Source organism: Bradyrhizobium betae (assembly GCF_004123905.1).
Classification (GTDB): Bacteria; Pseudomonadota; Alphaproteobacteria; order Rhizobiales; family Xanthobacteraceae; genus Bradyrhizobium; species Bradyrhizobium betae_A.
In genome coordinates this window covers 1-114192 of record NZ_MZXW01000041.1, presented here as the reverse complement: position 1 = coordinate 114192, position 114192 = coordinate 1, and the positions used below count along the sequence as shown (strand labels likewise).

Annotated in this window: 103 protein-coding genes and 1 pseudogene (1 of these 104 only partly in view); 55 read left to right on the top strand and 49 right to left on the bottom strand. The window is 64.4% G+C overall.

The annotated features are described in order from the left end of the window. Window positions 1-3148, top strand: partial view of an efflux RND transporter permease subunit gene (locus B5V03_RS29810; RefSeq protein WP_129273965.1) — the 3' portion only. It extends 20 nt beyond the left edge of the window; only the last 3148 of its 3168 coding nucleotides appear in the window; its start codon lies off the left edge, out of view; its stop codon occupies window positions 3146-3148. A gap of 158 nt (window positions 3149-3306) precedes the next feature. Further along, the gene (locus B5V03_RS29805; protein WP_129273964.1) at window positions 3307-4500 is read left to right on the top strand and encodes an ABC transporter substrate-binding protein; all 1194 of its coding nucleotides are present in this window, start codon (window positions 3307-3309) and stop codon (window positions 4498-4500) included. 158 nt (window positions 4501-4658) lie between these two features. On the opposite strand, the gene B5V03_RS29800 is transcribed toward B5V03_RS29805, so the two are convergent. From B5V03_RS29800 to B5V03_RS29785, 4 genes are all read right to left on the bottom strand, one after another. Further along, window positions 4659-5045, bottom strand: a complete 387-nt coding sequence (locus tag B5V03_RS29800) for an MAPEG family protein (RefSeq protein WP_129273963.1) — start codon at window positions 5043-5045, stop codon at window positions 4659-4661. A gap of 88 nt (window positions 5046-5133) precedes the next feature. Then, window positions 5134-6216 (bottom strand): lipocalin-like domain-containing protein, encoded by a 1083-nt coding sequence (locus tag B5V03_RS29795; protein WP_129273962.1) that lies wholly within the window; start codon window positions 6214-6216, stop codon window positions 5134-5136. Further along, window positions 6206-8668, bottom strand: coding sequence for an FtsX-like permease family protein (locus B5V03_RS29790; RefSeq protein ID WP_129273961.1), 2463 nt, complete (start codon window positions 8666-8668; stop codon window positions 6206-6208). Before B5V03_RS29790 ends, B5V03_RS29795 begins: the two co-directional genes overlap by 11 nt. Next, window positions 8665-9318 carry an ABC transporter ATP-binding protein gene (locus tag B5V03_RS29785; protein ID WP_129273960.1) on the bottom strand — a complete coding sequence of 218 codons (654 nt, stop codon included), beginning with the start codon at window positions 9316-9318 and terminating at the stop codon, window positions 8665-8667. The genes B5V03_RS29790 and B5V03_RS29785 overlap by 4 nt, the downstream gene beginning before the upstream one ends. A gap of 145 nt (window positions 9319-9463) precedes the next feature. On the opposite strand from B5V03_RS29785, the gene B5V03_RS29780 reads away from it, so the two are divergent. Next, entirely contained in the window at window positions 9464-10789 is a 1326-nt protein-coding gene (locus tag B5V03_RS29780) for an MFS transporter (protein WP_129273959.1), read from the top strand. 54 nt (window positions 10790-10843) lie between these two features. On the opposite strand, the gene B5V03_RS29775 is transcribed toward B5V03_RS29780, so the two are convergent. The 11 genes from B5V03_RS29775 to soxX all read right to left on the bottom strand — a co-directional run bounded on the left by B5V03_RS29775 (window position 10844) and on the right by soxX (window position 20220). Beyond that, the gene (locus B5V03_RS29775; RefSeq protein WP_129273958.1) at window positions 10844-12559 is read right to left on the bottom strand and encodes an N-acyl-D-amino-acid deacylase family protein; all 1716 of its coding nucleotides are present in this window, start codon (window positions 12557-12559) and stop codon (window positions 10844-10846) included. Window positions 12560-12639: 80 nt separating this feature from the next. Next, window positions 12640-13860 (bottom strand): MFS transporter, encoded by a 1221-nt coding sequence (locus B5V03_RS29770; protein WP_129273957.1) that lies wholly within the window; start codon window positions 13858-13860, stop codon window positions 12640-12642. Between the two features lie 138 nt (window positions 13861-13998). Then, window positions 13999-14157: a hypothetical protein gene (locus B5V03_RS29765; protein ID WP_164988374.1), complete on the bottom strand. Its 159-nt coding sequence runs from the start codon at window positions 14155-14157 to the stop codon at window positions 13999-14001. An 82-nt stretch (window positions 14158-14239) separates the two neighbouring features. After that, window positions 14240-15277 carry an MBL fold metallo-hydrolase gene (locus tag B5V03_RS29760; RefSeq protein ID WP_129273955.1) on the bottom strand — a complete coding sequence of 346 codons (1038 nt, stop codon included), beginning with the start codon at window positions 15275-15277 and terminating at the stop codon, window positions 14240-14242. 289 nt (window positions 15278-15566) lie between these two features. After that, the gene (locus B5V03_RS29755; protein ID WP_129273954.1) at window positions 15567-16025 is read right to left on the bottom strand and encodes a hypothetical protein; all 459 of its coding nucleotides are present in this window, start codon (window positions 16023-16025) and stop codon (window positions 15567-15569) included. Between the two features lies 1 nt (window position 16026). After that, window positions 16027-17772, bottom strand: coding sequence for a thiosulfohydrolase SoxB (gene soxB / locus B5V03_RS29750; protein WP_129273953.1), 1746 nt, complete (start codon window positions 17770-17772; stop codon window positions 16027-16029). Window positions 17773-17826: 54 nt separating this feature from the next. Further along, the gene (locus tag B5V03_RS29745; protein ID WP_129273952.1) at window positions 17827-18132 is read right to left on the bottom strand and encodes a hypothetical protein; all 306 of its coding nucleotides are present in this window, start codon (window positions 18130-18132) and stop codon (window positions 17827-17829) included. Next, window positions 18129-18992, bottom strand: coding sequence for a sulfur oxidation c-type cytochrome SoxA (soxA, locus tag B5V03_RS29740; RefSeq protein WP_129273951.1), 864 nt, complete (start codon window positions 18990-18992; stop codon window positions 18129-18131). Before soxA ends, B5V03_RS29745 begins: the two co-directional genes overlap by 4 nt. After that, window positions 18992-19303, bottom strand: coding sequence for a thiosulfate oxidation carrier complex protein SoxZ (soxZ, locus tag B5V03_RS29735; protein ID WP_129273950.1), 312 nt, complete (start codon window positions 19301-19303; stop codon window positions 18992-18994). Before soxZ ends, soxA begins: the two co-directional genes overlap by 1 nt. 13 nt (window positions 19304-19316) lie before the next feature. Next, the gene (gene soxY, locus B5V03_RS29730) at window positions 19317-19802 is read right to left on the bottom strand and encodes a thiosulfate oxidation carrier protein SoxY (RefSeq protein ID WP_129273949.1); all 486 of its coding nucleotides are present in this window, start codon (window positions 19800-19802) and stop codon (window positions 19317-19319) included. 61 nt (window positions 19803-19863) lie between these two features. Further along, a complete protein-coding gene (gene soxX, locus B5V03_RS29725) occupies window positions 19864-20220 on the bottom strand; it encodes a sulfur oxidation c-type cytochrome SoxX (protein ID WP_129274127.1) in 357 nt (118 codons plus the stop codon). A 271-nt stretch (window positions 20221-20491) separates the two neighbouring features. Between soxX and B5V03_RS29720 the strand changes: the two genes are divergently transcribed. Continuing rightward, window positions 20492-21163 (top strand): DUF938 domain-containing protein, encoded by a 672-nt coding sequence (locus tag B5V03_RS29720; protein WP_129273948.1) that lies wholly within the window; start codon window positions 20492-20494, stop codon window positions 21161-21163. Between the two features lie 206 nt (window positions 21164-21369). On the opposite strand, the gene B5V03_RS29715 is transcribed toward B5V03_RS29720, so the two are convergent. Continuing rightward, window positions 21370-23451: a prolyl oligopeptidase family serine peptidase gene (locus tag B5V03_RS29715; RefSeq protein WP_129273947.1), complete on the bottom strand. Its 2082-nt coding sequence runs from the start codon at window positions 23449-23451 to the stop codon at window positions 21370-21372. 185 nt (window positions 23452-23636) lie between these two features. Between B5V03_RS29715 and B5V03_RS29710 the strand changes: the two genes are divergently transcribed. Beyond that, complete coding sequence (locus B5V03_RS29710; protein ID WP_164988373.1) at window positions 23637-24884, top strand: MFS transporter; 1248 nt, start codon at window positions 23637-23639, stop codon at window positions 24882-24884. A gap of 228 nt (window positions 24885-25112) precedes the next feature. Beyond that, complete coding sequence (locus B5V03_RS29705) at window positions 25113-26348, top strand: MFS transporter (RefSeq protein ID WP_129273945.1); 1236 nt, start codon at window positions 25113-25115, stop codon at window positions 26346-26348. A gap of 128 nt (window positions 26349-26476) precedes the next feature. Here B5V03_RS29705 and B5V03_RS29700 read toward each other — a convergent pair whose 3' ends face one another. Then, the gene (locus tag B5V03_RS29700; RefSeq protein WP_129273944.1) at window positions 26477-26971 is read right to left on the bottom strand and encodes a VOC family protein; all 495 of its coding nucleotides are present in this window, start codon (window positions 26969-26971) and stop codon (window positions 26477-26479) included. 90 nt (window positions 26972-27061) lie between these two features. Further along, a complete protein-coding gene (locus tag B5V03_RS29695) occupies window positions 27062-27607 on the bottom strand; it encodes a carboxymuconolactone decarboxylase family protein (protein WP_129273943.1) in 546 nt (181 codons plus the stop codon). A gap of 139 nt (window positions 27608-27746) precedes the next feature. On the opposite strand from B5V03_RS29695, the pseudogene B5V03_RS29690 reads away from it, so the two are divergent. Continuing rightward, a pseudogene (locus B5V03_RS29690) lies at window positions 27747-28960 on the top strand (acyl-CoA dehydrogenase family protein). 85 nt (window positions 28961-29045) lie between these two features. Then, window positions 29046-30185: an acyl-CoA dehydrogenase family protein gene (locus B5V03_RS29685; protein ID WP_129273942.1), complete on the top strand. Its 1140-nt coding sequence runs from the start codon at window positions 29046-29048 to the stop codon at window positions 30183-30185. 323 nt (window positions 30186-30508) lie between these two features. Here the strand turns inward: B5V03_RS29685 and B5V03_RS29680 are convergent, their stop codons facing one another. The 10 genes from B5V03_RS29680 to B5V03_RS29635 all read right to left on the bottom strand — a co-directional run bounded on the left by B5V03_RS29680 (window position 30509) and on the right by B5V03_RS29635 (window position 42027). Next, the gene (locus tag B5V03_RS29680) at window positions 30509-31546 is read right to left on the bottom strand and encodes an amino acid ABC transporter substrate-binding protein (RefSeq protein WP_129274126.1); all 1038 of its coding nucleotides are present in this window, start codon (window positions 31544-31546) and stop codon (window positions 30509-30511) included. An 81-nt stretch (window positions 31547-31627) separates the two neighbouring features. Then, window positions 31628-32221 (bottom strand): L,D-transpeptidase, encoded by a 594-nt coding sequence (locus B5V03_RS29675; RefSeq protein ID WP_129273941.1) that lies wholly within the window; start codon window positions 32219-32221, stop codon window positions 31628-31630. A 323-nt stretch (window positions 32222-32544) separates the two neighbouring features. Then, window positions 32545-33519, bottom strand: coding sequence for a hypothetical protein (locus B5V03_RS29670; protein ID WP_164988372.1), 975 nt, complete (start codon window positions 33517-33519; stop codon window positions 32545-32547). A gap of 79 nt (window positions 33520-33598) precedes the next feature. Next, window positions 33599-34186: a thioredoxin family protein gene (locus B5V03_RS29665; RefSeq protein WP_129273940.1), complete on the bottom strand. Its 588-nt coding sequence runs from the start codon at window positions 34184-34186 to the stop codon at window positions 33599-33601. A 32-nt stretch (window positions 34187-34218) separates the two neighbouring features. Then, on the bottom strand, window positions 34219-34917 hold the full coding sequence (locus B5V03_RS29660; RefSeq protein WP_129273939.1) for a cytochrome c biogenesis CcdA family protein: 699 nt from the start codon (window positions 34915-34917) through the stop codon (window positions 34219-34221). Between the two features lie 500 nt (window positions 34918-35417). Next, on the bottom strand, window positions 35418-36029 hold the full coding sequence (locus tag B5V03_RS29655) for a sigma-70 family RNA polymerase sigma factor (RefSeq protein ID WP_129273938.1): 612 nt from the start codon (window positions 36027-36029) through the stop codon (window positions 35418-35420). Window positions 36030-36483: 454 nt separating this feature from the next. Further along, a complete protein-coding gene (locus tag B5V03_RS29650; RefSeq protein WP_129273937.1) occupies window positions 36484-37221 on the bottom strand; it encodes a response regulator in 738 nt (245 codons plus the stop codon). Window positions 37222-37231: 10 nt separating this feature from the next. Beyond that, a complete protein-coding gene (locus B5V03_RS29645) occupies window positions 37232-38977 on the bottom strand; it encodes an ATP-binding response regulator (protein ID WP_129273936.1) in 1746 nt (581 codons plus the stop codon). After that, a complete protein-coding gene (locus tag B5V03_RS29640) occupies window positions 38947-40977 on the bottom strand; it encodes a sensor histidine kinase (protein WP_164988395.1) in 2031 nt (676 codons plus the stop codon). Before B5V03_RS29640 ends, B5V03_RS29645 begins: the two co-directional genes overlap by 31 nt. Before the next feature lie 54 nt (window positions 40978-41031). Beyond that, window positions 41032-42027, bottom strand: coding sequence for a TRAP transporter substrate-binding protein (locus B5V03_RS29635; protein ID WP_129273935.1), 996 nt, complete (start codon window positions 42025-42027; stop codon window positions 41032-41034). Window positions 42028-42215: 188 nt separating this feature from the next. On the opposite strand from B5V03_RS29635, the gene ugpB reads away from it, so the two are divergent. The 12 genes from ugpB (at window position 42216) to B5V03_RS29575 (ending at window position 54854) form a co-directional block, all read left to right on the top strand. Further along, entirely contained in the window at window positions 42216-43556 is a 1341-nt protein-coding gene (gene ugpB / locus B5V03_RS29630) for a sn-glycerol-3-phosphate ABC transporter substrate-binding protein UgpB (RefSeq protein WP_129273934.1), read from the top strand. 207 nt (window positions 43557-43763) lie between these two features. Next, window positions 43764-44795: a M4 family metallopeptidase gene (locus B5V03_RS29625; RefSeq protein ID WP_129273933.1), complete on the top strand. Its 1032-nt coding sequence runs from the start codon at window positions 43764-43766 to the stop codon at window positions 44793-44795. Window positions 44796-44827: 32 nt separating this feature from the next. Then, window positions 44828-45094 carry a protealysin inhibitor emfourin gene (locus B5V03_RS29620; protein ID WP_129273932.1) on the top strand — a complete coding sequence of 89 codons (267 nt, stop codon included), beginning with the start codon at window positions 44828-44830 and terminating at the stop codon, window positions 45092-45094. 69 nt (window positions 45095-45163) lie between these two features. Further along, window positions 45164-46102, top strand: coding sequence for an aminoglycoside phosphotransferase family protein (locus B5V03_RS29615; protein WP_245502373.1), 939 nt, complete (start codon window positions 45164-45166; stop codon window positions 46100-46102). 411 nt (window positions 46103-46513) lie between these two features. Next, a complete protein-coding gene (locus B5V03_RS29610; RefSeq protein ID WP_129273930.1) occupies window positions 46514-48136 on the top strand; it encodes an ABC transporter substrate-binding protein in 1623 nt (540 codons plus the stop codon). Between the two features lie 245 nt (window positions 48137-48381). Beyond that, window positions 48382-49395 carry an ABC transporter permease gene (locus B5V03_RS29605; RefSeq protein ID WP_129273929.1) on the top strand — a complete coding sequence of 338 codons (1014 nt, stop codon included), beginning with the start codon at window positions 48382-48384 and terminating at the stop codon, window positions 49393-49395. A gap of 3 nt (window positions 49396-49398) precedes the next feature. Next, window positions 49399-50298, top strand: a complete 900-nt coding sequence (locus B5V03_RS29600; RefSeq protein ID WP_129273928.1) for an ABC transporter permease — start codon at window positions 49399-49401, stop codon at window positions 50296-50298. Window positions 50299-50392: 94 nt separating this feature from the next. Continuing rightward, complete coding sequence (locus B5V03_RS29595; RefSeq protein ID WP_129273927.1) at window positions 50393-52120, top strand: dipeptide ABC transporter ATP-binding protein; 1728 nt, start codon at window positions 50393-50395, stop codon at window positions 52118-52120. 17 nt (window positions 52121-52137) lie between these two features. Continuing rightward, window positions 52138-52320 (top strand): DUF4089 domain-containing protein, encoded by a 183-nt coding sequence (locus B5V03_RS29590; protein WP_129273926.1) that lies wholly within the window; start codon window positions 52138-52140, stop codon window positions 52318-52320. A 7-nt stretch (window positions 52321-52327) separates the two neighbouring features. Further along, window positions 52328-53722, top strand: coding sequence for an AtzE family amidohydrolase (locus tag B5V03_RS29585; protein ID WP_164988370.1), 1395 nt, complete (start codon window positions 52328-52330; stop codon window positions 53720-53722). 12 nt (window positions 53723-53734) lie between these two features. After that, the gene (hpxZ, locus tag B5V03_RS29580; RefSeq protein ID WP_129273925.1) at window positions 53735-54127 is read left to right on the top strand and encodes an oxalurate catabolism protein HpxZ; all 393 of its coding nucleotides are present in this window, start codon (window positions 53735-53737) and stop codon (window positions 54125-54127) included. A gap of 4 nt (window positions 54128-54131) precedes the next feature. Continuing rightward, window positions 54132-54854 (top strand): GntR family transcriptional regulator, encoded by a 723-nt coding sequence (locus B5V03_RS29575; RefSeq protein ID WP_164988369.1) that lies wholly within the window; start codon window positions 54132-54134, stop codon window positions 54852-54854. Between the two features lie 89 nt (window positions 54855-54943). On the opposite strand, the gene atzF is transcribed toward B5V03_RS29575, so the two are convergent. After that, window positions 54944-56749, bottom strand: coding sequence for an allophanate hydrolase (gene atzF, locus B5V03_RS29570; protein WP_129273923.1), 1806 nt, complete (start codon window positions 56747-56749; stop codon window positions 54944-54946). Window positions 56750-56956: 207 nt separating this feature from the next. Next, window positions 56957-57451 (bottom strand): MarR family winged helix-turn-helix transcriptional regulator, encoded by a 495-nt coding sequence (locus B5V03_RS29565; RefSeq protein ID WP_129273922.1) that lies wholly within the window; start codon window positions 57449-57451, stop codon window positions 56957-56959. Window positions 57452-57601: 150 nt separating this feature from the next. Between B5V03_RS29565 and B5V03_RS29560 the strand changes: the two genes are divergently transcribed. Continuing rightward, a complete protein-coding gene (locus B5V03_RS29560) occupies window positions 57602-59449 on the top strand; it encodes a feruloyl-CoA synthase (protein ID WP_129273921.1) in 1848 nt (615 codons plus the stop codon). A gap of 365 nt (window positions 59450-59814) precedes the next feature. Here B5V03_RS29560 and B5V03_RS29555 read toward each other — a convergent pair whose 3' ends face one another. Beyond that, entirely contained in the window at window positions 59815-60321 is a 507-nt protein-coding gene (locus B5V03_RS29555) for a MarR family winged helix-turn-helix transcriptional regulator (RefSeq protein WP_129273920.1), read from the bottom strand. 83 nt (window positions 60322-60404) lie between these two features. Here B5V03_RS29555 and B5V03_RS29550 point away from each other — a divergent pair, with 83 nt between their 5' ends. Next, a complete protein-coding gene (locus tag B5V03_RS29550) occupies window positions 60405-61613 on the top strand; it encodes a cytochrome P450 (protein WP_129273919.1) in 1209 nt (402 codons plus the stop codon). A 31-nt stretch (window positions 61614-61644) separates the two neighbouring features. After that, window positions 61645-62856: an ABC transporter substrate-binding protein gene (locus B5V03_RS29545; RefSeq protein ID WP_129273918.1), complete on the top strand. Its 1212-nt coding sequence runs from the start codon at window positions 61645-61647 to the stop codon at window positions 62854-62856. A 134-nt stretch (window positions 62857-62990) separates the two neighbouring features. Here the strand turns inward: B5V03_RS29545 and B5V03_RS29540 are convergent, their stop codons facing one another. Further along, window positions 62991-64253 carry an NAD(P)/FAD-dependent oxidoreductase gene (locus B5V03_RS29540; RefSeq protein WP_129273917.1) on the bottom strand — a complete coding sequence of 421 codons (1263 nt, stop codon included), beginning with the start codon at window positions 64251-64253 and terminating at the stop codon, window positions 62991-62993. A 317-nt stretch (window positions 64254-64570) separates the two neighbouring features. Between B5V03_RS29540 and B5V03_RS29535 the strand changes: the two genes are divergently transcribed. After that, window positions 64571-65743 carry an ABC transporter substrate-binding protein gene (locus B5V03_RS29535; RefSeq protein WP_129273916.1) on the top strand — a complete coding sequence of 391 codons (1173 nt, stop codon included), beginning with the start codon at window positions 64571-64573 and terminating at the stop codon, window positions 65741-65743. 156 nt (window positions 65744-65899) lie between these two features. Here B5V03_RS29535 and B5V03_RS29530 read toward each other — a convergent pair whose 3' ends face one another. From B5V03_RS29530 to B5V03_RS29490, 9 genes are all read right to left on the bottom strand, one after another. Further along, a complete protein-coding gene (locus B5V03_RS29530) occupies window positions 65900-67771 on the bottom strand; it encodes a bifunctional sugar phosphate isomerase/epimerase/4-hydroxyphenylpyruvate dioxygenase family protein (RefSeq protein WP_129273915.1) in 1872 nt (623 codons plus the stop codon). Beyond that, the gene (locus B5V03_RS29525; RefSeq protein ID WP_129273914.1) at window positions 67768-68505 is read right to left on the bottom strand and encodes an ABC transporter ATP-binding protein; all 738 of its coding nucleotides are present in this window, start codon (window positions 68503-68505) and stop codon (window positions 67768-67770) included. The genes B5V03_RS29530 and B5V03_RS29525 overlap by 4 nt, the downstream gene beginning before the upstream one ends. A gap of 3 nt (window positions 68506-68508) precedes the next feature. Next, a complete protein-coding gene (locus tag B5V03_RS29520; protein ID WP_129273913.1) occupies window positions 68509-69252 on the bottom strand; it encodes an ABC transporter ATP-binding protein in 744 nt (247 codons plus the stop codon). After that, window positions 69249-70247: a branched-chain amino acid ABC transporter permease gene (locus B5V03_RS29515; protein ID WP_129273912.1), complete on the bottom strand. Its 999-nt coding sequence runs from the start codon at window positions 70245-70247 to the stop codon at window positions 69249-69251. Before B5V03_RS29515 ends, B5V03_RS29520 begins: the two co-directional genes overlap by 4 nt. Then, window positions 70244-71119: a branched-chain amino acid ABC transporter permease gene (locus B5V03_RS29510; RefSeq protein WP_129273911.1), complete on the bottom strand. Its 876-nt coding sequence runs from the start codon at window positions 71117-71119 to the stop codon at window positions 70244-70246. The genes B5V03_RS29515 and B5V03_RS29510 overlap by 4 nt, the downstream gene beginning before the upstream one ends. Window positions 71120-71203: 84 nt before the next feature. Further along, window positions 71204-72334, bottom strand: a complete 1131-nt coding sequence (locus B5V03_RS29505; RefSeq protein ID WP_129273910.1) for an ABC transporter substrate-binding protein — start codon at window positions 72332-72334, stop codon at window positions 71204-71206. 57 nt (window positions 72335-72391) lie between these two features. After that, window positions 72392-73270, bottom strand: coding sequence for a shikimate dehydrogenase (locus B5V03_RS29500; RefSeq protein WP_129273909.1), 879 nt, complete (start codon window positions 73268-73270; stop codon window positions 72392-72394). Between the two features lie 132 nt (window positions 73271-73402). After that, window positions 73403-74341 carry a LysR family transcriptional regulator gene (locus tag B5V03_RS29495; RefSeq protein WP_129273908.1) on the bottom strand — a complete coding sequence of 313 codons (939 nt, stop codon included), beginning with the start codon at window positions 74339-74341 and terminating at the stop codon, window positions 73403-73405. A gap of 233 nt (window positions 74342-74574) precedes the next feature. Beyond that, window positions 74575-74751, bottom strand: coding sequence for a hypothetical protein (locus B5V03_RS29490; protein ID WP_129273907.1), 177 nt, complete (start codon window positions 74749-74751; stop codon window positions 74575-74577). Between the two features lie 166 nt (window positions 74752-74917). Here B5V03_RS29490 and B5V03_RS29485 point away from each other — a divergent pair, with 166 nt between their 5' ends. The 7 genes from B5V03_RS29485 (at window position 74918) to B5V03_RS29455 (ending at window position 80226) form a co-directional block, all read left to right on the top strand. Further along, window positions 74918-75646 carry a helix-turn-helix transcriptional regulator gene (locus tag B5V03_RS29485; protein ID WP_129273906.1) on the top strand — a complete coding sequence of 243 codons (729 nt, stop codon included), beginning with the start codon at window positions 74918-74920 and terminating at the stop codon, window positions 75644-75646. A gap of 82 nt (window positions 75647-75728) precedes the next feature. Continuing rightward, a complete protein-coding gene (locus B5V03_RS29480) occupies window positions 75729-76385 on the top strand; it encodes an acyl-homoserine-lactone synthase (RefSeq protein ID WP_164988368.1) in 657 nt (218 codons plus the stop codon). Between the two features lies 1 nt (window position 76386). Next, a complete protein-coding gene (locus B5V03_RS29475; protein WP_008540920.1) occupies window positions 76387-76605 on the top strand; it encodes a hypothetical protein in 219 nt (72 codons plus the stop codon). A gap of 296 nt (window positions 76606-76901) precedes the next feature. After that, window positions 76902-77819, top strand: a complete 918-nt coding sequence (locus B5V03_RS29470) for a branched-chain amino acid ABC transporter permease (RefSeq protein WP_129273904.1) — start codon at window positions 76902-76904, stop codon at window positions 77817-77819. Beyond that, window positions 77816-78760: a branched-chain amino acid ABC transporter permease gene (locus B5V03_RS29465; protein ID WP_129273903.1), complete on the top strand. Its 945-nt coding sequence runs from the start codon at window positions 77816-77818 to the stop codon at window positions 78758-78760. The genes B5V03_RS29470 and B5V03_RS29465 overlap by 4 nt, the downstream gene beginning before the upstream one ends. Further along, window positions 78753-79520 (top strand): ABC transporter ATP-binding protein, encoded by a 768-nt coding sequence (locus tag B5V03_RS29460; protein WP_129273902.1) that lies wholly within the window; start codon window positions 78753-78755, stop codon window positions 79518-79520. The genes B5V03_RS29465 and B5V03_RS29460 overlap by 8 nt, the downstream gene beginning before the upstream one ends. Next, on the top strand, window positions 79513-80226 hold the full coding sequence (locus tag B5V03_RS29455; protein WP_129273901.1) for an ABC transporter ATP-binding protein: 714 nt from the start codon (window positions 79513-79515) through the stop codon (window positions 80224-80226). The genes B5V03_RS29460 and B5V03_RS29455 overlap by 8 nt, the downstream gene beginning before the upstream one ends. A gap of 57 nt (window positions 80227-80283) precedes the next feature. Here the strand turns inward: B5V03_RS29455 and B5V03_RS29450 are convergent, their stop codons facing one another. Then, window positions 80284-80649 (bottom strand): hypothetical protein, encoded by a 366-nt coding sequence (locus B5V03_RS29450; RefSeq protein WP_129273900.1) that lies wholly within the window; start codon window positions 80647-80649, stop codon window positions 80284-80286. A gap of 467 nt (window positions 80650-81116) precedes the next feature. Here B5V03_RS29450 and B5V03_RS29445 point away from each other — a divergent pair, with 467 nt between their 5' ends. Beyond that, a complete protein-coding gene (locus B5V03_RS29445) occupies window positions 81117-81530 on the top strand; it encodes a MarR family winged helix-turn-helix transcriptional regulator (RefSeq protein WP_245502372.1) in 414 nt (137 codons plus the stop codon). Between the two features lie 3 nt (window positions 81531-81533). After that, window positions 81534-82979 carry an MFS transporter gene (locus B5V03_RS29440; protein ID WP_206736201.1) on the top strand — a complete coding sequence of 482 codons (1446 nt, stop codon included), beginning with the start codon at window positions 81534-81536 and terminating at the stop codon, window positions 82977-82979. Between the two features lie 9 nt (window positions 82980-82988). Here B5V03_RS29440 and B5V03_RS29435 read toward each other — a convergent pair whose 3' ends face one another. Together B5V03_RS29435 and B5V03_RS29430 are read right to left on the bottom strand one after the other, a co-directional pair. Next, window positions 82989-84425, bottom strand: coding sequence for a glutamine synthetase family protein (locus B5V03_RS29435; protein ID WP_129273898.1), 1437 nt, complete (start codon window positions 84423-84425; stop codon window positions 82989-82991). Between the two features lie 145 nt (window positions 84426-84570). Then, a complete protein-coding gene (locus B5V03_RS29430; protein ID WP_129273897.1) occupies window positions 84571-85929 on the bottom strand; it encodes an aromatic ring-hydroxylating dioxygenase subunit alpha in 1359 nt (452 codons plus the stop codon). A 112-nt stretch (window positions 85930-86041) separates the two neighbouring features. Here B5V03_RS29430 and B5V03_RS29425 point away from each other — a divergent pair, with 112 nt between their 5' ends. Together B5V03_RS29425 and B5V03_RS29420 are read left to right on the top strand one after the other, a co-directional pair. Continuing rightward, on the top strand, window positions 86042-86827 hold the full coding sequence (locus B5V03_RS29425) for an IclR family transcriptional regulator domain-containing protein (protein WP_129273896.1): 786 nt from the start codon (window positions 86042-86044) through the stop codon (window positions 86825-86827). Window positions 86828-86881: 54 nt separating this feature from the next. Beyond that, window positions 86882-87214: a PRC-barrel domain-containing protein gene (locus B5V03_RS29420; RefSeq protein ID WP_164988367.1), complete on the top strand. Its 333-nt coding sequence runs from the start codon at window positions 86882-86884 to the stop codon at window positions 87212-87214. Window positions 87215-87292: 78 nt separating this feature from the next. Here the strand turns inward: B5V03_RS29420 and B5V03_RS29415 are convergent, their stop codons facing one another. Continuing rightward, on the bottom strand, window positions 87293-87685 hold the full coding sequence (locus tag B5V03_RS29415) for a group II truncated hemoglobin (RefSeq protein WP_129273894.1): 393 nt from the start codon (window positions 87683-87685) through the stop codon (window positions 87293-87295). Window position 87686: 1 nt separating this feature from the next. Then, window positions 87687-88595 carry a helix-turn-helix transcriptional regulator gene (locus B5V03_RS29410; protein WP_129273893.1) on the bottom strand — a complete coding sequence of 303 codons (909 nt, stop codon included), beginning with the start codon at window positions 88593-88595 and terminating at the stop codon, window positions 87687-87689. A 135-nt stretch (window positions 88596-88730) separates the two neighbouring features. Here B5V03_RS29410 and B5V03_RS29405 point away from each other — a divergent pair, with 135 nt between their 5' ends. From B5V03_RS29405 to boxB, 5 genes are all read left to right on the top strand, one after another. Next, window positions 88731-90272: a benzoate-CoA ligase family protein gene (locus tag B5V03_RS29405; protein ID WP_129273892.1), complete on the top strand. Its 1542-nt coding sequence runs from the start codon at window positions 88731-88733 to the stop codon at window positions 90270-90272. Window positions 90273-90388: 116 nt separating this feature from the next. Beyond that, window positions 90389-91207: an alpha/beta fold hydrolase gene (locus B5V03_RS29400; protein WP_129273891.1), complete on the top strand. Its 819-nt coding sequence runs from the start codon at window positions 90389-90391 to the stop codon at window positions 91205-91207. 18 nt (window positions 91208-91225) lie between these two features. Beyond that, a complete protein-coding gene (locus B5V03_RS29395; protein WP_129273890.1) occupies window positions 91226-91753 on the top strand; it encodes a DUF309 domain-containing protein in 528 nt (175 codons plus the stop codon). A 115-nt stretch (window positions 91754-91868) separates the two neighbouring features. Next, a complete protein-coding gene (gene boxC, locus B5V03_RS29390; protein ID WP_129273889.1) occupies window positions 91869-93557 on the top strand; it encodes a 2,3-epoxybenzoyl-CoA dihydrolase in 1689 nt (562 codons plus the stop codon). 150 nt (window positions 93558-93707) lie between these two features. Next, complete coding sequence (boxB, locus tag B5V03_RS29385; RefSeq protein ID WP_129273888.1) at window positions 93708-95159, top strand: benzoyl-CoA 2,3-epoxidase subunit BoxB; 1452 nt, start codon at window positions 93708-93710, stop codon at window positions 95157-95159. A gap of 197 nt (window positions 95160-95356) precedes the next feature. Here the strand turns inward: boxB and B5V03_RS29380 are convergent, their stop codons facing one another. Then, on the bottom strand, window positions 95357-96157 hold the full coding sequence (locus tag B5V03_RS29380; protein WP_129273887.1) for an SDR family oxidoreductase: 801 nt from the start codon (window positions 96155-96157) through the stop codon (window positions 95357-95359). Between the two features lie 110 nt (window positions 96158-96267). Beyond that, window positions 96268-97326, bottom strand: coding sequence for a polysaccharide deacetylase family protein (locus B5V03_RS29375; protein WP_129273886.1), 1059 nt, complete (start codon window positions 97324-97326; stop codon window positions 96268-96270). A gap of 165 nt (window positions 97327-97491) precedes the next feature. Here B5V03_RS29375 and B5V03_RS29370 point away from each other — a divergent pair, with 165 nt between their 5' ends. The 12 genes from B5V03_RS29370 to phoB all read left to right on the top strand — a co-directional run bounded on the left by B5V03_RS29370 (window position 97492) and on the right by phoB (window position 109166). After that, window positions 97492-98886: an OmpA family protein gene (locus B5V03_RS29370; protein ID WP_129273885.1), complete on the top strand. Its 1395-nt coding sequence runs from the start codon at window positions 97492-97494 to the stop codon at window positions 98884-98886. 2 nt (window positions 98887-98888) lie between these two features. Further along, window positions 98889-99185, top strand: a complete 297-nt coding sequence (locus tag B5V03_RS29365; RefSeq protein WP_063979886.1) for a hypothetical protein — start codon at window positions 98889-98891, stop codon at window positions 99183-99185. A 123-nt stretch (window positions 99186-99308) separates the two neighbouring features. Next, complete coding sequence (locus tag B5V03_RS29360) at window positions 99309-99899, top strand: TetR/AcrR family transcriptional regulator (protein ID WP_164988366.1); 591 nt, start codon at window positions 99309-99311, stop codon at window positions 99897-99899. Further along, window positions 99896-100828, top strand: a complete 933-nt coding sequence (locus B5V03_RS29355) for a haloalkane dehalogenase (protein ID WP_129273882.1) — start codon at window positions 99896-99898, stop codon at window positions 100826-100828. Before B5V03_RS29360 ends, B5V03_RS29355 begins: the two co-directional genes overlap by 4 nt. A 508-nt stretch (window positions 100829-101336) precedes the next feature. Beyond that, window positions 101337-102395, top strand: a complete 1059-nt coding sequence (locus B5V03_RS29350) for a lysylphosphatidylglycerol synthase domain-containing protein (protein ID WP_129273881.1) — start codon at window positions 101337-101339, stop codon at window positions 102393-102395. 47 nt (window positions 102396-102442) lie between these two features. Then, entirely contained in the window at window positions 102443-103741 is a 1299-nt protein-coding gene (locus B5V03_RS29345) for an ATP-binding protein (RefSeq protein WP_129273880.1), read from the top strand. Window positions 103742-103885: 144 nt separating this feature from the next. Continuing rightward, a complete protein-coding gene (gene pstS / locus B5V03_RS29340) occupies window positions 103886-104899 on the top strand; it encodes a phosphate ABC transporter substrate-binding protein PstS (protein WP_129273879.1) in 1014 nt (337 codons plus the stop codon). 144 nt (window positions 104900-105043) lie between these two features. Continuing rightward, window positions 105044-106033: a phosphate ABC transporter permease subunit PstC gene (gene pstC / locus B5V03_RS29335; RefSeq protein ID WP_164988394.1), complete on the top strand. Its 990-nt coding sequence runs from the start codon at window positions 105044-105046 to the stop codon at window positions 106031-106033. Window positions 106034-106037: 4 nt separating this feature from the next. Then, on the top strand, window positions 106038-106889 hold the full coding sequence (gene pstA, locus B5V03_RS29330; protein ID WP_129273877.1) for a phosphate ABC transporter permease PstA: 852 nt from the start codon (window positions 106038-106040) through the stop codon (window positions 106887-106889). After that, entirely contained in the window at window positions 106886-107707 is an 822-nt protein-coding gene (gene pstB / locus B5V03_RS29325; RefSeq protein ID WP_129273876.1) for a phosphate ABC transporter ATP-binding protein PstB, read from the top strand. The genes pstA and pstB overlap by 4 nt, the downstream gene beginning before the upstream one ends. An 11-nt stretch (window positions 107708-107718) precedes the next feature. Further along, the gene (gene phoU / locus B5V03_RS29320) at window positions 107719-108435 is read left to right on the top strand and encodes a phosphate signaling complex protein PhoU (protein WP_129273875.1); all 717 of its coding nucleotides are present in this window, start codon (window positions 107719-107721) and stop codon (window positions 108433-108435) included. Between the two features lie 23 nt (window positions 108436-108458). Further along, the gene (gene phoB / locus B5V03_RS29315; protein WP_014491300.1) at window positions 108459-109166 is read left to right on the top strand and encodes a phosphate regulon transcriptional regulator PhoB; all 708 of its coding nucleotides are present in this window, start codon (window positions 108459-108461) and stop codon (window positions 109164-109166) included. A 125-nt stretch (window positions 109167-109291) separates the two neighbouring features. On the opposite strand, the gene B5V03_RS29310 is transcribed toward phoB, so the two are convergent. After that, complete coding sequence (locus tag B5V03_RS29310) at window positions 109292-109804, bottom strand: GcrA family cell cycle regulator (RefSeq protein WP_015689154.1); 513 nt, start codon at window positions 109802-109804, stop codon at window positions 109292-109294. A gap of 453 nt (window positions 109805-110257) precedes the next feature. On the opposite strand from B5V03_RS29310, the gene B5V03_RS29305 reads away from it, so the two are divergent. The 3 genes from B5V03_RS29305 (at window position 110258) to B5V03_RS29295 (ending at window position 113692) form a co-directional block, all read left to right on the top strand. Then, window positions 110258-111466, top strand: coding sequence for an aspartate aminotransferase family protein (locus B5V03_RS29305; RefSeq protein WP_164988365.1), 1209 nt, complete (start codon window positions 110258-110260; stop codon window positions 111464-111466). After that, window positions 111466-112389, top strand: a complete 924-nt coding sequence (gene argF / locus B5V03_RS29300) for an ornithine carbamoyltransferase (protein WP_129273873.1) — start codon at window positions 111466-111468, stop codon at window positions 112387-112389. Before B5V03_RS29305 ends, argF begins: the two co-directional genes overlap by 1 nt. A 283-nt stretch (window positions 112390-112672) precedes the next feature. Beyond that, on the top strand, window positions 112673-113692 hold the full coding sequence (locus B5V03_RS29295; protein ID WP_129273872.1) for an Hsp33 family molecular chaperone: 1020 nt from the start codon (window positions 112673-112675) through the stop codon (window positions 113690-113692). Window positions 113693-114192: the final 500 nt, after the last annotated feature.

Here is a 114192-nt window from a genome sequence, read left to right as displayed (position 1 = left end):
CATCAACCAGCCCATCCTGGCGATGGTGCTGTCGATCGTGCTGCTGATCGTCGGCGCGCTCGCCTACACCACGCTGCCGGTCTCCGAATATCCGCAAGTGGTGCCACCGACCGTCGTCGTCACCACGCAATATCCGGGCGCCTCGGCGCAAACCGTGTCCGACACGGTCGCAGCTCCCATCGAGCAGCAGATCAACGGCGTCGAGGACATGCTGTATCTCTACAGCCAGGCGACCTCGAACGGCCAACTGACGATTACCGTCACCTTCAAGCTCGGCACCGACCTCGACAAGGCGCAGGTGCTGGTGCAGAACCGCGTCGCGATCGCGCAGCCGCAATTGCCGGATGAAGTGCAGCGCAACGGCGTCGTCACCCGCAAGAACTCGCCCGACATCCTGATGGTCGTGTTCATGCTGTCGCCGGACGACACCTTCGACCAGCTCTACATCTCCAACTACGCGCTGCTCCAGGTCCGCGACCAGCTGCTGCGCATCGACGGCGTCGGCGACATCCAGATCTTTGGCGCGCGCGACTATTCGATGCGGCTGTGGCTCGACCCCGACCGCATCGCCAATCTCGGCCTGACCTCGACTGAGGTCCTTGCGGCGATCCGCGCCCAGAATGTGCAGATCGCCGGCGGCCAGATCGCCGAGCCGCCGATCGCCGACCGGGCGTTCCAGCCGAATCTCGTCTTCACCGGGCGCCTGAAGGACCAGAAGCAGTTCGAGGACATTTTGATCAAGGCCGGCTCCGACGGCCGCACGGTGCGTCTGCGCGACGTCGCCCGGATCGAGCTCGGTGCGCTCGCGTACTCCACCAACAGCTTCCTGTTGCGCAAGTCGGCCGTCGCCATGCTGGTGACGCAGCGGCCGGGGTCGAACGCTCTCGCGACGGCCAAGAACATCTCCGACACGATGACGAGGTTGAAAGAGAGTTTTCCGAAAGGCCTCGACTACAACATCGGCTACAACCCGACCGAGTTCATCGCGCAGTCGGTCCACGAGCTGATCAAGACCATCTACGAGGCCATGCTGCTGGTGGTCATCGTGGTGCTGGTGTTCCTGCAAGGATGGCGGCCCGCGATCATTCCGATCATCGCGATCCCGGTCTCGCTGGTCGGCACGTTTGCGGTGATGGCGGCGCTCGGTTTCTCCATCAACAACCTCACCTTGTTCGGTCTCGTGCTCGCCGTCGGCATCGTGGTCGACGACGCCATCGTGGTGGTCGAGAATGTCGAGCGCCATCTCGAGCATGGCCTCAGCCGGCGCGACGCTGCGCTCAAGACCATGGAGGAGGTCGGCGGCGCGCTGGTCTCGATCGCGCTGGTGCTGTGCGCGGTGTTCGTGCCGACCGCCTTTCTCGGCGGCATCTCCGGGCAGTTCTTCCAGCAATTCGCCGTCACCATTGCGGTGGCGACCGCGATCTCCTGCTTCTGCTCGCTGACGCTGTCACCGGCGCTGGCTTCGCTGATCCTCACGCCGCACGAGGAGAAGCGGCCGCCGGCTGCCTGGAATCTGATCGCGCGTGGCTGGAATGCCTTCACCGGCGTCTTCAACCGCGTGTTCGACCGTCTCGCGCACGGTTATGCCGGGCTCGCCAATTTCGTGATCCGGCATTCGGTGGTGATGATCCTGATCTATGTCGTGCTGATCGGCAGTGCCGGCTGGCTGATCGGGACCACGTCGCAAGGCTTTATTCCGGCGCAGGACCGCGGCTACGTCATCATCTCCGTGCAATTGCCGGGCGCGGCGTCGCTGGCGCGCACCACGGAGATCGTGCGCGAGATCGAGCGGATCTCGCTGGATACGCCGGGTATCATCCGCGTCGCCGCTTTCGCGGGCTTCTCCGGCGCGACACGCACGCAGGCTGGCAACGCGGCCGCACTGTTCCCGGTGTTCGATGAACCCGAGGTGCGCCTGAAGAAGGGGCTGACGGCGAACGCCATCACGGGCGAGCTGCGCAAGCGACTCGCCGCGATCCAGGGCGCGTTCATCATCGTCATTCCGCCCCCGGCCGTGCCCGGCATCGGCACCGGCGGCGGCTTCACCATCCGCATCCAGGACCGCCAGGGCCGCGGGCCGGAGCTGCTTGCTGCGGCCACCGACGAGCTTGTCGCCGCAGCGCGCAAATCCCCTTCGCTGCTCGGTCCCACGGTGTTCTCGCCGTTCTCGGCCGGCACGCCGCAGCTGTTCGTCGACATCGACCGCACCAAGGCGCAGAAGCTCGGCGTGCCCATCGCCAACATCAACGACACGATCCAGACCTATTTCGGATCGACCTATGTCAACGACTTCAACTTGTTCGGCCGCACCTATCACGTCACTGCCCAGGCCGACTTCCCGTTCCGGAAAGAGCCGAGTGATCTCTCGCGGCTGCGCACGCGCAATGCTTCGGGCGACATGGTGATGCTCGGCAGCGTGGTCGAATTCAAGGACGTCTCGGGGCCCGATCGCGTCGCGCGCTACAATCTCTATGCGGCCTCCGAGCTCCAGGGCGAGCCTGCGCCGGGCACCAGCTCGACCACCGCGCTCAACGCCATCAAGAAGCTCGCGGACGACACCCTGCCGAGCGGCTTCACCTTCGAATGGACGGATCTGTCCTATCAGCAGGTCACCGGCGGCAATGCCGGCCTTTACGTGTTCCCAATCTGCGTGCTGTTCGTCTATCTCGTGCTCGCCGCGCAATATGGCAGCTGGACGCTGCCGTTCGCGGTGATCCTGATCGTGCCGATGTGCCTGTTGGCGGCGACCATCGGCGTGCGCATCATGGGCCAGGACGTCAACATCCTCACCCAGATTGGTTTCGTTGTGTTGGTGGGGTTGGCGGCAAAGAACGCGATCCTGATCGTCGAGTTCGCGCGCGACATCGAGAAGGAGGGCAAGCCGAGGCTTGAGGCCGTCATCGACGCCTGCCGGCTGCGACTGCGGCCGATTTTGATGACGTCCTTTGCCTTCATCCTCGGCGTGCTGCCGCTGGTGATCTCAAGCGGCTCCGGCTCGGAGATGCGGCAAGCCGTCGGCGTCGCCGTGTTCTTCGGCATGATCGGCGTCACCCTGTTCGGCCTGCTGTTCACGCCGATCTTCTATGTGGTGGTGCGGAACCTGGCCGAGGGGCCGAATGAGGGGAAGAAGCCGGAGGCCGCGGCATAACGTTTCGACAACGTCGTCCTGGCTTTCGCCAGGACGACGGCATTCTGTGAAGCCGCCGCGCCCATACTAACGGCCTACGCCGAAATGGATGGGCAGGCCTCCGGTTCTTCACTACACTCCGCGCGATTTCAAAACAGAACACTGCTGGGAGCTAACACATGAAATCAGCACTTTTGGCCGCTGTCGCAATGTCGGCCTTGCTGCTGGCCGCACCGGCGTCCGCGCAAGGTGTCAAGATCGGCATCCTCAACGACCAGTCCGGCGTCTACGCCGATTACGGCGGAAAATACTCGGTCGAAGCCGCCAAGATGGCGATCGAGGATTTCGGCGGCGAGGTGCTGGGCCAGAAGATCGAGATGGTCACCGCCGACCATCAGAACAAGCCGGATCTCGCCACTTCGATCGCGCGGCGCTGGTACGACGTCGAGAACGTCGACATGATCACGGAGCTGACGACCTCCTCGGTCGCGCTCGCGATCCACGAGCTCTCCAAGGAAAAGAAGAAGATCGACATCGTCGTCGGCGCCGCGACCTCGCGTCTCACGGGCGACGCCTGTCAGCCCTACGGCTTTCACTGGGCCTATGACACCCGCGCGCTCGGCGTCGGCACCGGCGGCTCGCTGACCAAGGCGGGCGGCGACAGCTGGTTCTTCCTCACCGCGGACTACGCCTTCGGCTACGCACTGGAAAAAGACACCAGCGAGATCGTCACGGCCAATGGCGGCAAGGTGATCGGCTCGGTGCGCGTGCCGCTCAACTCCTCGGACTTCTCGTCCTTCCTGCTCCAGGCGCAGAGCTCGAAGGCGAAGATCGTCGGGCTCGCCAATGCCGGCCTCGACACCACCAACTCGATCAAGCAGGCGGCCGAGTTCGGCATCGTCTCCGGCGGCCAGAAGCTTGCCGGGCTGCTGATGACGCTCGCCGAAGTGAACGGTCTCGGCCTTCAGGCCGCGCAGGGCCTGGTGCTGACCGAGGGCTATTACTGGGATCTCAACGATCGCACTCGCAATTTCGGCGAGCGCTTTTTCAAGCGCACCAGCCGGATGCCGAACATGATCCAGGCCGGCACCTATTCGGCGACACTGAGCTATCTCAAGGCGGTCAAGGCCGCCGGCACCAAGGACCCGGACGCGGTTGGCAAGAAGCTGAAGGAGCTTCCGGTCGACGACGATTTCGCGCACGGCGGCAAGGTGCTCGAGAACGGCCGCATGGTCCACGACATGTATCTGTTCGAGGTCAAGAAGCCGTCGGAGTCGAAGAAGCCCTGGGACTATTACAAGCTGATCGCCACCGTCCCCGGCGACAAGGCGTTCTTCACCGCCAAGGAAAGCGGCTGCCCGCTGACGAAGTAAGTCTCGTGTCCCGGACGCGCTGCAGCGTGAAACGCTGCTGCGCAGAGCCGGGACCCACGCATCTCCACGCCTAGCGGCCCGGCTGGGTCCGGTTCAGCGGCGCAGCGTTACACGCTGCACCGCGCCCGGGACACGTGCGCGCGTGATGCCACGCTTCACTAGACCAGCCGCAACACCACCGCCCCGATTGCCCCCGCCCACAGCGCAATGGCGGCGATGCCCTGGATCATGAACCCCGGGCCGCGTTTTGCGGCTGCCTTCGAATAGCCGATGAAGTAGACAACGCGCCCGATGATCCAGACCGCGCCGATGCCGGCTGCGATGGCGTCGCCGATATAGATCGCGAACAGCCAGAGCGCCGGCAGGACAATCGGCATCCATTCCAGCGTGTTCGCCTGGATGCGGAAGGCGCGCTCGAAGTCGGGATGGCCCGATATCGCCGGCACCTTGACGCCCGTCTTCGACCGGGATCGCGAGACGTTCATGATGGTGAAGAAATAAAATGCAATCGCCAGCAGCGTGACGAGGGCGGTGAGATGATACATCGCGGAAGCCCCAATAGCGTTTTCGAGCGAAGTGGATACCGGTTCGCGTCGAGAAAACGCGTCAAAACGAGAACCTAGCGGTCGCGCTTCAATACCCGGTCAGCTCGAGATAGCCAACGCCGTCATGCGTGCCGGCAAAACTGATCGGCCCCTCCCAATAGGAGAAGCCGGTCCCCATCCAGGCTTTTGGATTGAGCGGCTTGCAGGAAATCGAGAAGGACCGTGAGGGGATCGCGATCTGCCATTCCACCGGCAGCTTACGACCTGCGACCTCCGTCGTCGCTTTCGGTGTCATCTGGATATCGCTGCCCACAATCATCTGCGTGTCGCCGCTAGCGCTGATCCAGTTGCCGAACGGATAATCTTTGCCGTCCTTCTGGCGCAGCCGGTACAGCATCAGCTTGTCGCCGGATGCAAGATGCAGCGACAGCCAGTCCCAGCCGGTCTGGTCGGCATCCAGCGGCTGGCTACTCCATTCGCGGTCCATCCAGGCCTGGCCCGAGACATCGACCGGCTTGTCGTCGATGACGAGCGTACCGCGCGCCTGGTAAAACGGCTGGCTGTAATAATAGGAAGCCTGCCCACGCTCCGACTTGCGGCTGAAGCCGCGGTCGCCTTGCAGCACCACCGGACGATCAGTCTCTAACGTCAGCGCATAGCTGAAGTCGGTGCCGGTGGCCTTCAGTGTCACCGGCGCCAAGGCGCGATGGTCGGTGCGGTCAAAACCCCTCATCTCCCAATCGTCGATCCAAGCCGCAAACGGTTTTGCCGTGACGCCCGCCTGTCCAATCCCACCACGCGAAAACACTTCGCTGAAGCGGTGCGTGTCGGCGCGCGTCACTGCCGCATGCGCCATCCAGATCTGCTGATTGGCCCAGCCTTCACCTTGCGGCCCCGGCTGCGTCGCCTGACGGAATAGCGTCCATTGCAGGCCGCAAGCCGCGCCGCTGCTATCTGTGAGATTCGCCGTGAGATACCACCACTCGATGCGAAACTCCGGATGGGGCCCGTGATCGGCGGGGAAGGTGAACGTCTTTCCCGGTGTGACCTTAGCAAAGCCATCGGCGGTCTCGCCGAGCCCGGCATAGCCTTGCGCGCCGGCGCGGCGGGCAGCCGCGAGTGCGGCGATGCCGCCGGCGAAAGCGCGCCGCGAAATCCGATCAGCGCTCATTGGCAAACACCTTGACGAGGCTCGCCGGCTGCATCCGCGCCAGCCGGAGCATCGGCAGCAGCGCGGCCAGCAGCGAAGCCAACAGCGCGACCGCGACCAGCTCGACCAATTGCAATGGAAACACGTGGAACGGCAGCCGCCAGCCGAACGCTTTGACGTTCACGATCGCGATCAGGCACCACGCCACCAGCAGCCCGAGCGGCACGGCCAGCAGCGATGTGAACAGCGCAACCGACAGCGTCTTGGTCAGCTCGATTGCGGCAAGGCGCGGCCGCGTGATGCCGATCGCCCAGAGCGGCGCGAGCTGCGGCAGGCGCGAATTCGCCAGCGTCAGCAGGCTGGTCAGCAGCGCGATGCCGGCGACGCCGAGCGTGAAGGCGTTCAGTGCCGAGGTCACCGCAAAGGTGCGATTGAAGATCCGGATCGACTCCGCCTTCACGGTCGCCTGGTCGGCGACGCTGCGGTCGTCGAGCGCAAACTGCTTCTGCAACGCTGCGATCAGCCCGGGAATATTCTCCTTCGCGACGATGAGGCCGATCCGCGTCTGCGGCGTCTGCGGAAAGTGCCGGATCAGCGCCGCGACATTCACCGCGAGCTGTCCCTTGGGGTTGCCATAGTCGGCATAAATGCCAACGATATCGAGCTCCCAGGTCCCACCTGGCGCCGGCACCTCGATGACATCGCCGACCCGGACATTCAGCCGGCGGCTCAGTTGCTCGCTGATGAAGGCGGCATTGCCTGGCACCAGCTGGGTCCAGGCGCGTGGCGCGGTCTCCAGCAGCGGCCAGCGCTCGCGATAGAGCGCGTGATCGGGCAGGCCGAGCAACTCGACCGGCTGGCCTTGCACCTGGGCCTCGGCGCGTCCGCCCGACAGGATCGCCTGCACATCGCCACGCTCCTTCAGCCAGTTCCGGATCGCAACGCCTTGCGCATTGTCGGAAGCGCTGATGTAGACATCAGCCGCGAGCCGGCCGTTGAGCCACCCTACAAAAGTGCGGCTGAAGGTTTCCACCATGGTGGAGACCCCGACATTGACGGCGAGCGCGAGCAGCAGCGCCATCAGCGCCAGCGACAATCCCGAGAGCTGCTGCCGGCTGTCTGCCCAGAACCACAGTGCGAGCGGCCCTTTCGCAAAACGCTGGCCGACGAGCAGGATGATCTCGAGGAACGCCGGCAGGATCAGCGCCGCACCGAACATCAGCGCGGCCAGCACGCCAAAGCCCGCGATCAGCGATTGTCCGTAGTGAAGCAGCAGCAGCGCGACCACGAACACCATGCAGGCCGCTGCGCTTTGCAGGATCAGCCAGCGGCGCTGCCGCTGCTGCCAGGCATACGGTTGCGCGGTCGCCAGCACAGGCATCCTGATCGCCTTGATCAGGCTGGTCGCCGCCGCAACCAGCGCGCCCGCGATGCTGATGCCGATGCCGGCGAGCCACCATTCGGGTTGGAGCGTGAGCTGCCCCGGGATCTGCGCGCCATAGAGCCCGCGCAGCGAGGCCGCGACGTCCGGCAGCAGCGCCGCCGCGATGAAATAGCCGCAGACGAGCCCGATCAATCCTGCGACCAGCGCCAGCGCCACCAGCTCGACCACCAGCACGGTATCGACCAGCCGCGCCGAGGCCCCGCAGGCCCGCAACGTCCGCAGCATCGGCAGCCGCTGCTCGAAGGCGAGGCCGACGGCGGAGTTGACGATGAAGAGGCCAACGAAGAACGACAGCAGGCCGAACGCGGTGAGGTTGAGATGGAAACTGTCGGTCAAGCGCTCCAGCTCCGTCTCCGCATTCGGCTCGACCCGCTGCAACTGCTCGCCGACGATGCTTGCGAGCGGCGCCGGCTTGCCCTTCGGCCTGCCGATCACGAGTCGCGACACCTGGTCCGGCTTGTTCAGGAGACGCTGCGCCACGCCGATATCCACGACGAGAACGTTGGGAACGAGCTGCGGCAGCACGCGCAGTGGCGGCAGTTTTGCGCCGCTGCTGATCGGCGGCGCCGCGCCTTCCGGCTCCTGCAAATCGCTCAGCGTTTCCTGCGCCACCAGCGTCTGGCCCGGCGGCGCAACAAAACTGCTCAGATCCGAAGCACCGAGGCGCGGCGCATTGCCGATTTCGGCCGGCATCGTCACCGGCTCGACGCCGAGCAGCCGCACCGAGCGGCCGTTGATCTGGACGCGTCCCTCCAGCATCGGCGACACCGGCCAGCCCGCGCGGCGGAGCTTGACGAACAGCTCCTGCGGAAAAGTCGCCGCGTCAGGCGCGACCAGCATCGCGGTGCGCACGCCGCCAAACGTCGCCGCCGCGCGGTCATAGGCGTTGCGGGCCTGCTGGTTGATCGCCTGCACGCCGCTCCACAGCGCAGTTGCCGCGATCAGCCCGATCAGCAGCGTCGCGAACTGCATCTTGTGCCGCCGCCAGTGGCTCAGGAGCACCGCGAGCACCCACAGCGCGCGCCTCATGCGATTCGCCCCGCATGCAAGGTGAGGTGGCGGTCGAGCGTGCCGGCCAGATGCAAGCTGTGCGTCACCATCAGGAAGCCGCAGCCGGTGCGCGCGACGAGGTCGCGCGTCAGTGCCAGCACGTCCTCGGCGGTGGCTTCGTCCAGATTGCCGGTCGGCTCGTCCGCGAGCAGCAGCGACGGCTTTGTCGCCAGCGCCCGGCCGATCGCGACCCGCTGCTGCTGGCCGCCTGATAATTGCTCTGGATAGCGCTTGAGGAGGTCGCCTAGTCCAAGCCGCTCGACCAGCTCCTTGGTCCAGGCTGCATCAATCCGGCCGGCGATCCGCGCCTGGAAAGCCAGATTGTCCGCGACCGACAGGCTCGGGATCAAATTGTACTGCTGGAAAACCAGGCCGATCCGGTCGCGCCGCAAGCCGGCGCGCCCTGCGTCCGACAGCTTGGTGACCTCGGTCTCCTCCAGCCGGATCGATCCGCTATCGGCGGCATCCAGCCCCGCGATCAGGTGCAGCAGCGTGCTCTTGCCGCTGCCGGATTCGCCTGTGAGCGCGACGCGTTCGCCAGCCCTGAGGTCGAGGTCGACGCCACGCAGTACATGGACCGGTTCGCCGGCCGAGGAGAAGGTCTTGGAGAGGTTTCGGATGCTCAGCACGATGGATGGCGCCGGACGGAATTAACGGAAATGCTGCGTAGCACACTTACTGCGGAAATGCCGGGGTTGCGTTGCCGTTCAAGCCGTTGTTAGCTCCGAGGACGGCCAAATCAAAAAGTGCCGAAAAAGACATACGGGGAGAACGATGAGCGCTCAGGGAACGCCCAATGCGGCCGGGAAGACGACCGAAACGCCGAAGGGCGCCTGGACTGTCACGTTTCTCCTCTTTCTCTTCATGGTCGTGAACTTCGCGGACAAGATCGTGGTCGGTCTCGCCGGCGTGCCCATCATGACCGACATGAAGCTCGAGCCGGAGCAGTTCGGCTTGCTCGGCTCCTCCTTCTTTTTCTTGTTTTCGATCTCGGCCATCGTGGTCGGCTTCATCGTCAACAAGGTGCCGACGCGCTGGGTGCTGCTGACCTTGGCGGTGATCTGGGCACTGGCGCAGTTTCCGATGGTCGGCACCGTCTCCTTCACCACGCTGCTGATTTGTCGCATCGTGTTGGGCGCGGGCGAAGGCCCTGCTTTCTCGGTCGCCGCGCACGCGATCTATAAATGGTTCCCGGACGAGAAGCGCACGTTGCCGACCGCGGTCCTGTCGCAGGGCTCGGCCTTCGGCGTCATCCTCGCCGTGCCGGCGCTGAACTGGGTCATCGTCAATCACTCCTGGCATTATGCGTTCGGCGCGCTCGGTGTTGTCGGTCTGATGTGGGTCTGTGCCTGGCTCGCCTTCGGCAAGGAGGGCCCGCTGGAGGATACGCAGACCCTCGCGGCCACTGAGCCGCAAATCCCCTATTTGCAGCTTCTGACCTCGCGCACCTTCCTCGGCTGCGTGATCGCGACTTTCGGCGCCTATTGGGCACTGTCGCTCGGCCTCACTTGGTTCACGCCCTTTATCGTCAAGGGCCTCGGCTTCTCGCAGAGCCAGGCCGGCTTCGTCTCGATTCTGCCCTGGGTGTTCGGCGCCACCATCGTGATCCTCACAGGTTGGATCTCGCAGGTGATGATGGCGCGCGGCTACACCACGCGCATCTCGCGCGGCGTGCTCGGCTCGGTGCCGCTGATCCTCGGCGGCCTGATTCTGGCGACGATGCCGCATGCAACGGGCGCCGGTCTCCAGATCGCGCTGCTCGTGGTCGGCTCCGGCCTGTGCGGCGCGATCTACGTGGTCTGTCCGCCGATGCTCGGCGAATTCACCCCGGCCTCGCAGCGCGGCGCGGTCCTTGCGATCTACGGTGCGCTCTATACGCTCTCGGGCATCATCGCGCCGACGGTGATGGGCACCGTGATCCAGCGCGCCGGCAACATGGTCGACGGCTACATGACCGGCTTCACCATCAACGCCGTGGTGATGGTCGGCTCCGGCCTCATCGGCCTGCTGCTGCTCTGGCCGAACTCGGAGAAGGCGAGGCTAACCCGTGGCGCTGCGCCGCAGACAGCGCGGTTGAAGGGCGCGGTGTCGCCGACGTGAAGACCGCTTCTGCGCTTAACCTCCCGCGAGGGGAGGGTAAGCGGCAGTCGCTCGTCAATTCATCCCCTGCGAGCCACGAATCAACTTCCCCGGCCGTCGTCCCGTGGCTTCGCCCTGCCGCCGCGTCACCACGCCGGACACGATCGTGGCGTCATAGCCATCGACATCCTGCAACAGCCGGCGCCCGCCGACCGGTAGATCGTAATGCACCTTCGGCGGATGCAGATGCAGCCGGTCGTAGTCGATCACATTGACGTCGGCCTTGTAGCCGGGCGCTATCAGCCCGCGATCGGTGAGGCCGACCGAGAGCGCGGTCTTGCGCGACTGCGCGGCGACCACGAACGGAATGGACAGCTTCTCGCCGCGGGTGCGGTCACGCGTCCAGTGCGTCAACAGATAGGTCGGGAAGCTGGCATCGCAGATGATGCCGCAATGCGCGCCGCCGTCGGACAGGCCGGGCACCGATTGCGGATCGATCAGCATCTCGCGCGTCGCATCGAGGTTGCCGTCGGCGTAGTTGAGGAAGGGCACGTAGAGCATGCCCTTGCCTTCGTCGGACAGCATCGCGTCATAAGCGAGTTCTTCCGGCTGCCGGCCCTGCTTGCGCGCCCGCGGGCCCAGCGCGTTCTCCGGCGGCTGCTCGTAATCGGGGGGATCGCCGAGCAGAAACATCTTGTCGTAGTTGGGCCGGAAGAACAGCGGATCGTCGGTCGCGGTCGCCGTCTCGCTAAGGATCGCCTTGCGCACCTCGCCTTGATGTAGTCGCGCCAGCCGCTCCTTCAGCGGCAGATGGGCGATGGCCTTGTAGCTCGGATGGGTCTGGAATGGGTTGCGCGACAGCTCCAACCCCAGCAGCAGCCCCACGGGACGCGCCGCGATTTGCGCGGTGATGGAGAGGCCGCGCCTCGCGGCTGCATTGATCTCGTCCAACGTCTGGCGCCAGCGGTTTGGCGCCTTGTCGTTCTGCGTGATCGAGAACGAGATCGGGCACTTCGTGCTGTCCGCCACCCGCAGCATCATCGGCAGGTCTTCGTGGAGGGTCGACAGATCCAGCACGAATTGCAGTACGCTGCGGCCCTGGCTGTGCATCGCGCCGGCAATCGCGGTGAGCTCGTCCTCGCCGGCCTTCAGTGTCGGCGTGAAATCGCCCGTAGAGGTGCGGTGGTTGAGCGTGCGCGAGGTCGAGAAGCCGAGCGCGCCGGAGCGCACCGCCTCGCCCGCGAGTTTTGCCATCGCCGCATTGTCTTCCGCCGTCGAGGGATCGCGGCGCGCGCCGCGCTCGCCCATGACATAGACGCGCAGCGCCGCATGCGGCAGTTGCGCGCCGATGTCGATGTCGAAATCGCGCTTGGACAGCCAGTTCATGTAATCCGGAAAGCTCTCCCAGGCCCAGGGAATGCCGGCGCTCAGCACCGGCTCCGGAATGTCCTCGACGCCTTCCATCAGCTGGATCAGGCGGGTGTGGTCGACAGGCTTGCACGGCGCAAAGCCGACGCCGCAATTGCCCATGATCGCGGTGGTGACGCCGTTCTGCGAGGACGGCGTGATGTCCTGGCTCCAGGTGACCTGGCCGTCGTAATGGGTGTGGACGTCGACAAAGCCCGGGGTCACCAGTTTTGCGCGCGCGTCGATTTCCTCAGTGCCCTTCGCCGCGATCTTCCCGACCTCACTGATCCTGCCGCCGGTGATGGCGACATCAGCCTCGAACAGCTCGCCGCCGCTGCCGTCCGCGACAGTGCCGCCGCGGATCACGAGATCAGGGGTGCTCATGGTGTTTCTTCCCGCTTTGTTGTTTTGCTTAAGCGCATTTTCGGGTGCGCCAGCGCAGTGTCAACCGCGGGGAAGTGCGCTCAGGGTTGCATGGCAGCCGTGGCTTGCCGCTTCCGCTCCGTGAACGGCGACAGCACGACCGTCGCCAGCATGAAGATCACGGACGCCCCGAACACCCAGTGCGGCGCGCTCTGGTCCATGATCCAGCCGAACAGCAGCGGTGAGACGATGCCGCCGAGATTGAAGCCGGTGGAGACGATGCCGAAGGCGCGACCGGCCGCCCCCGGAGGCGCGGCGTTGCGCACCAGCATGTCGCGCGAGGGCGCGATCACGCCGGAGAGGAAGCCCGCGGTTGCCATCGTCGCGGTCAGAGCCCAGCCCGGCAATGTCACCAGTGCGATCAACAGCACGATGCCCGCGTTCGCGGCAAAGCAGGCCGCCGCGACATACCCGTGATGCTCGGTGTGGTCGGCGAGGAAGCCGCCCGCGAGCACGCCCGCGGCGCTGGCGCCGAGGAACGCGGTGAGTGCGACATTGGCGACGGAATAGGACGTGCCGTAGCCGCTCATCAGTGCCACCACGCCGAAATTGTTGATGCCGGCGACCGACAGGCTGAGCAACATGAACAGCGCGGTCAGCGTGATCAGCGCCGGGGTGATGACGGCCTGCTTCGGTGCGTTTTCGTTGCCCGGCTTTGTCTTGTGCGCACCGGCCTCGGGAATGCCCATGGCCACCAGCAGCAGCGCCACCAGAATGGCGATCGCACCCGATGCGATCAATGCGCCGGTGCCGCCCGAGACGGTGACCAGCGCCGCGACGATCGCCGGCGTCACGGCACCGCCGAAATAGCCGGCAAAGGTGTGGATCGAGAAGGCGCGGCCCATCCGTGCCTCGTCCATGTGCTCGGCGAGGATGGCGTAGTCAGCGGGGTGATAAACGCTGTTGGCAAGCCCGAGCAGCACGGCGCAGGCGATCAGCGAGGCGTAGCTCAGGTGCAGGCCGAGCAGGATCAGCGCGAGACCGCCGAGCGTGAGCCCGATCAGCAGAATCTTCCGCGCACCAAAATGATCGACGAGATAGCCGGTCGGCGCCTGGGTCAGGCCGGACACGACGGCAAGGATGGTGAGCGCAAAGCCGAGCTCGACATAACCGACGCCGAGCCTGTCCTTCAAAAACGGGAACAGCATCGGCAGCACCAGCAGATGGAAATGGCTGACCCAATGCGCGACCGAGATTCCGGTCAGCGTGCGTAGCGCGCTGTCCGCCTTGCCTTGTTGCGGTGCGGCGAGAACGTCGACCATTGCAGTTCCGTTTCACGTCCTGAAGGGACGCGCAAACTATCGGGGACAGCGGTTATTTGTCCATGAACGCAGGCGCATGGCAGGTAGCGCGGGCGGGGTGAGAGCTCCACCAGCGGTGTGGCGTTCGCGTAGGCCCCCTCACAACGGCTCGTCGTCATTGCCATAGCGATCGCGCTTCGGCGTGGCCATGTCGCCATCTTCGTAATCGTCGTCGACCTCGCGCGGAGGCGGCAGCTTTTTCTTCGCCTTGTCGTCGACTGTTTTGGGCGGCTCGTTCGGCTTTGCGATCTTGGCCATGGCTGGTCCCGGATGGTGATGCTTCACCCGATTCTATCCGGAAAATATGTGCGGTTCCTGATCTGGCGCAAGAAGGGGGCCATCAGTGCAGCACAGGCCCGCCCGCCTTCTTCCAGGCATCGATGCCGCCAGCGATATGGGCCGTGTTGGTGAGGCCCGCCTCCTTGGCAGCCGCAACTGCCATCGCCGAGCGCTCGCCGAAGGCGCAGAAGAACACAACGCGGCGTCCCGTCGCGGCCGCGACCTCGCGCAGCATGCCGCCGGGCTTCAGGCTCTCCTCGACGCTCGGATAGGGCGTGTGCAGCGCGCCTTCGAGCATGCCGTGCTTGGCGCGCTCGTTGCTCTCGCGCAGATCGACCAGCAGGATGTCGGGCCGGTGGAGCGAGCGGATCGCCTCGGTGGCGCTGAGCGCGCGGCCCTCCTTCTCCAGCTCTTCCTGATGCAGGCCGACCCGCATGTTGGCAGGCACTGCCACGTCCATCATCTTCGGATTGGGCAGCTTCAGGTTGGCCATCAGCTCGATATAGTCGTCGACCGACCGCACCTGGAGCCGCGGATTGTAGCGCTTCTCCTCGCCAATGGTGGAGACAGTGTCGCCCTTGTAGTCATGCGCCGGGAAGACCATCGTCTCGTCAGGCAGCTTCAAGAGCCGGTTGAAGATCGACTCATACTGCGCGCGCGAAGAACCGTTCTGGAAATCGGTACGGCCGGTGCCGCGGATCAAGAGCGTGTCCCCGGTGAAGACGCGGTCGCCCATCAGATAGGAATAGGAATCGTCGGTGTGGCCCGGCGTGTACATTACGTCGAGCGACAGGCCCTCGATCGTCACCTTGTCACCGTCGGCGACTCGCATGGCCACCACGTCGGCCTTGGTCTGGTCGCCCATCACGGTCATGCAATGGGTGCGGTCGCGCAATTCGCCGAGGCCGGTGACATGGTCGGCATGCAGATGGGTGTCGACGGCTTTCACCAGCTTGAGGTCAAGCTCGCGCAGCAGCTGGCAGTAGCGGTCGACCTTCTCCAGCACGGGATCGAGGATCAACGCCTCGCCACCGGGGCGGCTGGCAAGGAGGTAGCTATAGGTGCCCGAAACGCTGTCGAAGAGCTGGCGGAAGATCATGGCAAGACCCGGCGTGAACTGATTTCGAGGATTCTACTACGCCGGGGGCAAAAAGGAGAAGCAATTCACTGTGTATATAATAAAATTTAGAAGATTTTTGTTGCGGGGGCGATGTCGTCCCCGCCTGGTGCGCAATTGCGCACGGAGGCGGGGACCCATAACCACAGGGAGAGGTTGTGGAGCGAGCTGGTCACTCCGAGTCTTCGCAAAATCACTCCCTGTGGTGATGGGGCCCGGATCTGCGCTTCGCTTGTCCGGGACGACAGGGGAGTGTGCCGCGGCAAAAGGCTCAGGGCCTCACCAATGTGTACCCATTCTCCGCCAGGAACAGGATCTGCCCGCCGCCAACCTGCACCGGGATCGCGGCAGGGATGAACTCCGGCCGCTTGCCCGTCTCCCGCTCAATCGTATCGACGGTGTTGAGGCAGATGTCGAAGCGCACGCCCTGCGCGATCAGGCTCTCGACCTGCCTGCGGCGCTCGCTGTCAGCAAGCAGCAAATCGATGCCGGGGCCGAACGCGACGATCTCGATCGCGACCTTGTCGGGATCATAGGCCTTCAGCAGATTGTTGGCGACGCTCAGCACCAGCACCTGCTTCTTCGCATCACCGTCGGAGAGCTGAAGCACGATTCTGTGCTCGGCGAACGGCTTGTCCTGGAGCGGCACCTGCTGGGCCGAAACGAGCGGCGTCGCGGCGAAGGCGAGCATCGCCAGCATCAGCGCGGACAAGATCTGCGAGCGCATCATCCTATCCCGCAATGCCCGGATTGTTCTCGACACCCATCAGCGTGACGCCCGCGCCGAGCCGTTCCTGTAGCATCCGGCCCGAGCGCAGATATTTGGCGACGACATCCCACACCGGCGCGCCCTGCTGGCCGTTGACCGAGGCCCAGCCCGCGACCTTGTAGCGGTGGCTCGCGCTGAGCGTCTTGCCGCCGTTGAGCTTCACGTCGGAGATGCGGCTGCCGATCGCGGCCGTCGGCGTGCAGGTGTAGCTGAGGCCGCCGGCGCGCACCATGTCGCCCCCCTGCTGGTAATAGGGATCGGCGTTGAAGAGATTGTCGCAGATGTCTTCCAGCACGTTCTTGATGTCTGCGCCTGTCATCTCCTGCACATAAGTCTCGGGATAGGTGATTGCGGTTTCCGCGAGCACGTCCTCCATGGTGAACGGCTGGCCTGATAGCGCGGTGACGCCCCAGCGGAAACCCGGCGACAGCGCGATCTCCGCATCGAGCTCGGTACGCAGCGCAGTGCAGATCAGCTCGTCGACCGGGCCGGTGAAATTGCCGCGGCGATACAGCAGGCGGTCCGGCGTTGCGATCTTCTCCGCCCAGTCGGTCACATGCGGCGCGCGCAGCCGGCCGATCAGCTCGGCCATGACGGGATCCGGCTTCAGCAGCTCGGAATAGACCGGCAGCAGATGATATCTGACGTCGCTGACCTTGCCCTTGTCGAGCGCGAGATCGAGCACGCCCAAAAATTTTCCGTTAGAGCCGGCATTGGTGACGAGTGTTGTCCCGCTCGCGTTCTTCACTGCAATCGGCTGCGGCACGGCATCGTGGGTGTGGCCGCCGAGAATGACGTCGATGCCGGTGACGCGGCTTGCGAGCTTGAGGTCGACATCCATGCCGTTGTGCGACAGCAGGATGACTGCATCGACCTTCTCAGTGCTGCGCAAGGCATCGACATGCTTCTGGAGCTCTTCCTCGCGGATGCCAAAGGTCCAGTCCGGCGTGAACCGTTTTGGGTGTGCGATCGGCACATAGGGGAAGGCCTGGCCGACGATGGCGACGCGATGGCCGCCGATCTCCTTGACTACGGAGGGCTTGAAGACGCGCCCCGTAGCCTTGTCGAAGGCGGCGGCGTCGTTGAACGCGGCTTCCTCGGTCAGGAAAACGTTCTGCGCCAGAAACTCGCCCTTGAAGCGCTCGAGATTGTCGCGTAGCGCCTGCTCGCCATAGGTGAATTCCCAATGCCCGGTCATCGCCTCGATGCCGAGCAGATTGGCGACCTCGACCATGTCGCGGCCCTGCGTGACGTTGGCAAGCCCCGTGCCCTGCCAGAGGTCGCCGCCGTCGACCAGCAGCGAATTTCTCTCGCCGGCCTCGCCGCGCAGGCGGTCGACTAGCGTCTTGAGATGGGCGAAGCCGCCGAGCTTGCCGAAGCGGCCTGCGGACTTCTCGAACTCGAAGCAGCTGAAAGCGTAGGCATCGGCGCTGTCGGGCCGGATGCCGAACCGTTCGAGGAAGGCGCGGCCGACCAGATGCGGCGGCCGCCCCGCCATCTCGCCGATGCCGATATTGACGCTGGGCTCGCGGACATAGACCGGGTTGAGCTGCGCATGCGCGTCAGTGAGGTGCAGGATGCGCGCGTTGCCGAACCGTTCGAGGTCGTAAATGCTGGCGGTCTCGGCGCCGCGCGCGAGCCGCGGCAGGCTGAGCGAGGTGGCGACAGCAGCTGTGCTCTTCAGGAAATCGCGGCGGCGGATCGCCATCACAAATTCTCCGCGCCTATTTCTGGCAGTTCAACGGTTACACTGCGCGTCAGCTTAGCGGATTTCCATCGCCTTCCAGGCCTCTTTTTCAGACGTCGCCTGGAAGATTGACGCTTTCGCCAGCGCTTCGGCCTCTTTCGCGGCGGCAATGGCGCGATCGAAATCGCCGCTGTCGCCCGCTTTTTTGGCTGCCGCCAGCGCCGATACGGTCACGGTCCATTGGTTGCGCATGCCGGCTGCCTCCTTGGAAGCGGCTTCTGCAGCGGTATAGGCCGCCTTGTAGTCCGCTTCATTTGCCGCGCGCGCCGCTGGCGCGAAGCTCAATGCGAGCAGCATGGCGAGAGCAAGTGACAGCTTCATGGCCGCGCTCCCGGGCCTGAAATCGGCAGGCCGTTGGCGACGTAGGAGAGGAAATATTCGACGTCGCGATATTCATCCGCCTGCGGCTCCAGCGGAACCGCGCGGGTCTGGCTGTTGCAGGTGATGAAGCGGCGGCTGGTGGTGCCCATGCCGCTCCATTCGGAGCGATAGATCGGCATCGCGTTCAGAATGCCGAGCGCCGGCGCCAAAATCTCGGCGCGGATGCGCTCGCCCGGGCTCTGCACATGGCAGCTCGCACAGGAGAAATTCAGCTGGCCGCGGCGGGTGTAGAAATAACGCTTGCCGTTCTCGAACGCCGCGAGCGCGCGCGGATCGTCGGGAATCTTGATGTCCATCAGCTTGCCGCGCGAGGTAAACGCCATGTACGCCGTCAGCGAAGCCATCTCGTCCTTGACGTACGAATAGGGCGCCTCGCCATTGGCCTCGCGGCAGCGGTTGAGCGCCAGCTCCAGCGTGACGACCTTGCCTTCCTTGTCGTCGAAGTAGGGATAATTCTGGCGGATGCCGATGCCGCCGTTCGGGAAGCAGTCGGCATAGGTCTTGCCGTTCTTGAACGGGGTCGAAAACATCTCCTTGCCGGCGTCGAGCGCGAACTCGTAAGGCGGGAATTCTTCCTTCTCCTGCCACTGCCGCTTCATGTCCGCGTTCATGGAATAGGGACCGTTGACGAAGTCCTCGTGCTTCACATCAGGAAACTTCTGGAAGAAGAAGTTCTGGAATGCCTTGGCGTCAGCGACGGAATCGACCTTGTCGGCCGCGACCACGCGCGGGGATGTCAGCGCGAACGCGACCAGCGCGGCACTGAGCGAACCAAGCAGGAGGGCGGTGCGGGCCTTCATTACGCAATCTTCGCGGTGGTGGTGTCCGAGCCACCCTTGTTGTCGGTCCAGGAGATCTTGAGGTCGTCGCCCTTCTTGGCGCCCTTGAAGCTGAACTTCACATAGGGGTCTTTGGAAACGGCCGTGCCCCAATTGGCGACGAAGACGTCCTTGCCGTTACATTCGAACTTCAGCTCCTGGATGTAGTGCGCAGGGATCAGCTCTCCCTTGGCATCCTTGACCAGGCCGGTGTCCATGGGGTGCTGGATCAGCGTCTGCACCTCGGTGATGTCGCCGTTGGATGTTGCGCGCACGCGAATGCTTGATGCCATCGGACTGATCCTCCTAACCGCCGCAGCCGCCGACGGTGACTTTCACTTCCTTGGTCGCGCTGTAGAGCTTGCCGTCGGCCTCCACGATCGCGGTCACGTTGCTGGTCTTGGCCATCTTCAGCCGGTTGGCGACACCAGGGATCGTACCGTCAGGAATCCTGTAGGATGCCGCAAGCGCGTTCGGGTTCTCGGCCACGAAGAAGGAGATCGAGGTGACCTTGTCCAGCGTCGTCGTCACCGAAATCGGCACCACGCCGCCATTCTCGGCGATCTCGGGCGCATCGAGCTTGACCTTGTCGGAGGGCTCGGCGGTCCTGCCGTAGAGCGCCTTGATCGCGTCGGCTTCGTTCTTCAGCTTGAACGCCTCGTCCGGATATTTGTCGTTGGCCGCCGCGAGCGCGGGAGCGAACGGCAAATTGCCGAGGCCGAGCAGCGCGACCGAGGCTGCGCCCTGAAGGATCAGGCGCCGCGTCGGATGAGGGTCGGTGGTCGTGGTCATCAAAAGTCTCCTGCACAGTCCCTCGGACGGTCTCTTGGACAGTCTCTTGGCGTGCCTGACGTCACAGGGTTTGCAGGAAATCAACGATCGCGCTGATCTCCTGGTCGGTCAAAATCCGGTTCCGGCCGAACGGCGGCATCATGGTCTGCGGATTGCGCTTGGTCTCGTCGAAGATGATCGCGAAGAGCTCGTTGCGATCAGGGTATTTTGATTTGAGATCCTTCAGTTCCGGCCCGATCGTTCCCGGCAGGTCGCCGCCTTTGATGACGTGGCAAGTCAGGCAATTGCCTTTGCCGCGGTCGAAAGCGAGCCTCTCACCATCGGCCACGGCGGACTGCGCCCGTGCGGAAGGCGCAGCCGTGCCGGCCAGGAGGGCCAGCGCAACGAGCAGGGCGGGCTTGCAAGAAAAGGCGGTCAAGGCGTCGTCCTGAAGCGTTATGTCGATGATCTCGTTCGCCGAAATATAGTGTTCCAAAGCACAAAGGGCATCGCCTGACAATCAAGACTATGCACGCGGCAAAATGGAGTTAATATCTTCCGCATTGCAACTAAAGTGATTATTTGTTCGGCGGATTCGGGCCCAAGGGTAAGCCAAGGGTAAGGGCAATGGGCGCGGACCGGCTGTTTTCAGGGCGTTTGGGCGTTCATCTTGTTTTCATCGCGTTCTCGTTTTTTCAAGGGGACCTCACTTGGCTGAATATGTCGTCGAATTTGGCAGGGATGGCGGACGGGTCGAGCCGGATGGGCGGCTCGATGCGCCGGCATTTCATCGCAATCACGAACCGCTCTGGGCGGCACTGGAAAAGCATCTCGCTGGCTTGACCGGCAATGTGGTCGAGCTCGGCAGCGGAACCGGCCAGCACGTCGTTCATTTTGCCCGCCACACGCCCGGCCTGGTCTGGTGGCCGAGCGACCTCAACCAGCGCCACCTCAAGAGCATCGAGGCCTGGCGCGTTCATTCGGGCCTGCCAAACATCCGCTCGCCGTTGCGGATCGATCTGACCGATCCCGACTGGTGCCCGGAGATGAAAAGCGGGCAGGCGCCGACAAGCCTTGCCGCCTTGTTCTGCGCCAATGTCATCCACATCGCGCCATGGAGCGTGGCCGAGGGCCTGTTCGCCGGCGCCGGCCGTTATCTGCGCGCCGACGGCAAGCTGTTCCTCTACGGCCCCTTCAAGCGCGACGGCAAGCACACCGCGCTCAGCAACGCCGTGTTCGATACGTCGTTGCGCGAAGGCAATCCCGATTGGGGCGTGCGCGACATCAGTGATGTCGAAGCGCTCGCGAAGGCTGTGGGTCTTCGGTTGATCGATACGATCGAGATGCCCGCGAACAATCTCACGCTGGTGTTTTCGCGCTAGCTACGATGGCGGTGCGCTCCCTCCCCGCCTGCGGGGGTGGGTTGGGGAGAGGGTGTCACCCCAGCGGGACAACCTCCTAGAGGAGAGAACCTTCACCAGCCGCACTCTTCGAGTGCCTCGGCCTCTCCCGCAAGCGGGAGAGGCAAGCGTCGCTCCTGGCTCGCTCTTAGCCAACCAAACGACATTGCGCCTTAAGACGCGAGACGTCAGACCCCACCGTCCCCCCACCCAATCTTCTCCTTCAAGAACCTGAAACCGATCACCTCGAACCCGGCGCGTTCCTTGTTGTCCTTGCCGTACCCATGCCCGCCGGCTTCCGGCTCGTAGAACCAGGCCTCGTAACCCATCGTCTGGAGCTTCGCCGCCATCTTGCGCGCATGGCCGGGGTGGACGCGGTCGTCGCGGCGCGTGGTGGCGATCAGGATCGGCGGATAGGCCTGGCCGGCTTTGACATTGTGATAGGCGGAGTAGGTCTTCAGCCACTCCCATTCCTCGGGCTTATCAGGGTCGCCATATTCCGCGATCCAGCTCGCGCCCGCGAGCAGTTTTGTGTAGCGGCGCATGTCGATCAGCGGGATGGTGCAGAACAGCGCGCCAAAGCGCTCGGGATAGCGCACCAGCATGTTGGTGATGAGGATGCCGCCGTTCGATCCGCCTTGGGCTGCGATGCGCTTTGCGCTCGTCACGCCGCGTCGGACGAGATCGGCGGCCACGGCCGCGAAATCGTCGTGCGAGAGTTTTTTGCCGGCGAGCCGGCCGGCATCGTGCCAGCGCGTGCCGAACTCGCCGCCGCCGCGCAAATTCGCCTGCACCGTGGTGCCGCCGCGCTCCAGCCACAGCTTGCCCAGCGACGGATTGTAGTACGGCTTGACCGAATGGGCGAAGCCGCCATAGGCGCTCATATAAACCGGCGCATCGCCGGTCTCTTTGGCGGGGCCGGTCTGGACATAGGGAATGCGCTCGCCGTCGATCGAGATCGCCTCGTGCTGCGTCACGACGAGGCCGTCCGCGGTGAACGTCCTCGGCGCCTGCTTCAGCACGGTCGGGCTTGCGACGCCGCGCGCGATCAGCAGCATTGATGGTGGCGTAAGCGGATCCTGCACATTGGCGAGCAAATCGCCATTGCTTTCGGACGGATGGCGATCGAGCGGCCAGATGTCGACGACGCCGATCTCAGGCAGGCCGGGAAGCGCTTCGCGGCTCCAGCCATTGGCAGATGGCGCGCAGATCTCGAATTGCGGTTTGAGCTCGTCGAGGATCGACAGCACCAGCTTTCCCGCAACCCAGAACAGGCCTTGCAGCGCGCGCCGCGGCGCCGGCTCGAACAGGACCGTGAAATCGCGGCTGCCGGCGAAAAACGCGGACAGCGATATGCCGAGCACGGTGTCGGTCGCATAGGTCCGCTCTTGAGTCCCCTCCTGGACCTCCCAGTCCTTGCGCAGCTTGATCGCGAACCAGTCGCCATGCGCCTGCATCCAGATGCCGGTCGGCAGATCTAGCTTCGTCATCGTGCCGGCCGCGTCGCGCAGCCAGACCGCATGATTGAAGAAGTCGATCTGGTCGACGATCCAGACCCGCGGCGCCGGTCCAGTGTCGTCGGCCATGCCTGACATCGCCATGTGATCGGCCATGGTCTCGAGGATCACCTGCGCCTGATCGACAGGCTGGCCGCGCCGCCACACGCGAACGGTCCGCGAATATCCGGAGCTTGTCGCCATGCCCTCGCCATGGGCGCTCGACAGCAACAGCGTATCGGCGTCGAGCCAGTCCACGCCGCCCTTGGCTTCCGGCAGCGTGAAGCCGTCGGCAGCGAAGCTCTTGGTGGCCAGGTCGAACTCGCGCAAGGTGACAGCGTCGCTGCCGCCGCGCGACAGGCTCAGGATCGCCCGCGAGCTGCCGGGCATCGTGGCGATCCCGCTGAGCAGCCAGTCTTCACCTTCCTTTGCAGCAAGCTGGTCGATATCCAGCATGGTCTCCCACGCTGGACTTGCTTTTCGAAACTCCGCCAGCGTGGTCCGCCGCCACAGGCCGCGCGGATTGGTGGCGTCCTTCCAGAGATTGTGCAGATCGTCGCCGCGCCGGCTGACATAGGGAATGTTGTCGGGGCGATCGTAGATCGCCGCGAGGATGTCGCGATCGCGCGCGAAGGCCGCGCCGCCAAATGCAGCCAGCGTCAGTTGATTCTGCCGCTCGACGAAATCGAGCGCCTGCTTGTCTTCGATCTCCTCCAGCCAGAGCCAGGGATCGTCGTCGGGAGCGCTGAGCGTGGGCCTGTCGTCGGCGGACATGAACGAAACTCCTGAAGTGGCGGCGGATAGGATTTGATCGAGCGCAAGCCGTCAAGGCCGCGGCCCGGTATCATTGGCCTGATTGCGTCAGAGGCATGGCCCGCGCCCGTTTGCGCCGGTTGCCCGCCCTCCCGCACCCCTCCATAGTCCCGGGAATCAACCGAGCCTTTCGGGCGGAAATGCCGATGCTGGACGTGACGACAGCCAATGAGATCGCCGACGACGCACGGGTGCGTGCCAATGTGGTGCGCCTTGCCGCAGCCCAGGCGCTGACAGGTGCCAATTCGGCGGTGATCTTCGCTACCGGCGCGATCGTCGGCGCCACGCTCGCGCCCGACATGTCGTTCGCGACCGTGCCGATCTCGATGTATGTGGTGGGCCTCGCCGCCGGCACGCTGCCGACCGGCGCGATCTCGCGCCGCTTCGGCCGCCGCGTGGCCTTTATCGTCGGTACGGGCCTTGGCATGCTCACCGGCCTGCTCGGCTCGTTCGCGATCCTGCACGGCTCGTTCGCGCTGTTTTGCGTCGCGACTTTCCTCGGCGGCCTCTACGGCTCCGTCGCGCAATCCTACCGCTTCGCAGCCGCCGACGGTGCCAGCGCGGCCTACCGGCCGAAAGCGGTGTCCTGGGTGATGGCGGGCGGCGTGTTCGCCGGTGTCCTCGGTCCGCAGCTCGTGCAGTGGACCATGGATGTCTGGCAACCCTATCTGTTCGCCTTCAGCTTTCTGGTGCAGGCAGCCGTCGCGCTTGTTGCCATGGGCATCGTCGCCGGCGTCGACATGCCGAAGCCTGCCCCGGCCGATCTGCATGGCGGGCGGCCGCTGCTGACGATCGTGAGCCAGCCGCGCTTCATCGCGGCGGCGCTGTGCGGCGTGATCTCCTATCCCATGATGAATCTGGTCATGACCTCGGCGCCGCTCGCCATGAAGCTGTGTGGGCTGAGCCTCAGCGATTCCAATTTCGGCATTCAATGGCACATCGTCGCCATGTACGGGCCAAGCTTCTTCACGGGTGCGCTGATCGCGCGCTTCGGTGCGCCAAAAATCGTCGCTGCCGGACTGTTGCTCGAAGCAGGCGCTGCCACCATCGGTCTTTCCGGCATCACCGCGATGCACTTCTGGGCGACGTTGATCGTGCTCGGTGTGGGCTGGAATTTCTCCTTCATCGGCGCCTCCGCGTTGGTGCTGGAGACACACCGCCCGCAGGAGCGCAACAAGGTGCAGGCCTTCAACGATTTCCTTGTGTTCGGCATGATGGCGATCGGCTCGTTCTCCTCCGGGCAATTGCTCGCCAATTACGGCTGGTCCGCCGTGAACATGGTGGTGTTCCCGCCCGTGGTGCTCGGCCTCGCCGTGCTCTCGTTCGTCTCCTGGGCCCGCCGCCGCAAGGCGCGGCTGGAGGCGGCGATGGGCGAGTTCCCGGATGCGATCTGACGCATGATCCGGAAAAGTGCGCAGCGGTTTTCCGATAAGATCATGCTCAATAGATTGGCGGGAGGCTGTCAGCAACGTTGATACTTCGATCCAGCTCGAAGTGATTTTTGGGTGAGGGCTATTTAGATGTCGTCATGGCCGGGCTTGTCCCGGCCATCCACGTCTTAGGTGCGCGGATCGAAGGACGTGGATGCCCGGGACGAGCCCGGGCATGACGGAGTTAGCAGTATGCTCGACAACCCTCAGACTCCCACCATCGACGAATCCTCCGTCCGCTACGACGGCTGGCGCATCGTCGCGGTCTGCTTCCTGCTCGCGACCTTCGGATGGGGGCTCGGCTTCTATGGGCAGAGCGTCTATGTCGCCGAGCTCCAGCGCGCGCGGGGCTGGCCGGCCTCGCTGATCTCCTCGGGCACCACGTTCTTCTATCTGTTCGGCGCGCTGCTCGTCGTCTTCGTCGGCGAGGCCGTCAGGAAATATGGCCCGCGCCTTTGTCTCATCGCCGGCACGCTGGCGATGGCGGCAGCAGCCGTTGCGATCGGCGCGGTGCGCGAGCCCTGGCAGCTCTATCTCGCCGACGCCGTGCTCGCCTTCGGCTGGGCCGGCACGAGTCTGGCCATGATCACCAACACCATCAGCCTGTGGTTCGACCACAAGCGCGGCATGGCGATCAGCCTGGCCCTGAACGGCGCCAGCTTTGGCGGTATCGTCGGCGTGCCGCTGCTGGTGGCCCTGATCGGCCACATCGGCTTCGCCAGCGCGATGTACGCCGCCGCCGGCGCCATGCTGGTGCTGCTCGTGCCGGTGATCCTCCTTCTCGTGGGCCGCCCGCCCGATCTTCACGGCTGTCATGCGGCGGCGAAGGCGAAGCCGCAATCTTCAAGCGAGATCCGCGCATGGGCGCTGCGCGACGTCGGCTTCCTCACGGTGACCATTGCCTTTGCTTTGGTGCTGTTCGCGCAGGTCGGTTTCATCGTGCACCTGATCTCGTTCCTCGATCCCGTGATCGGCCGCGAGCGCGCCGCTGTCGCCGTTGCCGTGCTGACAGCGATGGCGGTGGTCGGCCGCGTTCTGTTCTCGATGGTAATCGACCGCCTCAACCAGCGCCTCGCCTCGGCGCTGTCGTTCCTCAGCCAGGCCGCGGCGCTGTGCGTCGTCATCAACATCCACAACGACTACGTGCTGATCGCGGCCTGCGCGGTGTTCGGCTTCTCGGTCGGCAACCTCATCACGCTGCCGTCGCTGATCGTGCAGCAGGAGTTCGACAGTGCCTCGTTCGGCGTACTGATCAGTTTGAATACGGCGATCAACCAGGTGACGTATGCGTTCGGCCCGGGTGTCGTCGGGGCCTTGCGCGATTGGTCCGGCGGGTATTCGCTGCCCTTCTATCTCTGCATCGCGCTGGAGGTGGCGGCCGCCGCGTTGATCATGGTGCGTGGAAGGCCGCGCGCAAGGACCGCGTAGAGACGCAGCGGCGTCTCAACGCACTCCGTCATTGTGAGGAGCCCTTGCGACGAAGCAACCCAGACTGTCTCCTCGAGGGGATTCTGGATTGTTTCGCTGCGCTCGCAATGACGAGGAGAGAGCGGAGATCACGCCTCCCGCTGCTTCAACAACCCCTCAACATCCAGCCGCTTCGTGAACATCGAGAGCTTGCCATCCGGCCCGAACGGCCATTGCTCCCGCGGTTTGTCCCAATACAGCTCTACGCCGTTCTGGTCCGGATCGCGCAGGTACAGCGCCTCGCTGACGCCGTGGTCGCTGGCGCCGTCCAGCGCGATGCCCGCCGTGAGCACCCGATGCAGCGCATCCGCCAGCGCCGGCCGCGTCGGGTAGAGGATCGCGGTGTGGAACAGTCCCGTGGTCCCCGGCGGCGGCGGTGAGCCGCCCTTGCTCTCCCAGGTGTTGAGCCCGATGTGGTGGTGGTAGCCGCCGGCCGAAATGAAGGCCGCGCCCGAGCCCATCCGCTGCATCAGCTCGAAACCGAGCACGCCGCAATAGAAGCCGAGCGCGCGATCGAGATCGGCGACCTTGAGGTGGACGTGGCCGATCCTGGTGCCGGCAGCGACGGCTGATGTTTGCGACATGGTGTTGCTCCGTTGACAAACTCCACTTAAGTCGGGCGTCGGGACAGCGCTACTGGCCTATCCCGAAACCCAGCGTTTCCGGATGCGCAACTATGACAACTCGCGCACCTCGCCCTCCGGCAGCTCGAACTCAAACGTGTTCAGCGTCATCGACACCATCGTGTAATAGCCGCAGAGACCAATCACCTCGACGACGCCGCGCTCGCTGAGCACTTTCACCGCCTCATCATAGAGCCCCTTCTCGACGCCGTGCCCCTCATGCAGCGACTTCGCGACGTCGTAGATCATCTTTCCCTTGGGATCGTCGAAGTCAGGCGTGCGGCGGTCGCGGATCGCGTCGATAATCTCGGGCTTCATGCCGCCGGCGAGCGCGAGGCGCTTATGCGCGTACCATTCGTAGTGCGCGGTCCAGTGCCGCGCCGTCACCAGGATCGCGATCTCCGAAAGTTTTGCGGGGAAGATCGTGTCGTAGCGCAGCACCTCGCCGAGCCGCGTGGCATGACGGGCCATGTCGGGGCTGTTGAGCCAGGCCATCATCGGCGCCGGCGGCTTGCCGCGCTTGCCGGCAATCGACTCGTCATAGGTCTGCCGCTGGCTCTCGTTCATTTCGCCAGGCGAAAGAAGTTTCAGGCGCATTCGCGTTTCCTCTTTGTTTTTCAAGCACCGTCGTGGTGGCGACTATAGCCGAATGCGACCAACGGAAGTGGTTGAATTCCACGGGGCGATGGCTCAGAGTCGCGTCCAACAAGCCTGTTATGATTGATGGAAACGACCAATGACGGACTCGAAGACCAGCGACACTGAGACGGTGGATCTCGAACAATTCCGCACCGAGACGCGCGCCTGGCTGGAAGCCAATTGCCCGCCGGAGATGCGCAAGCCCGCGACGTCGGACGCCGACGTATTCTGGGGCGGACGCAATGCGAAATTCGCCTCCGAGCCGCAGCGCATCTGGTTCGAGCGCATGCGCGACAAGGGCTGGACCGTGCCGGACTGGCCGAAAGAATATGGCGGTGGTGGCCTGAGCGCCGCCGAGCACAAGGTGTTGCGCGCAGAGATGGCGAAGATCGGCGCGCGTCCGCCGCTGTCGAGCTTTGGCATCTGGATGCTCGGGCCGGCGCTGCTGAAATACGGCAATGAGGCGCAGAAGAAGGAGCATCTGCCGAAGATCGCGGCGGGGCTCATTCGCTGGTGCCAGGGCTATTCCGAGCCGAACGCGGGCTCCGATCTCGCTTCGCTCCAAACCCGCGCCGAAAGCGACGGCGACGATTTCATCATCACGGGCTCGAAGATCTGGACCTCCTACGCCAACCACGCCGACTGGATCTTCTGTCTGGTCCGCACCGACTCGGCTGCGAAGAAGCACGACGGCATCAGCTTCATCCTGTTCGACATGACCTCGAAGGGCGTGACGACCAAGCCGATCCTCTTGATCTCTGGCTATTCGCCATTCTGCGAAACCTTCTTCGACGGCGTCCGCGTGCCGAAATCGCATGTGGTCGGCACCGTCAACCGCGGCTGGGACGTCGCAAAATATCTGCTCCAGCACGAGCGCGCGATGATCTCGGGCATGGGCGAGCGCGGCGTTGGCCGTCCGCTCGGCCAGATCGCGGCCGACTCCATCGGCTCGGATGCGCAAGGCAAGCTCGATGACTCGATGTGCGCGGCCGGATCGCCAGCTTCGATGTCGATGAAGCAGCACTTGCGGCCTGTGCCGAGCGCGCCGTCGATCTCGCCAAGGCAGGACAAGCGCATCCTGCATTCTCGTCGGCGATGAAATATTACGGCACCGAGCTCAACAAGCGCCGCTACGAGATCCTGATGTCGGCGGGCGGCGTCGATGCGCTGGAATGGGAGAGCGAACGCTCGCGGCAAGGCGCCCGCCCGCGCGCCTGGCTGCGCACCAAGGCCAACTCGATCGAGGGCGGCACCACGGAGGTGATGCTCGGCATCGTCGCCAAGCGCATCCTGGATTTGCCGGGGGCGTAACCGTCTTTCCGGGTTCGATGCTGCGCATCGCCCCGAAATGACATCAACCAAATTGCATTTCGCTAGACGTTAGAGACTGAACACCATGGCCCTCGTCCTCACCGAAGAACAATCGATGCTCCGCGACAGCGCGCGCGGGCTGATCAGCGACAAGGCGCCGGTGTCGCACCTGCGCGGCTTGCGCGACAGCAAGGATCCCACCGGCTTCTCGAAAGAACTCTGGCACTCCTTTGCCGAGATGGGCTTTGCCGGCCTGCTGGTGCCGGAAGAGTTCGGCGGTTCTGGCCTCGGCTTCATGGAGGCCGGAATCGTGATGGAGGAGATCGGCCGCACCTTGATGCCGTCGCCGTTCCTCGCCACCAGCGTGGTCGCGGCCTCGGCCTTGAACCGCGGCGGCAATACGGCGCAGAGGGCAGAATATCTGCCGAAGATTTCCAACGGCTCGCTGCTCGCGACGCTCGCGATCGATGAGGGCGCCAAGCATCGCCCGCTCCAGACCAGCCTGCAGGCCGTGCGCGCCGGCAACGGTTTTAAATTGTCCGGCGCCAAGGCGCTGGTCGTCGACGGCCACGTTGCCGATCTCTTCATCGTCGCCGCGCGGACCGCGGGCTCGGCCGGCGAGCGCGAGGGGCTGACGCTGTTCCTGGTGAACCCCAAGGCCAAGGGCGTTGCGGTCGAGCGCACCATCATGGTCGACGCGCACAATGCGGCGCGGATCGAGTTGGCCAATGTCGAGGTCACCGCCGACAGCGTGCTCGGCGAGGTCGATCAGGGTGTAGCCCTGCTCGATGGCGTGCTCGACATCGGCCGCGGCGCAGTCGCTGCCGAAATGGTCGGCTTGAGCGAGGAAGTCTTCGACCGCACCGTCGAGTACCTCAAGAACAGAAAACAGTTCGGCAAGTTGATCGGCGAATTCCAGGCGTTGCAGCACCGCGCTGCCGAGCTCTATGTCGACATCGAGATCACCCGCGCCGCCACCATGAAGGCGCTGCAGGCGCTGGATGCGGACGTTGCCAAGGCGGCGTCAGCCGTCGCGGTCGCAAAAGCCCGCGCCGGCACCACCGCCACCCGCGCGGTGCAGGAGGGCGTGCAGATGCATGGCGGCATGGGCATGACCGACCAGTTCGACATCGGCTTCTTCATGAAGCGCGCACGGGTCTGCGAGGAATTGTTCGGCGACGCGAATTACCACACCGAGCAGCTGGCGCGCGCGCGGGGGTATTGAGGCTGGGGTGCAGTCGCGCCGGATAACCCACCGCTGTCGTCGCCCGGCTTGGCCGGGCGACCTAGTACGCCGCGGCCTCTCCGTATAAGTCAGACGTCTCTGGAATACTGGATCGCCCGCTTTCGCGGGCGAGAATGATGAGAGATCGTGCCCCAAGCTCGTCATTGCGAGGAGCCCGCGACAAAATTGCGAAGCAATTTGCGCTGGCGACGAAGCAATCCAGACCGTCGCCGCGGAGGGATTCTGGATTGCTTCGCGGAGCCTGTCATCGGGCCGCGCTTCGCGCGGACCCGGTGGCTCGCAATGACGGTGGTTAGACCGTCTTACCTCATCGGTGGCGCATACTGCACGCCACCGGCGTTCCACAGCTGGTTCATCCCGCGCGGGATCTTCAGCTTGGACTTCTCGCCGATATTGCGCTCGTACATCTCGCCGTAATTGCCGACGCTGCGGATGACGCGGACGACCCAGTCCTTGGTGAGGCCGAGCTGCTCGCCGTAATTGCCTTCGGTGCCGACCAGCCGCATCACGTCCGGCTTCTTCGACTTCAGCGCCTCGTCGATGTTCTCCGAGGTGACGCCGAGCTCTTCCGCGTTGATCATGGCGTAGAGCGTCCACTTCACGATCATCATCCAGTCGTCGTCGCGCTGGCGCACGACGGGGGCGAGCGGCTCCTTGGAGATCATGTCCGGCAGGATCATGTGGTCGCCGGGCTTCGACAGGTTCAGCCGCAGCGCGTAGAGCTGGGAGACGTCGGCGGAGAGCGTGTCGCACTTGCCGGTGTCGTAGGCCTTCACGACGTCATCCAGCTTGTCGAACTTCACCTCTTCATACTTCATGTTGTTGGCACGGAAGTAATCGGCGACGTTGAGCAGCGTCGTGGTGCCGGCCTGAACGCAGACCTTGCTGCCGTTCAGATCCAGCGAGGTCTCCTTGTTGCGCGCGCGCGGCAGCATGAAGCCAGCGCCGTCGTAATAGGCGACCGCGGGGAAATAGAGGTCGTAGTCGAGCTCGCGCGCCATGCTCCAGGTCGAGTTGCGCGAGAGGATGTCGACTTTGCGGCTCTGCAATTCCTTGAAGCGCTCACTGGCGTCGAGCGGAACGAAGCGCGCCTTGCTCGGATCGTTGAAGATCGCCGCTGCCACCGCGCGGCAGAAATCCACGTCGAAGCCGGTCCAGTTGCCCTTGTCGTCGGGAATCGAGAAGCCCGGCAGGCCCTTGTTGACGCCGCACAGCACCTCGCCGCGGCGCACGGTGCGCTTCAGCGTGCGGGTGTCGTAGAACTCGTAGATCACCGCGAGGACGCCGACCAGCACGGCAACCGCGAGCCCGATCAGCAGGCCGCCTCGAAATGTGCGCATCATGTTACTCTCTCGAAAAATCGGGAAAAGGAATTTGGGAGAGGAGCATGATCCCTGGAGATCATGCCCGAGGGATAATGATCAGAGCTCAGGCTTCTGCCGGATCACCACCTTGGTGCCGACAGGGACGCGATCGTAGAGATCGGCGACGTCATTGTTGACGAGACGGAAGCAGCCAGAGGACACCTTGGTGCCGATCGTGTCGGGACGGTTGGTGCCGTGGATGCGGTAGACGGTGGTGCCGAGATACATGGCGCGGGCGCCGAGCGGATTGCCGGGGCCGCCGGCCATGAAGCGCGGCAGATAGGGCTGGCGCTGGATCATCTCCGATGGCGGCGTCCAGTCCGGCCATTCCTTCTTGTTGGTGATGTTCACCAGCCCCTGCCACTGAAAGCCGTCGCGGCCGACGCCGATGCCGTAGCGGATCGCGCGCCCGCCCGGCTGCACCAGATAGAGGTGACGCTCGGTGGTCGAGATGATGATGGTGCCGGGCGCCTCGGTGGTGCGGTAGTACACGACCTGCTTCTGCCATTCCGGATCGAGCTGGTAGCTGTCGTCGGCGACCAGGCCGGGCTCGTCGCCGCGGTCCGGCTGCTGGGCAATGGCTTGTGGTGCGGACAGGATCAGGCCGATCGCAGCCACGAACGCCCCGGTCAGGCGACGAAAATCCGTCATTTCAAGCTCTCCCCGCTGCCACAGCGCAAATCATTCAAAGCCATCAAATCTCAGGGGCATGTTCATGGCAAGTTGATGGCGCGCCCGGCTGGTATGTCACGAGAATGCCTATGGTTTTTTGACGAGGCCGGGCAATGCCACAAACAGGGGATGGCGCGAAAAGCAGTGTCGGCGACATCCTCGCCGGGCGGCAGCGGTGCCATCGGCAGTCACAGGTGCCGTCATGCCCGGGCTTGTCCCGGGCATCCACGTGCTTAGTGCGGCATCAAAGGCCGTGGATGGCCGGGACAAGCCCGGCCATGACGATGTGGAAGCAGTCGGACCTAGATCTTGTTGCTCTCCGCCGCGATCCCGAGCCGCCGGACAATCTCCGTCCCCACGGCGCGGGCCTCCAGCCGCGAACCGATCCGGGGGCTGCGAAACCGTCGCCCTGAGCGCAGGCGGATCGTGACGATGCAATGCTCGTCCTCGGACCGGCCCCGGCGGTCGACAGTGATCGTCTTCACCTCGCGCCCCTCGATATGGTCGGCACGCGGCGTGCCGTCGCCCCACAGGCGTTCGACGCGGATATCGCTCTCGCGGATGATCCAGAAGGCGCCGGTCACGAGGTTGGCGTATCTGTAAACCGCGAACGCAGCGAGCGCCCCGAGCGGCAGCAGCAGGATGTCGACGTGGCTCGGTGGCCATCCGCGCCAGAGCTTGTAGGCGTAGGGCACGGCGGACAAGGCGACGGCGATCAGCGCGACGATCCTGATGTCGCGCGCGGAAAACGCCTCGAGCGGCTCGCCAAGATGCATCTCGGGATTGCTGGCATCGAGCGGATTGACCGGCTCCTCGAAATTGGGAACCTCGAATTGCGCGGCGATCCGGGCCACGGTGTCGCGAACATGGGTGACGTCGGCGATCGGCGGGGACGTCAGGCGCTCCCCTGACGCGAGCGTGAAAACAAGTTGAAAGCGGGCCTTCACCCGCTTGCTGCCGGGAACCTGCAATCCCGTGATGTCGTCTTTCGTGACGATCCGCGTGCGGAGCTTTCCGAACGGACTTTGCCGCCCGATCAGGATCTCATTCGGCGTGATGATCCATACCACCGCCGGCGCCAGCATGATGCCGACGACGAACCCTGCGCCCACGAGCAGCGCGACCACGGAGATGATGATTTCCAGGGTGTCGTGCGTGAACAGGCCCGGCGTGAAGCACAGCGCCACCGCCGCCGCAAAGCCGGACATGACCAGCCGCTGCGCGATTGAGGCGCCTTCACGAAGGCGGATGTCGGTGCTGGTGGGGGCGTCGTCCATTGCGGGCGGCTGATTTTCGTCGCCGCGAAACTCCACGGACGGGTCCGTGGAGTCAAGCAACATCGGACGTCCGGCAGCATCAGCTGCTGGCGTTCAGCAGCTTTGCCACGGTGCGGTCGATCTCGTCGTAGCGGCCTTCGCCTTCGTGCTGGAACACGATCTTGCCGTTCTGGTCGATGATATATTGCGCCGGCCAATATCGGTTGCTGTAGGCATCCCAGGTCTTGGAATCATTGTCCTGCGCCACCGGATAGGTGATGCCGTGGCGCTTCAGTGCGGCCTGCACGTTGGAGGCGGAGCGCTCGAACGGGAATTCCGGCGTGTGCACGCCGACCACGACCAGGCCCTTATCCCGGTATTTTGCGTAGAGCTCGGTGACGTGCGGCAGCGTGTTGACGCAGTTGACGCAGCCATAGGTCCAGAAATCGACCAGCACGACCTTGCCGCGGAGGTCGGCGATGTTGAGCGGTTTTGAGTTGAACCAGTTGCTGATGCCGGTGAAGTCGGGGGCGGCCTGCTGGCTCGCGGCGGCGACATGGATCGGCGCTGCGGCGGCGCTGACGACGGGCGTTGCGCGCGCAGCCTCGTCGCAGATGCCGGGGATGACGGCGCCTGTCACGGCGATGCCGATCAATGCGGCGGAGACGGCGAGCAGTTTGAAAGTCATGGAAATCGTCCTCCGGTTGAGATGCAGATTGATCACAGGCCGATCTGGCCGGTGGGATAGAAGCCGGTGAGCCACGCCACGATCAGCGTGTCGTATTGGAAATAAGCGGCGACCGCGAAGGCGATCACGACGACACCAAAGCCCTGCTGGAGCCGCGGCGAGATGCGGGCGAGGCTGCGCACGCGCGTGGTCGCGGCCTGTCCGCCATAGGCGATCGCCAGCATCGGGATCGCGGCGCCGATCGCATAGGCGATCAGCAGCACGCTGGCCCAGGCCAAATTCCTGGAGGTCGCGACCAGCGTCAGGATCGAGCCGAGCACGGGGCCGGCGCAGGGCGTCCAGACCAAGCCGAGCGTGGTGCCGAGCAATAGCCCGCCGAGCGCGCCTTCGCGCTGTGTGGCGCCGGAATTGCCGAGATCGAGCCAGCCATTGAGCCGGATCGACAGCCATTCGAACGGCGCCGGCCACAGCATCAGCAGGCCGAAGCCGATCAGCAGGACCGACGCGGCCTCGCGCAGCACGTTCGGATCAAAATCAAACAGCCGCGTGAGCGCGCCGAGCAGCAAGGCAACTGCGGAGAACGAGACGACGAAGCCGAGCGCGATCATGGCGGGACGCAAATGTCCCGCACGCCCGATCGAGGCACCGAGCAGGATCGGCAACATCGGCAAGGTGCAGGGCGCGGCGATGGTGAGGACACCGGCCAGGACAGCGAAGAGAAGTTCGAGCATCGGGGCACTCGTGAGGGAGGTCACGAGGGGAGTTCGGGATAGGAGAGGCAGTCGTTACGCAGCGTCACGCGTTCGTGACGGGGAAGCTCGAACCACAACAACGGTGCGTTCCCTCCCCCCTTGCGGGGGAGGGCTAGGGAGAGGGGTGGCCCAGGAAATGGTCCATCCATCTGCGATCGGACAGCGTACACAGATCGAGAGAGTCCCCGTGTGGACCCCTCTCCCTGCCCCTCCCCCGCAAGGGGGGAGGGAATGAGAGAGCCGGCCCACCTCACTCGGGCAAGCCACGTCGGGCCCAAATATAAAACGACCCGGACGGGGGCATCGTCCGGGTCGTTGGAGGTCTTGGGAGGTTTAACGAAAACCGTATGTGATCTTTATAGGGAGGAAGTTTTTCCGCCTGATGTTGTGCTTTGTTTCAATTGTTTCGTCGGCGGTAACGCTTCCGTGTCCAGGGATGGGGCCAAAATCGAGGTCCTATCCCGTTGAAATCATTTGTCTTAGGCGGCGAAACGGTCGACCCCGGCAACCTTAAGCAAATCGGCCAATTGCTTGCGGGCGTAGAACATCCGCGTCTTCACCGTGCTCTGGGGGATGCCGATGATCTGACCGACCTCCTCCACCGACTTCTCATGGTAGTAGACGAGGGTGATGATCTCGCGATGCGCGGGTGACAGTTTTTGCACGCAGGCGCGCAGGATCGCGCTGGTGTCACTGCGGTCGAGCGAAGCCTCCGGTGTATCGGAACCATCGGGAATCTCGCGCACGTCTTCCTGGTCGATGTCCTCGAAGCGGCGCTGGCGCATCGCGGTTAGCGCCTTGAAGCGGGCAATCGAGAGCAGCCAGGTCGAGACCTGCGAGCGGCCCTGGAACTGGCCGGCGGTCCGCCATACGTCGAGGAACACCTGGCTGACCAGGTCTTCCGCCGTGGTGGCGTCGCGCACGATGCGCAGGATGAAGCGATAAACTCGCACATTGTGCCGGCAATAAAGAATGTGCATGGACGTCCGGTTGCCGTCGGCAATGCTTTCCAGAAGCATGTCGTCCGAAGTCGCCTGAGCGGCAATGATGCTCTGACTGGCCTGGGCGTTGATGGCGATGACGTTTGGCATTGACTTGGCTCCCCGGTGCGCCGCAACCGAGCGGCGTTTCCTTGGACCAAAGTGTTAATGAGCCAACGTTTCGGGACGTCTGCACGAAAAGGGGAAAATGGTTTCGTGCGCCGCCAAATTGTTTCGTCGCGAGGGCCGCGACGAAACATTCGGGGCAAAAAAGCGTGGAATTTCAATGTGTGGAAAATACGGGGTGGGAGTTTGGGGGCCGGCGAAGGCGCCGGGAACGTATTTCGGGGGATTGCGTTCGGTCGGGCCACACCCATCGCCGTCGCTCGGGGGCACGAGCAGCGCTGTGCGTCTGCGGCCTGAAATGCCGCTGGCGGATGTCGCCGACGCAACTTGCTCCGTCATTGCGAGCGTAGCGAAGCAATCCAGGGTCTTTCCGCGGTGGGATTCTGGATTGCTTCGCTGCGCTCGCGTGACGATGTGGAGGCGGCGGCGCCGAGCGCCCCTAAGCCTTCTCGCCCGCGGGCGAGAACAAATATCCGCCGCCGCGGATGGTGCGGATCACGGCAGGCTTGGTCGGGTCGGGCTCGATCTTGCGGCGGATGCGCATGATGCGCAGGTCCACGGCGCGGTCGAAGGCTTCGGCGTCGCGCGCGTTCGCAAGCTCAAGCAGGCGCTCGCGCGACAGCACGCGCTTCGGATTGGCCGCGAACACTTTGAGCAGCCCGAACTCGGACGCGGTCAGCGGGTGCTCGTTGCCCTCGTCGTCGCGCAGGGCCTGGGCTTCGAGGTCGAGCCACTTGGTCCCGAACCGCACCAATTGATCCTTGTCCGACTTCGCGGGCGCAGCTTCAGCGACAGCAGCCTTCACCGGCGCGCTCCGCCGCAGCACCGAACGGATGCGCGCCATCAACTCGCGCAGCTCGCAGGGCTTTGCCACGTAATCGTCGGCGCCGAGCTCCAATCCGACGACGCGGTCGATCGGGCTCGCGGTTGCCGTGAGCATGATGACGGGGACGTTGATGCGGCTCTTGAGGTCGCGGATGATCGAGAGGCCGTCTTCCTCGGGCATGTTGAGGTCGAGCACGACGAGGTCGGGCATGCCGCCGTCGATCGCGGTCCGCAGCGACTTACCGCCGTCGCACAGCGTCACGGTGAAACCGTGCATCTTGAGGTAATCGCCGACCATCTCCCGGGCCGGGGCCTCGTCGTCGACGATCATGATGTGCTGGCTTTGGGTCATGGTCTCTACATCACGGCAGTTCGGTCGCGGGGAGGGTGATGGTGAAAGTCGAGCCTTTGCCGGGGCCGTCGCTGTCGGCCGTCACCTCGCCGCCATGCATGTCCACAATACGCTTGACGATGGAAAGCCCAAGCCCCGTCGAGCTCTCCCCCGCGGTCGGTTTTGCCGACAGCCGCTGGAACCGGCCGAACAGGCGGCCGAGATCCTCCGGCGACAGGCCCGCGCCCTCGTCGCTGACGCGGACGATGGTCTCGCTGCCCTCATGGCTGACGGCGACGCCGATCTTGCCGCCGATCGGTGAGTATTTGATGGCGTTGCTGATGAGATTGTCGATCGCCTCGCGGATGCGGTCGGTGTCGCACATGGTGACGATGTTGGGCGGCGCGGTGAGGCTGATGGTCTGCTGCTTGTTGACGGCGAGCGGCTGGTTGGCGTCGGCGACCTCCTTGACCAGCGCCGCGACGTCGACCGGCTCGCGGCGGATGGTGATGTCGAAGGCATCGGCCATCGCGTCCGAGATCAGGTGATCGACCATCGTGGTCAGGCGCTTGGTGGCGTCGCGGATGTGGTCGACCTGGGCGACTACGCCGCTCGCCGATGCGCCGGTCGAGATCAGCTCCTTCAGCATCTCGGTGCGGCCGAGGATGACGCCGAGCGGATTCTTCAGATCGTGCGCGACGGTGCCCAGGATCTCGTTCTTGAAACCGTTGGCGCGCTGCAGCCGCAGCCATTGCGCGGAGAGGCGGCGGTTGGCCTGCATCAGCGCGCGGGTGCGCTGGGCGACGCGGTCTTCCAGCTGCGTGTTGGCGTCCTGGAGCTGCTGGTAGAGGATGACGTTGTCGAAGGCGATCGAGAGCCGGCTGGAGAAGATCTCGACCAGCGAGCGGTCGGTCTCCGACAGCTCGCGCTCGGCCTGGAGCAGCACCACCACCTCGCGGCCAGATCCGGTACGCAGATAGATCACGCTGCGGTGGTCGGCGAATTCGTTCTTGCGGCGCGAGAATGCGGCTTCCACCATCTCACGCAATTCAGGGTCGAGCGCCTTCGACGTCGTGGTGCCGATGAAGCGGCTGTAGCAGCCGCTGCCGGCGAGCACCGAGAGCTCGGGGTCGACGCCGCCATTGTCGCGCAAAACCAGTATACCGGCGCAATCGACATTGAGCAGCGAGGCGAGCTGGGTCAGCACGCCCTCGGCGAGCCGCTGCATCGACTTGAAGTCGTACAGCGTGGACGCTGCATCGATGATGATCTCGAGCCCGCGCCTTGTCTGCACCATGCGCTCGAGCTGCTGATAGGAGCGCAGCGCTGCGGTCAGCGAGGTGAACAGCTTGTCGGCGGTGAGCTCGGTCTTGGCCTTGTAGTCGTTGATGTCGTACTGCACGATCACGCGCCGCTCCGGCGCCTGGCCGGGCTGTCCGGTGCGCAGGATGATGCGCACGGTCTCGTTCTTGAGCTCGTTGCGGATGTACTCGACCAGCTCGAGGCCGGCGACGTCGGTCTCCATGATGACGTCGAGCAGCACCGCGGCGATGTCGCCGTGCTCGGCCATCAGCTTGCGACCTTCGGCCGCGGAATGCGCCGAGAGGATCTCCAGGCCCTGGCCGTTGAGGTTGTAGTCGGACAACGCAAAACGCGTGCCGTCATGCACGGCCTGATCGTCGTCGATGACGGCGATCTTCCATTTCCGGGCGTTGGTCTCCTCCGACGCGGTACCGGTGTCGTCGATCAGGTGGAGGACATCGTCCTGTTCGGCCATTGAGAAGTCCCGTCAGTCTCTGTGCTTTGCGCGCCGCCCTTGGCGACCCGGGGCATGATAATGCGAAAAGTAGTGCCTTGTCCCAGCTTGGATTCCAGCATCATGCGACCGCCGAGCTGCTGGGTGACGAGGTTATAGACGATATGGAGGCCGAGTCCCGTGCCACCTTCGTTGCGCCTCGTGGTAAAGAATGGGTCAAAGGCTTGGCGCTGCACATCGGGGGTCATGCCGGCCCCGTCGTCGGTGAAGATGATCTCGATGTCGTCGGCCCCGCGCGGCCGCGCCGAGATGGTGATGGTGCCGGCGCGCCCGTCGGCGAAGGCATGGTTGGCGGCGTTGAGGAACAGATTGGTCAGGATCTGGCCATAGGAGCCGGGATAGCCGTCGAGCAGCAGCCCCTCGGGCACGTCGACCTGGAGCGTGATCGGCGAGCGCTTCAGCACGGGCCGCAGGCTCGCGATGATCTGGTCGGTGGCCTCGCTGAGTGAGAACTGCCGCCGCTCGGCATGGGAGCGGTCGACCGCGACCTGCTTGAACGACTGGATCAATTCGCCGGCGCGGGTGAGGTTGGCGACGAGCTGCTGCGAGGCATCGCGCGAGGACTGCACGAATTCCTCCAGCTGCGAGCGGCGCAGGCCGCCGTCGCCCTTGAGCTGGGCCTCGAAAATCTCGCTGCGCCTGGCAAAGCTGGAGGCAACGGTGAGGCTGATGCCGATCGGGTTGTTGACCTCGTGGGCGACGCCGGCGACGAGGCCGCCAAGGGCTGCGAGCCGCTCGGCGTCGATCAGATTCTGCTGCGCGGTGTTGAGCTCGAGCAACGCGCTCTCGGCCTTTTCCTTGGACGCGCGCAGCTCGTCCTCGGTCTCGCGCTTGGCGATGGCGTTCTCGCGGAACACTTCGACGGCACGCGCCATCGCGCCGACCTCGTCGCGCGCGCGCGTGCCCTGCACCTCGCGGCCGAGATCGCCGAGCGTGATCGCGCGCATCGCGGCCATGATCTGCTGCAGCGGCAGCCGGATCGACAGCGCGATCAAGACGCCGGCGGCGAGGATGATGCCGAGGAAGATCATCGCGATCGACAGCACCCGCCGTGAAATATCCGCCAGCGTGCGGTCAAAGGTCTCCTGCGCCTTCTGCTCGCGCTGGCGCATTTTTGTCGAGAGATCGTCGATGGCGCCGATCGCCTCGGCCTGGCTGGCGTCGATGGTGTTGCGGAGGAGTTCAGTGCGGCTCGTGAGCTGCTCCGAGAGCTTTGCGAATCCTTCGCGCAGCGCCATGGTGCGGGCAGCCAGCCGTTGCAGCGCCATCCTCTGCAGGTCGTTGTCGGCGAGATCGATCATCACCGGAATGGTCTTCTCGATCGTCTCGGTGTTGCGGCGCGCGTCGTCGGCCGCGCCCGGCGACAGCGACAGATAGTAGGAGTTGGCGGCGACCAGCATCGCAGTAAAAGCTTCGCGCGACTTGCCGAGCGAGGGCCAGATCAGCGCATCGCGATGGCCGGTGGCGCCCTCAATGACAGAGTAGAGGCCGGCCATGTCCCTGGCCGGGCCCTGCACCTGGTCCTCATAGGTCCTGGCGATGGTCGCCTGCACACTGCGCAGCTCGCCAAAGCCGTTGAGGAAGCGGTCGGTGGTGCGCTCTAGCTCCTCGACCGACCCTGATAGCATCGGATCCTTGGCGGCGCGATTGGTCAGCGTGCCCAGCACCGCCTCGCGCAGCAGCAGGATCTCGGCGAACAGGTCCGGGCTCGGCTGGTTGATGTAGCGGTGGATCAGGTTCTGCAGCCGCCCGGTCTCGCTTTCGAGCAGCGCCAGGATGCGGTCGGATTCGCGCACCTGCCGCACGTCGTCCCAGGCCGAGCCGAGCACCTGCGAGCCGTTCCAGATCATCGCCACCAGCACGATCACCACGGCGGAGTTCAGCGCCGCGATCGACAGGATGCGCCAGCGGATCGGCACGGCCCGGAGCAGGCCGACGAGGCGCGCGCGCAGCCGCCCGATCGGGCCGGGCGGCCGGTCTGCGTGCTCGTGATGTCCAAGCCCAGGCAACAGGCCTCACTCCACCTTGCGAATGCGTTCGATCAGCGCGGCCGCGGCGGGGTCGCGTCCGGCCTTGGCGTAGATCGCAGGCATCGCGTCCTCGAACGGCTTGCGGTCGATGTCCCTGACGATGGTGACGCCGGCGGCTTCCGCCTTGCGCTGCGACTGCTCCTCGAGGTCACGCCACTTCTCGCGCATGAACCGGCTGGAGCGAAGCCCGGCCTCGCGGAAGATCTGCTGGTCCTCGGCCGACAGGCTGCGCCAGGCCTTGAGCGAGATCACCAGCACTTCGGGGCTCATCGTGTGCTCGGTGAGCGCGAGGTAGCCGGCATGTTTGTAATGGTCGGTGGTCACGAAGGATGGCCAGTTGTTTTCGGCGCCGTCGATCAGATGATTGGCAAGCCCGGTCAGCACCTGCCCATAGGGCATCTCGACCGGCTCGGCGCCGAGCGCGCGGATCATCTCGCTCATCAACTCCGACTGCTGCACCCGGATCCGCAGGCCCCGGAGGTCGGCGACGCTTCTGACGGGACGGACGCCGTTGTAGATCGACCGCGCACCGGAATCGTAGAAGCAGAGCCCGACGAAGCCGTAGGGCTCGAAACTGTCCAGGATCTCGCTGCCGACAGGCCCGTCCAGCACCTTCTGCATGTGCTCGATGGACCGGAACAGGAACGGCATCGCCAGCACGTTCATCGCCGGGACGAAGTTGCCGATCAGGGCGACATTGGTCCGGTTGAGGTCGATCGCGCCGACCCGGGTCTGCTCGATGGTCTCCTTTTCCTCGCCGAGCTGGCGGGAGTGGAACACCTTGATCTCGTGGCGGCCGCCGGTGCGCTCAGCGATCAGCGCGCCCATGTAGCGCAGCGCCTGCACGGTCGGGTAATCCTCGGTCTGGGTGTCGGCAGCGCGGAATTCGCGCGCAACGGCGCTCGTCGCGCAGATGGCGAACAGAAGCGCGACGAAAACCACCCCGGTCCGCGAGAGTTCGGCACGGTTCAACACTGGCACACTCAACCCCTCAGAGATGGAGTCTAAGGCGGGACCAAAAGGTTCAATGCAATCTAGCAGATGGTGAAGGGAAGGCCATCCCGCGGCGGCCCCGTGGAGGGATTGTGCGCCGCGTCCAGCCCTCATTCCCGGTTGAAACTGGAAAGTCCCGGCCGTAAGCAGGATGCAGTCGCCTTTTGCCGCGCGGGATGGGACAAGCCATCGTGATTTCAGCATTGCGCTTTTTGCAGATCGTTACCGCCGCCGCGGCCGTCATGGTCACCGCGCAGGCGCGTGCCGCCACCGATATCGCGCTGTGGCACGCGATGTCCGGCGAGCTCGGCCGGCAATTGGAAAAACTCACGTCCGATTTCAACGCCGCGCAGTCCGATTACCGGATCGTGCCGACCTACAAGGGCAATTACACCGAGACGGTGACGGCGGCGATCTTCGCCTTCCGCTCGCGCAGCCAGCCCGCGATTGTCCAGGTCAACGAGGTCGCCACCGCGACCATGACCGCGGCCAAGGGCGCGATCTATCCGGTGTTCAGCCTGATGCGCGACATGGGCGAGCCGTTCTCGCTCAACGATTACCTTCCCGCCGTCTCCGGCTATTACACCGATGCGGCCGGCAATCTGTTGTCGTTCCCGTTCAATTCCTCGACGCCGATCCTCTACTACAACAAGACCATGTTTCGCGACGCGGGCCTCGATCCCGAGACGCCGCCGAAGACCTGGCCCGAGCTTGGCGCAGCAAGCAAACGCCTGCGCGACCGCGGCGCGGTGTGTGGCTTCACCACGTCATGGCCCTCCTGGATCCACATCGAGAATTTTTCGGCGTTTCACAATCTGCCGCTGGCCACGCGCACGAATGGGTTTGCCGGCCTTGATGCGGAATTGACCATCAACAATCCTGTTATCGTCAAGCACGTCGCCCAGCTTGCCGAGTGGCAAAAGACAAAACTGTTCGACTATAGCGGCCGCGGCCAGTCGGCCGAGCCGCGCTTCCAGAACAGCGAATGCGGGATCTTCATCGGCTCCTCGGCGACGCGCGCCGACATCAAGGCGAATTCGAAATTCGAGATCGGCTACGGCATGATGCCATATTGGCCCGACGTGAAGGACGCGCCGCAGAACTCGATCATCGGCGGCGCCACGCTGTGGGTGCTGCGCGACCGGCCGCGCGAGGAGTACAAGGGCGTGGCACGGTTCTTCGCCTATCTGTCGCAGCCCGGCGTGCAGGCCGCATGGCACCAGAACACCGGATACCTGCCGATCACCCGTGCCGCCTTCGAGCTGACGCGCGCGCAAGGGTTCTACGAGCGCAATCCGGGCTCGGCGATGTCGTTCGAGGAGATCACGCTGCATCCGCCGACCGAGAATTCGAAGGGCATAAGGCTCGGCTCCTTCGTGCTGATCCGCGGCGCGATCGAGGACGAGCTCGAGCACGCCTTCGCCGGCCAGAAGAGCGCGCAATCAGCGCTCGATGCCGCCGTCGAGCGCGGCAACAAGCTGCTGCGCCAGTTCGAGCGCTCCAGCCCGGAGCGGTAGAGCCGGCCGCTCGAGCGCCACCCGCGAGCGCGACCGGATGCCACGCAACCCGGAAGTGTGTGCAAGCTCACACGCAACGGGCCGCCCGCCTGCGATAATCCCGAAGGCGTGACGCCCGGCTGGCGCCGACGCTTGCCGCTGGCCGGCAGGAATAATCCCGAGGTTGTTTGATCCATCCATTTTCGGAACAGCTCATGGAGATACCCAATGCCTTGCACATGTTGCATCATCCCGAATGACGTTCTGACCAGGCTCTCGCAGGACAAGAAGCTGTCCGCCGTGGTTCGCAAGCAGCTGGTCGATACCGTCCAGGTCAGTCATGAACTGCGCGAAATGCGGACGCAGGCGGCGAAATTGACCAACGTCGTGGCGGCGCGCGCGAGCGGCCTGGTCACGCTCGCCGCGGCGCCCTCCGTCACCGTCTACGACTGCAAGCACACGCAGACGCTGCCGGGGACGCCGATCCCGAAGCCGAAGACGTCCTCGGACGGCTCGGTCAAGCGCACCTTCAACCAGACCAGCAAGGTGGCCAAGTTCTACCAGCAGGTCTTCAACCGCAATTCGATCGACGATCACGGCATGACCATGATGTCGTCGGTCCATTTCGGCGACAAGTACAACAACGCGATGTGGAACGGCTCGCAGATGATCTATGGCGACGGCGACGGCAGCATCTTCATCGACTTCACCAAAGGCAACGACGTCATCGGCCACGAGCTGACCCATGGCGTGACCCAGCACAGCCTCCAGCTCGTCTATAGCGGCGATGCCGGCGGGCTCAACGAGAGCATCTCCGACTGTTTCGGCTCGATGTTCCGGCAGTGGGAAGCCAAGCAGGATGCCAAGAAGGCCGACTGGCTGATCGGCAAGGACATCATGGGTCCTGGCGCCAAGAAGAAGGGCTTCACCTGCCTGCGCGACATGGCCGATCCCGCAGCCAAGCACTGCCTCGCGCCGCAGCCGACCAAATACTCGCAGATCACGCCGGGCATGGACCCGCATTATTCCAGCGGGCCGCCGAACCTCGCCTTCTGCACGGCCTGCACCACGCTTGGCGGATACAGTTGGGCCAAGATCGGGCAAGTGTGGTACCATTCGCTGACAGGCTTCGGGCCGACGCCGAACATGACGATGAAGGCGTTCGCAGCCCGGACCCGGCAAGGTGCCCACACGTTGTATCCTGGCGACGCCGCCGTCCTGGCTGCCGTCGATACGGGATGGAAGAAGGTCGGGCTGTAAAGCGTTTTCGAAAGGAAGGAAGCGTGGATCGCTTGAAGATCGAGCGCGTCGGAGGGTTCGCCGGCTTCGGCGGCCCTCACCTCAAAAGTCGTGGTGAAGTGGTGTTGTCGGATCTGTCGGACGCCGATCAGAAGACGGTGGACCAGCTGTTTGCCGATCCGAGCAAGGTCCCTGCCGCGCATCCCGGCCAGGCCGATGCGTTCCGTTACCGGATCACCCGCGGTGCAAAGACGATTGAAGTCCCCGAACATGCGGTGCCCTCGGCCATCAAGAACAGCGTCAAGGACGTGTTGGAATAGGTTGACGCTGTGATGGAGGAGACGCTGCCGCCGGATTCCGCGGGCGCTTGTTCGGCAGGGGCTTGGGGCATGCCCGCGTCGACGAGCCTCGAGGCCTACCGCGCCTTGCGCGCCGACCGGGCGCGATGGCTGCCGGTCGCGCTCGACATCGCGCGCAGCCACGGCCTCGATGTCCGCTCGCCGCAGGTGTTTTCGACCGGCACCAATCTCGTGGTCGGCCTCGGCCAAAGCCTGATCCTGAAGATCTTCCCACCGCTGCTCCGCGCGCAATTCGTCTCGGAGCGCGGCTCGCTGACACAGCTCGCAGGCCGCCTTCATTTGCCGATCCCCGAGATCGTCGCCGAAGGGACGCGCGACGGCTGGCCCTATCTCGTCATCACGCGGCTATCAGGCACGCTCGGCTCGGAGGCCTGGCCGTCCCTGCCGGAAGACCAGAAGGAGCGCCTGCTGCGCCAGATCGGCGAGACCATCGCCGCCGTGCAGCGCGCGCCGCTCGGACCGCTGGCACACATCGAGCCGCGCTGGGGCGACTTCATGCGTGCCCGGATGCAGGGCTGCCGCGCCAGGCACGAGCATCTCGGCCTTGCGCCGAAATTCCTTGCCGGGCTCGACGATCTGCTGCGCGATGCGACAAAACTCATTCCGATGGACGCGCCGCCGGTGATCCTGACCGGCGAATACATTCCCGAGAATTTTCTGCTTGCCTGTCATGACGGCACATGGTCGCTCGCCGGCCTGTTCGATTTCGGCGACGTGCGGGCGGGATGGCGCGACTACGATCTGCTCGGCCCCGGCGCCTTCATGGCGGCGGGCCGGCCGGGGAGGGTGCGCAGCCTGCTCGAAGGTTTCGGTTATGCGAAGCCGGATTTCACGCTCAGGCGCCGCCTGATGGCGCTGATGCTGCTGCACCACGCCAGCGACCTCAACAGCCACATCTGCATCGATGGCTGGCAGGACAAGGCGGACGATCTCGTCGCGTTGCAGGAGCTGATCTGGGCGGGCTCATAGCCCCAGCCGTCATTGGAGCGAAGCGACGAAGCAATCCAGGAATCCCTCCACGGATACATTCCTGGATTGCTTCGCGGAGCCTGTCATCCGGCCCGCCGAAGGCGGGACCGGGTGGCTCGCAATGACGAGTTTGATACGCGAGTCTTAATCCCTTCGAGAGGGCAGCCCGCAATATGGGACGTCAGATGGAGGTGGTGACAAATCGGGCTGATAGAAGGGCAGCATATTTTATAGGCATAATTCAACCTTTGTATGCAATGGCTGCGGCTGCTCAAGAAAACGCCAAGGCGATAGTCGCTGGAATGTGATGCAAAATCAAACGGGTAGGCTAGTTGTAAGCTCTTGTTAAGCCTTGGCACGAACCTTGCGAATCCCTGTTCCAACCAGAAACTTTTGCGTTGGAGCCGTTTCATGAAGCGCCGCGATTTCCTCAAGTCCGTTTCCGGATTGGCCGCTGGCGCGGCGCTTCCGGCCATTCCGTCGGTGATCTCGTCGGCCAAGGCCGATGCGCGTTCGGAGACGCTGCTGATCGTCTCGGAAGGCGGGCCCAACAATCTCGACATCCACGGCGTCGGCACCAACGTGCCCGGCTATGAGGTGTCCTGGAATTGCTACGACCGGCTGATCAGCCATGAGATGAAGGTCGGCCCTGGCGGCGTGCCCTATTACGACCGCGACAAGTTCAAGGGCGAGCTCGCCGAAGAGTTCAAGATCGACGACATGTCGGTCACCTTCAAGCTGAAGAAGAACGCCAAATTCCACGACGGCACGCCCGTCACGGCGAAGGACGTGAAGTGGTCGCTCGACCGCGCTGTCACCGTCGGCGGCTTCCCGACCTTCCAGATGAGCGCGGGCTCGCTGACCAAGCCGGAGCAGTTCGTCGTGATCGACGACTACACGGTGCGCGTCGATTTTGCCAAGAAGGATCGTCTCACGATTCCCGATCTCGCCGTCATCGTCCCCTGCATCATCAACTCCGAGCTGGTGAAGAAGAACGCCAGCGAGAAGGACCCCTGGGGTCTCGAATACACAAAGCAGCAGACCGCGGGCTCGGGCGCCTACAAGGTGACGAAGTGGACCGCCGGCACCGAAGTGGTGATGGAGCGCAACGAGGATTGGGTTGGCGGTCCCTTACCGAAGATCAAGCGCGTGATCTGGCGCATGGTGCCGCAGGCCGGCAACCGTCGCGCACTGCTGGAGCGCGGCGACGCCGACATCTCCTACGAGCTGCCGTTCAAGGATTTCCAGGAGATGAAGGCGAGCGGCAAGCTCAACGTGGTGTCGCTGCCGTTCTCCAACGGCATCCAGTATATCGGCATGAACGTCACCAAGCCGCCATTCGACAATCCCAAGGTACGTCAGGCGGTCGCCTACGCGATTCCCTATCAGAAGATCATGGATGCCGTGATGTTCGGCCTCGCCAACCCGATGTTCGGCGCACCCAAAGACAAGCCGACCGAAGTCGCCTGGCCGCAGCCGCACAAATACAACACCGACATCGAGAAGGCGAAGGCGCTGATGGCGGAAGCCGGCCTCGCCAATGGCTTCGAGACCACGATCTCGTTCGACCTCAACTTCGCCGGCGTCAACGAGCCGCTCTGTGTGCTGGTGCAGGAGAGCCTCGCCCAGATCGGCATCAAGACCACCATCAACAAGGTGCCCGGCGCCAACTGGCGCACCGAATTGAACAAGAAGGAGATGCCGCTCTTCACCAACGTGTTCTCGGGTTGGCTCGATTACCCCGAGTACTTCTTCTACTGGTGCTATCACGGCAACAATTCCGTCTTCAACACCATGAGCTACAAGTCGGCGGAGATGGACAAGCTCATCGACGGCGCCCGTACCGCCGCTGCGACCGGCGATACCGCGACCTACGACACCGACGTGAAGGGTTTTGTCGATCTCGCCTACAGCGACATCCCGCGCATCCCGCTGTACCAGCCCTTCGTCAACGTCGCGATGCAGAAGAACATCAGCGGCTACCAATACTGGTTCCACCGAAGGCTGGACTATCGCGCGATGGCGAAGGGGTGAGGCGTCATGCTGATCGTCGGCGACGCATCGGCATGTGCGGGTCTTTCGGATTCCAGTGAGGTGGCCACCGCCCTCTCATTCCCTCCCCCCTTGTGGGGGAGGGGCAGGGAGGGGGGTAGCCACGAACTCCGACCTCTCCCGGAGCCACCCCCCTCCCTAGCCCTCCCCCACAAGGGGGGAGGGAATGCAGCGGAGCGCGCGGGGCGAGCTGGCTCACAAGCACAGCGCAGAAGGAGTGCCACGCCATGCTGACCATGATTGGCAAACGCCTGATGTTTGCGATCCCGTCGCTGATCGGCGTCGTCATCGTCACCTTCCTGCTCACCCGCGCGCTACCCGGTGATCCCGCCGCCTACTTCGCCGGCCCCGCGGCAACCAAGGAAGCCGTCGAGCAAATCCGCAAAAAGCTCGGCCTCGACAGGCCGCTGATCGAGCAGTTCTTCCGCTACACCAACGATCTCGCCCACGGCGATTTCGGCAACTCGCTGACCACGGGACAGCCGGTCGCCGCGGAAATCCGCAACCGCCTGCCGGCCTCCGCCGAACTCACGCTGCTCGGTCTCATCGTCTCGATCGTGATCGCCATTCCGCTCGGCGTGCTCGCGGCCACGCGGCCGGGATCATGGGTCGACCATTTATGTCGGGTGACGACGACAGCCGGTGTGTCGCTGCCCGTGTTCTTCACCGGCCTCGTGCTGGTCTATGTCTTCTACTTCCAGCTCGGCTGGTCGCCAGCTCCGCTCGGCCGTCTCGACGTGTTCTACAGCGCGCCGCAGACGGTCACCGGGTTCTATCTGATTGACACCCTGATCGCGCGCGACCTCGAGGCGTTTCGTTCGGCGCTGAGCCAGCTCATCCTGCCGGCGACGACGCTTGCGATCTTCTCGCTGGCACCGATCGCGCGCATGACGCGCGCCTCGATGCTCGCGGTGCTCTCCTCCGAATTCGTGCGCACCGCGCGCGCCAGCGGGCTGTCGCCGGCGACCGTCATCGTCACTTACGCGTTTCGCAACGCCATGCTGCCCGTCATCACCACGCTCAGCATGGTGTTTTCGTTCCTGCTCGGCGCCAACGTGCTGGTCGAAAAAGTGTTCGCCTGGCCCGGCATCGGCTCTTACGCGGTGGAAGCGTTGATCTCGTCGGACTTCGCGCCGGTGCAGGGTTTCGTGCTGACCATGGCGGTGATGTACGTGCTGCTCAATCTCGTGATCGACATTCTCTATGGCGTGATCGATCCACGCGTCAGGTTGGAGGGCTGAACCATGAGCTCCGTTGCGCCTGCTGTTGAACCCGTCGGTCCTGCGCAAACCTCGGGCCTCGTCGCGCTCCTCGAACAGACCCGCTACGTTCTCGGCGAGAACAAGGTCACGGGCTTTTCCTTCGCCCTGCTGATCGTGATCCTGCTTGCCGCGATCTTCGGTCCCTATGTGGTGCCGTATGATCCGCTCGCCTCCGACACGGCTGCCGCGCTGAAAGCGCCATCGGCCGCGCACTGGTTCGGCACCGACCAGCTCGGCCGCGACATTTTTAGCCGCGTCGTGGTGGCGACGCGGCTCGATACCTTCATCGCGGTCGCCTCCGTCGTGCTGGTGTTTTTGATGGGCGGCCTCGCCGGCATCGCGGCCGGTTATTTCGGCGGCTGGACCGATCGCATCGTCGGCCGCATCGCCGACACCATCATGGCGTTTCCGCTGTTCGTGCTCGCCATGGGCATTGTCGCCGCGCTCGGCAACACCGTGCAGAACATCATTTTGGCCACCGCCATCGTGAACTTCCCGCTCTACGCCCGCGTCGCGCGCGCCGAGGCCAACGTCCGCCGCAACGCCGGCTTCGTGCAGGCCGCGCGGCTCTCGGGCAACGGCGAATTCCGCATCCTGCTGGTGCACATTCTCCCCAACATCATGCCGATCATGATCGTGCAGATGTCGCTGACCATGGGCTACGCCATTTTGAATGCCGCCGGCCTCTCCTTCATCGGCCTCGGCGTCCGCCCGCCGACCGCGGAATGGGGCATCATGGTCGCCGAGGGCGCCGGCTTCATGGTCTCAGGCGAATGGTGGATCGCGCTATTCCCGGGCCTCGCGCTGATGATCGCGGTGTTCTGCTTCAACCTCCTCGGCGACGGCCTCCGCGACATCGTCGACCCCCAGCGGAGGACGTGATGGTCAACGTCTGGCAAAAATTATCCAATGATTTCAGAGCGGCTTCTACTGTGCATGGGGTTGTTTTCGATCTTTTGATTGACGCGAGGCCTGCATGACCGCCCAGCCCCTGCTCGACGTCCAGGATCTCACGGTCGAATTCACCACCCGCCGCGGCATCGTGAAGGCCGTGCAGCACGTCAACATCTCCGTCGCCAAGGGCGAGACGCTCGCCATTGTCGGCGAATCCGGCTCGGGCAAGTCGGTGACGTCCTATGCCGTGATGCGCATCCTCGACCGTGCCGGCAAGATCGCCGAGGGCTCGGTGATGTTCTCGGGCATCGACGTGAAAGCCGCGACCGAAGACCAGATGCGCGATCTGCGCGGCCGCGAAGTCTCGATGATCTTCCAGAACCCGCGCGCGGCGCTGAACCCGATCCGCAAGGTCGGCGACCAGATCGAGGACGTGCTGCGCACCCATGTGCAGCAAGCCATGGTTTCGGATCGCGGCGAAAAGGCGATCGAGGCGCTGGAGCAGGTCAAGATCGCCCGCCCGCGCGAGCGCTATCACGCTTATCCGTTCGAGCTGTCAGGCGGCATGTGCCAGCGCGTCGTCATCGCGCTCGCGCTGGCCTGCAATCCGCAACTGCTGATCGCGGACGAGCCGACCACCGGCCTCGACGTCACCACGCAGAAGGCGGTGATGGACCTCATCGTCGAGCTGACCAAGCGCAAGGCGATGTCGACCATCCTGATCACGCATGATCTCGGCCTCGCCGCAGCCTATTGCGACCGTGTCGTGGTGATGGAGAAGGGCCGCGTGGTCGAGACCGCCAAGGCCGCCGACATTTTTGCGAACCCGCAGCACCCCTATACCAAGAAGCTTATGCGCGCGACGCCGCGGCTTGGTGTGAGCCTGCGCGATCTATTGCCGGAAGAGGAGGGCGCTGCACTCAACGCCGCCCACCTTGAAACCGCTCCGACGGTCGCAGCGGGCGCGGAGAAGGCGCCCCTTCTCCTCATCGAAAAACTCGTCAAGGAATACCCCCGCCAGGGCGCCACGGCCACGCTCGGAAAGCTGTTCGGCCGCAAACCGCCTGTGGAGCCCGACGTGTTCCGTGCGGTCGACGGCATCAGCTTCTCGATCGGCCATGGCGAGAGCGTCGGCCTCGTCGGCGAATCCGGCTGCGGCAAATCGACCACCTCGATGATGGTGATGCGACTGCTGGACCAGACCTCCGGCCTGATCCAGTTCGACGGCGAGGACATCGGCGCGATGGCGCCTGCCTCCTTCGCCCGGCTGCCGCAGCGCAGCCGCATCCAGATGGTGTTCCAGGATCCGACCGACAGCCTCAACCCGCGCTTCACCGCCGTGCGCGCCATCGCCGACCCGATCATGCAGCTCGGCGACATCAGGGGCCGCGACGCGCTGCGCGCCCGCTGCGAGGAGCTGGCGACGATGGTGGGCCTGCCGCACAATCTGCTGGATCGGTTTCCGCACCAATTGTCGGGCGGCCAGAAGGCCCGCGTCGGCATCGCCCGTGCGATTGCCCTGCATCCGAAGCTCGTCATCCTGGACGAGCCAACGGCGGCGCTCGACGTGTCGGTCCAGGCCGTGGTCCTCAACCTGCTCCAGGACCTGAAAGCGCGGCTAGGTATGAGCTATCTGTTCGTCTCGCATGATTTGAATGTAGTGCGCTTGTTGTGCGATCGTGTCATTGTCATGCGGACGGGTCGAATCGTCGAGGAAGGCTCTTCCGAGAGGGTTTTGAGCGATCCGCAGGACGACTACACCAAAGAGCTGCTGACGGCGATCCCGCATCCGCCGTTGCCGGTTCACTGAGATTGTTTGGGAGCGTAATGGCCGCCGAAGCCCTGGACGACTATATCGACGCCGTTTCCAAAGCGCTGGCGCTGCCGGTCGAGGAGGCTTGGAGACCGGCGGTCCGCGCCAATCTCGAAGTGTCGCTGCGGCTCGCCCGTCTGGTCGACGAATTCGCGCTGCCGGACGAGACCGAGCCGGCGCCGGTCTTCACAGCCTGACGCCGCCATGACCACCAGGCCAGAGATGAATGCCGTCGACATCGCGAAAGCGGTTGCAGGCGGCAAGATGTCCGCGCTCGATGCCACTGAAGCCGCCCTCGCGCGGATCAAGCAGCACGACGGCATCCTCAATTCCTTCACCGAAATCACAGCCGATCGCGCCCGCGCCAAGGCGCGCGTGATCGATGCCGACATCGCGGCCGGCAAGGAGGTCGGTCCGCTTGCCGGCGTGCCTTTCGCGGTGAAGAATCTGTTCGACGTCGCAGGCCTGCCCACGCGCGCCGGCTCGAAGATCAATCGCGACCTCGCGCCGGCGAAGCGCGACGCCACGCTGATCGAGCGGATGGAAGCCGCCGGCGCGGTTCTCGTCGGCGCGCTCAACATGGGCGAATATGCTTACGACTTCACCGGCGAGAACGTCCATGACGGTCCCTCGCGCAACCCGCATGACACCACGCGGATGAGCGGCGGCTCCTCCGGCGGTTCGGGCAGCGCCGTCGGCGGCGCGCTGGTGCCGATCGCGCTGGGATCGGACACCAACGGCTCGATCCGCGTGCCGTCGTCGTTCTGCGGCATTTTTGGCCTGAAGCCGACCTATGGCCGGCTGTCGCGCGCGCGGTCGTTTCCGTTCGTCGCGAGCTTCGATCATCTCGGCCCGTTCGCGCGCTCCGTCACCGATCTCGCGCTCGCTTATGATGCGATGCAGGGGCCGGATGCCGACGATGCCGCCTGCACGACGCGCGGGTTGGAGCCGACGCTGCCGCTGCTCGCCAATCCGGTTTCCGATTTGCGCATCGCGACCGCCGGCGGCTACTTCCAGAACAATTTGTTTCCCGAGGCCGTCGAAGCCGTCAGCCGCGTCGCCAAGGCGCTTGGCGCGACGCGCGTGGTCGATGTGCCCGAAGCCGCGCGCGCCCGCGCGGCGGCTTACGTCATCAGCACCACCGAAGGCGCTTCGCTGCATCTCGATCGCCTGCGCAAGCGCCCGAACGATTTCGATCCGGCGGTGCGCGACCGGCTGATCGCCGGCGCCATGGTGCCGGCGCCGCTGGTCGACCGCGCGCAGAAATTCCGCCGCTGGTATCGCGCGCAATTTGCCGAGATCTTCAAATCGGTCGACGTGCTGATCGCGCCGGCGACGCCCTGCACCGCGCCGAAACTCGGCCAGGTCAATTTCAAGCTCGACGGCGTCGAATTGCCGGTGCGCGCCAATATCGGCATCCACACCCAGCCGATCTCGTTCGTCGGCCTGCCGGTGGTCGCGGTGCCCGTGCCGCTCGAGCCGTTGCCGATCGGCGTGCAGATCATCGCCGCGCCCTGGCGCGAGGACATCGCGCTGCGCGTCGCGCACGCATTGGAGAAGATGGACGTCGTCGCTGCGCCCGCGCCAAGGGGACTTTGAGAGGAATTTGAAATGGAGATCGATCTCCCGGACGTGCTCGCGGAAGTCAAAGCCGCGTTTGACCGCTACGAGCAGGCCCTGATCACCAACGACGTCGCCGTGCTCGGCGAGCTGTTCCGCAACGATCCCCGTACGCTGCGCTACGGCATCGGCGAGAACCTCTATGGCTATGAGGCGATCTCCGGTTTTCGTGCCGGCCGCTCGCCGGTCGGGCTCAATCGCCGCACCGCAAAGACCGTGATCACCAGCTATGGCCGCGACACGGCCGTCGCCTCCACCTTGTTCTATCGCGACACGGCACCCGGCAAGGTCGGCCGTCAGATGCAGACCTGGATTCGCTTCCCGGAGGGCTGGCGCGTCGCCGCCGCCCATGTCAGCATCATCGACGAGGCCAAAGAGACCTGACCGTATGACGCTTGACGATCTTCCGCCCGGAACACTGCCGGCCGAGCCGGTGGTGCCGCGGGTCGACCGGGCACAGCCTAGCGTGCACAAGGTCACGCGCGCCGAGGAACTGCGGCTTCAGCTCGCCGACGAGATCGTTCGTGGAACCCTCGCCCCCGGCGCGCCGCTTGATGAAACCGACATCGCGCGGCGCTTCAGCGTGTCGCGCACGCCGGTGCGCGAAGCGCTGCGCCAGCTGGTGGCGAGCGGCCTTGTCGAGGCCCGGCCCCATCGCGGCGCGGTGGTGGCGCAACCCTCGTTCGAACGGCTGACGAGCATGTTCGAGGCGATGGCCGAGCTCGAGGCGCTGTGCGCCGGCCTCGCCGCCGAGCGCATGTCCGCGGCCGAGCGCCACGGCCTCGAAGCCGTGCACGAAGAGCTGCGGGTCTTGAGCTACGCCGGCAATCCCGACCGCTTCCACGAGGTCAACGAGCGCTTCCACAACGCGATCTATGCCGGCTCGCAGAACGGCTACATCGCCGAGATCACGCTGGCGACGCGCGTGCGCGTGCAGCCGTTCCGCCGCGCCCAGTTCCGCAATCTCGGACGTCTTGCCAAATCGCAAGCCGAGCACGACCGCGTCGTCGTCGCCATCATGCGCGGCGACAAGCAGGGCGCCGCCGCCGCCATGCGCGCGCATATCGAATTGGTGCGCGGGGAGTATGAGATCTACGCGGTGTCGGTGTAATCTCGTAGGGTAGGTTAGCCGAAGGCGTAACCCACCACTGGTCGTCTCCGCGGAAGTAGAAGAGGTGGGTTGCGCTGCGCTAACCCACCCTACGTCGCCGCCTTCTCCGCCATGAACTTCCGCCAACCACCGGACGCCGTGATGTCGCGCGCTTCGGCCAGCACCTCCGGCTCGACGAGAAAACCCTTCACGCTGCGGCCATCGGTGAGCCTGATCGTGCCGATCGCCATCGGCGCAGGAATCGCGTTGACGAACCTGCCGAACGCCGACGACGACAGCGACCAGATCTCCAGCTCGATCGATGCACCCGTGCCGGCCCCGACGCGCAACATGCCTGGCTTCGGCGGCGTGGTCTTGAGCGCATAGAGCTTGTAATCTGGCGCGGTCCTGGTCGCTTCGATCAGACGCGCGTTTAGCGCCATCAATTCGCCATTCAGCGCCATGCCGGACAGATGCGCGCCGACCACCGCGATTGGAATTTCGTCGATGCCGCTTGCGACGAGCGGCGCGAGCGGTGCTTGCGCCACGCCCTTCGCGCCAACGGTCAGCTTCGTATCTGCATGGAACACGCGGCCGATGCTCGCAAGCATCGCATCACGCCCGGCGGGCGCGAGCAGCGTGATGCCGAACGGAATGCCGTCCGCCCGCATCGATGCCGGCACGGCGAGGCCACAGAGGTCGAGCAGGTTGACGAAGTTCGTATAGGTGCCGAGCCGGCTGTTGAGCTCGATCGGATTGGCGAGCACCTGTGCAGTCGTATAGGCCGTCGGCGCCGTCGGCAGCACCAGCGCGTCGATATTGGCAAACGTGCGCTCGGCGATCTTGCGCAGGCCCTGCAAACGGTAGAGCGCGGAGAATGTGTCCGCCGCCGTCAGCCGCGCGCCGGCCGCGGTGATTTCGCGCGTGACCGGATGGATCGTATCAGGCGCGGACGCCAGCAGATTCTTGATCACGAGATAGCGCTCGGCGACCCAAGGGCCCTCATAAAGCAGCCGCGCGGTCTCGTAGAACGGCTCGAGGTCGAACTCGACCAGCTTCGCCCCGAGCGCCGTCCAGCGCTTCAGCGCATCTGCATATGCCGCTTCCGCCTTCTTGTCGCCGAAGAAGATCAGCTGTCCGTTGCGCGGGACACCGAGGCGCAAATTGGCAGGGAACGGCGTGACCGCGCCAAGCGGCCGGTCGCGCGAGAACGGATCGGCCTGGTCGGGTCCCGTCATGACGGACAGCGCTAACGCGGCATCGTCCACCGTCAGCGCAAACACCGAGATGCAGTCGAGCGTGCGGCAGGCCGGCACCATTCCCGCAGTCGAGATCATGCCGAGGCTCGGCTTCAGCCCGACGATGTTGTTGAGCATCGCCGGCACGCGGCCGCTGCCGGCGGTGTCGGTGCCGAGCGACAACGGCACGAGGCCCGCGCCGACCGCCGTCGCCGAGCCCGAGCTGGATCCACCCGGAATCAGATCCTCGCGGATCGAATTTTTCGGAATGCCGTAGGGCGAGCGCACCCCGACGAGGCCGGTTGCGAACTGGTCGAGATTGGTCTTGCCGATGATGATGGCGCCGGCCGCGCGCAGGCGCTCCACCGCGGTCGAGTCATGCGTTGGCGTAGTGGAGAAGGCCGGGCAGGCCGCCGTGGTCGGAAACCCCAGCGCGTCGATATTGTCCTTCACAGCAACCGGGATGCCGTAGAGCGGCAGGCTGGCGGTGTCCTTTGCCGCGAGCTTTTCGGCTTCCGCGATCGCGTCCTTCTCGTCGCGCAGACTGATGAACACCGCGGGATCGTTGTGGTCGCGGATGCGCTGATAGGTCCGCGCAATCGTCTGCGCCGGCGCGACCGTGCCCGCGCGATGCGCGGCCACAATCGCGGCGATCGTTTCAGGCTGCTCAGCCCCCATTTTCAGCCCTCATGGCGACAAAACTCCGGCAACTTGTCCTCACCCGGATTGAAGCAAGCGATGTGCCATTGTGTACAGAATCCGGGCAGCGCGGGTGCCTCGGATATTATCGTGGGATCAGTGAGTTGGGGGATATTTCGAGCGCCAGCCGGACGTTCGCGGCAGCGCCCTGTTACGGGCACCTGCTCAAATCATGTGCAGTCGCGATCAAGTGAAGTCGGCGAGGATCTGGAGCAGCCGCTCCCGGTTCGCCTTGCCGATCCTGGCCTCGACATGCCGCTCGTGCTCGGCAGCGAGCCGCTTGAACTTCGCCAGCGCCGTCTCGCCCTGTGTGGTGAGGTGCATGGCGTGGGAGCGCCGATCCGTCTTCGACTTGATCCGCTTCACCAGCCTGCGCTGCTCGAGGCTGTCGAGCAGGTGCACCAGCCGCGCGCGCTCGATGCCGAGCCGTTTTGCCACCGCCATCTGCGACAGGCCCGGATTGGCGCCGATCACCGTCAGCACCGAATATTGCGTCGGCCGGATGTCGACATCGCCGAGCGTCTTGATGAAGTCCTGAAAGATCCAGATCTGGAAGCGCCGCACCGCATAGCCGGCGTGGCCGATCAAGGCATCGAGGCCGATCTCATCGGCGTCGATCCGCCGCGCGGCGCCGTTGCCGGCGCGTTTGCGTGGGGAAGTCTGGGATGCGGTAGCTGTCACGCCGTGTCTCCTGCCGTGCGACCTTAGCGGCTCGATCGCGGAAGCGAAAGATTGTTGTTGACGACAACAATTGTCCTGCCCAACATTATGGCCAAAGCAGCCCGGAACGAGGCTGCGGCCGATCCGGGCATCCGGGCGGAGGAGGAAACCATGACAACCGCCGCACATGGCGACGCTTCGAGCCTGTTCGCAACGCCCAAGACCGTCGCCGAGCATCGCGCCGACGGCAGCATCGTGCTGCGCTCGGGCAAGCCCTTGCGCGACAGCGCGCGCTGCATCGGTGATTGGCTGGAGCAATGGGCGCGGCAGACGCCCGATACGATCTTCCTTGCCGAGCGTGACGGCGCCGATGCACCCTGGGCCACCGTGACCTACGCGGGCGCCCTGCGGCGGGTCCGCGCGGCGGCATCCTGGATTCTCGCGCAAGAGTTCAGCGCCCAGCGCCCCGTCGTCATCCTCTCCGACAACAGCATCGACCATGCGCTGCTGGCGCTGGCCGCCCAGCATGTCGGTGTCCCCTCGGCTGCGATCTCGCCCGCCTATTCGCTGATGTCAAAGGACTTCGACAAGCTGAAGAGCATGATCTCGTTGCTTCAGCCGGGCGCGATCTATGTGTCTGCGACGAAGCCATTCGCGGCAGCGCTGGCCGCGATCAAGCCGCTGCATCATGCGCAGGTCATCAGCGGTCATGCGAACGATGCCGATGCGTTGGCGTTTCGCACGATCGCGGCAACGCCTGAGACGTCCGACGTCGCCAAGGCCTTCGCCGCGGTGACGCCGGATACGATCGCAAAATTCCTGTTCACCTCGGGCTCGACCGGCACGCCGAAGGCGGTCATCAACACCCAGCGTATGCTGACCTCGAGCCAGCAGGCCAGGGCACAGACCTGGACGTTCCTCGAACAGACCCGCGACCTCGTCATCCTCGACTGGCTGCCCTGGAGCCATACGTTCGGCGCCAACCACAATTTCAACCTCGTTCTGCGCAACGGCGGCTCGCTCTACATCGACGGCGGCAAGCCCGCGCCCGGCCTCTTTGCGACGTCGCTGGCCAATCTGAAAAGCGTGATGCCGACGGTCTATTTCAACGTGCCGCGCGGCTTTGACATGCTGATCGCGGCGCTGCGCGGCGACGAGGAGCTGCGCCGTCGTTTTTTCAGCGAGGTGAAGTTTGCCTTCTATGCCGGCGCAGCCTTGCCGCAGAATCTCTGGGATGCGCTCGAGCAGCTCTCGATCGAAACCGTCGGCCGCGCATTGCCGATGGTCTCAGCCTGGGGCTCGACCGAAACCTCGCCGCTGGCCACCGATTGCCATTTCCTCGCCGAACGCTCCGGCAATATCGGCGTGCCGATTCCCGGGACCGACCTGAAGCTCGTCAGCTCAGGCGACAAGCTGGAGGTGCGCGTGCGCGGCCCCAACGTCACGCCGGGCTATTGGAAGGCGCCGGAACTGACAAAGCAGGCGTTTGACGAAGAGGGTTTTTATCTCATCGGCGACGCCGTGAAGCTTGCTGACAGCGCGCGGCCCGAGCGCGGCCTGTTCTTCGATGGCCGTGTCGCGGAGGACTTCAAGCTCAACTCCGGCACCTGGGTCAGCGTCGGCACATTGCGCGTCGCCGGCATCGCCGCACTGGCGCCGCTCGCGCAGGATATCGTCGTCACCGGGCACGGTGGCGACGAAGTGCGGTTCCTGGTGTTCCCGAACATCGCCGCGTGTCGCGCGCATGCCGGTTTGCCCGAGGCGGCAAGCGTGAGTGAGTTGCTCGCGCATGACAAGGTCAGGACTGCGATCGCGCAGGGGTTGGTAACACTGAAGCAGGAGGGCGCCAATTCCTCCGGCCATGCCACGCGCGCGCTGCTGCTCGCCGAACCGCCATCAGTCGACGGCGGCGAGATCACCGACAAGGGCTACATCAACCAGCGCGCCGTCCTCACGCGGCGTGCGGATGCGGTGGCGCGGTTGAATGATGATGCGTCGGGTGAGTGGATCGGTTTGTAACGGGTGAAAGGCTCCCGTGCCCCGGACGCAGAGCAGCACGCAGTGATGCGCTGCAGAGCCGGGGCCCATCTCTCCTAGCGCGTGCGGCTGCATGGGTCCCGGCTCTGCGTCGCGTTATTTCATGCCGCGCCGCGTCCGGGACACGAGAGCAGGGTTGAAAATAAGCCAGCCATTCTGCCGCAATACCCCGGATGATTCTTTTGTTGCTTAAGCAACTAATTTGTGCGAACCGTTCCAGGCAAGGATGACGGCGGGGGAACCGCCGCGCCGGATCGGAGGAGACGATGCTCGGCAGAGAGGGTGCCGCGGCCAAGCGCTGGCGTATGCCTGACAATGGCGGACGATCTCGCCCGGCGAGCGATCTGTCAGGCCTCGGTGCCGCCGGTCACTGCGCCCAGATTCTCGTGCAGCCGGCGCAACAAATCGATCAGCACCTCGCGCTCGTCCTTGCTGAGACAAGACAGCAGCCGCCGCTCGCGCTCGAACGCCGCGACAATCACCTTGTCATGGGTCGCGCGGCCGCGCGCTGTCAGCGAGATCGAATGGGTGCGGCCGTCATTCGGGTCGGTGCGGATCGACACCAGTCCGCGCTTCTCGAGCCCAGCGAGCGTGCGGCTCACCGGACCTTTGTCGAAACCGATGACGTGGCAGATCCGCGAGGCTGGTATGCCGGGCTCGATCGCCAGCAGCGACATGATCCGCCATTCCGTGACGTTGACGCCGAACTGCTTCTGATAGAACGCGGTCGCGCTGTTCGAGAGCTTGTTGGCGATGAAGGTGATGAAGGCCGGAACGTAGCGATCGAGATCGAGCGTCGGCCCGGTCTCGGCGGGCGCGGGCTTTTGGCGGGCTCTGGTCGAAGACGGCGGCATATCGGGATTCTGTCTCGCGGCGTGCCTGATGACCTAAGGGCAAGCGCGGCGCTTTCACAAGATCAAAATGAGGGAGGATTCTTATGAGCGCACCCGGCTCGACTGTATCAGGCGTCCCGCATCTCGACGTCGATCCCTTCGACATGAATTTTTTTGCCGATCCTTATCCCACCCATGAGCTGCTGCGGGAGACGGGGCCGGTCGTCTATCTCGACAAGTGGAAGCTCTATGGCGTGGCGCGCTATGCCGAGGTTCATGCCGTGCTGAACGATCCCGCAACGTTCTGCTCCAGCCGCGGTGTCGGCCTGTCCGACTTCAAGAAGGAGACGCCGTGGCGGCCGCCGAGCCTGATCCTCGAGGCCGATCCTCCCGAGCACACCCGCACGCGCGCCGTGCTCTCAAAGGTGCTGTCGCCGACCGTGATGAAGGGACTGCGCGAGCGCTTTGCCGCGGCGGCCGAAGAGCGGGTCGACACGCTGCTCGAAAAGCGCAGCTTCGATGCGATTTCTGATCTGGCCGAAGCCTATCCGCTGTCGATTTTCCCGGATGCGCTCGGACTGAAGCCCGAGGGTCGCGAAAACCTCATTCCCTATGCGAGCCTGGTGTTCAACGCCTTCGGCCCGCCGAACGAATTGCGCAAGGAGGCGATCGCGCGCTCGGCGCCGCATCAGGCCTATGTCACTGAGCAGTGCCAGCGCGACAACCTGACATCAGGCGGCATCGGGGCCTGCATTCACGCCCATGTCGACGAGGGTGCGATCACGGCCACGGAAGCGCCGCTGCTGGTGCGCTCGCTGCTGTCGGCCGGCCTCGACACCACCGTCAACGGCATCGGCGCTGCCGTCTATTGCCTCGCGCGCTTCCCGGATCAGTGGCAGCGCCTGCGCGATGACCTCACGCTGGCACGCAACGCCTTCGAGGAGGCTGTGCGCTTCGAAAGCCCGGTGCAGACATTCTTCCGTACCACCACGCGCGAGGTCGAACTGTCAGGCGCGACCATCGGCGAAGGCGAGAAAGTGCTGATGTTCTTGGCCGCCGCCAACCGCGATCCCAGGCGCTGGGACAAGCCGGATAGTTACGACATCACCCGCCGTACGTCCGGCCACGTCGGCTATGGCTCCGGCATTCACATGTGCGTCGGCCAGCTCGTGGCGCGGCTCGAAGGCGAGACGATGCTCTCGGCGCTGGCGCGGCGCGTTGCCAGCATCGAGATCACGGGTGAACCAAAGCGCCGCTTCAACAACACGCTGCGTGGGCTCGACAGTCTGCCGGTGACGATCACGCCGGCCTGACGCGACCGCAAATCAGACAGGGGAGGGAACAATGAAGAACCTGAAGTGGGGGCTTGCGCTGGCCGCGAGCCTGATCAGTAGCGCGGCGAGCGCCGAGATCTCCGACAATGTCGTGCGTGTCGGCGTGCTCAACGACATCTCCGGCATTTTTCAGGACACCAACGGCATGGGCTCGGTCGAGGCCGCGCGCATGGCCGCCGAGGATTTCAACGGCGGCGGCAAGGGCATCAAGGTCGAGATCGTCTATGCCGACCACCAGAACAAGGCTGACGTGGGTAATGCCATCGCGCGCAAATGGCTCGATGTCGAAGGGGTCGACGCCATCGTGGACGTGCCGAATTCAGCCGTAGGCCTTTCCATCAACACGCTTTTGCGCGACAGCCGCATGACCTTCCTGGCGTCGTCCACGGCAAGCTCCGATCTCACCGGCAAGGCCTGCTCGCCGAACACCATCCAGTGGGTCAACGACGCCTGGGCGACCGGCAACACCACGGCGGCCGCGATGATGTCGCGCGGCGGCAAGGACTGGTACTTCCTCACGGTGGACTACGCGCTCGGCAAGGGCATCGAGGCGGAGGCACAAAAGTATATCGAGGGGCACGGCGGCAAGGTGCTGGGCTCGTCCAAGCATCCGCTCGGCACCTCCGATTTCGCCTCCTTCCTGCTTCAGGCGCAGGGCTCGAAGGCGCAGGTGATCGGCCTTGCCAACGCCGGTGGCGACACCATCAATGCGGTGAAGCAGGCTGCCGAGTTCGGCGTGCAGCAGAGCGGGCAGAAGCTGGTCGCGTTCCTGCTGTTCATCAACGACGTCCACGGCATGGGCATCAAGGTCGCGCAGGGCCTCCAGCTGATGGAAGCCTTCTACTGGGACATGAACGACGACACCCGCGGCTTTGCAAAACGCTTCGCCGCGCGGCCCGGCATGAACGGTAAGATGCCGAGCGGCAACCAGGCCGGCGTCTATGCCTCGACGCTCGCTTATCTCAACGCGGTCGCCGCGACCGGCAGCGACAACGCGAAGGACGCGGTGCCCGAGATGAAGAAGTTCAAGGGCAAGGACAAACTGTTCGGCGACACCGCCATCCGCCAGGACGGCCGCGTCGTGCATCCCATGTATCTGTTCGAGGTGAAGAAGCCGGAGGAGTCGAAATATCCGTATGACTACTACAAGCTGGTTTCGACGATTCCCGCGGAGCAGGCATTCCGGCCGCTGGCGGAAGGCGGGTGCGAGCTCGTGAAGTAGAGGCGGTCTCGTGCCCCGGATGCAGTGCGGCGCGTAGCGCTGCGCTGCAGAGCCGGGGCCCACAGCCTCTGGGTCCCGGCACTGCGTGGCGTCATTTCATGCCGCGCCGCGTCCGGGACACGAGAGAAGCGCCCCTACACCACCTTGCTTGAGCCTTGCGTAATCAACCTCGCCGCCCGCTGGTCTCGCGCATAAATCCACAGCCAGCTCAGCGCAACGCTGAGGCGGTGACGCAGGCCGATCAGGAAGTAGATGTGGGCGATGCCCCAGATCCACCACGCGATGGTGCCGCGCAGTTTGACCTTGCCGAAGTCGATCACCGCGAGCCGCTTGCCGATCTGCGCGAGGCTGCCGGAGTGCTTGTAGCGGAACGGGCCCGTCGGCTCCCCGCGCAGCCGCGCCTTGATGGTCTCGGCGACGTGACGGCCCTGCTGCTTCGCGGCCGGTGCGATACCGGGCACGGGCTTGCCGTCCCAGGCGTTGATCAAAACAGTGTCACCGATCGCGAATATGTCCGGATGACCGGGAATGCTGAGATCGTCTTCGACCTGCACGCGCCCGGCGCGATCGCTAGGTGCGCCCAGCCATTCGGCGGCGGGTGAGGCGCGGACGCCGGCGGCCCAGATCCGGGTCTTCGCTTCGAGCAGCTTGCCGCCGAACACCACGCCCTCACGGTTGATCTCGGTGACGGCTTGCCCGAGCACGACCTCGACGCCGATCTTTTCCAGCGAGGCCTGCGCATAGGCCGAGAGATCGTCGGGAAAGCCGGCCAGCACGCGTGATCCTGCCTCGATCAGCACCACGCGCGCCTTATGCGTGTCGATGTTGCGGAAGTCGGCCGGCAAAGTGTGGTGCGCCATTTCGGCGATGGTGCCGGCAAGCTCGACGCCGGTGGGGCCGGCGCCGACGATGACGAAGGTCAGCCGCGCGGCGCGCTTGGCCGGATCCGTCTCGCGCTCGGCGCGCTCGAACGCCACCAGGATGTGACGGCGCAAGGTGGTCGCGTCCTCCAGCGTCTTCAGGCCGGGCGCCCACTGCTCCCATTCATCGTGGCCGAAATAGGCGTGGCGCGCGCCGGTCGCGAGCACCAGCGTGTCGTAGGGCACCTCGCTGCCGTCGTCGATCAGCACACAGCGCCTGTCAGCATCGACGCCGCTGACGGTCGCAAACAGCGTCGTCACCTCGCGCCGGTCGCGCATCAGATGGCGGACCGGCCAGGCGATCTCGCTGGTTGCGAGCGAGGCGGTCGCGACCTGGTAAAGCAGCGGCTGGAACAGATGATGGTTGCGGCGGTCGATCAGTGTGATCTCGACCGGCGCGCCCGCGAGACGGTGGGTCGTCTCCAGCCCGCCAAAACCGGCTCCGACGATGACGACGCGATGGGGTGTTGCGGCCATGATGTGCCCTCGAATCTCGCTGCTCTACTTTCTCATTTAAGTGCTGATTGGGTGTCGTGGTCCAATAGCCGTCATCAATCGCCGCATAGGCCCGGTGTATCGATCTGGCGCGTAAAAGCGTCGCAGCCTTGATCATGCCTTGGTCGAAGGTCGAAGTGAGTAGAATTATATTTCTTGCCATCCCCGATTGGGGCGAAATATGGTGCAGGGGCGGGCGCTGAGCCATTGGCGGCGCGACAGATTTTGCGTTCAATAGAGACAGACCCGAAGCGGCGATCACCCCGTTTCCGGGATCAATAATAAGGAGGGGAGTGGTTATGAGGACGGCACTCTGGCTGGCAGGCGCGGCTGCGCTCGTGCTGGCAAATCCGGCATTCGCCGGCGACACCATCAAGATCGGTTTCGTCTCGACCTTCAGCGGCCCGACCGCCGTGATCGGCAACGACATGCGCAACTCCTTCGAGCTCGCGCTCGACCACATGGGCCGCAAGATGGGCGGCAAGCCGGTCGAGGTGATCTACGAGGACGACGGCCAGAAGCCGGATGTCGGCAAGCAGAAGACTGAGAAGCTGGTGCAGTCCGACAAGGTCGATTTCATTGCCGGCTACATCTGGTCGAACGTGCTGCTGGCCTCGCTGAAGACCGCGGTGGATTCGCAGACCTTCCTGATCTCGGCCAATGCCGGCCCGTCGCAGCTCGCCGGTGAGCTGTGCTCGCCTTACGTGTTCTCGACCTCCTGGCAGAACGACCAGACGCCGGCCGCCATGGGCCTCTATATGAACGCGAATGCCGTCAAGAGCGTGTTCCTGATCGGCCCGAACTACGCGGCCGGAAAAGACATGCTTTCGGGCCTGAAGAGCACCTTCAAGGGCGAGATCAAGGGCGAGGAATATACGGTCTGGCCGAGCCAGCTCGACTTCTCGGCCGAACTGGCGAAAGCCCGCGCCTCCGGCGCCGAGTCGATCTTCGTGTTTTATCCCGGTGCAGCCGGCGCGCAGTTTCTCAATCAATATGTCCAGGCCGGCATGAAGACCACCATGCCGCTCTACACCGCCTTCACGGTCGACGAGACGACGCTGCCGTTGCAGAAGGAGAATGCGTTCGGGGTGCCCGGCGCGCAGGAGTGGGTGAACGACCTCCCGAACGAGCAGAACAAGAAGTTCGTGGCCGACTACCGCACGAAATATCCGGGTGCCCGGCCGAGCTATTACGGCGCGCAGGCCTATGACGCGGCGCAGCTCATCAACAGCGCGGTGGTCGCCGTCGGCGGCGACACTTCCAAGAAGGATGCGATGAAGGCCGAGATGGAGAAGGCCAACTTCAAGTCGCTGCGCGGCTCGTTCAAATACGGCAACAACCACATCCCGATCCAGAACTTCTACCTGCAGGACGTGGTGAAGGGCCCCGGGGGCGAGCTCTCGCTGAAGACCGTCGCCACCATCGTCACGAACGACCAGGACCGTTTCCACGAGAAGTGCCCGATGAAGTAAAGCCTCTGCTTCCCTCTCCTCGCTCGCGGGGAGAGGGGGTCTCAGCTCTCTCCCCGTCATTGCGAGCGTAGCGAAGCAATCCAGAATCTCTCCGCGGAAAGACTCTGGATTGCTTCGTCGCTTTGCCCCTCGCAATGACGGCGTGGAGAGAGTGCCCTACGCCCTTGGCATGCTCGCGGGTCGCACCTCGCGGGCCTGCGCTGCGAGCCTGATGCCCGCATTGGCCGCGCCAAAGCCCTGATAGTCCCGCCGCTCCACGATCTCGAAGAAGAACCGCTCATCAAAGATGTGCGTATAGACCTGGAAGAATTCGCCGTCGCCCTCGCGGTCGTAGAGGATGTGGTTGGCGCGCAGCTGCGCCATCAGGTCGGGCGCGAGGTCGTATTTGGCTTCGATATCGTCGTAGTAATTGTCGGGGATATCCAGGAAATCCGCGCCGCGGGCGCGCATCGCGGCGACCGTCGCAAAGATGTCCCGGCACGAGAACGCGACGTGCTGCACGCCTGAGCCAAAAAACTCCGAGATAAAGCGTGCCGGCAGCGTGCGGTTGGCGGAGGAGCCGTTGAGCACGAAGCGCAGGCTCTGGTCGGTGTTGATGACGGCCTGGCTCTGCACGAGGCCTCTGGGGTCGGCGATCTCCATCTGCGGCAGCCGCTTGAGGTCGAGGATGCCGGTGTAGAACAGCAGCCAGGACAGCATCTCGTCATAGGGCATCGACTGCGCGATGTGGTCGACGGCGAGCAGCGCGTCCGCGCCCGCATCGCTTGGTACAGGCTCGAAATCGGTGTCCCAGTTCTTGCCGGCCTGATCGAGAAAATAAAGAAGACTGCCGCCGACGCCGTGGATCGCGGGGATCTCCAGCTCGCCCGGGCCGACCGGCTGGTAGAAAGTGCGCGTCTTCAACGTCTCGGCGCGCTGCATGGCGAGGCCGGCATTGTCGACGTCGAGCGCGATGGCGCAGACGCCGGGGCCGTGAGTGACGTAGTGCGAATGCGCAAAGCCGTCGGTCTCGCAATTGATCACGAGCTCGACCTTGCCTTGCGACCAGCGCTCCACCGCCTTGCTGCGGTGCTTACCGGTTTTGCGGAAGCCGAGTTGCGACAACAGACCGGCAAGCTCGACGGCCTTGGTTTCGTTGACGGCGAATTCGATGAACCCGGTGCCGCTGCTCTTGGCCTTCGGCGCCAAGGGCTCGCTGATGAGTTTCGGCCAATCCGGTGCGAGCTGGTCCTCGAGCAGGATCAGCGAGCGCAGGCCGTCGACCGCAGTTTGCGCGGCCGAGCCGGCGCGGAATTGGTCGTTGAAGATCTCCAGCGACCACGGACCGGCATAGCCGGTGGCCGCGATCGCCTGCATGAATTCGCCGACCGGCAGATCGCCCTGGCCGGGGAAGGAGCGGAAGTGCCGGCTCCACGACAAAATGTCGAGCTCGAGCTTGGGCGCATCCGCAAGCTGCACCAGAAAGATCTTGTCGCCGGGGATCGAGGCCATCGCGCGGATCGGAAAGCCGGGGGCCAGCGCGTGAAAGCTGTCGAGGATGACGCCGATCGCGGGGTGATCGGCGCGCCGCACGATCTCCCAGGCGTCGCGATAGTCGTTGACGTGACGTCCCCAGGCCAGCGCCTCGTAGCCGACGCGCAAACCGCGCTTGGCGGCGCGCTCGCCCAGCTCGCGAAAATCGTCCGCGGCGCGGTCGATGCCGCCGAGCGAGGCGGGCGAGACGTTGGAGCAGATCAGCAGCAGATCGGTGCCGAGCTCCTGCATCAGGTCGAACTTGCGTTCGGCACGGGCAAAATTGCGGGTGCGCTGCGGCTCCGGCATGCCCTCAAAATCGCGGAACGGCTGGAACGCGCAGATCTCGAGATTGAGGTCGCGGCAGAGCTTTGCGATGTCGCGTGGGCCGGCGCCGAACGAGAGCAGATCATTCTCGAAAATCTCGACGGTGTCGAAGCCGGCGGCGGCGATGGCGCGGAGCTTTTCGTCCAGCGCCCCTGAGAGCGAGACGGTCGCGATCGAGCGCTTGTTCATGCTGCATTGTCCTCCATTGCGCCGCCCAGGAACAATTGTCCGATGCGGGGATCATTCAGAATGCGCTTGGCGTCGTCGACCATGCGGGTCTGGCCGAGCTCGAGCACGATGCCGATGTCGGAGATCTCCAGCGCCGAGCGCGCGTTCTGCTCGATCATCAGGATGGTGACGCCGCGGTCGCGCAAGCTTTTGAGGATGTCGAAGGTCTGCTGCACCATCAGTGGCGATAGCCCAATCGAAGGCTCGTCGATCAGCACCAGCTTTGGTTCGAGCAGCAGCGATCGCGCGATCTCGAGCTGTTTCTGCTCGCCGCCCGAGAGTGTGGAGGCCTGCTGCGCCGACTTCCGCCGCAGCGCCGGAAACAGGTCGAGCGCGGCCTCTATCCGCTTTGGCAGGTCGAGGCCTTTACCGGCCGAGACCCCGCCGAGTTCGATGTTGCTGCGAACTGACAGCTCCGGGAAAATGTTGCGGCCCTGCGGCACGTAGCAGATGCCGGCATTGAGCAGCGCGCGTGGGCTCAAGTTTGTGACGTCGCGGCCGGCAAAGCTGATCTTGCCTTCGCGCAGCTTCAAGAGGCCGAAGATCGCCTTGAAGACGGTGGACTTGCCGGCACCGTTCGGGCCGATGATGGTGGTGATGGTTGCCTGTGGCACGCCGAATGTCGTGCCGTTCAAGATCGTCATCTTGCCATAGCCGCCGACGAGATTGTGAACCGAGAGGATCGGGTCGCTCATGGTCTAATGTCCCAAATAGGCTTCGATCACGGCGGGATTTTTCCGCACTTCGTCCGGGCGTCCCATCGCCAGCACCTTGCCTTCCGCCATCACCATCACGCGCGAGCACAGCGACATCACGAATTCCATGTTGTGCTCGATCACGACGAAGGTGGCGTTCTTCTCGCGGTTGATCGCGACCAGGCGATCCTTCAGGTCCGACAGCATTGACGGGTTGACGCCGCCGGCGGGTTCGTCGAGCAGCACCAGACGCGGCCCGCCCATGAAGGCCATGGCGGCATCGAGCAGCTTTTGCTGGCCGTAGGAGAGGCCGCCGGCGGGCTCTGCGGCGAGATGATCGAGCTTGAAGAAGCCGATCATCTGGTTGGCGGCATCTGTCAGCCCGGCATCGGAACGGCCGACCAGGCGCGAGGCCATGCTGCCCTGGTGCTCCTGTCCCGCGAGGATCAAATTCTCGCGCACCGAGAGCTTTGGGAAGACCTGCAAGAGCTGGAAGGTGCGGCTGACGCCGAGCTTGTTGAGTTCGGCAGGCCGCAAGCCGGTGACGGCTCTGCCGTCGAGCTTGACCTCGCCGCCGCTGGGCGTGAGTTGGCCGAGGATGCAGTTGAACAGGGTGGACTTGCCGCAGCCGTTCGGCCCGATCAGGCCGAGGATCTCGCCTTCGCGCACGTCGAAGGAGACGCCGTCGACGGCGCTGATGCCGCCAAAATTCTTTTTGATGTCGGTGACTTCGAGGACCGCGCTCATTGTACCGTCTCCAGGCGCGATTTCGCAACGGCCCGCAGTGCCGAAGCGGCCTTGGTGCGGCGCTCGGCGAGATAGCGATCGAGGATTCCCAGAATGCCGGTCGGCGACCAGATCAGAAGCCCCATCACCGCGACTGCGTAGATCATCAGATAGTAGCCTTCGGTGAAGCGCAGCCATTCCGGCAGCAGCACCGCGATCATCGCGCCGAGGAAGGGACCGAAATAGAAGCCGGCGCCGCCGACGATCACCATCATCAGCAGATCGAGCGAGAGCGACAGGTTGAAGGGAACAGGGTCGATATATTGCGTCAGCGGCGCATAGAGCGCGCCGGCGACGCCGCCGAGCGCCGAGCCGATCGCAAACGCCATCAGCGTGTAGCGTCGCGTGTCGATGCCGAGCGATTGTGCGCGCAGCGGGTTTTCGCGCAGCGCCATGAAGGCGCGGCCCCAGGGTGAGCGGATCAGCCACCACACCGCGACCGAGACAATCGCGAGCGAGCCGAGGCAGACATAGTAGAACGGCAGCGGCTTGCTGGTGGCGATCCCGAAAAAGTGCGGGCGCGGGATGTTGGAGATGCCGTAGATGCCGCCGGTGAGCCAGCTCTCGTTGCGGAATACCAGGAAGGCCAGCGTCGAGAAGGCGAGCGTGACGAAGGCAAGGTAATGGTGCTGCACGCGCAGCGCGGGATAGCCGAGCACCCAGCCGACGGCGAAGCTCAAGGCAATCGCGACCACGATCGCGGCCGGCAGCGGCCAGCCGTGCGTGGTCATTATCGCGGCGGCATAGGCGCCGATGCCGACGAACGCGCCTTGTGCCAGCGACACCTGGCCGGCGTAGCCGAGCGTGAGGTTCAGCCCCATCGCGGCAATGCTCATCACCGCCCACTGGCTCAGGATGAACAGGCCATAGCGGTTGAAGTTCATCGGAATGACGATCAGGCCGGCGATGACGGCAAGGCCGAGCGCGATCTTCAACGGTTTGGCGAAGCCGCTCATACCGTGCGCTCCTCGGCACGACCGAGCAATCCTTGCGGCCGGAACAGGATGACGGCGATCAGGAAGATCATCGGCACGGCTGCGCGGTACTGCGTCGAGACATAGGCGGCCGCGAGATTGTCGAGCACGCCAATCAACAGGCCGCCGGCGATCGCGCCGCGCACCTGGTTGAAGCCGCCGACGATCGCGGCGATGAAAGCAGCCTGGCCCAGCACCTCACCGGAGGAAAACTTCGCGAGGTAAATCGGCGTGATCAGCAGCGAAGCCAGCGCGACCAGGAAGGCGTTGATCAGGAAGGTCAGCAGAATCATGCGCTCGACGGGGACGCCGATGATGCGCGCCACGGTCGGGTTTTGCGCTGCCGCCTGCATCTGGTGGCCCAGCGAAGTGCGGTTCAGGAGCGCGGTCAGGCCGAAGACGGCAACAATGGCGACGGCGAGGACGCCGATGCTTTGCAGCGACACCGCGTGGCCAAGGATGGAGATATCGCCGGTCGGCACAATCGACGGGAAGGGCGAGGCTTCAGCGCTGAAGAACTGTTTCACGGCCTCCTTGAGGCCGATCGCGAGTGCCATGGTCGCGATCGCCAGCGGCAGTACGCCGTGGCGCATCATCGGATCGACCAGCAGCATCTTGAAGGCGAGGCCGAGCAGGAGCATCGAGAGCAGGATGCCGAGGATGATCGCCAGCCAGAACGGCGCGCCGGCATGCATCGCCGCCAGCATCAAAAATGCCGGCAGCATCACGAACTCGCCTTGCGCGAAATTGATGGTCTGCGAGGTCTGCCAGAGCAGCGTGAAGCCAACCGCAACCAGCGCATAGATCGCGCCGGTGGCCAGTCCCGCGACCAGAAGATCGAATAGGTTGGACATGTTCCCCTCTCGCTATCCCTCGCCCCGCTCTATCGTCTCCCTCGCCCCGTTCTTACGGGGAGAGGGAAAAGAAAGGCGAAGCCCTCACTTCACCTTCGGCAGCACCTGCTTCACGACCTGCTTGCCTTCGACCACTTCGACCAGAAAACTCTGGCGGTCGATGTCGCCGGTGTCGCTGAAGGTGACGTCCATCAGGATGCCGGGCTCGTCCGCGGCCTTGATCGTCAGGCCGTGCAGCGTGTCGGCGAACGCCTTGCTATCGACCTTGCCCATCTTCTCGGTGGTGGCTTTCACCATGTAGACGGCGAGATAGCCCTTCAGGCCGTTATGATCGGGGACGTAATTGTACTTCTTCGCAAACTTGTCGCGGAACGACTTGATCAAATCGACCGGCGCGTCGGTGGTGAGGCCGACATGGCCGCGCGCGCCGTTGGCGGCGTCTCCTGCGAGCTCGATCACCTTCTGGCCGATCAGCGTGGTCTCGCCCATCAGCGGCGCGGTGACGCCCTGGCGTTTCAGCTCTTTGAGGATACGCGCGCTCTCTTCTTCGTTCAGGTAGACGAACACGGCGTCGGGATTGGCGGCCTTGATCTTGCCGACGTCGGCGGCGAAATCGGCCTGGCCTGCTTCGGTGGAGAGGTCGGCGACGACCTTGGAGCCGAGCCGGTCGAGCTCCTTGACCACGACGTCACGGCCGCCGCGGCCGAAGTCATTGTTGACCCAGACCACCGCGACCGTCTTCGCCTTCATCTCATCGTGGATATATTTGGCGACCTTCGGCATCGAGGATTGCTGGCCGAAGGATGTGCGGAACAGGAATTTGTTTCCGGCCTGCGTCAGTTCGGCGGCTTCGCCGCCCATGATCTGCGCGATGCCGGCCTCCGCCGCGAGCGGCGCCGTCACCTTCACCGAGCCGGAATAGCCGGGTCCGAGCAGCACATAGGGCTCGGCGTCGAGCGCCTTCTGCACTTGGGCGCGGGCCACGCCGGGGTTGGATTGCGAGTCGGCATGGGTGACCTCGAGCTTGCGGCCGAGCACGCCGCCCTTGGCGTTGATCTCCTCGATCGCGAGGTCGATGCCGTTCTTCCAGTTGGTGCCGACCGTGGCGCCGCCGCCTGAGAGCTCGGCGACGTCGGCAAGCTTGATCGCCTGGGCGTGGACGCTGGTTGCAGTCGCGAAGGCAAGCAGGGCGCCTGCCAGTAGTGTGGATCTCATGGTCTCTCCTCCCATTGATTTTGAAGTTGCCCGCGGCCTTGTATCCGGCCGTTTCGGTTACGCTGCGTGATAGGCTGCGCTTCGCGCCGCCATCACCTCGTCAAATGCCTCTCCCATGACGTCCGTCGATGGGGCAAGGCCCGTGAACAATTCGAAAGCGTCGGCGGCCTGGTAGATCGCGAGCTCCCGCCCGGTCATGATCCGCGCGCCCTTGGCTTGCGCCGCGGCCAGCAGCGGCGTGATCAGCGGCGAATAGACGGCGTCCGCGACCCACAGGTTTTCGCGCAGCAGCGTGGCTGGGACCGGGATGCCCCGGTTCGGCAGCATGCCGACCGGTGTGCCGTTGACGAGGCCGGTTGCGCCATCGAGCGCGTCCTCGACGCTTGCGGCCACCCTGGCGCCGCCCTGTCTGGCGAGCAGTGCGGCGAGCTTTTCGGCGCGGGCCGGCTCGCTGTCGAAGATGCGGAGGTCGGCGACCTCAAGGCTCGCCAGCGCAAAGGCGATGGCCTTGCCGACGCCGCCGGTGCCGATCACGGCGACCGCGTTTCCGGCGGGGGCCAGCAGCGGCGCGACGGCGCGCGCAAAGCCGGTCGTGTCGGTGTTATGGCCGATCAGCCTGTTATCCGTGACGACCACGGTGTTGACCGCCCCCATGGCGGCCGCACCCGGCGCCAGCTCGTCGAGCAGCGGGACCACCGCCTCCTTGTAGGGAAAGGTGACGTTGACGCCGGCAAAGCCAAGGCGCCGCACGCCTTCGAGCATCATGGCGAGCGCGCTTGCGTCGGCGCCGGCCACTTCGATGAGCTGATAATGACCGCGCAGGCCAAGCGCCTCGGCGGCGCGTTCATGCATGGCGGGGGAGGCGGAATGCGCGATCGGCGCGCCGATCAGGCCGGTCAGGAGCTTCTTGGATGCGGCAGGTCCGCGCTTTGACATGATCGACTATCGCCTGGTGAGGTGCCTTGATTTCCAGCCATTAGCCGCGAAATTCACGCAATTCCAAGTGGGACGATAGTCTTTCCCCCGCCTAACACAATTACCCTTTTATCCTGCAAACCTAACATAATGTTATTTCTTCCGCCCGCGCCCCGGCGCGGCCTTCCCATTGCTGCGGGACGGCTCGACCGCGCGCATCTCGGCGCGCAGGGACTCGATGAAATACTCGACATGAAGCGACAGCGGCGCGCCGCGCTTCACCGCGATATAGGTGTCGAACCGCGTCGGCTCGGTGATCTTGATCAGCTCGATCCCGGGATAGCCGCCATGGGCGACCGTGAACTGATCGATGATGGCGATGCCGAGCCCGGCCTTCACCAGCGCGCAGACAGTGGTGCCGAAGCGCGCGCGGATGGTGATGTTGTAGTCGAGCCGGTAGCGCGCGAAGATCTCGGCCATGATGCGGCCGTAGGGATCGTTCGGATCGATACCGATCAGCGGATAGCGGGTGATTTCGGCCGCCGAAACCTGCTTGCGGCCGGCGAGCTCGTGGCCTGATGGCACGATGCAATAGAGCTCGCCCGAGGCGAGCGGCATGAAGCCGAGCCCGGAATGCTCGAGACGGTAGCTCATCGCGACGCACTCGCCGCGGCCGAGCATCAGATAGTCGATGGCTTCCTCGAGCTTGAGGATGTTGATGTCGATGCCCAAATCAGGATAGCGGCGCCGCACGCGCTCGATCGCGCGCGGCACCATCACTTGCGAGATGCTCGGCACCGAGCCGATGCGCAATTCCGACAATCCGCCGCGGCCGATCTTGGAGATGATCTCGGAGAGGTCGTCGACCTTCTTGTAGACCCCGTTGATCTGCTCGAAGATAGTCTCGGCCTCCGGCGTCGGAAAATAGCGCCCGTTCTGGCGCTGGAAGAAGCGGATGCCGAGCGAGCGCTCGGTGTATTTGACCAGCCGGCTGATCCCCGGCGCGGAGACGTTGAGCAGCTTGGCCGCGCCGCCAATGGTGCCCGTCACCATCACGGCACGGATCACTTCAACCTGGCGCAGCGTCATCATGAACAGGGCATCCAAAAGAGGATCGTGGCGGCGATCATCTCACGATGACTGTGATGTCATCCAGCGGCAAGTATGGGCGCGCATGGGAGGGTGGAGAGCGCAGCTCGTTTACCGACGACAATTGCGGACTAATTTCGCGGTCAGATTGTTTCGACTAAAATCTGCGCGTTCGAATGGAAGGGCGGCAGCGTCGCGCGATCCGTTTCATCGGCGGCGTTTGTTGCGACTGCGGTCTAGCTCGCCGGGCCCTCGGGCGCGGCGCTGTCGGGCCGCTTTGCGCGCTCGCTTTGCAGCGTTTCGCGCGCGAACTCGATGATCTTCTGCTTGTTTGCCGTTTCGCGGACGGCGAAAAACACGCGGTTGAGTTCCAGGCCGAGCACGCTGTTGAGGGCGATGTCCTCGTCTTGCATCGTGGTTTTCCCGCTTCAGACGCCATAGGTGTATCTTGACGTCACTTCTTCCACAAGTAGATTAAATGTTCAAAACGGGCGAGCTCCGGAAAACTACAGGAGCAGCGAATTGAGGCAGCCGCCAAATACGTGCTATACCGGACGGCGAGGGGCAGGAAACGCACCGATGTCCGCCATCGACTATGGCCGGGAAGCGCTCGACTTCATTGAAGGACTGGATACCTATCGCAAGGTGCCAGACGCAATGAATGCGCTTGAATCGGCCTTCGGTCGCTTCGGGTTTGAGACCATCATCGTCACCGGCTTGCCGAATCCCGATCAGCGGTTTGCGCAGATGGTGCTCGCCAAGCGCTGGCCGGCGGGATGGTTCAGCCTTTACACCCAGAACAATTACGATCGCGTCGACCCCGTGGTGCGGCTATGCCGGCAATCGGTCAACCCGTTCGAGTGGTCGGAAGCCCCCTATAATGCCGAACTCGAGCCGAACGCGGCCGAGGTGATGAACCGCGCCACCGATTTTCGTATGTCGCGCGGCTTCATCGTGCCGATCCACGGGCTCACCGGCTATGAAGCTGCTGTGTCGCTCGGCGGCGTTCATCTGGATCTCAACCCTCGCAGCAAGCCGGCATTGCACCTGATGGCGATGTACGGCTTCGACCACATTCGCCGTCTGCTCCAGCCGACGCCGTATCCATTGACGCGTCTCACTCCGCGCGAGCGCGAGGTGATCTCGTGGGCCTCGCAGGGCAAGTCGGCCTGGGAGATCGGCGAGATCCTGCACATCACGCAACGCACCGCCGAAGAGCATCTTGCAACCGCCGCGCGCAAGCTCGGTGCCGTCAACCGTACGCATGCGGTTGCGCTGGCGATTCGCAACAAGATCATCAATCCCTAAGCGACGTACTGGGAAATTTCCCAATATCGAACCTGCCTCTTTTCGCAGAGGCTCCCCCCATTGAGGCTGAATGGGGGGTTTCATGATTCACGCAATTTCATCGGTCAATCGCCACCTTTACGAAGACGTGCTCGAGCAGCACTTCCGGATACGCCACGACATCTTCGTCGACGAGCGGCATTGGGAGACGCTACGCCGGCCTGATTGCCGCGAGGTCGATTCCTACGACGACGAAGACACCGTCTATCTGCTCGCGCTGGAGGGACGGCGCGTGGTCGGCGGTCACCGGCTCTACCCGACGACCAAGCCCTCGATGATGAGCGAGGTGTTCCCGCATCTGGCGTCGGTTCGCGGCTGCCCCTTCGATCCCCTGGTCTGGGAATGGTCGCGCTACTTCGTCGTGCGCGATCGCCGCGACGGCGCTCTCAACCTGCAACTGATGGCGGCGGTGCAGGAGTTCTGCCTCAATCAGGGCATCGCACAGGTCAGCGCGATCATGGAAACCTGGTGGCTGCCGCGCTTCCACGAGGCCGGCTTCGTCGTGACCCCGCTTGGTCTGCCGGCTCTGGTCGAGAACGCCTGGACCATGGCAGCGACCATCGACATTCGCCGGGAGACGGTCGACGCCCTGCATGATCGCATCGGCGTAACTTCCATCGTGCGACAGGACGGCCCACGTCTGGACGCCGTTGCCCGTGCCAACCTCTGCGGCCTTGCCGCGCAACGAAAGAGCGCCTGAGATGTCGAACATGATGCGGGACAGCCAGATCATGGCGCAGACCAAGGACGAGAATCTCGGCTACATGTCCGACATGGCGCTCGAGCTGGCGCAGATGGCGGAAGACACCGGATTGGCGACGCTCGCCTATCTGTTCCGGATGGCGGCGCTGGAGGCTTCAACGGCCAACAGCGTGCTTGCCGAGCCGGATGATCTTCCCCGGCAGATGACGTCGCACTAGACGCATCCTTTTATTTTTGACGACTCTCACACCCTCCCCACGGCCTGCCGGGGGGAGGGTGATCGTTTGGGTGCGGCAGGTTGACCCATCCCGCGCGGCAGCCTTCTTGCAAGGTCAATTTCGACCGCATGCACGCGCATGCAACAAAGTGCATGTTAGGTGTCGAATCGCTCTTGCCTCGGAACGATACTGCCATTACCCATTTTTCCGCCTTGAACAGGCAGGGGGAGCTCTTTCACTGATGGCGACTGTGTTCGAACATCGGCGCGTCTTCGCGTGCGCCTGAAAGAGTTTTGATGCTGCTCGTCGTCGAACAGTTTTTGAACGGATTGCAGTTCGGCCTGCTCCTGTTCCTGCTCGCCGCTGGCCTCACGCTGGTGTTCGGGATCATGGATCTCGTCAACCTCGCGCACGGCTCGCTGTACATGATGGGCGCCTATTTCGCCGCGACTTTTGCGGCGTGGACCGGCAGCTTCCTGCTCGGTGCGCTGCTGGCGCTTGGTGCGACGCTGGTGCTCGGCATCGTGCTCGAAATGTCGGCGCTGCGGCATCTTTATGGGCGCGATCATCTCGACCACGTGCTCGCGACCTTCGGCCTGATCCTGTTCTTCAATGAAGCCGTGCGGCTGATCTGGGGCCCGGCCGGCCTTGCGCTGCCGCTGCCGGCCTGGCTCACGGTGCCGGTGCCGATCCTGCCCGGCATTCACTATCCCGCTTACCGGCTCGCCATCATCGTTGTCGCTCTGATGGTTGCGCTGCTGCTCTATCTCGGCGTGATGCGCACCCGCATCGGCATGCTGATCCGCGCCGGCGCCTCCAACCGCGAGATGATCGGCGCGCTCGGCATCAACATCAAGCTGCTCTACACGCTGGTGTTCGGCTTGGGTGCCGCGCTCGCCGGCCTCGCCGGCCTGATGCAGGCGCCGATCCTCACCGTGCAGATCGGCATGGGCGAGAACATCCTGATCCTCGCCTTCGTCATCATCGTGATCGGCGGCATCGGCTCGATCCGCGGCGCCTTCCTCGCCGCGATCTTTGTCGGCATGATCGATACGCTCGGCCGCGCTTTCCTGCCCAACCTCTTGCGGCAGGTGCTGAGCGGCGCCGCTGCCTCCACCGCCGCGCCCGCGCTGTCCTCCATGCTGATCTACCTGTTGATGGCGATCGTGCTGGTGGTGCGGCCGGAGGGGCTGTTTCCGGCCAACCGTCGATGAAGGCCTTCACGGTGAGCAAGGCCGTCACGGCCCTGATGCTGGCGGGCCTCGTGCTGCTGCCGCTCTATTCGCAAGCCTCCGGCAACATCTTCATCCTGACGCTGTTCACCCGCATCGTCATCCTGGCGCTGGCCGCCGCGAGCCTCAATCTCATCATGGGCTTTGGCGGCATGATGAGCTTTGGCCACGCCGCCTATCTCGGCATCGGCGGTTACGCCGTCGGCATGCTCGCGCAGGAAGGTGTCGGCTCCGGCTTCATCCAGTTTCCGGTCGCGCTGGCGGCTTCCGCGATTTACGGGCTCGTGATCGGCGCGCTCTCCTTGCGCACCCGCGGCGTCTATTTCATCATGATCACGCTCGCGTTTGCGCAGATGGCCTATTACGTCGCCTCGGGCCTTGCGCGCTACGGCGGCGACGACGGTCTCACCGTCTACAAGCGCAGCGACTTCTCCGGACTGATCAACCTGTCGAACCGCACGCAGTTCTATTATCTCTGCCTCGCCTGTCTGTTCGCGGTCATCTTCCTGATCTGGCGCATCGTCAATTCGCGCTTCGGCCTCGTCGTGCAGGGGCTGCGATCCAACGAGCAGCGCATGCAGGCGATCGGCTTCCCCGCCAAGCGTTACCAGTTGGTCTGCTTCGTCATATCCGGCATGATGTGCGGCCTTGCCGGCGCGCTGCTCGCCAACAACACCGATTTCATCAGCCCGGCCGTGATGTACTGGACCCGTTCCGGCGACCTCATGGTGATGGTGATCCTCGGCGGCATGGGCACGCTGTTCGGCCCTGTCATGGGCGCGGTGGTGTATCTGCTGCTGGAAGAGTTTTTGTCGCAGCTCACCGAATACTGGGCGCTGATCATGGGCCCGCTGCTGTTGCTGATCGTGCTGTTCGGCCGTGGCGGCATCATGGGCCTGCTCGGGAGGCTCAATCGTGGCTGAACCCTTGCTCCGCGTCGAAAAGCTGGTGCGCCGCTTCGGCGGCATCACCGCGACGGACAACGTCTCGCTCGACGTCGCGAGCGGCGAACTGCACGCCATCATCGGCCCGAACGGTGCGGGCAAGACCACGCTGATCAGCCAGCTCACCGGGCATCTCGAACCCCATTCCGGCAGCGTCTCGCTCGGCGGCCGCGATATCACCTATCTGCCGGCCTACCGCCGCTGCGCGCTGGGCCTGGCACGCTCGTTCCAGATCACCTCGCTGCTGCTCGACTTCACCGCCGCCGACAATGTCGCGCTCGCGGCACAGGCGCATGCCGGCACCTCGTTCCGCTTCTTCGCCAATGCGCGCAAGGAAAAGGGCTTGCGCGATGCCGCCCATGCCGCGCTCGACCGCGTCGGCCTGTTGCATCGTGCCGATGTCGTGGTGAGCAGGCTCAGCCATGGCGAGCGCCGCCAGATCGAGCTTGCGGTCGCGCTCGCGAGCAAGCCGAAATTGCTGCTGCTGGATGAGCCGATGGCCGGTCTCGGCGTCACCGAATCGCAAGGAATGGTGAAACTGCTCCAGGAGCTGCGGAAAGAAGTCTCGATCGTGCTGGTCGAGCACGACATGCCGGCGGTGTTCGCGCTCGCCGACCGCATCTCGGTGCTGGTCTATGGCCGCGTCATCGCGTCCGGCGATCCCGCCGAGATCCGCGCCAATGAAGACGTGAAGCGCGCCTATCTTGGCGACCAGCACGTGGTGACGCACCATGGCTGATACCCTGCTCGACGTCGACGGCATCGAGACCTGCTATGGCCTCTCGCAGGTACTGTTCGGCCTGTCGTTGTCGATCAAGCCGGGCGAGATGGTCTCGCTGATGGGCCGCAACGGCATGGGCAAGACCACAACCATTCGCTCGATCATGGGCCTGACGCCCGCGCGCGCCGGCAGCATCCGCTTTGCGGGCGCCGAGGTGCGGACGCAGCCGTCCTACAAAATTGCAAAACTCGGAATCGGCCTCGTGCCCGAGGGGCGCCAGATCTTCCCGAACCTCACCGTGCGCGAAAACCTCGTCGCGGCCGCCGCGGATCGCTTCGGCAGCCCCAATCCCTGGACGCTCGCCGCCATCTACGTGATGTTCCCGCGTCTCGCCGAGCGTGCCGCCAACATGGGCAACCAGCTCTCGGGCGGCGAGCAGCAGATGCTCGCGATCGGCCGGGCGCTGATGACCAATCCAAAGCTGCTGATCCTGGACGAAGCGACCGAAGGCCTCGCGCCGCTGATCCGCGACGAAATCTGGAACTGCCTGTCGCTGCTCAAGAGCCGCGGACAGTCGATCCTGGTCGTCGACAAGAACGTCGACCACCTCGCCCGTATCTGCGACCGCCACACCATCATCGAGCGCGGCAAGACGGTGTGGAGCGGCACTTCGGACGAGCTGATGGCCGAGCCGGATCTTCAGCACAAATATCTGGGGATTTGAGCCCCCGCTCTCACCTTCGTCATTGTGTGCAATGACGAAGGGCAGGGCCGGGAGCCCTCACCAATAAATCCCGTGCCGGTGCAATTCCCGGATCACGCGGGCCTCGGTGGATGGTTCGCGGTGTTTCGGCTTGGCCGTTTCGGCAACCGGCGCGGCAGCTGGCTGCACGGGCGTTGCCGCCGGCGCTGTCACGGCTTGTGTTGGCGTGGCTGGCGGAGTTGACGTGACGGTCGTGGTTGCCGTCTGCACATTCGCCGGCGGCGTTGTCGTCGGGACCTGCGATGCCTGCGGCGGAGTCGTCGTTGCCGGCTGCTCGGTTGCCTGGCTCGCATTGGTCGCCGCCAGGCTCAGGCTGCGCGGACCGCCGGCGTGGGCTTGGCCCGTCAGCAAGGACATTGTCGCAATCAGAATCAGCTTGCGCATGGCAACCCCCGTTGTATCCGGTCAATCCGTCTTACCTAAGTCGCGTCTCCGCACCGTCACCGGGCGAGGCGATGCACGCCGATCTCGATCAGGGTCGTGCGGCAGGACAGGCGATAGATCAGACTGAACAATTGACCCAACATGATCGAACTCCGTTGTTGATCACTGAACCCCATCATAGGCGCCGTGTCTTTCCGGCGGTTTTCGTGGGCCGAGGAAAATGGCTTCGTCCGGGGACAGAGTGATGTTGTCGGACCAGCCCCGATGAAGTCGCCTCACAGGGGCGTGAGACGTGAGCCCGTCGTCACCCGAAGACACCAAGGCTTGACGCTCGAAGAATATCGGGATATCCCTGCGTCAGTTATGTCGGGATATCCCGATAATGGGGCGTGATGGCGGAGCAAGAGCTTCCTGTGGTGGAGCGGAATCGCTGCAACTGCGCGGCTCTGCGCAAGGCGTCGCGGCACATGACGCTGTTCTACGACGCGGCGCTGGAGCCCTCTGGACTCCGGTCCACGCAGTACGCGCTTCTGACCGAGATTCATCGCCGCGGCAATGCGCCGCCCTCAATCGGCGATCTCGCCGAGGCGCTCGTGATCGACCAGTCCACGATCGGCCAGAACCTGCGCCCGCTTGAGCGCGACGGCCTGGTCACGTTGGAGCGTGCCGAGGCCGATCGTCGGATTCGGCTGGTCAAGCTGACGCGCGCCGGGCGTTCGCGCCTCGCCGATGCGCGCCCGCTTTGGCTCGCCGCGCAGGAGAAATTCGAGGATGGCTTCGGCAAGCGTGCTGCCGCCGAGTTGCGAAACGTGTTGGCCGGCATCGCCGGGGATCAATCGCTGATCCCCGAGCGGCATGAATTGCGCAGCGAAAAGGCATAACAAATGAACAGCATTGAACGCGCCAACTTCGCCCGCGCGGTGCCGCTTGATGATCTCTCGCTGCCGCCCAAGCCTCGCCGTCCGTCGACGTCCCCAAACATGGTGTTGGCGATCGTGTGCGTCGGCATCTGCCTTGCCAATCTCGACCTCTTCATTGTCAACGTCGCGCTGCCCAGCATCGGGCAAGACTTCAAGGACGCTTCCCTCGACGACATGTCGTGGGTGTTGAACGGCTACGCCATCGCCTATGCGGCGCTATTGGTGTTCTTCGGCCGGTTGGCCGAGCGCCATCGCAGAAATCTCAGCTTCTTGCTCGGTGTCGGCCTCTTCACCGTCGCCTCGGCGGCCTGCGCCGCCGCCGACAATGTCGGGATGCTCACGGCGTTTCGCATCGTGCAGGCCGCAGGCGCAGCGTTGATGACGCCGACCTCTCTCGGTCTGTTGCTGGCCGTGTTCGCCCCGGAGAAGCGCGGCGGCGCGGTGCGGACCTGGACCGCGATCGGCGGCCTCGCCGCGGCGCTCGGACCGGTCGTCGGCGGCATGCTCGTCGCTGTCAATTGGCGCTGGATCTTCTTCGTCAATGTCCCGATCGGCCTTGCAGCCATGGTGATCGGCTGGTGGAAGCTTCCGGAGATCGAGGGCCATGACGCGCCCCGCCCGAAATTTTTCGATGCGGTGCTGGTGACCGGCGGCATCGGTGCGCTCGTCTTCGCCATCGTCAAGGTCAGCGACTGGGGTCTGCGCACGCCTGCCATCGGCTACAGTTTCGCCGCTGCGGCGATCCTGCTGGGCCTGTTTGTCTGGCGCTGCCTCCGCCTCGAAAATCCGTTCGTCGATCCGGCGCTGTTTCGCATTCGCCCATTCACGGGCGCTGCCCTGGTGATGGCACCCTATTCGGGCGCCTTCGGCGCCATGCTGCTGTCGGTGGCTCTGTGGGAGCAGACGGCGTGGGGCTGGTCCGCGTTGCAGACCGGGCTCGCGATCGCGCCAGGGCCGCTGATGGTGCCGATCACCTCCCTGCTGTTTGCCGGACGGCTGATCGCGCGTTTCGGCGCCGCGCCCGTCGTCACGGCCGGCATCGTGGTTTTCGCGGCGGGTCTGGTCGCCTGGGCGACCTTGATCGGGCCCGAGCCGCATCCGGCCTTCGTGATCATGGGCATGATTCCGACCGGGATCGGCGTCGGCTTGACGTTCCCGACCTTGATGGGCGTCAGTGCCGCTGGCTTGCCGCCGTCGTCTTTCGCGACCGGCTCCGGCGTGATCAACATGATCCGCCAGGCCTCGCTTGCGATCGGCGTCGCGATCTTCGTCGCCATCGTCGGTTCGCCTTCATCATTGCCGGAGCGCCTCGTGGCATTCCAGCGCGGTTGGTGGGTGATGGTCGCGATCGTCGCGCTTGGTCTTGTGCCGACCTTCGTCTACCTCAGGCAGAAGCCGAAGGTGCCCTGACAGAGCGCCCTAGAAGATCTCGAAATATTCGCGGTGCTCCCAGTCGGTCACCTCGGACAAGAACCGATCGATCTCGGCATTCTTGATGTGGGTGTAATAGTCGACGAACTCCGCCCCCAGCTTCTCACGGAAGAACGGATCGTCCTTCAGCGCGCTGACCGCATCGCGCAAGCTTTTCGGCAACAGCGGCGCCCTGGTCTCGTAGGGCGTGTCGGCGGACGGGCCGGGATCGAGCTTGCGGTCGACGCCGTCGAGGCCTGAGAGAATCTGCGAGGCCATGTAGAGATAAGGATTGGCGGCGGGCTCGCCGATGCGGTTTTCCAGGCGCGTGGCGGCATCGCCCGCGCCGCCGAGCACGCGGATCATCACGCCGCGATTGTCGCGACCCCAGATCGCGCGGTCCGGCGCCAGCGAATAGGACCGGTAGCGCTTGTAGCCGTTGATGGTCGGCGTGGTGAACACGGTCGAGGCGCGGGCGTGGTCGAGCAGGCCGGCGAGGTAGGCCCTGCCGAACGCGCTGAGCGGCTCGCTGCCGTCTTTTGCCATAAATTGGTTTTCGCCAGACGCGCGCGAGACGATCGACTGGTGCAAGTGCCAGCCGCTCGCGAACGCATTCGGCAGCTTCGGCCGACACATGAAGGTGGCGTGATAGCCGTGCCGGCGCGCGATCTGCTTCACGGCGCTTCGGAACAGCACCATGTTGTCGGCGGGCTCCAGGCCCTTCTTCGGCGCGAAGGTGAATTCGCACTGGCTCGGCCCGAACTCGACTTCGACCGAGCGCAATGGCAGCCCGAGCGCGACGATGTCGCGGCGCAGGATCTCCAGCACCGGCTCCATCTGATCGAAGCGCTGCTCGGTGAGATATTGATAGCCGTGGCTGAGCAGGCTCACCGAGGGCGGCGTGCCCGGCTGTCCGGCGTCCTCCGCGCGCATATGCGGATCGTCGAGCTTGAAGATGTGGAATTCGACCTCGAGCCCCGCGACGAAATCGTGGCCGCGGCTGCCGAGCTCGTCGAGCACCTTGCGATAGAGCCCGCGCGTTGCGAACGGCACCGGGCGGCCGTCATTGAAATAGAGGTCGCACAGCACCCAGCCGGTCGCCGGTGCCCACGGCAGCACACGGAACGTGGTGGGATCGGCGACCATCAGCACGTCGGCCGCGCCCTCCATCTCCTTCATGCCGAAGCCGCCGCCCGCGGTGAACACCGGGAACACCGTGCGGTGCGAGGTGTCCTTGGCGAGCATGGTGGTGGTGATGGAGCAGCCACTTTCGAGCGAAGCGATTGCCTCGGAGGCGATGATGGTCTTGCCGCGCAAAATGCCGTGCTGATCGGGGAAGGCGAGGCGGATGACTTCGAGGTTTTTTTCCTCGACGAGACGGCGCATTCGCGTCGCCGCGTCCTTCTGCTCATCCGACCACAGCGCATGACGCGCGACGAAAGTCACTTTGGTTGCTCCTCAGTCGTGAGGCGCGAAGCATGCGCCACATTCTCCGTCATTGCGAGCGTAGCGAAGCAATCCAGGAATGCGGCCGCGGTGACAGACTGGATTGCTTCGCTGTGTTCGCAATGACGAGGATAGGCCGTCACCGTCACTCCGCCGCCGTCAACCGGTGCACGTTGTCCGCGATCTCCTTCGGCACCGGTGCGGTCCACGGCGCGCCGCGGCGGCGCTTGACGTCGACTTCCATCCAATAGGTCTCCCAGCCGCGGGTCGGCCCGATGCCGTCCATGGTCGCGGGGCCCTGGATCGAACGCGCGTTGGCCTCATCAAGGAACAGCATCGGCTTCTCGCCGCCGCCGACTTTCTCGATCTCAGCTCGCAGCAGGCGGCGATATTGCACGATCGCCTTGTCACTCGAACCGAGATGCTCCTTGGTGCGATCCTGGATCGCGCCCATCGATTCCACCGCCCACTGATCGTGGACGTTGATGTCGTTGCCCATGCCGGTATAGGTCGCGGTCTGCTGCTCGTGCGGATCGAAACCGTAATCGTTGCTGCGGTTCTTGCGCGACTTGTAATCCGGCAGCTCATAGAGCTCGAGCCGCTGGTCGCGCATCTTCTGCTTGTCGACCGGGTTCGAATAACTGGTGAAGATCGCGTACCAGTAGCAATTCTCGTCATCGACCGGCACGTGCCACTGCGTGATCGTCATCTCCGTGCTCATGGGAATGACGAAGCCGTGCGGGAAGAGCTGGTTGGTGACGCGCACATGGGTGCGCTCCTCGTCGATCTCGCGCAGCGCGATCAGCCGCAGGCCGTATTCGGTGTGCTCGACATTGATGATCGGGCGGTCGTATTCGCGCAGGATTTTCGTCATCGGCAGGTCGGAGCCAGCCGACGCGCCACGGAACTGCTTGCCGTAGGCGGTGGAGGTGTCCTCATCCTCGAAGAAGCGGTGCAGATAAGACGCGTGCGCGGGATCGATGCCGACTTCCAGCGCCTGCAGCCAGTTGCAGGCCATGTGGCCCTTGAAGGCAAAGGTATGCGTGCCGGGCGCCACGAAACAGTCGAGCTCCGGAAAGGCCGGCGGCTCACCCTCGCCGAGATAAGCCCAGAGGATGCCACTCTTCTCCATCACGGGATACGAGCGCTGGCGGATGTTCTGGCAGAGTTTTGAATCCTTCGGCTCGGCCGGGGTCTCGATGCATTGGCCGGTCGCGTCGAACAGCCAGCCGTGAAAGGCGCAGCGCAGGCCGCCAGGTTCGAGCCGTCCAAAGGCGAGGTCAGCGCCGCGATGCGCGCAATGGCGATCGATCAGGCCATAGCGCCCGGTCTCGTCGCGGAACAGCACCAGGTTCTCGCCGAGCAGTTTGACGGGCCGGATCGGACGATCGCCGTCGAGCTCGTCCACCAGCGCCGCCGGCTGCCAGTAGCTTCGCATCAGCTTTCCGCACGGGTCCTTCGGCCCGGTGCGGGTGATCAGGTCGTTCTGCTCCTGGCTCATCATGGCGAGTGCATCCTTTGTGGAGTGGCGATTGTTCGCCTATTGAACGAATGGGCGAATTATGACATGCCTTGGACCGGCAGCAAGCACTATTTTGCAGGAATGTCCCGAGGCCATGCCCAAGCTGAAGCGAAGCGAGACCGACGAGCGCGCGACAGATTTTGTCGAAGCCCTTGATCGTGGCCTGCGCCTGCTCCAGTGCTTCGGCACCAACACAGGCCCGATGACGCTGAGCGATCTCGCCCGTGCCGCCGAGCTTCCGCGCGCCACCGCGCGGCGCATGCTGTTCACACTCCAGCGCGGCGGCTATGTCTCCGGTGACGGAAAACTGTTCTCGCTGACGCCGCATGTGTTGACGCTGGCGGCGTCGTACTTGCGCTCCAATCAGCTCGTCGCTGTGCTTCAGCCCGTGCTCGATCGCGTCGCGACTGCGGCAAACGAAATCGCCTCGCTCGCGGTACTCGACGGTGACGACGTCGTGTTCGTCGCACGCAGCAGCCCGGCGCGGATGTTTTCCGGCGGACTCGAAATCGGCTACCGCCTGCCGGCCTTCTGCACCTCGGTCGGCCGCGCCATGCTCGGCCAACTCGACGATGCCGATCTCGCCGCGCGGCTGAAGGCGATGAATCGCGAGGCGCTGACGCCGCAGACTGAAACCGATCCCAAGGCGCTGCTTGCGCGCATCGTAGCCGACCGCGCGCAAAACTATTCGCTGGTCGACCGCGAGGCCGAGCCGCATTTTCGCTCGATCTCGGTTCCCGTGCGCCGTTACGACGATGTGATCGTCGCCGCCATCAACATGGGCGCCCATGTCGACCGCGTGCCGGCGCAGGAATTGATCGACCGTTTCCTGCCGCTTCTGCGCGAGGGGGCTGAATTGGTACGTTCGCAATTGCTGTAGGTTCTCGTAACCGGTGCTATGATGCGCTCCACACAAGAGACCAGGGAGGACGCCATGCAACACACCATGGTTCCCAGCGATCGCGTGGAGCACGTCGCCGTCTATGGACGCGACGGCACGAAGCTCGGCACGATCGAGCGACTGATGCTCGACAAGGTGAGCGGAATGGTTGCCTATGCCGTGATCAAGACCGGCGGGCTGCTCGGCACCCATCACCATTATCCGGTGCAGTGGAGCGCGCTGAAATACGACCCAGGACGTCAGGCGTTCCAGGTTGAGCTGACGCTGGACGAGTTCAGCAGCGGCCCGTGCGAGTTCGATGGCGACGAGTTCGATTGGGGCGACCGCTCGCGGCCCTACCCGCATCCGAACTACTGGTCGGTCTAGCCGCGACGCAAATATTGGAGCCCGGGTAAGCGAAGCGATACCCGGGGCACTACACGTCGGCCTCGATCGACGCTTTCGCTACCCGTTGCGCATCCAGTCGGCGAGACCGGACAGCGCCTTGTCGAGGTCTTGTCGCGCAGCCACGTCGGTGACCGTCTCCTCCAGCGCGCCGCGCATGCAGAGCAGCCACGCATCGCGCTCGGCATCGCCGATGGCAAAGCCGATATGCCGCTGCCGCAGCCGTGGGTGTCCCTTCTCGACCGAGTAGAGTTTGGGGCCACCGGTCCATTCGGTGAGGTAGCGCTTCAGCACGTCCCGGATCAGGCCGAGGTCGTCCGCATGCATGGCGCGGATGATCTTCGCCTCCGGCAGCGTGTCCATGCGGTCGTAGAAGCGGTCGACCAGAGCGTCGATCGTGGCGCTGCCGCCGATCCGCTCGAACATGGAGATGGTGACGTCGCTGTCGGTCATTCTACAGCGCCACACTCCGCAGCCCAAAACTCCGGGCTTCGTTCTGAAGCACCGGCCGCACCGCATCGACCAGGCGCGCGGCCGCGGCATCGACGGAAAGTCCCGCGGTATCCACCACCGCGGTGGCGCGCGAATACAGCGGCTCGCGGCTGAGCAAAATGTTGCGCAGCTCGGCCATCGCGGAGCGGTCATCGGCCATCGGGCGCAGATCGCCCTGGCGGCGGACGCGGGCCATGTGCTCCTCGGGCTCGGCCTTCAGCCAGATCGTGTAGAACGACGACAGGATCTGGTCGAAGGTCAGGGGCTCGGAGACGATGCCGCCGCCGGTCGCCAGCACCATCAGCTCGTTGCGTGCGAGCAGCTGTTGCAGCGCCGCCTGCTCCATGCGGCGAAAGCCTTCCTGGCCGTAGAGCGCGATGATCTCGGCGACCGAGAGCCCGTTCTGCTGCTCGACCTCCTTGTTGAGCTCGACAAAGCTCCAGCCGACCTTCTTCGCCAGCATTCGCCCAAGCGTCGATTTGCCGGCGCCACGCAGGCCGATCAGCGCGATGCCGCAGAACGGCGCGCGCCGCGGCGCGGTTGCGCTACCGCCGGCGAGCAGATCTTTTGCCTGTGCGATCTGCGCGGGCGTTGCCTTGCGGAGCAGATCGCGAAACATCTGCCAATCCGGCGTCGGATCGGCTGAGGGGAGGAGGTCTTCGAGATGCGCGCCCATCGCGTCGGAGACGCGGCGCAAGAGCACGATGGAGACGTTGCCCTTGCCGCTCTCGAGCTGCGCGATGTAGCGCTCCGAAATCCCTGATACCTTGGCGAGCACTTTGCGCGACATGCCACGCAGCGCGCGCATGGTGCGCACGCGTTGGCCGAGCTGTTCGAGAAATCGGGATTCTGCGTCGGGACTTTCGGTCATGAGTCTTCTTTAGCGGATGCCTTCTTTAAAGGTCCTACGGCGCGTTTTAATGAAACATAGTGCCTGCTGGCATTGACAGCAAGCCAGTGCAGTGTCTTTCTATGAATTATAATTCTAAATTCGGGAGAGACGACCGTGAGCGAGGGATCCTATAACGCGGTGACCTGGCTGCTCGACCGTAACGTCGAGGAGGGCCGGGCCAACAAGCTCGTCTTCGACGACACCGTTTCGAGGCTCACCTATGGCGAGCTCCAGCGGGAGAGCCGCCGCGCGGCCAACATGCTGCGCCGGCTCGGCGTCCGCCGCGAGGAGCGCGTGGCGATGATCATGCTGGATACGGTCGATTTCCCGGTCGTGTTCCTGGGCGCGATCCGCGCCGGCATCGTGCCGGTGCCGCTCAACACGCTGCTGACTGCCGATCAATATGCTTACATCCTCGCCGACTGCCGTGCGCGCGTGCTGTTCGTGTCCGAAGCGCTCTATCCCGTCATCAGGGACGTGGTCGGCCGCATGCCCGATCTCGAGCATGTCGTGGTTTCCGGCGTCAAGCAGAACGGCCACAAGCAGCTCGCGGAAGAGATCGCCGGCGAGAGCGACCAGTTCACGACGGCTGTGACGCATCCGGACGAGCCGGCGTTCTGGCTCTATTCGTCCGGTTCGACCGGCATGCCCAAGGGCGTCCGCCACATCCATTCGAACCTGCAGGCGACCGCCGACACCTATGCGAGCCAGGTGCTCGGCATCCGTGAGAACGACGTCTGTCTCTCCGCGGCAAAACTGTTCTTCGCCTACGGCCTCGGCAATGCGCTGACTTTTCCGATGTCGGTCGGCGCCACCGTGGTGCTGAACAGCGAGCGTCCGACGCCGGCGCGGATGTTCGACCTGATGAACCGCTACAATCCGTCGATCTTCTATGGCGTGCCGACGCTGTTCGCGGCGATGCTCAATGACGAGACGATGAAGAGCGAACGCGGCGGGAAGTCGCTGCGCATCTGCACCTCGGCAGGCGAGGCGCTGCCGGAATCCGTCGGCAACAGCTGGAAATCGCGCTTCGGTGTCGACATTTTGGATGGCGTCGGCTCGACCGAGCTCTTGCACATCTTCCTGTCGAATGCGCCCGGCGACATCAAATACGGTTCATCCGGCAAGCCGGTGCCAGGCTATGCGGTGCGGCTGGTCAACGAAGCCGGGCAAGATGTTGCCGACGGCGAGGTCGGCGAGCTCCTGGTCGATGCGCCCTCCGCCGGCGAGGGCTACTGGAACCAGCGCCACAAGAGCCGCCGCACTTTTGAAGGCCCTTGGACCCGCACCGGCGACAAATATGTCAGGGATGCCGAGGGCCGCTACACCTTCTGCGGCCGTGCCGACGACATGTTCAAGGTCTCCGGCATCTGGGTCTCGCCGTTCGAGGTCGAGAGCGCGTTGATCACGCACCCTGCCGTGCTGGAAGCCGCCGTCGTGCCCGAGGCTGATCCGGAAGGCCTCCTGAAGCCAAAGGCCTTCGTCGTGCTGCGCCCGGGTGCGACGACGACGGACTTGCAGGAGATGCTGAAGGAGCACGTCAAGCAGAAGATCGGCCCGTGGAAATATCCGCGCTGGATCGACGTGGTGGACTCCTTGCCGAAGACGGCGACGGGGAAGATCCAGCGGTTCAAGCTGCGGGAAGGCACGAACTAGCAATGGGTCGTCATGGCCGGGCTTGTCCCGGCCATCCACGTGCCACCGTGATTGAGGAAAGACGTGGATGCCCGGATCAAGCCCCGGCATGACGACGGAGAGAGAAGAGCGCAGTCATGACAACCCTCACCCCCACCGGCTTTCTCAGCATCGGCAGCTCCAGCCTCGAATACAAATGGCTCGCGCCGCAATCAGCCGATGCGCCCACCATCGTCATGTTGCACGAAGGCCTCGGCTCGGTCGGCCTCTGGGGCGATTTCCCGGAAAAGCTCCAGCAAGCCACTGGCGCCGGCATCTTCGTCTATTCGCGTGCAGGCTACGGCCAGTCGAGTCCGGTGACTCTGCCGCGTCCGCTCGATTACATGCAGCGCGAGGCGCTGGATGTGCTGCCCAAAATTCTCGACGCGATCGGCTTCAAGCGCGGCCTGCTGCTCGGCCATTCCGACGGCGCCTCGATCGCGACGATCTATGCCGGCGCGCATCAGGACTATCGCCTGAGCGGCCTCGTGCTAATGGCGCCGCATTTCATTGTCGAGGATATCTCGGTCAAATCCATCGCCGCGATCAAGACGACCTTCGAGACTACCGACCTCAAGCCAAGGCTCGCCCGCTGGCACAAGGACGTCGACAACGCCTTCCATGGCTGGAACGACGCCTGGCTCGATCCCAAATTCCGCGACTGGGACATTTCGGAATATCTCGCCTATATCCGCGTTCCCATTATGGTCCTGCAAGGTGCAGCCGACCAATACGGGACATTGCGACAGGTCGAAATTGCCCAGGAAGAGTGCTACTGTCCGGTAGATTTGAAAATTATTTCAGACGCGGGCCATTCCCCGCATCGTGAAGCGCCGGGGGCGACGCTTGACGCTATTGAGCAATTTGCAAGCGCGGCCCTGCGCGACGATCAGGGACTCCAGGGACGCGCCGCATGATCCTGAGGAGGCACATCCATGAATGTGCCTTCACATGCGAGCGGCCCCTTGCCGTGGCCGCGATGGGCCTACGTGCCGGGCGAGACCGGCAGGGTCGACGCGGATTACGAGACGCTCGATTTGGCCAAGGCGCTGGTGCCCTCGGCCTTCCGCGGCTATGTGCCGGCGCGGCATCCGGCGCTGCGCTATGGGCTCGCGCTCAACGACCGCGGCTATTTCTGGGAATCGCAGGAGGTGCTGGAGGCGGTCTGGGCCGCAGCGCCGCAAGGCGGCCGCGAGCGCATCCTGCTGCGTGCCTGCATCCAGATCGCCAATGCGAATTTGCGGCTGCGGATGCAGCGCTCGCATTCAGCCGCGCGCCTGTTCGGCGATGCACAGGTGGAGTTAAAGGCGCTGAACTCGCGCAAGGCGGCTCCGGGCGGCGACGGCTTTGTCGAGAGCTTTCCGGTCTCGGCGCTCAACGCGCTGCTCCAGGCCAAGCTCGGCCGTCCCCAGCTCTCCAAGGCGGACTGGATCGCGCTCAGCGCCATTGTGCGGTCCCAGTAATCTGCATGAAACAAAGTGCATGAGCCGGCGGTTAGGGGCTAGACGCGCCGAAAAAGATGCATTATTGTGCATATAACGCTACGGCAAAAACGTATAATCAGCTCAAGGGTGGCCCATGGCCGGGGAAGATCGGCGCCTCGCAGGCGGCGCGACATTCATCGATTTCCAGACCGAACCGTCCCGCTACAAGCACTGGAAGCTGGCGGTCGATGGCGACGTCGCGACGCTGACCATGGACGTCGACGAGAACGGCGGCCTGTTCGAGGGCTATTTGCTCAAGCTCAATTCCTACGATCTCGGCGTCGACATCGAGCTCGCCGACGTGGTCCAGCGGCTGCGCTTCGAGCACCCGGAGGTGAAGGTCGTGGTGATGCGTTCGGCCAAGAACCGCGTGTTCTGCGCCGGCGCCAACATCCGGATGCTCGCGGGCTCCACCCACGCCCACAAGGTGAACTTCTGCAAGTTCACCAACGAGACCCGCAACGGCATGGAAGACTCCTCGGAGAACTCCGGCCAGCGCTTCATCACGGTGGTGAACGGCTCCGCTGCCGGCGGCGGCTATGAGCTTGCGCTTGCGACCGATCACATCATCCTCGCCGATGACGGCGCGTCTGCCGTTGCGTTGCCCGAAGTGCCGCTGCTCGCGGTGCTGCCCGGCACCGGCGGTCTCACCCGCGTCGTCGACAAGCGAAAAGTGCGCCGCGACCACGCGGACTTTTTCTGCACCATCGAGGAAGGCGTGAAGGGAAAGCGCGCCGTGCAATGGCGCCTCGTCGATGAGATCGCACCGAACTCCAAGCTCGAGGCCAAGGTCGTCGAGCGCGCCAGGGAATTCGCAGCCGCCTCGAAGCGCGCCGGCAGCGGTAAGGGCATCGCGCTGACGCCGCTCAAGCGCGTCATCGACGAGACCAGCCTCCGCTACGGTTTTGTCACAGTCGATATCGACCGCGCGGCGCGGATCGCCACCATCTCGATCAAGGCGCCGGAGACCGCACCGCCCGCCGACATCGACGGCATGATGGCGCAGGGCGCCTCGTTCTGGCCGTTGCAAGTGGCGCGCGAGATCGATGATGCCATCCTTCACTTACGCATCAACGAGCTCGAGATCGCGATGCTGGTGTTCAAGAGCCATGGCGACCGTGCCCATGTGCTCGCCAGCGACGCCTTCCTCGAAGCCAACAAGGCGCATTGGCTGGTCAACGAAATCAGGCACTACTGGAAGCGCGTGCTCAAGCGCATCGACGTCACCTCGCGCACGCTGGTGACGCTGGTCGAGCCGGGTTCGTGCTTTGCCGGCACGCTGGCCGAGCTCGTCTTCGCCGCCGACCGCTCCTACATGCTGATCGGCACGCGGCAGGGCGACAATCGCCCGCCGCCGTCGATCGAACTCTCCGCGATGAACTTTGGCCCGTATCCGATGAGCCACGGCCTGACGCGGCTGGAGTCGCGCTTCCAGGCCGACCCGTCCGATGTCGAGCGCGCAGAAGCGACGATGGGCACCGCGCTCGATGCCGAGCAAGCGGAAGAACTCGGCCTCGTCACCTTCGCGCTCGACGACATCGACTGGGACGACGAGGTCCGCGTATTCCTCGAAGAGCGCGCCAGCTTCTCGCCCGACAGCCTCACCGGAATGGAAGCGAGCCTGCGCTTCGTCGGCCCCGAGACGATGGAGTCAAAAATCTTTTCACGCCTGACCGCCTGGCAGAACTGGATCTTCCAGCGCCCGAACGCCGTAGGCGAGGAAGGCGCGCTACGTCGCTACGGCAGCGGCCAGAAGCCGAAATTCGATATGACGCGGGTGTAACGACTTTCGTGTCCCGGGCGCGCCGCGGCACGAAGTGACGCTGCGCAGAACCGGGACCCATAACGGACCAGCCAATAGGTCCCGGCTCAGCGGTGCAGCACTTCGCGCCCCACTGCGTCCGGGACACGAGACCGACCAAGGAGCACGGCCATGAACGCGAATATCATGAACGTCGACTACTCGACCAAGATTCCGAACAACGTGAATCTCGCCGAAGACCGCCAGGTGCTGAAGGCGCTCGAAGGCTGGCATCCCGGCTACATGGATTGGTGGAGCGACATGGGGCCGGAGGGCTTTCAGGAATCGCTGGTCTATCTGCGCACCGCTTACTCCGTCGATCCGCGTGGCTGGGCCAAGTTCGACTACGTTCGCATGCCCGACTATCGCTGGGGCATTTTGCTGGCGCCGCAGGAAGAGAACCGCGTCGTGCCGTTCGGCGAGCATTTTGGCGAGCCGGCCTGGCAGGAAGTCCCGGGCGAATATCGCGCCATGCTGCGCCGCCTGATCGTGATCCAGGGCGACACTGAGCCGGCTTCGGTCGAGCAGCAGCGTCATCTCGGCAAGACCGCACCCTCGCTCTACGACATGCGCAATCTGTTCCAGGTCAATGTCGAGGAAGGCCGCCATCTCTGGGCGATGGTCTATCTGCTCCAGAAGTACTTTGGCCGCGACGGACGTGAAGAGGCCGATGATTTGTTGCGCCGCCGCTCTGGCGATGCCGATGCGCCGCGCATGCTGGGCGCCTTCAACGAGGCGACGCCGGACTGGCTATCGTTCTTCATGTTCACCTACTTCACCGACCGCGACGGCAAGATGCAGCTGCACTCGCTGGCGCAGTCGGGCTTCGATCCGCTGTCGCGCACCTGCCGCTTCATGCTGACGGAGGAAGCGCACCACATGTTCGTCGGCGAAACCGGCATCACCCGCGTCGTGCAGCGCACCTGTGACGCGATGCGCGAAGCCGGCATCACCGATCCCTCCGATATCGCAAAGGTCCGCGCGCTCGGCGTGATCGATCTTCCGACCATCCAGAAGAAGCTGAACCTGCACTATACGCTGTCGCTCGACCTGTTCGGCTCGGAAGTCTCGACCAACGCGGCCAACGCCTTCAACACCGGCATCAAGGGCCGCTATCACGAGACCCAGATCGACGACGATCACCAGCTCAAGAACGCCACCTATCCGGTGCTGAAGTTCATCGACGGCGAGATCAAGCTGGTCGACGAGCCCGCGCTGACCGCGCTCAACATGCGCCTGCGCGACGATTACAGCCAGGATTGCGTCAAGGGCATGCTGCGCTGGAACAAGGTGATCTCGACCGCGGGCTACGACTTCCAGCTCAAGCTGCCCAATGTCGCCTTCCATCGTCACATCGGCGAATTCAAGGACATCCACGCCACGCCGGATGGTCTCTTGATCGACGAGGCGACCTGGGCCAAGCGCAAGGACGATTGGCTGCCCTCGACCGCGGACGGCGATTTCATCACCTCGCTGATGCAGCCGGTGACCGAGACCGGCGTGTTCGCCTCCTGGATCTCGCCGCCGAAAGTCGGCATCGACAACAAGCCCGGCGATTTCGAGTACGTGAAGATCGAGTCGTAGGCGTCTTCTTCTTCACCTCTCCCCGCTTGCGGGGAGAGGTCGGATCGCTCTTGCGATCCGGGTGAGGGGGTACAGGTGCGGCGACAATCTCCCGTGTGGAGAGAGGCCCCTCACCCCAACCCTCTCCCCGCAAGAGCGGGGCGAGGGAGCGCACCGTCCGCGCCGCAAGCAGCGCGGTCTCTGCCGAGCGGTGCCGCCTACCCCGCGATCTCCAGCCCCGCATTCGCATAGACCACACCGCCGTCGACTGCGATGGTGTTGCCGACCACATAGTCGCCCGCACGCGAGGCGAGATAGATCGCCACGCCTGCCATGTCCTCGTCGGTTCCGATCCGCCGCGCCGGAATGCGCATTGCCACCTCGTCCGAATGGTCCCGCGCGGCGCGGTTCATGTCGGACTTGAACGCGCCCGGCGCGATCGCGGTGACGTTGATGTTGTCCTTGATCAGCTTCGTCGCCATGCGCCGCGTCAGATGGATCACGGCGGCCTTGCTGGCGGCGTAGGAATAGGTCTCGCCCGGATTGACGAAGATGCCGTCGACCGAGGCGATGTTGATCACCTTCGCCGGGCGCTCATGCGAAGCCGCCGCGCGCAACGGTTTCGCGAGCGCCTTGGTCAGGAAGAACAGCGACTTGACGTTGAGGTCCATCACCTTGTCCCAGCCGCTTTCGGGGAATTCGTCGAACTCCGCGCCCCAGGCCGCGCCCGCATTGTTGACGAGGATGTCGAGCTTCGGCTCCAACTTGATGATTTCGCCAGCCAGCCTGTCGCAGCCTTCGACGGTCGAGATGTCGATCGGCAGCGCGATGCACTCGCCGTCATACTGGGCTGACAGCTCTTTCGCGGTCGCCTCGCAGGGACCGGCCTTGCGCGCGGTGATGTAGACCTTCGCCGCGCCTGCGCCAAGGAAGCCCGCCGCGATCATCTTGCCGATGCCGCGCGAGCCGCCGGTCACGAGCGCGACGCGGCCTTTGAGCGAGAACAGATCGTTGAACATGGTGCCTCCCTTGGTTTGGCGCCGTTTTTGGGCGCGGCGAGGAGGGGAGTCAAGGAAGGTGCTTGGGATGGAAGTGTGGCGACAGCTGTCCAACTCACTCGGAATGGGGATCAGGCCGCCGCAAACCTGCGAAAGCCGTTCCACATCGCCGTTGCTGCGCCTGAGGTCAGCACCGGCAAAATCCGCGCGTCCTGATAGTTGCCGTTGAGCGAGACGCGCGGCAGCGCGGTCATGTGGCGCCCGTTCTCGGCGAACAGCATGCCGGGACGCGTCGTCACCGCGGTCTTGAAGCCGGCAGACGCGGCGAGTGCGAATTCGCGCATCCCCGCTGCCTCGCGGTCGCCATAGGGGTAGGCGAAATGCAGCACGGGCCGCTCCAGCGCGCGCTCGATCCGTGCGCGGCTCTCGGCCATCTCCTGCGCGGCGATCTCCTCGCTCTGCTTGGCGAGATTGCAATGGCTGATGCTGTGCGCGCCGATCGTCACCAGCGGATCTGCGGCGAGCTGCTTCACCCCGTCCCAGGACAGGCAGAGGCTTCGGCACAGCGCTTTCATGTCGACGCCGTATCTCAAGCAGAGCGCTTCGATCTCGCGCTTGAGATCATGCTCGCCCGGCAGCGCGCGCAGCCAGTCGTGCAGGCGGTCGAACGCCACCTGTTTTGCGGCCGGCGTCGTCGTGTCGAGCCGCAGCGCGGAATTGCCGATGCTGACCTCGATCTGATCGGCCGTGGCGATCACGGCTTCCAGGGCGATCCACCACAGCCGTCCGGAGCCTTCCGCGAAATCGCTGGCGACATAGACCGCCAGAGGCGCGTCAAATTCGCGCAGCACCGGCAGAGCAAACTCGAAATTGTCGCGATAGCCGTCGTCGAGTGTGAAGGCGGCGAAGCGGCGGGCGAACCGGCCCTGCACCAGCCGCTCATGCAGCTCGTCCATGCTGATGATGTCGATGTCGCGCGAGCGTAGATGGCTCAGCGTCGCGCGCAGGAAATCGGGGGTGACCTCGAGGTGCCGGTTCGGCTGGAACGCGCCCTCGCGGGCCGGCCGCACGTGGTGCAGCATGAAAATAGCGCCCACGCCCGACAAAAGCGGGCGCAGCAGATGGTGCGCCCCGCTGAAGTAGAGTGCTCCCAGCCCGGCGCGGATGACGTTGTTACGGAGTTGTTTCATGACCGGCTGGCCGACCCCTGGCATTCCGCCTTCAGCTTAAGGACCGACCCTTGAAGAAAAAGTTATTCCAATTGTCCACGTAAGGGGCCCGGAAGGGCCCCATTTCCGGTTTGACAGCCTGCCAAGGGTTTGTTTTGTCTCCGGTTCCAGAGTTCAGGTCGTCGAATGCAAAAGCTTTTCAGGTGGGCCAGCAAATGGTGGCCGGGGTTGATCCCCCTGGCCGTCATGTGGGGATTTGCGGCCTGGAATAACACCTTGCCGGTCGAGGCCGACCTGTCGGCGCGCAGCTCGGCGGCCCTCAAGGACACCGTCCTGGACAAGACCCGGATCGCCGTGGACGGCCGCGACGTCAGCCTGGCCGCGGACGCCTTCTCCGAGGAAGGCCGCCGCGATGCGGTCGTGACGGTCGAGCTCGTCCCCGGCGTGCGCCTGGTCGACGACCGGACCCGGCTGGTTCCCGAGGCAAAGCCCTTCGTCTGGAATGCCGAGCGCGACGTGGTCCGGGTGACGCTGTCTGGCTCCGCGCCCCTGCCTTCCATGAAGACCCGCCTGACCGAGGCGGCTCGCAAGGAGGTCGGCGGCGTCGAGGTGGCCGATCAGATGGGGCTGGCGCGTGGCGCGCCGCCGCGCTTCGAGGCGGCCGCGATGCTGCTGCTCGACCAGATCGGCAAGCTCAAGGACGGCAAGATTACGATCACAGATACCCAGGTCAATCTGTCGGGCATGGCGCGCGACCTCGGCGGCCGGGAGGCGATTGCGGCCGCGCTGAAGAATTTGCCTGAGGGCTTCTCGATCGCCGCCAACGAGGTCAAGGCGCCGCCCTACATCTTCCAGGCCTACAAGGATCCGGTTGCCGCGACGGTGACGCTGACCGGCTATGTCCCCGACAACAATGTCCATGCGGCGATTGCCACCAGCGCGTCGCGAAAATTCTTCACCGAGAAGGTCGTGGACAATCTCAAGGCCAGCATCGGCGCGCCGGCCTCCTTCAACACGGCCGTGGTGGCAGCGCTCGGGGCGCTGTCGCGGCTGTCGACCGGTACGCTGGTGGTGTCCGATCGCGAGGTGAAGCTGTCGGGCGATGCGCTTTATGAGGGGGCCGCCAACGACATCCGCGCAGGCCTCGGCAAGGATTTCCCGAAAAACTGGCAGTACAAGTCGGAGATCACGGTGAAGCCCGCGGCAGGCCCGGTTGACGGCACGGTCTGCCAGCAATTGTTCTCTGAGCTCCTGACCAAGGGCAAGATCCGCTTCGCCGCCAAGCGCGCCGACATCGATCCGGACTCCGCAGGCATTCTCGATCATCTGATCGAGACCGCGCTGCGCTGCCCTACCACCGATATCGAGGTCGCAGGCCACACCGATGCCGACGGCGAGGACTCCTTCAACCAGGCTCTGTCGGAGAAGCGCGCGCAGGCGGTGATCGACTATCTGGTCAAGGCCGGGCTGCCCGCCAGCCGCTTCACCGCGGTCGGCTATGGTGCCACGCAGCCCGTTGCCGGCAACGACACCGACGACGGCAAGGCGCAAAACCGCCGCATCGAATTTCTGGTGAGGTGACGATGCCCTATCTTGTCTCGTTCCATCTGGGCTGGTTGATTGGCTCGCTGCTGCTGGGCTTTTGCATGGGCTGGATTTCTGTGGTCCAGCGCGGCAATGGCACCTCGAAGGTGACCGCGCGCTGGCTCGCCGTACTTGCCGCCGCGCTGGTCGCAGCCTCCTTCGCGCATGTGGTGCCCGGCCGCTTCGGCTATTGGCTTGATCTCGGGCTCGTCATGTTCGCCTGCTACCTCGTGGGCTGTACCATCGGCGCCTGGCTGCGCGACAGGGTGGTCTCGCGGAGCCAGCCTGCGGCCTGAGTCTGCAGATTCGCTGGGGACGAGCCTCTATCCAACATTGCGACAACGGCCTGATCGGCAAGCTAATTGCGGAGTGATCGGAAATCGCTTGATATTAATACGTACGTACGTATTATTTCACTCATGGCCAAGCCCTCGCTCAAAGACGTCATCCTCGACGCCGGTCTCAAGGTCATGTTCCGGACCGGCTATCACGGCACCAGCGTGCGCGACGTCACCGCTGCAGCGGGCGCGCCGCAGGGGTCCTTCACTAACCATTTCCGCTCCAAAGAGGCCTTCGCCTCCGAGGTGCTTGATCGCTATTTCGACGTCACCCGCGGCCTCGTCGCCGAGGCGCTCGACGATACCTCGCTGACGCCCCGCGCACGGCTCAGGCGCTATCTCGACATCATCACTGGTCGGCTTGAGGCCGACGGCTATGGCCGCGGCTGTCTCATTGGCGATCTCAGCCTGGAGGCATCAGGCAGCAGCGAGCTGCTGCGCGCGCGCCTCGCAGCGATCTTTGCCGAATGGCGCATGCCGTTCGCCACCTGCATCAGGGATGCCCAGACCAGCGGCGAGATCGCATCCGATTTCGAGCCCGAGGAACTTGCCGACTTCCTGCTCGCCTCCTGGCAGGGCGCGATCCTGCGCATGAAGGTCGACCGCAATTCCAAAGCGCTCGAGCGCTTCAAGACCATCGCATTCCAAACCGTGTTCAGGGAGCAGACATGACCAAGCCGATCGAAATCCAGATTCGCAAAGCGTCCGTCCTGGGAAGCAGCATGGCCTATCGCGAGACCGGCGCGGAAGGCGCGCCGGTCGCGCTCTTCCTGCACGGCAATCCCACCTCGTCGCACATCTGGCGCAACATCTTGCCGCTGGTGTCGCCGGTCGCGCATTGCATCGCGACCGATAACATTGGCTTCGGCCTATCCGACAAGCCGGACATCCCCTACCGCTTCTTCGACCATGTCCGCTATATCGACGCCTTCATCGAACAACGCGGCATCACGTCGGCCTATCTCGTCGCGCAGGATTGGGGCACGGCGCTCGCATTTCATCTCGCCGCGCGCCGGCCGGATCTCGTGCGCGGCCTTGCCTTCATGGAGTTCATCCGCCCGATGCCGACCTGGCAGGATTTCCACTACACCGAGGTTGCCGAAGAGCAGGATCATGCCGAGGCGGCGCGCGCGGCCTTCCGCAAGTTCAGGACGCCGGGCGAGGGCGAAGCCATAATCCTCGAGGCGAATGCCTTCGTCGAGCGCGTGCTGCCCGGTGGCATTGTGCGCAAGCTCAGCGATGACGAGATGGCGCCCTATCGCGCGCCGTTCCCGACCCAGGAGAGCCGCCGCCCCGTTCTTGCGCTTCCGCGCGAACTGCCGATTGCAGGCGAGCCCGCTGATGTCTACGACGCGCTCAAGTCGGCGCATGCTGCGCTGGCCGCGTCGTCCTATCCAAAGCTCTTGTTCACCGGCGAGCCTGGAGCTCTGGTGGCGCCGGAATTTGCCGAGCGGTTTGCAGGCTCCCTGAAGCACTGCGCGCTGGTCCGTCTCGGCGCCGGGCTGCATTTCCTCCAGGAGGATCACCCCGAGGCGATCGGGCGCTCCGTCGCCGGGTGGATCGCCGGTATCGAGGCGGTGCGCCCGCAGCTTGCGGCCTGAGCAGTCGCTATCCCAACAAGATGCGCCTCGCGGCCGCCGCGATGGGCGGCTGCGATGATTTCTGTGATGTCGCAGTGCAACCCGATGGGCGGGCGCGAGCCGCCGGCCACGCAATCGTGCGCGCACAGCGGCCGCGGCGCGGTGCGCCCCCTCTATCAACAGGGGGATTCGCCCCATAGATTGATTTCGGCTTAAGGCGTGACGGAACATTGTGCGGCTGAAATCATCAAAACTTCATGCCGCCTGCGCAGGATTGCCATGGAGATTCGCGTCAGTCCTGCCGCTGAAAGCGCCAAACCGTGCATCAGGAGCCCGCAACCTGCCTAAAACATTGAAGGCACGAGTATTTGTTCGAATTGCCGAATTCCACTCCGCCCCAAAACGCGCTAGTGGAAGGGCGGGGGGCATGCGCGATGCCGGAGCCGACGGCAAAGGTTCGTTGAGTGCCAGTGTGTCGTCCGCCTGTTCGCCGGCCACCCCGGCCGTTGAAGCGTTGTTCGAGGTCTAGATGCTGGAAGCCATACGCAGGGCGATGACGATTCTGCGCCAGAAGCAAATCCTGCATAAGCTTGGAGTTGTGATCAGCGTCGCGGTCATCGGTATCGCGTGCTATGTGCTTTACCACATGCTGCGCGGCATCGACACCAACGAGGTGATCGAGGCGATCAAGAGCACCGAGCCGCGCCAGATTGCGATGGCGGCGCTGTTCGTTGCCGCGGGCTATTTCACGCTGACGTTCTACGATTTGTTCGCCGTGCGCGCGATCGGTCATTCCCATGTGCCCTACCGCGTCAATGCACTCGCGGCCTTCACCAGCTATTCGATCGGTCACAATGTCGGTGCCAGTGTCTTCACCGGCGGCGCGGTGCGCTACCGCATCTACTCGGCCTATGGGCTGAACGCGATCGACGTCGCAAAGATCTGCTTCCTTGCCGGCCTGACCTTCTGGCTCGGCAATGCCGCCGTGCTCGGTCTCGGCATCTCCTATCATCCGGAGGCGGCGGCCTCGATCGACATGCTTCCGGCCTGGCTGAACCGCACGATGGCGCTGATGATCATCGTGGCGCTGGTCGGTTATGTGGTCTGGGTCTGGACCCAGCCCCGGGTGGTCGGCCGTGGTCCCTGGACCGTGGTGCTGCCGGGCGGTCCGCTGACGCTGCTCCAGATCGCGATCGGCATCGTCGATCTCGGCTTCTGCGCGCTTGCGATGTACGTGCTGGTCCCGGACGAGCCCAATCTCGGCTTCGTCGTGGTCGCGGTGATCTTCGTCTCGGCCACCCTGCTCGGCTTTGCCAGCCACTCGCCCGGAGGCCTCGGGGTGTTCGACGCCGCCATGCTGGTCGGGCTCTGGCAGATGGACCGGGAGGAGTTGCTCGGCGGTATGCTGCTGTTCCGCGTCCTCTATTATCTGTCCCCTTTCGTCATATCTGTAATCTTGCTGACGTTTCGCGAAGTTATCATCGGCACTCGATCGAAGCGTTTGCAGCAGGCGGCACTCAAGCTCGACCCCGGCGGCCCGGCGCCTGAAGCCGCCTATGTGAGAGAGCGCAGCGACAGCGGCGCCTGACCGGCACCTGGTCGCTGAAACGAGCCCCCTAGGAGAAGCCCGCCCCGATGGCGATCGACGCCCCATCGTCTCCCACCGCCCAGCCCTGGTCCGACCGGCTGCGGCACTCGACGATCATCCTGATCGCCGCGGCGCTGGCGTTGTCGGTCGTGGTCTCGCTCGGCGAATTGTCGGCGCTGCACGCCATTGCCGTGTTGCTCTGCATCGCCGTTGCGGCCCTGATCCCGTGGCGGCTGCACGATACCGCCGCCTCGCGCGACGACACCCGCCGCATCAATCCGGTCGAGAGCGCCGCAGTGGCTGCGGTCGTCGCCGGCATGCCGGATCCGGCGGTGCTGCTCGACCGCGCCGGCCGCGTCATCCATCTCAATGCGGCCGCCGCGCAGCTCGCGCCGGCGCTGCGCCGGAACGAGCTTGCCCAGTTCGCGCTGCGCTCGCCGGAGATCATCACGGCGCTGCGCGAGTCGATCGCGACCACGGAACCGCGGCGCGCGACTTATCTCGACCATGTCCCGGTCGATCGCTGGATGGAGCTGATCATCACGCCGGTGCCGGTGCCGACCAGCTTCGGCGGCGCCGACAAATGCATGCTGATGACCTTCCACGACCAGACGCCACTGCGCCGGGTCGAGGAGATGCGCGCCGACTTCGTCGCCAATGCCAGCCACGAGCTGCGCACCCCGCTGGCCGCGCTGTCGGGCTTCATCGACACGCTCCAGGGCCAGGCCAGGGACGATCCCAAGGCGCGCGAGCGCTTCCTCGGCATCATGCACAACCAGGCCACCCGCATGGCGCGCCTGATCGACGATCTGCTGTCGCTGTCGCGGGTCGAACTGTCGGCCCATGTGCGGCCCGATACCCTGGTGGACCTGCTGCCGATCATCCGCCAGGTCGCAGACGGGCTCGAGCCGCTGGCGCGCGAGCGCCAGGTCGAGGTCGAGATCCATCTGCCTGATACGCCGGTGATGATTGCGGGCGACCGCGAGGAGCTGCTCCGCCTGTTCGAGAACCTGATCGAGAACGCGCTCAAATACGGCGCCTCGGGCGGACGCGTCATCGTGTCGCTCACATCGGGCGCGGCCACTGATGGAACTCAGGAAATCCGGGTCCTGGTCCGCGATTTCGGCCCCGGCATCGCGCCGGAACATCTGCCGCGACTGACCGAGCGGTTCTACCGGGTCGACGTCGGCGACAGCCGCTCGCAGGGCGGCACCGGGCTCGGATTATCGCTGGTGAAACATATTCTTAACCGCCATCGCGGCCGGCTTGTGATCGAAAGCGTGCCCAAGCAGGGTGCCACTTTCACCGCCTGTTTTCCCCAGGCCAAGGCACCGGCGCAAACATGAAACTCTAGCGATTTCAATCGCTTGAGAGTGTCATCCAGCTGTCACGAAACCTTCGTAAAAGCACAGCCGACCGCTCCTAAAGGGGCGGCACGGGGAGCGCGATCGGGCGCTGATGGCGCTTCGCTCCCCTGTATGGAGACCAGCATGAATTTCCTCAAAACGATCGTCGCTGCTGGCTTGGTCGCCGCATCGACGACGGTGGCCTTTGCTGCCGACATCACGGGCGCCGGTGCGACCTTCCCGTTCCCGATCTATTCCAAGTGGGCTGACGCCTACAAGAAGGAGACCGGCAACGGTCTGAACTACCAGTCGATCGGCTCCGGCGGCGGCATCAAGCAGATCCAGGCCAAGACCGTGACCTTCGGCGCCAGCGACGCGCCGCTCAAGGCCGAGCAGCTCGAGAAGGACGGCCTCGTCCAGTGGCCGATGGTGATGGGCGCCATCGTTCCCGTCGTCAACATCGAGGGCGTGAAGCCCGGTGAGATGGTGTTCGACGGCGAGACCCTCGCCAGCATCTATCTCGGCAAGATCACCAAGTGGGACGACGCCGCGATCAAGAAGCTCAATCCGAACGTGAAGCTGCCGTCGGACGCGATCACCGTGGTCCGCCGCTCGGACGGTTCGGGCACCACCTTCAACTTCACCAACTACCTCGCCAAGGCCAGCGCGGACTGGAAGAGCAAGGTCGGTGAGGGCACCGCGGTCGAGTGGCCGGTCGGCGTCGGCGCCAAGGGCAACGAAGGCGTGTCGGGCAACATCAGCCAGACCAAGAACTCGATCGGCTACGTCGAGTACGCCTATGCCAAGCAGAACAAGCTGACCTACACCGGCCTCGTCAACAAGGCCGGCAAGACGGTGCAGCCGACCGTCGAGGCCTTCCAGGCGGCCGCTTCCAACGCTGATTGGGCCAAGGCTCCCGGCTACTACGTCATCCTGACCGACCAGCCCGGCGAGAAGTCCTGGCCGATCACTGCGGCGACCTTCATCCTCATGCACAAGGACGCCACCGACAAGGCGGCCTCGCAGGAAGCCATCAAGTTCTTCCGCTGGGCCTTCAAGAACGGCGGCAAGGCGGCTGAAGAGCTCGACTACATCCCGATGCCCGCGGGCGTCGTGACCCTGATCGAGAAGACCTGGGCTGCCGAGATCAAGAGCTAGGGCGCTCTTGTCCCGGACGGCCAGTGCCGGGACCCACGAAACTTCCGCTCCGGATCGGCCTCCCGCCGCATCCGGAGCGCAAGACCGACAAGAAGACCGCAACAAGCGTATATAAAACGGGCACAGGGGATCGGCGTGGCTGAGATGGCTGTCGAGAGCAATATAATTGAGGCCGCCGGACCGTATGATCGCGCCAAGGCGTTGAGCGCGTTCAAGCTCGGTGACGTCACCTTCTACTGGATCACGCGGCTCTCCGCGATCTCGGTGCTGCTGATCCTCGGCGGCATCATCGTGTCGTTGATCGTCGGTGCCTACCCGGCGATGAAGGAATTCGGCTTCGCCTTCCTGTGGACGCAGCGCTGGGCGCCGTCGGCAGATCCTCCCGTGCTCGGTGCGCTCGGCCCGATGTACGGCACGCTCGTGACCTCCTTCATCGCGATGCTGATCGCCATTCCGGTCGGTCTCGGCATTGCGATCTTCCTCACCGAGCTCTGCCCGCAATGGCTGCGCCGCCCGATCGGCATGGCGATCGAGCTGCTCGCCGGCATCCCCTCGATCATCTACGGCATGTGGGGCTTCTTCGTGCTGGGTCCGTTCCTGGCCAACACGTTCCAGCCCTTCATGATCAAGACCTTCGACGGCGTCCCCGTTCTCGGCGCGATCTTCGCAGGTCCCCCGTCCTATCTCAGCCTGTTCAATGCGGCGCTGATCCTCTCGATCATGGTGCTGCCCTTCATCACCTCGATCTCGGTCGACGTGTTCAAGACGGTGCCGCCGGTGCTGAAAGAAGCCGCCTACGGCGTCGGCTGCACCACCTGGGAAGTCGTCCGCAGCGTGGTGATCCCCTACACCCGCGTCGGCATCATCGGCGGCGTCATGCTGGCGCTGGGCCGCGCACTCGGCGAGACCATGGCGGTGACCTTCATCATCGGCAACTCGTTCCGCATCTCCTCATCGATCTTCGCGCCGGGCACCACGATCTCGGCGGCGATCGCGTCCGAGTTCGCCGAGAGCGACGGCCTGCACCAGTCCGGCCTGATCCTGCTCGGCCTCCTGCTGTTCGTGCTGACGTTCTTCGTGCTGGCCGCCGCGCGGCTGATGCTGATGCGGCTGGACCAGAAGGCGGGGAAGTAAGGTCATGGCCCTCAATCCGATCTATTCGCGCCGTCGCCGCAAGGACATCGTCATCCGCGGGCTCTGCTTCGCAGCGGCCGCCTTCGGCGTCACCTGGCTTGCGCTGATCCTGGTCACGCTGCTCTTCAACGGTCTGGCCGGCCTCAATCTCGAGCTCTTCGTCGCGGATACGCCGCCTCCGGGCTCGACCGAAGGCGGCCTGCGCAACGCCATCGTCGGTTCGATCATCATGACCGTGATCGGCGTCGGCATCGGCGCACCGCTCGGCCTGTTCGCCGGCACCTACCTCGCCGAATACGGCCGCAACGACAAGCTGACCTCGGTGATCCGCTTCATCAACGACATCCTGCTGTCGGCGCCCTCGATCATCATCGGCCTGTTCATCTACGGCGCGGTGGTGGTGCCGATGCGCGGCTTCTCCGCGATCGCTGGCGCGCTCGCGCTCGCCGTCATCGTGATCCCGGTGGTGCTGCGCACGACCGAGGACATGCTGCTGCTGGTGCCGAATCCCTTGCGTGAGGCGGCTTCCGCGCTCGGCCTGCCGCGCTCGCTGGTGATCAAGCGCATCGCGTATCGTGCGGCCCGGTCGGGTCTCATCACCGGCGTGCTGCTCGCCACCGCCCGCGTCGCCGGCGAAACCGCGCCGCTGCTCTTCACCGCGCTGTCGAACCAGTTCTTCAGCCTCGGCCTGAACAAGACGATGGCGAACCTGCCTGTGACCATCAACAACTTCGTTCAGAGCCCCTACGCCTATTGGAAGCAGCTCGCCTGGAGCGGCGCGCTGCTCATCACCCTGACCGTGCTTGCCCTGAACATTGGCGCGCGCATTCTTGGCGCCGAGAGGACCGCAAAATGAGTGATCTTTCCGTATCGATGAGCGCGTCCGGCGGTCTGCCCCAGGCGCCAGTGCTGCCCGAGGCTCCCGCCAAGGTGACGGTGCGCAACCTCAACTTCCATTACGGCGAGCACCATGCGCTGAAGAACATCAACCTGACGCTCGGCGCCAACCGCGTCACCGCGTTCATCGGCCCGTCGGGCTGCGGCAAGTCGACCCTGCTGCGCATCTTCAACCGGATGTACGACCTCTATCCCGGCCAGCGCGCCACCGGTCAGCTCATGCTCGACCAGACCAACATCCTCGACCCCAAGCTGGACCTCAATCTGCTGCGCGCTCGCGTCGGCATGGTGTTCCAGAAGCCGACGCCGTTCCCGATGACGATCTACGAGAACATCGCCTTCGGCATCCGTCTCTACGAGAAGATCTCGAAATCCGAGATGGACGGCCGCGTCGAGAAGGCGCTGCGCGGCGGTGCGCTCTGGAACGAGGTCAAGGACAAGCTCAACGCCTCCGGCCTGTCGCTGTCCGGTGGCCAGCAGCAGCGTCTCTGCATCGCCCGCACGGTTGCGGTGCGGCCTGAAGTGATCCTGTTCGACGAGCCTTGCTCGGCGCTCGATCCGATCTCGACCGCCAAGGTCGAGGAGTTGATCCAGGAGCTGTCCGAGGACTACACGATCGCGATCGTCACCCACAACATGCAGCAGGCGGCCCGCGTCTCCGACAAGACCGCCTTCATGTATCTCGGCGAGCTGATCGAGTTCGACGACACCAGCAAGATCTTCACGTCGCCGACCGACCGGCGCACGCAGGATTACATCACCGGCCGGTTCGGCTGAGGAGACGGGACATGGGTTCTGAACATACCGCAAAGGCCTTCGATACCGACCTCCAGGAGCTCACCCGCCTGGTCGCCGAGATGGGCGGCATCGCCGAGCGCATGATCGTCGATTCCGTCGACGCGCTGATCCGCCGCGACGTCGCGCTCGGCCAGCGCGTCGTCACCATCGACGCGGAGCTCGACGCGCTCCAGAAGAAGATCGAGGAGCGCGCCGTCCTCACCATCGCCCGCCGCCAGCCGATGGCGGTCGATTTGCGCGAGATCGTCGGCGCCATGCGCGTCGCGACCGATCTCGAGCGCATCGGCGACCTCGCCAAGAACATGGGCAAGCGCGTCGCGGCGCTGGAGACGGATTTCCATCCGCTGAAACTGTTCCGCGGCCTCGAGCACATGACCGACCTCGTGCAGCAGCAGGTCAAGTCGGTGCTGGACGCCTATGCCGCGCACGATCTGCCGGCGGCGATGGCGGTGTGGAAGGGCGACGAGGAAGTCGACGCCATCTGCACCTCGCTGTTCCGCGAGCTCCTCACCTACATGATGGAGGATCCGCGCAACATCTCGTTCTGTATCCACCTCATGTTCTGCGCCAAAAATATCGAGCGGATCGGCGACCACGCCACCAACATCGCCGAGACCGTGTTCTACATGATCGAGGGCCAGGCGATCACCGACAAGCGGCCGAAGGGCGACATGACGAATTTCGCCACGACGGCCCCGAATACCTGAATCCTTTAAGGAGCGACGACCCGATGGGCGCACGCATTATGGTGGTTGAGGACGAGGAAGCTCTCACCGAGCTGCTTCGCTACAACCTCGAAGGCGACGGTTATGACGTCGAGACGGTGATGCGCGGCGACGATGCCGACACCCGCCTCAAGGAGCACATCCCCGATCTGATCGTGCTCGACTGGATGCTGCCGGGTCTTTCCGGCATCGAGCTGTGCCGGCGGCTTCGCACCCGGCCCGAGACCAAGCAGCTGCCGATCATCATGCTCACCGCCCGCGGCGAGGAGAGCGAGCGGGTGCGGGGTCTTGCGACCGGTGCCGACGATTACATCGTCAAGCCGTTCTCGGTGCCGGAGCTGCTGGCGCGCGTGAAGGGGCTGCTGCGGCGCGCGAGCCCCGAGCGGCTCGCCACGGTGCTCGCCTATGGCGATATCGAGCTCGACCGCGACAAGCGCCGCGTGGCGCGTTCGGGCCGGCCGATCGATCTCGGCCCGACCGAATACCGCCTGCTCGAGTTCTTCCTGGAGCATCCCGGCCGCGTGTTCTCGCGCGAGCAGTTGCTCGACAGCGTCTGGGGCCGCGACATCTATATCGACGAACGCACCGTCGACGTCCATATCGGCCGCCTGCGCAAGCTGCTCAATCTTGGCCGTGAGCAGGACCCGATCCGCACCGTTCGCGGCGCGGGTTATGCGCTCGATGATCGCTTTGCGAAGGCTGAGCAGGCGTAAGGCCGCTGCAGACAGACAGGATAAAAAAAGCGCGCCATATGGCGCGCTTTTTCTTTTCTCTCGATCGTCCCGGCCCCCGTGCGCAATTGCGCACCAGGCCGGGACGGTGTCGTCTGGATCTGTGCTCAGCGCGGACCCGGCTTAGCCGGTGCACGCCGCCGATCCGCTGCCGGCTGATAGGCGACACGCGAGTGCTGGGCGCAGTAGGGCAGGCCCGAGAGCGCCTTGCCGCCGCAGAAGAAGAAATCCGGGCTCGAGGGATCGCCGACCGGCCAATGGCAGGTCGCCTCGTTCAATTCCAGCAGCGACAGCCGCTGGCTCATCGGCACCACGTTGTCGTAGGTGACCGGTTCGGCCTCGACCTCGACCTCGAAGGCCTGCGCCAGCGCGGTGTTGCCGCGCGCGATCGGCCGGCTCACCCGCATCATGTGCTGGGCGGGACGCGCCTTGCGCGGCCGCGGAGCTGCCGATGAGGGGCTCTTGGCGCGGCCGGACAGGCCGAGCCTGTGCACCTTGCCGATCACGGCATTGCGGGTCACGTTGCCGAGCTCAGCTGCGATCTGGCTGGCCGACAATCCGGCCTCCCAGAGCTTTTTCAGCTGCTCGACGCGATCATCCGACCAGGTCAAAACGGTCATTGCACCCTTTCCCTCGCCGCGCTGCTGCCATCCTGGCGCCTTGCGGCGAATGCCTAAGCTTCGAAAAACCCGTGCCGCCGGAATCCCTTAAGGCTCGCCGGGCGCAACTGAACGCCCGAACGTTTACGCCGGTACATGAGGACTCTTGGGATCAGAAACACTGCACGAGATGTCGTATCTGACAAGTCAAACGCTACAATATGGCGTGACTCACGCGCAAGAGTCCGCCGACTCGCTTCCACATGTTCCGTGGCAAAAACCCGCAAATTCGGCACCGCAAGACTACGGATTCAGCGTTTCGCGAGGCTTTCGGGCGGCATTGACACCCGTTTCACCAGGCCTAAGATGGTGTCACGTGCCGCCCTTAAAAGGCGGCACGTTTCGTTTTCCGGGCCGGTTGATGGTGCGTTGCGCAATGCACGCTCACGCCGTCCGCAACATCAAGTGACCGTCATGACTAACAGCGCAGCGCCGCATTTGCTCCCCGTTTTCGCCAGGTCCGACCTCGGTTTCGAGCGCGGCGAGGGCTGCTGGCTGATCGCGACCAATGGCGATCGCTATCTCGATTTCACCTCCGGCGTTGCGGTGAATGCGCTCGGCCACGCCCATCCCGCGCTGGTCAAGGCGTTGCAGGAGCAGGCGACAAAACTCTGGCACATGTCGAACCTGTTCCAGAGCCCGGACGGCGAGAAGCTCGCCGCGCGCCTCTGCAATGAGAGCTTTGCGGACTTCGTGTTCTTCTGCAATTCCGGCGCCGAAGCGCTGGAGGGTGTGATCAAGCTGGTCCGCCATCACCACTTCTCCAAGGGGCATCCGGAGCGATATCGCATCATCACCTTCGAAGGCGCCTTCCACGGCCGCACGCTGGCGACGCTGGCTGCGACGGGATCTGCAAAATATCTCGAAGGTTTTGGTCCGCCGATGGACGGTTTCGACCAGATCCCGCATGGCGACATCGAGGCCGTGAAGAAGGCGATCGGTCCGCAGACCGCCGGCATCCTGATCGAGCCGATCCAGGGCGAGGGCGGCGTGCGGTCGGCGACGCCTGCGTTCCTGAGGGCGTTGCGCCAGCTCTGCGACGAGAAGGGCCTGCTGCTCGCGTTCGACGAGGTGCAGACCGGCATGGGCCGCACCGGCGATCTGTTCGCGCATCGCCGCACCGGCGTCACACCTGACGTGATGTCGCTGGCCAAGGCGCTCGGCGGCGGCTTCCCGATCGGCGCGGTGCTGGCGACCGCGGATGCTGCAGCTGGCATGGGGCCCGGCTCGCACGGCTCCACTTTCGGCGGCAATCCGCTCGCGATCGCGGCCGCGACCGCCGTGCTCGACGTCATGCTCAAGCCCGGCTTCTTCGATCATGTGCAGAAGATGTCGCTGCTGCTCAAGCAGAAGCTCGCCTCCGTGATCGACCGTCATTCCGATGTCGTCAGCGAAGTGCGCGGCGAGGGGCTTCTGATCGGCATCAAGGCCGTGGTGCCATCAGGCGATCTCGTCGCGGCGCTGCGTCACGAAAAACTGCTCACGGTCGGCGCCGGCGACAATGTCGTGCGTTTCCTGCCGCCCTTGATCGTCACCGAAGCCGAGATCGAGGACAGCGTCGCGCGGTTGGAGCGCGCCTGCACCGCAATCTCGTCCAGTCAGACCAAGCGGGCGGCAAGCTGATGAGCAAGTCGCCAAAGCACTTTCTCGACATCAACGAGCTCCCGCTGTCGGAGCTCAAGAGCATGCTCGACGCCTCCTCAGCCATGAAGGCGAAGCAGAAGGCGCATCAACCGGTCAGGCCGCTCGAAGGCAAGACGCTGGCGATGATTTTCGAACGTCCCTCGACCCGCACACGCGTGTCGTTCGACGTCGCCATGCGCCAGCTCGGCGGCGAGCCGATCATGCTCACCGGCGCCGAGATGCAGCTCGGCCGCGGCGAGACCATCGCCGACACCGCGCGCGTGCTGTCGCGCTATGTCGATGCCATCATGATCCGCATCCTCAACCACGATGCACTGCTCGAGCTTGCGGCCAACGCCACCGTGCCCGTCATCAACGGCCTGACGCGGCGCTCGCATCCCTGCCAGGTGATGGCCGACCTCATGACCTATCAGGAGCATCGCGGCCCGATCGAGGGCCGGACGGTGGCCTGGACCGGCGACGACAACAACGTGCTGGCGTCATGGGCGCACGCGGCCGAGCGATTCAAGTTTCAGCTCAACGTCGCGACCCCGCCGGAGCTTGCGCCGAAGAAGGTGATGCGCGACTTCATCAAGGCCACCGGCGCGCCGATCATGATCGGCACCGATCCCGAGGCCGCCGTGAAGGGCGCCGATTGCGTCGTCACCGACACCTGGGTGTCGATGGGCGACAAGGAAGGCGAGCACCGTCACAACGTGCTCAAGCCCTATCAGGTCAATGCCAAGCTGATGTCATTGGCAAAACCCGACGCGCTGTTCATGCACTGCCTGCCTGCCCATCGCGGCGAGGAGGTCACCGACGAGGTGATCGACGGCCCGCAATCGGTCGTGTTCGACGAGGCCGAAAACCGCCTGCACGCGCAGAAGGGCATTTTGGCCTGGTGCTTTGACGCGGTGAAGTAGCGTGGCGCGTGTTGCTATCGCCCCACACGCCGCTGTCGTCCCGGACAAGCGTAAGCGCAGATCCGGGACCCATAGCCACAGGCCGTTGTTTGGCGAAGACTCGTGGTTACCAGCTCACGCCACACTTCTCCCTGTGGTGATGGGTCCCGGATCAGCGCTCGCTCCGCTCGCTTGTCCGGGACGACACCGAGTTTGAAGTTGCTTCGTACAATTCCACTTGCCTCCGGGAACACACCGCCCGCGCCTCTTCCATTTTCCACCCACCGACCCCAGATAAAGCGCCATGGTTTCCCAATCCCCTGACATGAAAACCGGGCCCGAAGGCCCGGTTCGCGCACCATCCGCGGTTCCGATCGACGACGCCGTGCTGCCCTATGAGGTCGACGCGCTCGACGTGCGCGGCCGCCTGGTGCGGCTCGGCCCTGCGCTCGACGAAATCCTGACCAAGCACGATTATCCCGCGCCCGTCGGCAAGCTGCTCGGCGAGGCCATCGTGCTGACGACGTTGCTCGGCTCGGCGCTGAAATTCGAAGGCCGCTTCATCCTCCAGGCCCAGACCGATGGTCCGGTGTCGTTCCTGGTGGTGGACTACCAGGCGCCGGATCGCCTGCGGGCCTATGCGCGCTTCGACGCCGCGCGCCTGGGCGATGCCCAAAAATCTGGCATGGACTCCGGCACGCTGCTCGGTAGCGGTCATCTCGCCATGACCATCGACCAGGGCCCCGACATGAGCCGCTACCAGGGGCTGGTGGCGCTCGACGGCGGCAGCCTGGAAGACGCCGCCCACGAATATTTCCTGCGCTCCGAGCAGATCCCGACCAAGGTGCGTCTCGCGGTCGGCGAGGAATGGCGCTCGAACGACGGCGGCAAGCATCGCTGGCGCGCTGGCGGCATGCTGATGCAGTTTCTGCCAAAGGCGCCGGAGCGCGCGCGGCAGGCCGATTTGCATCCCGGCGATGCGCCCGACGGCGTCGAGGTGCACGCTGTCACGGAGGACGACGCCTGGGTCGAGGCGCGCTCGCTGATCGAGACCGTCGAGGACGTCGAACTGATCGATCCAGAGCTCTCCGGCGAGCGGCTGCTCTATCGTCTGTTCCACGAGCGCGGCGTGCGCGTGTTCAATCCGCTGGTCCTGAAAGCCCAATGCTCCTGCTCGCGTGACGCGGTCGGTGCCATGCTGAAGAGTTTTTCGGCCGACGACCGTGCGGCGATGGTGAAGGACGACAAGGTCGTCGTGACCTGTGAGTTCTGCAGCTCGGTGTACCAGTTCACGCCGGATGAAGCGGGCGTGGAAGAGGCGTAACGCGCCAGCCTCCTCCGTCATTGCGAGCGCAGCGAAGCAATCCAGAGTCTTTCCGCTGAGGCAGTCTGGATTGCTTCGCTACGCTCGCAATGACGAGTTGATGCAATACGCGCCACTCTATCACCGTCACCCTGAGGCGCTCGCCTCTTCGGCGAGCCTCGAAGGGCGACGGCCCGGCCGCATCGGGGCCGTGCCTCCTTCGAGGCTCCCCGTCCGGTGCTTTGCACCGGACGCCTCGCACCTCAGGATGACGGGATTGGCAGTTTGGCTTGAATGGCCCGACGGGCAAAACACCAGCGGGGGTGTCAATCCACCCGCGCGAAAATATTCCACTTTACCGAAATTCGGAAATGGCGTATGTGTCGCCCATCCTCGCTCATCCTTGAGGGGCGATCGTACGTCGTCACGATATGCGAGCGGGGTTGCGGTGGACGCGGCAGCGTCGTGCGCGAGAGGTCAAGGGCAGGGCGGGTAGTCCCTGTGAGCCCGTGGCCGCGTGC

Bases quoted from the DNA above. Each gene is read 5' to 3' on its own strand.
- B5V03_RS29805 (WP_129273964.1), top strand. From the start codon at position 3,307: ATGAAATCAGCACTTTTGGCCGCTGTCGCAATGTCGGCCTTGCTGCTG.
- B5V03_RS29800 (WP_129273963.1), bottom strand. From the start codon at position 5,045: ATGTATCATCTCACCGCCCTCGTCACGCTGCTGGCGATTGCATTTTAT.
- B5V03_RS29795 (WP_129273962.1), bottom strand. From the start codon at position 6,216: ATGAGCGCTGATCGGATTTCGCGGCGCGCTTTCGCCGGCGGCATCGCC.
- B5V03_RS29790 (WP_129273961.1), bottom strand. From the start codon at position 8,668: ATGAGGCGCGCGCTGTGGGTGCTCGCGGTGCTCCTGAGCCACTGGCGG.
- B5V03_RS29780 (WP_129273959.1), top strand. From the start codon at position 9,464: ATGAGCGCTCAGGGAACGCCCAATGCGGCCGGGAAGACGACCGAAACG.
- B5V03_RS29775 (WP_129273958.1), bottom strand. From the start codon at position 12,559: ATGAGCACCCCTGATCTCGTGATCCGCGGCGGCACTGTCGCGGACGGC.
- B5V03_RS29770 (WP_129273957.1), bottom strand. From the start codon at position 13,860: ATGGTCGACGTTCTCGCCGCACCGCAACAAGGCAAGGCGGACAGCGCG.
- B5V03_RS29765 (WP_164988374.1), bottom strand. From the start codon at position 14,157: ATGGCCAAGATCGCAAAGCCGAACGAGCCGCCCAAAACAGTCGACGAC.
- B5V03_RS29760 (WP_129273955.1), bottom strand. From the start codon at position 15,277: ATGATCTTCCGCCAGCTCTTCGACAGCGTTTCGGGCACCTATAGCTAC.
- B5V03_RS29755 (WP_129273954.1), bottom strand. From the start codon at position 16,025: ATGATGCGCTCGCAGATCTTGTCCGCGCTGATGCTGGCGATGCTCGCC.
- soxB (WP_129273953.1), bottom strand. From the start codon at position 17,772: ATGGCGATCCGCCGCCGCGATTTCCTGAAGAGCACAGCTGCTGTCGCC.
- B5V03_RS29745 (WP_129273952.1), bottom strand. From the start codon at position 18,132: ATGAAGCTGTCACTTGCTCTCGCCATGCTGCTCGCATTGAGCTTCGCG.
- soxA (WP_129273951.1), bottom strand. From the start codon at position 18,992: ATGAAGGCCCGCACCGCCCTCCTGCTTGGTTCGCTCAGTGCCGCGCTG.
- soxZ (WP_129273950.1), bottom strand. From the start codon at position 19,303: ATGGCATCAAGCATTCGCGTGCGCGCAACATCCAACGGCGACATCACC.
- soxY (WP_129273949.1), bottom strand. From the start codon at position 19,802: ATGACCACGACCACCGACCCTCATCCGACGCGGCGCCTGATCCTTCAG.
- B5V03_RS29715 (WP_129273947.1), bottom strand. From the start codon at position 23,451: ATGTCCGCCGACGACAGGCCCACGCTCAGCGCTCCCGACGACGATCCC.
- B5V03_RS29710 (WP_164988373.1), top strand. From the start codon at position 23,637: ATGCTGGACGTGACGACAGCCAATGAGATCGCCGACGACGCACGGGTG.
- B5V03_RS29705 (WP_129273945.1), top strand. From the start codon at position 25,113: ATGCTCGACAACCCTCAGACTCCCACCATCGACGAATCCTCCGTCCGC.
- B5V03_RS29700 (WP_129273944.1), bottom strand. From the start codon at position 26,971: ATGTCGCAAACATCAGCCGTCGCTGCCGGCACCAGGATCGGCCACGTC.
- B5V03_RS29695 (WP_129273943.1), bottom strand. From the start codon at position 27,607: ATGCGCCTGAAACTTCTTTCGCCTGGCGAAATGAACGAGAGCCAGCGG.
- B5V03_RS29685 (WP_129273942.1), top strand. From the start codon at position 29,046: ATGGCCCTCGTCCTCACCGAAGAACAATCGATGCTCCGCGACAGCGCG.
- B5V03_RS29680 (WP_129274126.1), bottom strand. From the start codon at position 31,546: ATGCGCACATTTCGAGGCGGCCTGCTGATCGGGCTCGCGGTTGCCGTG.
- B5V03_RS29675 (WP_129273941.1), bottom strand. From the start codon at position 32,221: ATGACGGATTTTCGTCGCCTGACCGGGGCGTTCGTGGCTGCGATCGGC.
- B5V03_RS29670 (WP_164988372.1), bottom strand. From the start codon at position 33,519: ATGGACGACGCCCCCACCAGCACCGACATCCGCCTTCGTGAAGGCGCC.
- B5V03_RS29665 (WP_129273940.1), bottom strand. From the start codon at position 34,186: ATGACTTTCAAACTGCTCGCCGTCTCCGCCGCATTGATCGGCATCGCC.
- B5V03_RS29660 (WP_129273939.1), bottom strand. From the start codon at position 34,917: ATGCTCGAACTTCTCTTCGCTGTCCTGGCCGGTGTCCTCACCATCGCC.
- B5V03_RS29655 (WP_129273938.1), bottom strand. From the start codon at position 36,029: ATGCCAAACGTCATCGCCATCAACGCCCAGGCCAGTCAGAGCATCATT.
- B5V03_RS29650 (WP_129273937.1), bottom strand. From the start codon at position 37,221: ATGACCCAAAGCCAGCACATCATGATCGTCGACGACGAGGCCCCGGCC.
- B5V03_RS29645 (WP_129273936.1), bottom strand. From the start codon at position 38,977: ATGGCCGAACAGGACGATGTCCTCCACCTGATCGACGACACCGGTACC.
- ugpB (WP_129273934.1), top strand. From the start codon at position 42,216: ATGGGACAAGCCATCGTGATTTCAGCATTGCGCTTTTTGCAGATCGTT.
- B5V03_RS29625 (WP_129273933.1), top strand. From the start codon at position 43,764: ATGCCTTGCACATGTTGCATCATCCCGAATGACGTTCTGACCAGGCTC.
- B5V03_RS29615 (WP_245502373.1), top strand. From the start codon at position 45,164: ATGCCCGCGTCGACGAGCCTCGAGGCCTACCGCGCCTTGCGCGCCGAC.
- B5V03_RS29610 (WP_129273930.1), top strand. From the start codon at position 46,514: ATGAAGCGCCGCGATTTCCTCAAGTCCGTTTCCGGATTGGCCGCTGGC.
- B5V03_RS29605 (WP_129273929.1), top strand. From the start codon at position 48,382: ATGCTGACCATGATTGGCAAACGCCTGATGTTTGCGATCCCGTCGCTG.
- B5V03_RS29600 (WP_129273928.1), top strand. From the start codon at position 49,399: ATGAGCTCCGTTGCGCCTGCTGTTGAACCCGTCGGTCCTGCGCAAACC.
- B5V03_RS29595 (WP_129273927.1), top strand. From the start codon at position 50,393: ATGACCGCCCAGCCCCTGCTCGACGTCCAGGATCTCACGGTCGAATTC.
- B5V03_RS29590 (WP_129273926.1), top strand. From the start codon at position 52,138: ATGGCCGCCGAAGCCCTGGACGACTATATCGACGCCGTTTCCAAAGCG.
- B5V03_RS29585 (WP_164988370.1), top strand. From the start codon at position 52,328: ATGACCACCAGGCCAGAGATGAATGCCGTCGACATCGCGAAAGCGGTT.
- hpxZ (WP_129273925.1), top strand. From the start codon at position 53,735: ATGGAGATCGATCTCCCGGACGTGCTCGCGGAAGTCAAAGCCGCGTTT.
- B5V03_RS29575 (WP_164988369.1), top strand. From the start codon at position 54,132: ATGACGCTTGACGATCTTCCGCCCGGAACACTGCCGGCCGAGCCGGTG.
- atzF (WP_129273923.1), bottom strand. From the start codon at position 56,749: ATGGGGGCTGAGCAGCCTGAAACGATCGCCGCGATTGTGGCCGCGCAT.
- B5V03_RS29560 (WP_129273921.1), top strand. From the start codon at position 57,602: ATGACAACCGCCGCACATGGCGACGCTTCGAGCCTGTTCGCAACGCCC.
- B5V03_RS29555 (WP_129273920.1), bottom strand. From the start codon at position 60,321: ATGCCGCCGTCTTCGACCAGAGCCCGCCAAAAGCCCGCGCCCGCCGAG.
- B5V03_RS29550 (WP_129273919.1), top strand. From the start codon at position 60,405: ATGAGCGCACCCGGCTCGACTGTATCAGGCGTCCCGCATCTCGACGTC.
- B5V03_RS29545 (WP_129273918.1), top strand. From the start codon at position 61,645: ATGAAGAACCTGAAGTGGGGGCTTGCGCTGGCCGCGAGCCTGATCAGT.
- B5V03_RS29540 (WP_129273917.1), bottom strand. From the start codon at position 64,253: ATGGCCGCAACACCCCATCGCGTCGTCATCGTCGGAGCCGGTTTTGGC.
- B5V03_RS29535 (WP_129273916.1), top strand. From the start codon at position 64,571: ATGAGGACGGCACTCTGGCTGGCAGGCGCGGCTGCGCTCGTGCTGGCA.
- B5V03_RS29530 (WP_129273915.1), bottom strand. From the start codon at position 67,771: ATGAACAAGCGCTCGATCGCGACCGTCTCGCTCTCAGGGGCGCTGGAC.
- B5V03_RS29525 (WP_129273914.1), bottom strand. From the start codon at position 68,505: ATGAGCGACCCGATCCTCTCGGTTCACAATCTCGTCGGCGGCTATGGC.
- B5V03_RS29520 (WP_129273913.1), bottom strand. From the start codon at position 69,252: ATGAGCGCGGTCCTCGAAGTCACCGACATCAAAAAGAATTTTGGCGGC.
- B5V03_RS29515 (WP_129273912.1), bottom strand. From the start codon at position 70,247: ATGAGCGGCTTCGCCAAACCGTTGAAGATCGCGCTCGGCCTTGCCGTC.
- B5V03_RS29510 (WP_129273911.1), bottom strand. From the start codon at position 71,119: ATGTCCAACCTATTCGATCTTCTGGTCGCGGGACTGGCCACCGGCGCG.
- B5V03_RS29505 (WP_129273910.1), bottom strand. From the start codon at position 72,334: ATGAGATCCACACTACTGGCAGGCGCCCTGCTTGCCTTCGCGACTGCA.
- B5V03_RS29500 (WP_129273909.1), bottom strand. From the start codon at position 73,270: ATGTCAAAGCGCGGACCTGCCGCATCCAAGAAGCTCCTGACCGGCCTG.
- B5V03_RS29495 (WP_129273908.1), bottom strand. From the start codon at position 74,341: ATGATGACGCTGCGCCAGGTTGAAGTGATCCGTGCCGTGATGGTGACG.
- B5V03_RS29490 (WP_129273907.1), bottom strand. From the start codon at position 74,751: ATGCAAGACGAGGACATCGCCCTCAACAGCGTGCTCGGCCTGGAACTC.
- B5V03_RS29485 (WP_129273906.1), top strand. From the start codon at position 74,918: ATGTCCGCCATCGACTATGGCCGGGAAGCGCTCGACTTCATTGAAGGA.
- B5V03_RS29480 (WP_164988368.1), top strand. From the start codon at position 75,729: ATGATTCACGCAATTTCATCGGTCAATCGCCACCTTTACGAAGACGTG.
- B5V03_RS29475 (WP_008540920.1), top strand. From the start codon at position 76,387: ATGTCGAACATGATGCGGGACAGCCAGATCATGGCGCAGACCAAGGAC.
- B5V03_RS29470 (WP_129273904.1), top strand. From the start codon at position 76,902: ATGCTGCTCGTCGTCGAACAGTTTTTGAACGGATTGCAGTTCGGCCTG.
- B5V03_RS29465 (WP_129273903.1), top strand. From the start codon at position 77,816: ATGAAGGCCTTCACGGTGAGCAAGGCCGTCACGGCCCTGATGCTGGCG.
- B5V03_RS29455 (WP_129273901.1), top strand. From the start codon at position 79,513: ATGGCTGATACCCTGCTCGACGTCGACGGCATCGAGACCTGCTATGGC.
- B5V03_RS29450 (WP_129273900.1), bottom strand. From the start codon at position 80,649: ATGCGCAAGCTGATTCTGATTGCGACAATGTCCTTGCTGACGGGCCAA.
- B5V03_RS29445 (WP_245502372.1), top strand. From the start codon at position 81,117: ATGACGCTGTTCTACGACGCGGCGCTGGAGCCCTCTGGACTCCGGTCC.
- B5V03_RS29440 (WP_206736201.1), top strand. From the start codon at position 81,534: ATGAACAGCATTGAACGCGCCAACTTCGCCCGCGCGGTGCCGCTTGAT.
- B5V03_RS29430 (WP_129273897.1), bottom strand. From the start codon at position 85,929: ATGATGAGCCAGGAGCAGAACGACCTGATCACCCGCACCGGGCCGAAG.
- B5V03_RS29425 (WP_129273896.1), top strand. From the start codon at position 86,042: ATGCCCAAGCTGAAGCGAAGCGAGACCGACGAGCGCGCGACAGATTTT.
- B5V03_RS29420 (WP_164988367.1), top strand. From the start codon at position 86,882: ATGCAACACACCATGGTTCCCAGCGATCGCGTGGAGCACGTCGCCGTC.
- B5V03_RS29415 (WP_129273894.1), bottom strand. From the start codon at position 87,685: ATGACCGACAGCGACGTCACCATCTCCATGTTCGAGCGGATCGGCGGC.
- B5V03_RS29410 (WP_129273893.1), bottom strand. From the start codon at position 88,595: ATGACCGAAAGTCCCGACGCAGAATCCCGATTTCTCGAACAGCTCGGC.
- B5V03_RS29400 (WP_129273891.1), top strand. From the start codon at position 90,389: ATGACAACCCTCACCCCCACCGGCTTTCTCAGCATCGGCAGCTCCAGC.
- B5V03_RS29395 (WP_129273890.1), top strand. From the start codon at position 91,226: ATGAATGTGCCTTCACATGCGAGCGGCCCCTTGCCGTGGCCGCGATGG.
- boxC (WP_129273889.1), top strand. From the start codon at position 91,869: ATGGCCGGGGAAGATCGGCGCCTCGCAGGCGGCGCGACATTCATCGAT.
- boxB (WP_129273888.1), top strand. From the start codon at position 93,708: ATGAACGCGAATATCATGAACGTCGACTACTCGACCAAGATTCCGAAC.
- B5V03_RS29380 (WP_129273887.1), bottom strand. From the start codon at position 96,157: ATGTTCAACGATCTGTTCTCGCTCAAAGGCCGCGTCGCGCTCGTGACC.
- B5V03_RS29375 (WP_129273886.1), bottom strand. From the start codon at position 97,326: ATGAAACAACTCCGTAACAACGTCATCCGCGCCGGGCTGGGAGCACTC.
- B5V03_RS29370 (WP_129273885.1), top strand. From the start codon at position 97,492: ATGCAAAAGCTTTTCAGGTGGGCCAGCAAATGGTGGCCGGGGTTGATC.
- B5V03_RS29365 (WP_063979886.1), top strand. From the start codon at position 98,889: ATGCCCTATCTTGTCTCGTTCCATCTGGGCTGGTTGATTGGCTCGCTG.
- B5V03_RS29360 (WP_164988366.1), top strand. From the start codon at position 99,309: ATGGCCAAGCCCTCGCTCAAAGACGTCATCCTCGACGCCGGTCTCAAG.
- B5V03_RS29355 (WP_129273882.1), top strand. From the start codon at position 99,896: ATGACCAAGCCGATCGAAATCCAGATTCGCAAAGCGTCCGTCCTGGGA.
- B5V03_RS29350 (WP_129273881.1), top strand. From the start codon at position 101,337: ATGCTGGAAGCCATACGCAGGGCGATGACGATTCTGCGCCAGAAGCAA.
- B5V03_RS29345 (WP_129273880.1), top strand. From the start codon at position 102,443: ATGGCGATCGACGCCCCATCGTCTCCCACCGCCCAGCCCTGGTCCGAC.
- pstS (WP_129273879.1), top strand. From the start codon at position 103,886: ATGAATTTCCTCAAAACGATCGTCGCTGCTGGCTTGGTCGCCGCATCG.
- pstC (WP_164988394.1), top strand. From the start codon at position 105,044: ATGGCTGTCGAGAGCAATATAATTGAGGCCGCCGGACCGTATGATCGC.
- pstA (WP_129273877.1), top strand. From the start codon at position 106,038: ATGGCCCTCAATCCGATCTATTCGCGCCGTCGCCGCAAGGACATCGTC.
- pstB (WP_129273876.1), top strand. From the start codon at position 106,886: ATGAGTGATCTTTCCGTATCGATGAGCGCGTCCGGCGGTCTGCCCCAG.
- phoU (WP_129273875.1), top strand. From the start codon at position 107,719: ATGGGTTCTGAACATACCGCAAAGGCCTTCGATACCGACCTCCAGGAG.
- phoB (WP_014491300.1), top strand. From the start codon at position 108,459: ATGGGCGCACGCATTATGGTGGTTGAGGACGAGGAAGCTCTCACCGAG.
- B5V03_RS29310 (WP_015689154.1), bottom strand. From the start codon at position 109,804: ATGACCGTTTTGACCTGGTCGGATGATCGCGTCGAGCAGCTGAAAAAG.
- B5V03_RS29305 (WP_164988365.1), top strand. From the start codon at position 110,258: ATGACTAACAGCGCAGCGCCGCATTTGCTCCCCGTTTTCGCCAGGTCC.
- argF (WP_129273873.1), top strand. From the start codon at position 111,466: ATGAGCAAGTCGCCAAAGCACTTTCTCGACATCAACGAGCTCCCGCTG.
- B5V03_RS29295 (WP_129273872.1), top strand. From the start codon at position 112,673: ATGGTTTCCCAATCCCCTGACATGAAAACCGGGCCCGAAGGCCCGGTT.